The following is a 115,343-nucleotide window of genomic DNA, read 5'->3' as shown; positions in this document are numbered from 1 at the left end:
TCTTTATGAAAGTAGGACAGGATTACGTGGTGGATGTAGATAGAACCGGAAGTAGTCCAGATCGTAATCCTAATGTTACAATTCTTGATAGGGATACAGGAACAGATCAAGCGAATTCTCAATGGGATGAAGCATTACACCAATTTTTACAACTCAAACATGGATGTAAATTATCTTTACAAAGCTTAAAAGCTGTTTTTATCTCTAATGTTTCTTTCTTTAAATTGTACAGTAACTTATATGGATTAACAGGCACCTTAGGGTCACAGAGAGAAAGAGATTTATTGCAGGAGATACATGAGGTAGACTTTGTGACTATCCCTACAGCCAAGTCTAAGCAATTTCATGAGGAAAAACCTATTCTTTGTACTGGCAAAGATGAATGGATAAAGTGCATATATAACGAAGCAAAAAAGCTAACTGAGGAAAAAAAACGATCTGTTTTAATCATCTGTGAAACAGTAAATGATGTAGAGACTTTACACAAAGCTTTTGGAGGAAAGGATGCAAAACATGTTCATACATATACACGAGATTACGAGGAGTTTGATAAAGGGTTTGAAATTGTTCAAGACAACAAAGAGTTGGGGCAAGGACAGATTATTATTGCAACAAACCTTGCTGGTCGTGGAACTGACATAAAAATTACAGAAGGATTGAAGAAAGCAAGAGGATTGCATGTTTGTTTAACTTACCTACCTAGCAATATTCGAGTTGAGCAGCAAGCATTTGGGCAAGCAGCAAGAAGTGGAGACCAGGGTTCTGGTCAATTAATCATTATGGATTCAAAAGGACAAGAATATAGTAACTCAAAAATACTTGATTTAAAGAAAGAGCGTGATGTGGAAGAATTACATCGTATATCTGACATTAAAGCTTACTATGATACTCAGATTACTATGGAAGAAAGCTGTTTTAAAGCATTCAAAGAGCAGTACGAACAATTGAAGAAAGACCTTGATGATAAAAAAGTACCTACTGAAGTTAAAGAAATTTTATTGCAGAGTTGCTTGGACAAATGGGCTTTCTGGTTAGATGAACACAGTAAATATGTAAGAAATTTGACAGGTGAACAGGATAAAAGAAATCTTTACAACCTACTGGACAAATTTATCTCACGATTAAAGAATTTAGACACTGGGTATAGCGAAAAGTGGTTACCTTCGTATGAAGGACCTCCAACTCTAATTGTTGAATATGATAGCACAAACTGGTTAGCCTGGGTTAAAGAAAATCCAATTCAAATGATTAAACTTGGAAAGTATCTCTCTCAAAATGAGGAACATAAAAATGCTCATAAAAATGCCATTGAGCTGTTTGATGAGGTGATTAAAAAAGAGCCATATTTTTCTGAAGCAGCACGTTATTACAAGGCATTTGCATTAGTAAAGAAGGTTGATTTAGAACAAAAGCCTTTAAAAGAAGAAGATGAAAAAGTTTTGAAAGAATTTAAGCAAGAATTGCGAGAAGCTGAAAGGCTTTTAGATGAGCATAGTAAATTTGCTATCAATGCAGCAGGTATTATTGGTAAGATTAAGAAGAATAATAACGAAAGTATCATTCAAATCGACGCTTATGAAGAACAGCAAAAGAGCTTGGCTAACCTTTATTATATGTTTTCACGGTCTATAGATGATATTTTTGGACACACTATTACTCCACAATCTTTTGCTAATAATGATATTAAGGAAGAGCTGGCTGAAAGTCTATATAAGGATCTTCTTGAAAAGGGCATGCTAAAAAAGCCGAGAGTAAAAAAGAGCATTTCTGAAGAAGAGCTAAAAGTGATCAGTGCTGAGTATGGAGTATCAGTTGAAACATTAAAAAATTTTCTTTCCAAATATGAAGGGAAGGAAATTAATGAGAAAGAATTTCAAAAAAAATTAAAAAAAGAGATACAATTGCCTAGCCGAGAAGCATTTTGGAAGTCATTGGTTGAACAAAAAATCTTAAATGAAGAAGTTAAGTGTGTTGTAGTTAATAATGAAAAATTGAAAGAAATAGATCCTTCATTGCTGGACCATCTGACTGGAAAAATAAACCAAAAAGAGTTAGAAAAGCAAACTCTAGAGCTCAATAATGAACAGATTCTTTTAAATGTAGAATGGGTTACACAACAGAAAAATAAAGGTAATATTTTTAAAAAAGATGATTTTATAAAGATTGTAGGCAAAGACAAATATAAAATATTGAAAGAGAGAGGAGTACTTTCATTTAACAGAAAAGCGCATATAGACCAAAGTAAAATTGAATCTATGACTTTTCCTTGTTACGATTCCATTACTCTGGAAGACTTTACTAAAGTAAATATCACTAAAAGTGAAGCTGAAAAAATTTTAGCAGAACTAGCTAAACAAAAGGTCATTGAAAAAAAGGATGGCTCAGAAAATAATGCTTATGGACTAAAGATCAAATTTGATGAAATCAAACAAGTTCAGCTTTCTTTCTGTCCAGTTTATGAGAATGTCTTAAAAGGACTATTATCTACATGTTTTACCTATAGAATAGCCCTTCAAAAAATTGCAGTGCAGCTAGAAGAAAAAAACTTTCCTGTTCGTCTGCAATTAATAACAAAACCACATCAAAGTTTAGTCTTGGAATTATTAGAACAGAAGATTATCAGACCTACTGTGGTAGCAACTAAAGATGAAGACTTAGAGGAAAAGTTGAAGAGTATATATAGTCAAAAAATGACTAAAGATAATTTTAAATGTATACTTTCTAAAAGTACACTCATTCAAGAAGAGTGTATAGAAAAGCTTTTTGGCTTCTTGGTTGAGAAAGGATGGATTACCAAGTACGATCCAATGCAGTCTATACAAGATGAGGGTATTAGAGCTATTAGCAAGGAAAACATTAAAAATGCTGGCAAATCTTTAGTACAAGATCTTTATTATATTAATAGCCCTGACAAAAGACAAAAACCTTTAAACTTTTTTCCCGAAGGAAGCCATGAAAACGTACCGACCAAATCGCAAAGTATTGATAAAACAGTGGAAAAAGTTTTAGACAATCAATTACAACTAGCGAAAAAAGATACAATTAAAAATATTGTTAGCACCTTGAAAAGATCAAGAAGTTCATTAAAAGCTTTAAAGGTTCCTGATAGTAAACTAAAATCTCTAACTGAGTTTTGTGGTCAAGGTGAATTTGCAAATATAGAAGAAGTGCATGTCTTTTTTCTCAATGGATTAGATCAACTTTTACAATTAGAAGAGAAGAAATGGACACAAGAAATGCTTATCAACACTGTAGCAGTAACTGCTATGGGAGTAAGCCAAATAGCTATAGGTACTACTATAGAGTTATACTCAATGGGTGTGATGACTCATGTTGGTGCTGCATTTGTTAATGAAGGTGTAAATGACCTCTTTTTTGCTGCTGGTGCTTTAAAGTCAGGTTATTTTAGCTGGGAAGATTATAGACAGCATAAGCTTGAGAGCTTAATGGTTACAGCTGCCACTGTTGGTATAGGAGCTTACCTTTCGAGAGGTACTAAGGTATCACGTTTTGGCCATAAACTAGCCGGACCTAACTTTGAATTTGGTAAGAAAGTAGCAGAAATATCTGGAACTCAGCTTATTAAAGCTACAGGTTGGAAAATAATAGGAAAAGAAGTTGCAAAGCGTATTACATTAAAAACTATAGAAGGGTTAGCGCTTGGCTTAGCTAATGCAGGAGTTGATACACTCGTTGAAAATTACCTTCAAGCACTATGTGAAGGCATAGCTTCTGAAATTTTATCAAATATTGAACAAGAGGTTGAAAACCATAACATTTCTGCAAGCTTGGAAAAGGCCTATGAGGTATTAGGAAGAGAAGAAGCAAAAAAAGTTATAGATGGTTTAACCAATAGTGTTTTCACTGAGCAAAATTGTGTGGAAAAATTCTTGCCTGTAGCTAACAAGATAGTTAGTAGTGTGACTCAGGGAATTGCAGAAGCTGTTAAAAAGAGAAGTACAACAAGTAATAAGTTGGAGTTACCCATTCATACTATCAGTAAGGTAGTGGTGTGGTCAGAACGTGCCGCTCACATTGGCAAAATACCTGGTATTACTGGCAGTTTTTTGGATAATTTAGATTGAAAAATAAAAGATGAAAATACTAAACGAGACTTGCCAACTCAAAGGCAAGAAGCAGAGATAGGCTATAAAGTATTTAAAAAAGAAACGACTGATCAGTGGAAATCATTGCTTCGCGAAAAGGCTGGGCAAATTATAGCACAGTATATTGTGGGACCCATTCTTAAGGAAGGCGCTAATCATCTGGTTAGATATGTTGGAAGAAAGATAGGAGAAGCATATCAATCCTATAAAGAAAGTGAGTATCTTGAGCACTTTGAAGAATTGAAACAGGAGTACAAGGAAAAGCTACAGAGTGAACAACAATGTGACAATACTTCTAAAGCAGAAGACCACATTACAGAAAAATATCATGAAGATTTGCGAAAGCTGATGATTAAAACTAGAAATCCTGACTTACTTGCAGATATAGTCCGAGAAAACATTCCAATGGATATGACATGTGTTAACGCGTGTACTCAAGTAGTATATAAGATACTAAAAGAGCAAGGAGTTGTAATTCCAGGGCTAATCGTTATTGTTCAAGGAAATGGTGGTATAAGACAAGAATTTTCATCTATATCAGAAGGAACAGGAAGGATAATTATTCTTCTTGAGCTCAAAGATAATCATTTTGAATTTTGCGGAAGCAGCACATCGGAAAACAGTAGTGAATCAAAAAATAATTGCTTATATGAAGCTTTATCAGAAGCTATACCTGGATTAAGAAATATAATATCACCAGAAGGATTCAGAGATAAGGTAGCTGATTGTATTAAACATGATAAAGGAATACGGTATCACATTCAGCAAGGCTGGCACCGGCTTCCTATATCTCTTGGTGCGTTTGGTGGTGCATCTGCAAGAAAGCGTTCGAAGGTAATACATGATTTTGAATCGTCATCCTTTGATAATGAAGAGTTTCTTGATTACAAAGAATATCAATATAGGGAACGTAACGTATCTGATCACCTAAAAGACCGTTTTACACGCTTTTTTCGTATTGGTGGAATAATACAAAGAGCTTCTGAACAAACAAATATACTAAGGAATCAAGTAGTCAAAAGTGGATCAAGTAAGTTTCAAGATCAGAGTAGCAACAAAGGAAGAGAAATTCATGCAGCGCATGTAGTCAGACTTGGTGAGATTAATCACGAGATGGTAAAACAACCTGAACAGCTTTATAATGAACTCGTAAATTTTCTAGGTCATACACAAAATGTTCCAAAGTATGCAAACGTGTGGCATGGAATAGGTGGAGATATAGATAAGTTTCAATCAAGGAATCTAAAAGAATTAGGTAAGATAAATTTTAGAGAAAGCCTTACCGCAGGAGCTGCAAGTATAATAAAAAGCGTAAAGGAGGATTTTATAGCCGTACTAGATACCCGAATTAATGGAGGAAAGCTTAGTGATAGAGAGAAATTAGAGCTAATAAATGTAAAGACAGCTTTAACTAATATTACAATTGAGTCAGTATTTGAAAAAGGAAAAAAAGGTTATTCAGGTGAGGGCATGAATGCTTCACTGCCATTAAGTTAAGGAAGAAATGGTCAAAAACTGAACTAAAAAGTTAGAAACAACTAAGGATTTATGGCAAATACCAAAACAAAATAGAGTAGACTTTAAAGCAGATAAACTCTGAAGTGTAAATCACTTAAGAAATAGTTGATTTAGGAGTCATTTTACAGGAGCTATGGCAATAAGCTATCCAGTTATTATCAGAAGATATGAGTACTATCTTTTGGTCAAAATACATGCTTCCTAGCTCTTTTTTGGTAGTTCAGTGAACGAGTATTTGTTACTTTATTACGGTCAACTTTTCTTCCCTTTCTTATCACTAAAGTGTTCATCAAAAATAACTTTGATAATTGATCCATAATGCAGTCTGTGTCCGACTCTGTAGAAAAAATATCGAAAGCCAAGTTTTTTATTGCATTAAATGAGACAGATTTATTGATGCTTTTCTCAGACTTGCCATTGGCTAGGCCTGCGTTCAATGTCTCTTCTACATCTTCTGTTATAATACTTTCTAAGTTGCTAATAAAAATAGTTGACCAAAAATCCTGCTTAATAGCTTCAACACTTTTACCTGTATAGCTCTTCCCATAATAGTGGGAACAGGATAAAATAAAGACTTAGGGAAATAAGAAGGTAAAAGTGCCAGCAGCGTACAGTTATGACTTAAGGAAAAAAGCCATTCAGGCATTAGATGAAGGAGAGAGTAAAACAGCAGTAGCAAAGAGGTTCAAAATCGGTAGAATAACATTGTACAAATGGGAAAAAAGGCGGAAAGAAACAGGAATCGAAGAAACTGGGGAATAGAGGCTATAATCATAAAATCACCGATTGGAATGCATTTGCAGAATTTATAAAAAAATATGGCGCTAAAACACAATCAGAGGTGCTGAGGCAATATATAGTCATCAAACGATTCATAGAGCTCTAAAAAAAATTGGATTTACACGCAAAAAAAGACTTATGGATATAAAGAAAGAAACGAAGAAAAACGAGCTCAATTTTTGAAAATCATATCGGCAAAGTCCCCTAAAAATTTGGTATATATTGATGAATCTGGTATAGACAATACAGAAGATTACCCATATGGATATTGCAGAAAAGGAGAGAGATTTCATGCACTAAAATCAGGTAAGAAAACTCAGCATGATTGCAGCTTTAAATAAGGAAAAGATCGTTGCACCTATGACCTTCGAAGGCTATTGTGATACAGAGGTTTTTAATGGCTGGTTTGAGCAATTTCTTGCACCAATTTTACGGCCTGGACAAACCGTGATTTTGGATAATGCAACTTTTCATAAGTCTAAAAAGACTGTTGAATTTGCCAAAAGCATTGGTGTAGATATTCTGTATCTGCCGCCATATTCTCCAGATTTCAATAAAATTGAGCACCATTGGTTTGCTATCAAAAACAGAATCAGGAAAAACATTCCTCTTTTTAAATCTTTTCGCCAGGCTGTCGACTCTGCTTTTCTTCATTTGTTCCCACTATTATGAGAAAGGCTATAAAATTTTCTAAGCCTAATCTCCCTTTGAGTTTGGAAAAAAATGTTTCTACTCCCCAACGTAAATAGTATAATTCCCTAAATTCTTCAGCTTTAAACTGCTGTTCATCTAATAACGATGTAGCTAACACTTCAATCTCACCAGAATGAAGAACTATTTTGACTAATCGAAACTTTATTTTATCAGGTAATCCTAACTTTCTTAACTGTCTCGCTATTTTGACAGATGCAGTTGACACTACTACCGCATCAGATGGACTTTCTGGTTTAAACATAGCATTAATTTCATTAAATGACGAATATGGACAGCGAATTATGTAATTAATGCCTCTTTGTGCAAGCTCAGCAAAAAACCGATAAGAAACATATCCCCTATCACAGATCAGCAAATCATTAGATTTTACGCTACCAAGCATATCTATAGCTAAGGCAACTTCATAACTGTCACTTCTGCCAAGTACTGATTTTATTGCAACATTGTTTAGTACATCGTAACATACTTCAAAGGTTGTACTTGTGTAATCTCCGAGCTCTTTTTTGGTATAATTTCTTATTGGTCTCGATCCAAATTCATTTATCACCTCGCTACTTTTTGGCAGGATGAGTATAGAAGCATCAAATGCAAGCATTCTGAAACCATGGTAGGTTTTAAATTCCTTATCTTGGTAGTATAGAGAAACTATATCATCGTTTAGCTCTGAAAACGCAGTATGCTTTAGCTTTTTCCTTGCTTGAGTAAATGCACTTGCCGTAATTGTATAATCCTTTCTTGTATGTAGAATAAACTCATTAAGCATCACTTGTAATGATTTTACACTCTTTCTAAAGATCAGAAGAAATACATTAACAAAAGGCAACTTTCTTTTTCGCGAGAAATCTTTCGAGGATGTTTTGTGAGTGTTTATAAAATTTAAACTCATCAATTTATTCTTTATAAATGTGATTATTCTTTTTTTTACTCATATTATTACTTCTTTTGACTCACGGATCTTACTTGATTTTATAATACACTCCATCTCTTTTTCCTTAACTTAATGGCAGTGATGAATGCTTATCGATAGGCAACTACTTGCCATTGAATTTTAAAGAATATTGCAAGATTAATCGGGGGTTATTTTCTCTACCGTTCTCTACATTTTTATTACGGAAAGTTCAAATTCCAAATTAGGAAGAAATAGAGAAGCAAGTCAGAGAAGTTCCACAATTTTTAATCCACAGCTAAATGAGGAGTTATAGCTTTTTACCCAATAGTGAGAACATTTCATAAAAAAGCAGAATCGACAGCTTGACGAAAAGATTTGAACAGAGTTTCTGGCTCGGGTTTATAGCAAACCAATGATGCTCAGTTTCATTAAAATCTGGAGAATAAGGAGGAAGATACAGAATCTCTGCACCAATACCTTTGGCAAATTCACTTGTTTTCTTGGATTTATGAAAAGTTGCATTATCCAAAATCACTGTTTGCCCAGACTGTAATATTGGTACCAAAAATTGCTCGAATCAGCCATTAAAAACCTCTGTATCACAATACCCTTCAAAGGTCATAGGTGCAAAGATTTTTCCCTTACTTAAAGCTGCAATCATGCTGAGTTTTCTTACCTGATTTTAGTGTATGAAACCTTTCTCCCTTTCTGCAATATCCGTATATTCTGTATTCTCTATACCAGATTCATCAACATATCAAATTTTTAGGGGACTCTGCCGATATGACTTTCAAAAATTCAGCACGTTTTTCTTCGTTTCTTTCTTTATATCAATAAGTCTTTTTTTGCGCGTAAATCCACTTTTTTTAAAGCTCTATGAATCGTTTGATGACTATATATTGCCTCAGCACCTCTGATTGTGTTTTACCGCCATATTTTTTTATAAATTCTGCAAATGCATTCCAATCGGTGATTTTATGATTATAGCCTCTATTCCCCAGTTTCTTCGATTCCTGTTTCTTTCCGCCTTTTCTCCCATTTTTACAATGTTACTCTACCGATTTTGAACCTCTTTGCTACTGCTGTTTTACTCTCTCCTTCATCTAACGCCTGAATGGCTTTTTTCCTTAAGTCATAACTGTACGCTGCTGGCACTTTTACCTTCTTATTACCCTAAATCTCTATTTTATTCTGTTGCCACTATTATTAGAAGGGCTATAATTCAGTAAAATTTAAGAATTTTAATAGTTTAGCAGCATGAAACACGCAATAAACTGCCACTTTTAAATTTGATCAGACTTAATTAAAAAAGACAAGATTTTCAATAATTTGCCAAAATCTAATCCAGAATTCGGGTTGAAAACATAGCAAAAATTAGATGAAACTGCTTTACAACATAGTATAAGCTTACAATGGATAATATGTATAATTAGAAAGCAAGCTATAGGAAGAAAACTAAAATACAGAAATCAGAGACACCAAAAAAGAGATATAAATTTTAGACAAAGTAAGTCATGAAGGGTATATTTTACTTTCAATCAAAGCTTCTATGGCAATAATTCTTTTAGACACAAAAACTATAAATCGTATAGCAGCGGGAGAGGTAATAGAAAGGCCAGCGAGTGTAGTAAAGGAATTAGTAGAAAATGCAATAGATGCTGGAAGTTCAGAGATAGAGATCAAAATAGAAAGTGGTGGACGTAACCTTATAACTGTGACAGATGATGGAAATGGAATAGAAAAGGACGACTTAGAACTAGCGTTTATGAGGCATGCCACTTCAAAATTAAGCGATAGTGAGTTAATAGAAATCAAGCACCTTGGGTTTAGGGGAGAAGCTTTACCTTCAATTGCAGCAGTAAGCAGAATGAAATTATCATCCAAGGCAAGTGGAGCAAAGGAAGCATGGTCTATAAGATATGAGGGAGGAGAAAAAATAAGAGAGATTACCCCTTGTTCTTTGTTGCAAGGTACATATATTGAAGTTCGTGACTTATTTTTTGCTACACCAAATAGACTAAAGTTTCTAAAAACCGAAAGGGCAGAAACACAAAGTATTGTTGATATTGTGAATAACTTAGCGATGATTAATTATAGTATTGGGTTTACTCTCACTTCTGGTAATAAAAAGCTCTTAAAATATGTTAAGCAAACTTCGCTGTTCAACAGATTATGTGAAATAGAAGAAGAATTTCAAAGCAATTCACTGGAAGTTAAAGAGGAAGAAGAAGGCATCAAACTTAAGGGACACATCTGTAAACCTAATGTCAATCGTGGCAACTCAACTCAGATTTATACGTTTGTTAATGGAAGGCCAATAAAAGACAATCTACTTGTTGGTGCAATTAGATATGCGTATCACGATTTTATTCCAAACAATAGGTATCCTTTTGCAGTGTTGCATTTAGAAGTACCATATGACCAAGTAGATGTAAATGTGCATCCAAATAAATCGGAAGTAAGATTTCAGAATAAAAGGCTAATATATGAAATAGTGAGAAGAGGGATAATAAAAACACTATCAACGAGATTTACAGCGGGTGATCAAGGTATTGAAGAGGAGCTAATTTTTAATGATAGTAAAAGCCAAGAGCAGGTTGATAGTCAAGAGAAAAAAGATCAAAAAGAGTTTTATGAAAAGAGACCAAGTCTTTTAGAAAATCGTCTAATGAAAGAATTCAATGCACCAGATGAAAGAAGGCAAAGCTTACCAGAAACGTTTAAATATGGAGAATCTCCACCCCAAAAGGGAACGATGGTTTTAGAAAGGAAGCAAATTGATTTAATAGAGGATTATCCTCTGGGATATGCACGCTGTCAGGTCTACAATACTTACATTATTGCTGAGGCTAAAGGCAAATTAATTATAGTAGACCAGCACGCAGCTCATGAGAGGTTGATCTATGAGTGCTTAAAACAAAAATCAAGCATAAAAAGGCAAAAGCTTCTTCTTCCTGAAATAGTCGAGATTAAAAACCAAGCAGGAATGGAGATGGTTGAAATGTATAAAGATAAGCTTTTCGAAATGGGTTTTGGTATTGAAATAGAATCAGAAGATAAAGTAAGGGTGAAAGAAATACCTGCAATTTTAGGAACAATAAATGTGAAAGAGATGGTGATGAATATAGTTGATAGATTAATGGAGATAGGAGATACGCTACCTATAGAAGAAAAAGTGAACAAGATACTAGCTACCATTGCGTGCCATGGGTCAATTAGAGCTGGAAGGGAAATGAAGTTGGAGGAGATGAATGAGTTGATGAGACAAATGGAGGAAACACCTTATGCTGGGCAATGCAATCACGGAAGACCAACGTATATAGAAATGAAACTAAGTGATATAGAAAAATTGTTTGAAAGGAGATGAGTTCAGTTTGTCAAAAAGGTTCCCAATTAAGTATACGTAACGGCTCTTCTGATTATGAGTATAAAATGTGAAAAAAGAGAATAAATGCTCTAATTTTTTAGATTACAAAGTAATAGGACAGGAAGTAAGAAATCGTAGGTTAGCAAAGGGATATACTCAAAAAGATTTAGCAAAAAAAATCGATACAACATATCAGGTAATACTGCAATATGAAAAAGGAACACGCAGAATTTCAATTAAGAAGTTATATGAATTAGCAGAAGCATTATCAACAACTGCTAGAGATCTAGCTTGCGGACAAGAAGTATCAAATGAGGAAAGGTATGAGGAAGAAGAGATATTAAATCTAGTAAGAAGACATAAAGAGATTAAGGACCAAGAATTACGTGAAACGTTTTATTTATTAACTAAATTCATCCGTATTAGTGAGGAAGAAAGTGGAAAGGCAGTAAAAGTAGAGGTGGCAAAGGGTTTAGTTAAGGAAGGAGTTTCTGCTCATGTTATCTCTCAAACGACCAGTTTATCTATTGATGAATATGATAATGATGAGAAAAAAATTTCTATTCCGTATAAAGTAGGTCAAAGAATAAAAGAATGGAGATTGATACGAGGATACACTCAAGAAGATTTAGCAAGTAAAGTAGGCATAATAAATCAAAGAATATATGAATATGAACAAGGACGAGCTGCTGTTTCACTTGAAATGTTAGATGAAATAGCAAAGGTATTATCAATCAGTATCATAGATCTACTTCCCGAATCAGATGAAGAAGTGGAAGAAAAGCTATCAAATTTGATAGAAGAATACAAAAAGATTGAGAGTCGGGAATTACGCGATATGCTAATCAAGTCTTTATTTGAAGGTATACATGTTTATAGAGAAAAGGTCAGAAAGGAAAAGAAGATTGAAGTTGCAAGGAATTTAGTGAAAGAAGGAATTTCTGTTGATATTATCTTGCAAACGACAGGCTTATCAAATTATATGATTGAGAAATTTTTGTGATTTCATAAAAACTTAGCCAATAGTGGATTTTTTTGTGATAGAATATATGTTTGCTTCTGTAGGAAAAACAGCTTTTAGAGGATTTATCTATGATAATTCAGAGCATATTGAGCTACGAGCTAGGGAAAAAAATAGAAGGTTGTAGGATAGTACAAGGGTATACTCAGGCAAAATTAGCAAGAAAAATTGGTTTAACACATAAGGAAATACATAACTTTGAACTAGGGTGCAAGGCTATTACAATCAAAGAATCGTATATAATAGCAGGAGCATTGTCAGTTAATGTTATAGATCTACTTCCAGAACCAACAGTACTAAGAGAAAACAGTTGGTATGAAGATGAGGATAAAGAAATAGTCTATCTAACAAAAATACATAGAGAAATTAAGGATCAGGAATTACGCAAGAAGCTGTATCCATTAGTAAGGTTTGTATATATTAGCGAGAAAATTAGCCAAGAAGAAGCGAAAATAGAAGTAGCAAAGAATCTAGTGAAAGAAGGAGTTTCAGTTGATATTATTTCCCAAGTGACTCGCTTATCTACTTATGAGTATGATGATATAGAGAAAGAAATTTGTACTGATTCTATACTCTACAAAGTGGGGAAAAGGATAAAAGAGGAGAGATTAATACGGGAATACACTCAGGAGGACTTGGCAAATAAAATCGGTTCAACACCTAAAGAAATACACGACTATGAACGAGGATATACAGATATTCCAATTGAAATATTATATAAGATAGCAAAGACATTATCAGTTAACATTAAAGCTCTTGGACTAACAGAATATGAAAATGAGCCAGTTTTTGGGTTTATAGGTAAATGCGAAAAAATTGAGGATCAAGAATTACTGGATACGGTAGCCAGATCTTTATCTGAAGGAATGCAAACTGGTAAAGAAAAGGTTAAAAAAGCAGAGAAAATCAAGATTGCAAAAGATCTAGTTAAGGAAGGTGTTGCTATTGATATTATTGTGCGAGCAAGTGGCCTAACTGCTGATGAGTTGGGTGAGTGTGAAAATTGAATATGTTTAAGATATAAGTAAAGTTAGTTAATGATTTAACCAGCAGAATTTGCTAACCAACTTTTTTGGCTCAGTTGAATTTTGCTTGGTATAAATTAAGATATGAAATCGCAAAGTTTATCTATTAATTTCTGGTTGTCCTCTATCATTGCATTTGCCTCTTGCTGAAGAGATTTGATATTTTTGAGTGTAATATTGTCCATCTCAGTCGATGCTACTTTCAATTGCGATTGTATTCTTATATATTTATCGTCTATTACTTGTTCTAGTTGATAATCAACGCAATCCAGAGGCAAACATCACATTCAGTAGTGGCTTGATCCACCCTATTTTGCCAAATTTCCTTGAGTTAGCATACTTTATACTTCTATCTGTTCCACCAGTGCCTATTGATAGCAGTATAATCTCATCATTTGGAAATAACCTCTTACCACTTGCATATGCACAAGCCGCTGGATTATTTGCAAACACTCCACCATCTATCAATACTCTCTCTGTTTGGCTAATTTTCAGACGTTTTGGTGTGAAGTACGTTGGAGCAGCTGTTGTAGCTCTGAGTGCATCTTTCAACTTAATGTTTTTTTCTTTCCAACTTTTGAAGAAAAATTCACAACTATTGTGAATGTCATAACTGGTGAGTAGTAGATTACTCGCAACATCGGCCATAGTACTTTCACCAAAGTATTTGTTGAGAATAAATTCCATATTTCTATATGAGTACTGAGAACCACTCAGCCAAGAAGCAATTGATTTTCTCCAAAATGATGATTGAAAGATATATGCTCCATACTCTTGGTAAAGTTCAACCAAATCATTGGCAGAGTATTGAAGTTTATTGCTTTTACAAAGTCCAGCAACAATAATCCCACCGGTTGAGGTTCCTGCCATTAAATCAAAAATCTGGGAAATTGGCTTTTTTGTCCTAGATTCAATTTCTGCTAGAATAATGGCAGGTATTATCCCTCTAATGCCACCTCCATCTACAGATAAAATGTACTTTGTCACTGTAAAATTTATTTGTGTTTGTGAATAGCTTCAAGTTCGTTGACTTCTTCAGTGAGGTTTTTCACTCTCTCTTCAAGTCGATAGACTATTTCGATTAGTCCTTGGTTTTTTTCTATAAATTTATCATGGATGTGTACACGTAAGTCAAGTTTTGCCAACCACCATATGAATCCTACAGTCTGTAGAACTATTGTTATTATTACCGCTATTGGGATTTTTTGCTTTTTCATGTGAAAATATTAACTTGTTATGGATAGTTTTGGAAATTTATATGCAGATTATAGAAAACTTACAGCTTTAGTGATTACTTTTTGTTGATTCGTATCGGTCCTCTGCTTCTGCAAGTAGCTTAATGATTTCATCATAAGGTTTGTCCTTATTATGCCGTGATCTTAATACAGCAATTTTCCTTGGTGTTTTTCCATCTGTATCTCTAATGGTAGGGTCTGAACCTTTGTCTAATAAAAATCTAATTATCTCCAATTTGCCTTCATATGTAGCTGCATGTAAAGGTGTCCATCTTTCATATTTCGTAGCATTTATATCAACTCCTTTTTCTACTAGGAATTTTACAACCTCTGCACATCCCTCTTCTGCAGCATAATGTAGTGCTGTTAATTTAGGGATCTGCACATTAATATCTAATAGATTTTCTACTAAGAATTTTACAGTCTCTAAGTTACAATTTTGAGAAGCAATGCGTAATATCGTTTTATAATTATCTGCAGCCTTTGCCTTCATGTAGGAATAGGTAGCAATAATACATACTATTAATGTTATAAGCCACCAAAAATGCAGCTTGTTTTTTGTATCTTGACCCAATTTATCCATATTCAACATCTTTTTAATATTAAATAGATCATTTACTCATTTTTTATTAACATTACTTACTCAAAGATGCTGACAACATAGTAAGGTAACCTGAGCTATTTAAAGTATGCTCCGCTCTATTAACTATCCATTCACCATCTACCGCTTGGTTAAAGTCTATAAGATTAAGTTTAGCTTCTGCAAAAATTTGAGGATTACCAGGCATAGTTATATCTAAAGCTTCATTGTTACGCTTCAATTGTTTCAACTTGGCATTTGCTGCACTCAGCGCTGACTCTGCATTAGAGTAAAGTTCCAGCATAATATAACTTGGCTCGCTACTACCAACTGTTTCTTTAATAGTTTCGCCCTTTTCATAGCTATGCCACTTTGCCACTACTGAATTATACTTATCACGTACGGTAAAATGTACTTTCCAGTTAATTGTATCTTGAGGTCTAATAGTCGTTGTTCCTAAAGCTTTTCCTGTGGCTGATTTTGCCATATTCTTTGAAATAAACAATATATACCCACCAGCTAATTTTGCCATTGCTTCACGCTCTGTTGCGATCTTTGTTAACAGACTTATGTCACTTTCATCTGCCTGATTAATGTGGGGTATCAATACATTCTTAAATTCCTTAGCGACTTTGTATCCATATCCATGTTTTTGGGCTATTTCTTTTACTAAGTTTTCTATGGTAATTTGGCGCCATTCTTTTGATACTTTTGCCTTCAAAGATATTCTTAAATTTGTTGCATGAGCTTTGATTAGTAGAGTCTTAGGTGGACCCTGTATAGTCACTTCGTTGACTGTATATATACCCATTGGAAAGATTTCAAATTCCTTATAACCTAGTGCTATGTTCAATTCATTCGGAATATCTATGTCTTCATCCCTGTAATCAACACACACTTCAACTACATCATCTATTATTCCTGATTCATCTGTAAGGTGCAATGATATAACTCTATCTTTAATTGATTCACATTTATCTATTATAAAATCTGGCTGCATTTATTCCCAGACCTTTAATTTTGACTTTTGTACTATTTTCTTAATAGTAGGAAGCTTTATCCTTAATCCTGCAGGCAAAAAGCTTCCGTATTCTGCCAAACCTAAGTTCTCTGCTAGTACTAATTCCACTACTCCATCAGTAAATCCGTAATGTTTCCAGCAAATCAGATCTAACATCTCATTTTCTTTACTCACATAGTATACAGTCATCTATAGCTTTTTAAACTCAAACTAAATTCAACTTTTCTTGGTAGTCCATTAGGTAAAAAATACATCTGCTTTTCTTCTAACCTAGTAATTACGAATTGTCCTAAAATATTACCTAAACTATCTACTAAAATATGTGGTTTTTCAGCTTCTTTCACACTCTTTAATTGATTTAGCCCGTTGAGATTATGCAGATAAATCATTCCTTCTAAATCTATATTTTCTACACCTTGACCGATATTTTGTAATAGTGGCATATTTTCAATACACTCAATCGTGCTCCAACGATTTTCTCTGCTATACTTTAAACTTGTGGGAGCAAACTTATACGGACCAAGAGATAGCATCAATAAAATGTCTCTACCGTATCAAATAAAACATCACGTGACTTTTCTCTTATCCTTTTTATTACTTCATCTGCAAGACTACGAACATCTTGGTTAGGTTCTGCTTTAATGCTGATAGTGTAATTATTAGTGATGTTCTGAGTTTTATTTTGTTCTTTATTTTCAAACTTACTCCTTGCAAATATCTTATCGCTCTCTGTCTCCTCAATAAGGCTTTTGACTCTGAAGCTATTTTTATTTCTCTTTGAAAATTCTTTAATTATACTGTTACCTAGCACAGGATTTCCACTGTTGAGAATATTACTCTTTATGGGAGTATGGACTGCTTTTATTTCAGTTTTTCTTTTTTCAAATTCTTTCAGTGGGCTATTTTCCAATACTTTTCCAAATACACTTTCCCCTATCCATGAAAAAGCTTTTCCTATAGGTTCAATGAGTGATTTCCACAAGCTAGAGAAAAAGTCTTTCACCTTTTGCCAGTTAGCTATAACAAGAGCTGCACCAGTAACAAGTCCAGCAACTAAAAGTCCTATAGGGTTAGCGAGTGTTATTGCTCTTAGTCCTGTTACTACTGCAGGAAAAACTGTAGCTGATAAAAATGAAAATACTCCAAGTAGGTTTGCTTTCAGACTAAAAATCGTACTTCCTAGCAATGTAAATCCGTATCCTAGTCCTACTACTACAATTTTTAAACTTATCAAGGCTGCTACAGTACCCATGATCGCCGTGGTTAAAGTTGGATATTTTTCTGCAAACTCTGCTATATATCTAGTTTTTTCTTGTAAAAATTCAGCTATAGATTTTAAAGTAGGCAACATCACTGAGCCCAGGTTCATACCAACTTCAGCTATTGCATTTCGAAGAAGTCGTAATTTATTAGCTGTAGTGTCTGCACGATTTTTGAATTCTTCTTGTAGAGAGCTCTTGTACTTTTCTGTATTAGCCAATAACTTTATTGCATCCTCATACTTATTAAAACTTCCAGCTAATAATGCAATATCATCTTGATATTCCTGACCGAAAAGTTTCATAAGGATTGTAGAACGTTCCTGGTTATCCATTTTCTTTAGAGTTTGAAAAAAATAGAGTAATGCTTCTTCGCCGTTTTCGCTTATTCTTTGTACTATTTCTTCTGCAGTTATTCCCATTTGCTCTAATGCTGCTTTAAAATCCCCTCCTTGTTCTTCAGCAGTCTGAAGTTTACTAAGTAGAGCATTTATAGCAGTTGCAGCTTTTGCTGGTTGTTTACCTAAACTAACGAAGGCATTTACTAAACTACTTGTTTCCTTGATGTCAAGACCAAATTGTTTTGCAGTACCACCAACTATTGCTAGAGCTTCAACCATATCTTTTGCTTTGGCAGCAGTGTTATCTGATAAGTGATTGATTACATTACCAACGTATTCCATTTTACTAACATCAATTCCATAAACGTTAGAGAGTTTAGCTATAGAATCACCTGCTTGCTCTGCAGACATATCAAATGCTGTAGACATTTTTGCCACTGTTTCTGTAAACATAAAAAGATCTTCTTTCTTGATACCAAGTTGACCACCACTTGCAGCTATTTGTGCCAGTTCTGCGGCTGATAATGGTATAGTACGTGACATCTCTTTTAACTTCTTTGCAAATTTAGTTTCTTCATCCGTCCCTTTTTTAAAATCTACCACTTTTGTAACATCAGCCATAGCACTTTCAAAGTCAATTGCAACTTTAACTGGAGCTGCAAGCGTTAGCCCTAGCCCAATAGTCTCTATAATTTGTGACTTAAAATGTGCTTTGCTTGCTAAAAAACTTTGGTGACTACGTATTGCAGATCCAAGCTTACCATACTTACCTTTTAATACTTCAATAGAAGAGCCAAGTTTATGTTGGTCACTTACTAAGTACTTAATATTTCTTCCACTTTTTCTTACTTCTTCATTAAATGAATGCAAAGCATCTCTCTTTTTCAAATATGCTTCTTTTGCTTTTATTGCAGAGGTTTTGGCCTTGTCAAATTCTGCTTTTAAAGTTTTGCTCGGTTTCTCTATTGCCTTCATTTGTTTAGCTAAAGATTTTACTTGATCTTCAAAGCCTTTCCATGACCTCTTGCTAGTCAAAACATCATGACCTAACTGCTTAAACTTTGATACTGATTTTAAAGATGAGTCAAGCTTTCTTATATTCTCACCAAGATGAGTAAGTTGACTGCTACTTCCTTTTATTACAGTACTGAAACTGCCATCTAAAACTGCTCCGATTTTTATAGATAATGTTGACATTGTACCTTCCTCGCTGCTTTATGCCATAAGATAAATTCATTAATCTCCATATCAAGTATTTGTTCAACCCCGCCTCCTACAACAGAGCTGAACATTAATACTTCTAATCTCAAGTTTTTTGGATAATCGGTGAAAAAAAATCCTTTAATACCTCTTGAATTTTCACATAATCAGCAATATCTAACTCTTCAATTGCTTCTTTTGCAACTGATGTCAAATTGGCAGTCAAAGTTACTTCTTTACTAAGGTCACTACCATTTAAGCGTTCAATTGCAAGATAGTCTCTAACTTTTGGACGTCTAACAGTAAGTTCTGAGACAGAAATTTCATCAACTGTTATTGGGTTATTAAGTGTTATAGCTTGCATGTTCCTCCTTAAAAAGTTAATTAAATAAAAGTCTATATCGGCTTTTACATAACTAATTTCTTTGTATGGTGCTATAAATAGGATTAGCTTTGATAAGAATCTTTTCTGTGTTCAATTGAAGTAATAACTACTGTATGTTCTGGTACATCTATATAATAAAGTATACCTCACCCGTAGACTACGTTGTCCACTTAAGTTATGCTTTAATGGCTTTCCAAGTCCAATTGGATCAACTGTTAGACGCTCCATTATTGCCTTCTTAATCATTAACTTTACTTTTGCTGGAAGAGCCGGAATGTCTTTCTTTATAACAGATTCTGAATAGTCTATATTGTAAGGCTTAATCCCAGAAGGCATCTTGATGTTTAACCCTCTTTTCTTTATAGCGTTCGTCAGCAATCTTAGATAATTCCATATCTTCAATTTCTTCTTCCATTAATTCAGTTAATAACTTTAAAACGGACTTTCTTGAGATTGTGCTACACTAACAAGTAAACCAGTTAGCTGCTCTATGGAATTTGTATGAGCTTTAGAATCCATATTAACTATATACCTACAACTTCTTATATTTTAACATTTTTATGTAATTTTGTCAACCATATTAGATCCCTAGAATCGTTTGTAGCAAGGCCATTTGATCAACGCCATTTATCTTTCTAATCATATTTTCAGCATCGATTTCTATCAGCTCATTACCGCCTATAGTAAGTTTATAGTAATGGGCAGCTACAGTACATTTCAGCATTGCTTTCTCAGCAGGTTTCCAGTTACCAAAATCAAATTCTTTAAAAATGCCTCTTAAATTGATTATTACTGCTCCAATATCATTACTTCCACTACCTTGCATTCCACCTCTGAGCGTCAAAGATACCGAATTTCCATTTATCAACCCAAATAGCCGAAAGAGCTCTGTATCGTATTCAGCAAAAGTGAAATCTGCTTCAAGCTTTTCCATGCCCATGTCAATATTTATTGGAATATCCATACCACCAGCACGGTACTCTTCTGTTTTTATGGTAAGCTTTGGTAGCGTAATTTCATCTATTTTTCCTGCATAACCACGACCATCTACAAATACGTTAAAATTTCTCAGTATTTTGGGTAACACTTCGCTTTCTCCTAACTTATTACACTATTATTTACAAGATGGGATCTGAATATTATTTGCTCAGCTGGATATGGCGGTGTAAACTCAAAATCAAAAGACACTTTTCCGCTTGCAATATTTGCCGGTGTATTGAGTTCGGGAGTTGCATAACATTTTCCACTGATAATTGCTCCTTGCGCTTTTAAACTTGCAAGGTAAGAATTCACCCCCTCAATCACATCATCTATATAAGTTTTTGTGATATTGCGATCAACTGCCCAGAGATGAGCTCGAAGTAAACTATCGTTAATTAAATCTGCAGTGCGCCTTACTGATGGAAAAGCCCATTTCGAATCGTTTGAACATGTTCTATTTCCCCAAAGCCTATAGCCATTTTGATGAATTATCGTTGTTACTTCATTTTCATTTAAATGGTTTGCTCTACAATTTGTATTACCGAGCGTAAAATCAATAGGCCTGCTTGTTCCAACAATACCATTTATCTCTTTATTTGAAGGTGAGTGCCAAAATCCTTGTTCGCTATCTACTTTTGCTATTAAACCAGCTACAAATGGGCTTGCTGGCAAGGTTCCTTCTTTTCCTTCAATAAATACCTTAACCCAAGGGTCAACTACGTAAACTCTTGAGCTGCCTACACTTTTTCTCCATTTTATTGCTTCTTCATCATTAGTATTTGGTCCATCTGCAACAATAATTGCTCTTAATTTTTCTGCTATGGAAATTAAAGCACTCACTACTGGATTTACTCCATCTATTTCAGGTAACTGATGAGTAAACTGAGGTGCAATTAATATTCTTGGAGCAATATGAACTATGCTTTCACTACTGAGGAATGCCTCTATCCCTTGATACTCTCCAGTCTCTTTATCAACACCGCCAATTATATTTTGGATAGTTTCACTTTCTTTGAGCTTTGAATCGCTGTTTTCACTTTCTTTAACTCGAATAACTACTACTGTTGCACCAATCTGGGAAAATATTCCGTTTGTTGCAGAAGGTAAACTGCCACTCTTTCCAAGTCTTGCTGCTTCTTTTAAGCTTCCTGCAATTAACACTGGTTTATTTAGCGGAAACTTTTGCTCATCAGCTTCAGGTGCAGTACCAATTACACCTATCACTGATGATTTAGCTGTACGTACTGTCTTTGCTCCTGAGGTTACCTCAATAACATTTACTCCGTGTAAAAATTCTTCAGCCATTTCTTTGTATCTTTTGTTTAAAATCGTTTAGTAAGTTCTCTAGCTCATTTTTACTTTTGGCTTCTGCAATTTTCTTCTTGGTAATGTCTTCCAACTCTTCACATTTAATTATTTCTTTTACTGCTTTTTTTGCTTTTTCTTCAATTATTCTTGCCATTTCAATAACTGTAATACCACGGACTTTTGCTAAAGGCTCTATAATTTCTGCATCTTTTTCATCTATAGATTCTGGTGCTGCTAGAATGCTTTTTGCGGCTTTTTCTTGTATTTGATACGATTTAGCTTTTTGGTGAGAATTTCCAGCGTATTCGTTAGTATAGTTATTAAAATAAAAACGAAGTGCAGAAAGTTTCGCATTTTCCAATAACTCCAGCTCAATATCTTCCTTATTCCTTTCAACAATTTTCTCTCCTTCTGTTAAACAATAACTTTTTTGCCAGTCAAAATTCTTTGGTGCTTCATACCAATCATTTCCAGTTGGCTTGTTTTCAAGTGTTGTTGTTTCAATCTGCTTGTGGTTTTCAAAACGTATATAAATAGTCACAAATTCCTCCTCATTGCCATATTTGATCAGTTCGTTCTAACCCTGGACATTGCCAACCCCTGAGCGTCCTTTCCACATCTACCTCAAGCCCTGTGGTGAGAAAATTGCTACGTATGTTATAAATCCCCCACTGAATAAATTGACCATAGTTGTGTACATAATTTGATGCAAGCATACCTTGACTAACTTGTGTTCTGGAATACAGATAAGATGATGTGTAAAGTAATATTGCAACTGTTTTTCCTGCTGGAATCTCCACATTACCAGATCCGGCTAACTTGCTATCAGAACTCGTGTATTGGTAAACATTTTTCCATACTATTTTTGAAATACTTGATTTATTAGAATTAGTGTTATCAGGAGTTCCCACAAATAATCCTGCTCCCCCATACTCCGTACTCGAATACGATGATCCAACAAATTCCATTGTCTTATTTATGTTCACATTGGTTGTATTTTTTACAAATACTACTCCAAGTGCAGCATACGGGTAATAGTATATCTCATCATAACTACCCGAAAAACTTTTTGTGCATAACTCTCCGTAAATAAATGTTCCTTTACTTCCCTCTATAAAACTTAGTTGTCTTGGCCGATAAAAACTAACGTAATCTGTATTGTACGTATGGCTACCTGCTAGTAGTTGTAACATATAGTCAGTTTTTGTTATATCACTACTCCACTTTCCAAGCTCTGTCGTAAAAGTTCCGTGGCCAAAATAATTATTTTTTCTGCCAAGTACACCAAATAAGAAAGGTAATGACCCTGGTTCAACCATGTTGCGCTTTCTTATTTCATTTATAAGAGACACTTTTAACTGTTCATCCCGAGTTTTTACCTCATTAGAAATGTTTTCAATTCGAGTTTCTATTTCCCTAATAATTGATGAGCCAGATGGTACATTATTAACAGCACGAAAATCTTCTACTAAACCTTTAAGACCATCTTTATGACTGTTACTAATGCTATTTATTGCTGCAATATTGGCATTCTTTCTCGTATCAAGTAGCGATATATGCGAATCTGATGATGCTTTTAAAGTATTTAAGGAATTATCCCTAAGCTTGTTAATTTCATTGACAGAATCTGTTTTCGCTTCAGTTATTGCAGATATTGAATTTTCCTTATTGCTATTTATGTCACTTAAGTGCGTCCTTGCAGCGCTCAAGAGTTCTTTTAACTTACCATCTGTCATCTGTACAATTTCAGAAACCGCACTTTTGTCGATTATTGATTCCAATGCTTTAGCAAGATATGCTAATTGATCTGGTGTACTGTTTGCTGCTAAATCCTTAAGCCTCTTTTGTAGTGCATCAATTATCTCTTTTACCTCAGTCATCTGCACAATGTCAGCAATAGCTTTTTTATCTGCTATCAATTCCAGCGATTTTGCAAGATATGCCAGTTGATCAGGTGTGCTGTTTGCTGCTAAATCCTTTATCCTTTGGTATATTGCTTCTTTCATTTCCAAAAATTTAAAAAAGTCTCAAAATTAAACCGCTCAAAATTACTCTTAAGTTGATTATGCTCATCTTCTCTTTCGGTAATATCTTCATCTATTTTCTTAATTGTGGTACGGATACGAACAACATCTTGCACAGCAATGTTTTCTGGATGAGGCAAAGAGTATCCTCTACTTGTTTTATCATCTGACATTCTGCTAAATGATAATGATTCGTAGATTTTTGACTTTTGGACGATAGACAACCGTTCCACTTAAAACCAATTTTATCCTTGTATCATTACCATTAAAATTTGATAGCACATGAGTTCTCTCTACCAAATTTTCTCCAATTGGTTTTCCTGATGTTAAATTTACTAATTGCCAATCCACGTTTTTTTGTACATATGCTTTAACATCTGCAGTGCCAGGTATCAGCGCATCATATGTTATGGTAATCTTAGTGTTAGCTCCTGCTGTAATGCTTCTTGTAACATAATCTCCGAACTCTGAAAGATTACCCAGAACTAGCTGTAACCCAGGATAGAGAACAGGACTTTTTTCTCGCCCTCCTTTTAGGCTTGCTTTTACCGTTAATTCCCCATTTATTCTTTCACGCAGCGCGAGCGGCAAATTATCAGACAAAAAGTTTTCTCTTCCCTCTTCATCTGTTAAGATAAATTCTACATTGGTATCAAATGCTACTTTTTCGACGTTCGTCAAAACAATTAAATCTGATACATTATTTACAGTAACTTTGCCCAGGTCAACAACATGAGAAACTTCACTAAATTTTGCAGCTAGTAGTCGAAACGTTAAATCTAAATTTTGATGTGGAGTCCAGGTGCTTGCATTGCTAGATGACAGTAATACTCCTACTTGATATGGTTGACTTGTTACCCAACGGCTATTTACTGCATCATACTTGCCAAGCTCTGCTATTTTTACTGCAGTATCTGCATCATCAGTAAGTAGTACTATCGCATACTCCTCTCCTGCATGGCAAAACATTGGTGACCATTCTATACGTGTTGCTGTGCCATCTATCTTTATATCTTTTGGCTCAATATAACTTTCAGCAATGACAGTCTGCGAGGGCATTCCCACTGCTGTTTCTCTAATCTGCACAACAACACGTTTTTTGCCTTTATTTATAAACCATAACTCTAGACCTCCTATGTGTCTGCTCTCATTTAAAGTAAATGTTTGCGCTAAAGGATCAACTCTTCTTGCTGCGATAACTCTTCTTCTCTCTTCTATGGTAATAGTTTTTTTACCAGTGTACGTTGCTTCTCCATAGCTTCCTTTATCACCATAAAACTGTACTAATTTAGTACCTGCTGGAATATTTGCTGGGATTTTTATTTTTCCACTTATTTGTCCTTGATTGTTAACTATTAACATATTTTTATGCTATAGGTTGAATAATTATTCCGTCAAATTTTATCTCTTTAAGCTTCTCACTTGGCTCAAAACCTTCAATTTCAAAATTCTGTACTGCTTCTCTCATAAATTCAGTTTCGTATGAAGTACTTGACAGCAGCTCTGTCGTTTCTTTAACATTAAATACTCTTGTTACTGGACTTTTCCAATTCGTGGTAACCTCTGTCCAGTGGTCAATGTTTTTATTTAGAGTAATTTGCGCCGGGACTGGATCAAAAGCTTGATACGGGTTAATCTTTTCTCCTTTAGTCTGTAAAAGCTGCTCCAGTACCGGTTCAAGTTTATAAGGTAAAAGATAAGGTTCTTTACCTCTTTCAACATCAATAATTTCCACATCTATAGGTAAGATTAATTCCTTGTTTACTATTGCTGCAGACTGCGAAATTCCTTGATCACGCATATCATCGTCAAAAAACGGATCAACAAATACTCCTTTTTTGGTGGTAGGTTCTCTTGAATTTGCATCACTGCGTAGACGTTCCTGTGCAACAAGAGCATAAAGATCATTTATTCTTTTTTTCATTGCTTCAAGCTCATTCATCGGTACAGCATGAATAGCATTATTCACTATTTTTACCCCTTCTTTTTCTCCGTTTTTCCATGTCTGATGAATGTAGCAGAGCAAAAGTTGTCCGCTAGGTGCTTTAGGCATTGATGGTCGCCAAGGGTGAGCTATACCTTTTATTCTCCTTACTGCTCCTTTGCTATCGATAGTAATTAAATCATAGCGTGGCATTTTCCAGGTGTAATCAATCAGAACCAGACTGTTATCAACGGCACCTCTTACTTTACATCCCTCTTCATTTATATCTTCAGGACTTACCTGAGTGCGATAGCGATAGGTTATAAGGTAACTACTTCCAGGTGCTGGTTCTTTGCCGGGTAATGACCAATCAACGTTTCCTGCATTTAACTTATAGTCTATACTATTTTCATAAATAACATTGCCTTGTTTAATTTGAATAATCTCAAGTACCGCAGAGTCAGGTATTGGATCAACAGCTCCTGAGTATGAACCGTGAGTAATGGTAATGGTTTTTTGAACGGTTATATCTACTTTTTTAATTTCACTTATTGGAAAATCATTAACCTTCAGTTCCATTACTCTTTGGCTATTTGGCTGAAAAGTATGTGGTTCTGATTCAACTGATTTTATATCCGGATCTTCATCAAAAGAAACACGAATACTGTGAGGAAGTTCAATCTCATAGCCATCAACATGAGCTTTGCCCTCATTAATCACAAATATTTTTTTTCCTCCTTCTCCCTCTTCCTTTTGCAGGAACATTACTTCAAGACCATTTACGACGTAGGAACCATTTGCTTCTTTGTCATAACGAGCAAGAGCGGTAGTTACTATATTTGCTTGTGGTGGCGGTGAATGTTCTATTAATACTCTATTTTCAATGTTATAAATTGGATAAAATTCTCCTTCAGAAAAACGTGGAGAAAGACCTTCTGCTTGATAACCCCAAATGGTAGAAACTTTAAGTCTTGCAGCTCCTACTTCCTGATAGTTTCTTGTACCAACAGCAGGATCACGAAGATTTTCGTCCTCAAGTTCTGTAATCGTAGATTCTACATAATAAACACCTATGCGAACTGTGGTACTCAGTGGAATAATAAATTCTTCTTTTTCAACTTTTCTAACTGCACCGCGCAGATAGATTTTTCCTGACTCAAGTGTAACTTTACCAGTTTCTCTATCTATAATACAATTGCTTCCCGTTATAACATCACCATCACGAAATATTGCATCACCTATGCCTTTAAGCTTAGAAAGAGCATACTCCTGAGTCTCATTTAATTCTGCAGACTGTAGACCTCTTCCTGCAAGGAACAAACTTTTTTCGTACTCTTTGTCAGGATTAAAGCGGTTATAATAGGCGTTTAAAGTCATTTTATTCTAAAAGGTTACAACAAATGAAAAAGTTTCCCGAGTTGCAGATGTTCTGATAAGTGGTACAGTGTGTTCTAAAACTAATAAGATCCCTGGGTCTTCTATATCTTGTGGTTCAAAATACCTCTGTCCTATAGGTAATTCTTCTTTTACTTTAGTACCAACCATAACCCCTAATTCCCGTATAACTTGATTTGCTGCGTTTGTGAAATCGAAAGTAAATTTGAGATAGAGATTATTAGTTGGTACATTTGAGGGCCTAAACCTTCCAGATGGAGTTATAAGTTCACCGTTTTCATCACCTGTGCAGAATAGCACTTCGTCTGCAGTACGTCTGCCAAGTTCATTGAGCAGCTTTTCAGAAGTTATCAGCTCTGGTGGTGTGCTTTCACTATACTCTACAGTAACTTTATCACTTACTGGAATAGAGCTATTTTCCGTAAGTTTTATTACACCAGTACTGCCATTAACTGTATAGTCAATACTTGGCTGATAAGTTGTTTGCCCTGTAAAAACCTTCACATCTTTAATAGGTTGATGATCAAATTTTATTTCACCCTTAACGAAAGTTTTTTCTACTTTGTGGCTACTTTCCCAACTTGAATCACCACTTCCCCAAGCAAGATGGATAGATTGCTTTTTGATGCTGGCTGCTATTGCTGCTCTTCCTGACTGTGTGAGTATTGACATCTTTAATTAAGCCCCCTATATTATATATGTACGGTGAGTTCAAAATTCGTCCGCAAAAATCAAAATATTTTTTTATATCAGAAAAATTTTTTAGGAGAATAGCTCAGCTCCACAGCTAAACTTTCCAACGCCGCGAGCAAATGGTCCGCTAGGAATGTCAAGCCATTTATCTTCTTTTGAACCAGTAGCCATTCCCTTAACCAGCTTCCGTGTTTGTAACAGCTCTTGAACTATACGCTCCATTCTATCTCTTCCTATACTGTGAAACTCCTCAGGTAGTCTATGCCGCTGTTTATACACTCCTGTACTTCCTGTATGGGTAAATGGATGTCCAGAAATTGCTGCTCGTGTAATTGCAGTTATAAGATGCTGCTTTGAATCTTTTTCGTTCATATTTTTTATCCTTAATCTTTCAGTTATGTCCTCTAACAATCCTGTTTCTTCATTTCTTAAATAAGTGCGTAAAGTGCGATCAGCCAAACCGTTTGCTTTAACAATTGCTCCATAAAATAATGCGTTCTGTCTTACAGATTCTCCTATTGATTTAAAAATTGTCGGTTTAGCTGCATCTTCCACAGACCAAAAAGCGTATGAACACCTAACACCATTAACAAGAGCAGATGTACCTCTAATGGCATCACGTGCTTGCTCAACAGTCGATATAGGTTTTTCACTTTTTGGCTTTCTCATATGATGGGCAGTAATTATTGATGCTCCAGTGCTACCTGCTAAATCAGATAATAAAGACATCAAATAATCGCCTACGGCTGGGTCAGTATTTAAATCAGCATGCACGAATGATGCAAGTGGATCAAATACGATTAATTTTAAGTCTTTTATTTTATTAAGTTGTTTTGTTATCGATTCAAATTCAGGAGAAGTCTCTATCACTTTACCTGAAACACTCTTTATGATTGTAAGTGATCCACTAACATTTGGTAATGGTACAATAAAGAGCCTATCTTTATATTTTAATCTCTCGCATTGTGAGTCAAGACGCTCCAAACGACGATGTATTTCACTCATATCATCTTCTGCTGAGAAAATTACCACAGATCCATGTTCAGTAACTAAAGGACCAAAACCACATGGCTGATCTTTTCTACTCGCAACTTTCAGTGCTAAATCAAGCAGAAGCATACCTTTACCAGTATCTCCCATTGCAGCTAGAATAGATGTCACTCCTAAAGGAAATAACCCTTCAACAAGAAACTTTTGCTCTGGTACTGGACCTATAAAACGTTCTATGCTCCATTCTTGAATATTAAGCAATTGCTTAACAATTACTTTTCTCGAGTTACTTTCAATGAATTCAGAAATATCTATATTTGCTTGTATGCCGTCTGCCGCATCCCATCCCTTTGGTTTATTTTCCGGTATTTCAAGAAGAGTAAGTGATAAAACACCAAGAAAAGTAAGCTTTTTCACAACTTTCTCAGCATATTGTTTACCTGGTTCATCATTGTCTGGCCAAATAATAACATGCTTACCCTTAAGTGGTGACCAGTCTGTTTTTTCTATTGGTGCATTTGCTCCTAACATTGCAGTTGTGGCAGTCATACCTTGCTCTATCAGAGCATCTGCACACTTTTCACCTTCAACTAAAATTACCTTATCAGATTTCATGATACCTGGAATATTATATAAAGGCCTGGTCTCTGGTAGAGTAAAACTAGACCTTTTTACATCAAAAGGAAGATATCTTTTTCCTGAATCAGTGTTATAACGATAAACTGTAACAATCACTTGATCACTTTTATCGTAATAGTTCCATGATGCCGTTGGTTGCCCCAGAGTGTTATTTTTTTCCGAATAACCAATCCACTTAGCAATATCTTCTATCGTATCAGTAAATTGATTTTTTCCAGTAACAGCAGCCCAAAGATCAAAAATATCTCCTCCTTCTCCGGTAGAAAAATCATGCCATAATCCGGCTTTACTGCCAGTTAACTCCACTATCATACTTTGTCCTTTATTGCCTTGTAGATCACCTACATAGAACTTATCACCACGAAAAGTTCCTCTTGGCAGTAAATAAGAAAGACATGACCTTATATTTGATAGGAGTTGAGTTCTTAACTGTTCTTTCTTCCCTAATAATTTATAATGTCCATTTCTTTGTGAACAATAAATATCCATACCTACCTGAAGAATTTTTATGTTCTAGCTATAACGTTAGCAGATTTCCAACATCCATTAATCTTGTTGATGAATTTTGTTGGTATAGATCTACCGTTTCTAAGTTCATATACTACTTGCAAGATATTTGTACGTTTATTGGGTTGAAATATTACTATTCCAGATGTATAAAAACTTCTTAAAGCATTAGCACCAACGAGAGCTTGAAATGGATTCTTTTCCAATGTAGAGGTAGATACTTTTTTGGTGTGATTTGTGATGATTATTCCAGCCATAGTATTAATCTTGGAACGTAGTTTTTCTATTGCATGCTGTAGACCATAGTTAACGTAATTATAAGGAGAATCAATCACAACTAAATCAAACTTTTCCTCTACCATATTTTTTATTTTTTCTATACCTTCTTCATTTAAGGTCAAATTCATCTTGTTCGTCACAACTAAGTTTTCTGTTGCTAAATGAGGAAGTTTATTGAGTTGTTGTATACGTTCTCTAATATAATCATATTCCATTTCATTTTGTAGATAGAATATTTTTAGCGGTCTTGTAGGTTTCATGCCAAGAAATGATCTTCCTGCTGCCAGATGTACTAATAGAGAAAGAAGAAAATGACTTTTGCCAATCTTTGGAGTACCACCTATGACCAAAAGACCACCTGGTGTCAAAATTCTTGGGCCTATTATATCTTGTGGCATTGGTGATTTGTCATTTAAGTAATGATTTACAGAAAATGCTTTTCCTTCGTTTTGTTTTTCTTGTAATATGGAACTTCTTTCATCTTTACCGTTCAACCATGTTTCAGCAGAATCTATATTACCTTTAACTAAAGTCCAAAGGTCTATTATATTTCCTTTCTTTTCTTCGATCAGGTTGTACCAATTTCCTGCATTTTCTCCTTCCATTTCAACTATTATCTTATTTCCATTTCTACTGCCAATATAGAATTTATTTTGGTAAGATTTGCCTTCAGGTAACAAATAAGATAAACAATCTTTGATATTATTAATTAATAACGATTTTATTTTCAAAGCATTTTTAGATGAAAAATCCATAAAGTTCTCCTTGTTTATTCCAAATTTGTTCAACATATTTTTTAGACGTTTAAAGTCAAGATTAGCCAGCTCACAAACAGTTTCAAAAGATCGTGAGCGAATCCATTGACAAGCCTCTTTTTTAAGTTTAGGGTTTTTTCCTGCTGCATCCTGAATAGCTCTAGTAATAACAGCAGCCCACAACTTTCCTTCGTCATACTTCAAAATGGCAACCAATCATCTTGAAAATTTTTTTGTAATTCTGGAGTAATAACTGTAGTAATCCTATTTCTATCTCCGTATGTATTATTAGTTTCAACGCCTACTTTTGCTGTAAACTCTAAATCGTTGAAATCAGCTATAGAGTTTATTCTTCTAGCAGTAACTGCTTTCTCTGAAGTGTCATTTGCATGAATATTTCTGGATGATTCCAAAATACTACGCAGCATAGAACGTCCAGATTCTCCCCAGATGTCTTCTTCACCTTCTGCTTTGCCATTTTTGATACCTATAATCTGAAAAATCTTGCGTTTTGCATATGGGCCTTCAGTGACGGTAAATTCTACATTTAAATAGATACTGCCAGTAGTGTAGTTTTTAGTGAACCAATTTTCATAACCTCCAGGCTTTATTGCCATTTTTACCTTGACTATTGTACCTTTCGGTATTAAACTGCTCTGCAGTTTTGCATTATTAAAATCAGTTAAAAAATCTTGTAGCATACGCTCTCCTATAAGTTGACTTTAAAGTGAAAGTTAGCTATTCCATTAGCTGCCAATGACCATTTATCTTATCGACAAGTTTGTTTGGCACGCGTTCACCATTGCGAAGCTCAAATACTATCTGGCGTGCACTGCTTTCTTCATCATGAGCAAACATCACCATACCAGTACTGTAAAATCCACGTAAAGATCCAGCACCACTTAGGCCTTGAAATGGATCTTCTTCGAGCATCTTTTTCGATAATTTTTTTGTATGATGAGTGAGTACAATACAAGCATCTGGATTGACAGCACTGCGTAGCTTCTCAAGAGTCTTTTGCAGAAAGAACAGCATAGCACTATTATCATTTTCATTCCCATATTCACTGCTAAAGATGTTACGTAATGGATCTATGGCCAAAACATCAGGTTTAAAGCGTTCATTTACAATCTCCTTAATTTCACTTATTTCATCATGATTAAATGATAAGTGCACTTTTGGCGTAATGATTAAGTTGTTAGCAGCTACATTCAAAAGTTCATTATCAAGTTGTTGCAAACGTTCTTTCATATATTCATATTCAATTTCAGTTTGCATGTAGAAAATTTTTAAAGGTCTATTTGAAACCATACCAAGAAAAGGAACACCTGCAGCCATATGAACGAGCCATGAAATCAAAAAGTCACTTTTGCCGATTTTAGGTGGGCCACCCAGTACCAATAAGCCTCTTTTTGTTAAAATTCTTGGTGAGATTATATCCTCTGGTATTGGCGATCGATCGTCCAAGTATTCTTTCACACTGAAAAAAGGAATTTTTTGACCAATAGTTAAAAAGTTTTGTAGCATATAATAACCTCCTATATGTTGGGCGTGACAGGTTGAATTGCAAAAGCTTTAGTTTTAATTTTTGTAAGAAGTTTTCCTAGATGCGGTTCTTCAACCATATTAAGGCAACCACTTCGATCTTTAGCAGGATATCCCCAAGAATTAATCGTCTGACAGACAAATGAACGAACCTCTGTACCATCATCTTTCTTGATTCCAACCATACTGATTACCTCATCAACAATACCTGGAATTTCACTTGCAGTTTTAGCTCCTTCACATTGAGGTAGCCAAGTTGAGCGATTGAAATCATCGAGGTATTGTCCAAGAGTTCCAACTGTAATGATGTCTTTATTTGGAATATGTTGAAACTGATTGAGCCAAGCCATCATTTCTTGAGCAAGTAACCCGTAAGCAGCTCTCATATCTTGTTTTCCTGATCTTTCAGAAAAAGCTTCAGGTTGCATTTTTGACCATAAAAGACATAAACGCGAGGCTACTGTAATACTATCGATAAAAACACATCGATACTTGAGAAACTCCGAAGCAAGCTCTTTGTATTTACTGGATACATGCTCATAGTGTCTTTGGCTATATGCTGAGTCAGATTTTAACGCAGGATTAGGACCACCTATGAGACATGCAATATCTCTTGCCTCATTCCCAGTACGAATACTTACAGAATCCCCTTGCCAATCTTGAACAGCAAGTAAACCTGCCTCAAAATCAAGACAAAGTGTTGGTTCATTTATGGTCTTTAAGAGACTAGTTTTACCTATACCATAAGGACCAAAGATGACCATTTTTATACCTGTTTGAACTTTTAGCCGTTCATTGCTGTTCATTATTTTCATTTTTCTCCCAGTACCTAAATATATATGTACGATGACCTAGGCAATTCGTCCGCAATTTGCAAAAAAAAAATTTTGAGCAAATATAATCGAGAGCTTATAACTTCTCTAAAACTGAGAATTTATTGCGTATTCGTTCTAGTGTGCGATAGATAGTTGTCTTTGGTATTTTGGTTATTACAGAAACTTCAGTAATAGTAAATACCTTAAGTAATTGACATAAATTACTATCTTTTTCAGACAAAGTTGAAATTATATTATTTATATCAGTGCGAATTATCGCTTCGATTTCCGAGTTCCTATGATCTGGAATATCGTCGTTTATATCATCAAAAGTTATATTACGTTTTAGACATAACTGATTGCGTAACATATTGCGAGCACAATAATTAGCTAATCTAGCAACGAAAGTACTAAAACTACTTCTTTTCTCATCGTGCTGGTTAAGATATTGCCAAACCTGACAAAAAAGCTCTTGTTCTATATCTTCGAGACTTTCGTTAATAAAACAGCTTTTGGATTTAAGGCGCGAAGCTTGAAATCTCACATGTTTAACAATTGTAGAATCGATTCCTTGATAAGAATTCTTCATAAAAACTCCAAAAGTTTCATGAATAGAGATTTTTACCAAGACTTTGTATGACTAATTTATTATAAAAAAGTAGTAATAATTTTTTTTATCTAAAAGAATAAAATCTTTAAAAATTAAAATAAGATTTAAACGTTTTGATACACTACTGAAGCTACTTTTTCATAGGTAAAAAACTACCAATTTCGTACCTAATTTCTGAGTTACTAATTAGTATTTCAGAAAGCAGTAATCGTTAAGTTATTGATAATATTGTCTTTTTTATGTTCTATTCCTAAAAGCCGTTTCTAAAGTTAAGTGGCTAAAATCGGCCAGTAAAGAGGGTTTACGGATTACTGAAGTCTTATATATATTATATATATATTTAAATACAGGTAAAATATAATATATGATAATATAATAATATAAATATTGGCGTAATATAAGTTATGTAAAATAGTTATTAAGATAAGTAAAGATGAAAAAAACTCAAATGGCAGGATATGAAATTTTTTTTCAAAATTGCGGACGAATTTGCGAGTCATCGTACATATATATTATACAGGGCATTGAACTTTAATTACACAAAGGAGTTTTTGTACGTCAATCTTAACGCTAGATCTCGGCAAGCAAACCGGCTGGGCAATTCTGACAGATGGAGTAATTGAAAGTGGAAGCAAAAGCTTTCATGGTAGTCGTTTCAGTGGAGGTGGCATGTGCTTTTTGAGTTTTCACAATTGGCTTAACTCTTTAGAACATAAGTTCACTGCAGTGTATTTTGAGGAAGTAAGAAGACATTTAGGAACAGATGCAGCGCATTGTTATGGTGGTTTTTATGCCGTTCTGACTGCTTGGTGTGAAGAGCATCATGTGCCGTACAAAGGTGTTAATGTTAAAACTATAAAACGCTTTATAACAGGCAAAGGCAATGCAAGTAAGAGTGAAGTTATTGAAGCTGTAAAGAGAAAAGGTTTTTTACCTAGAGATGATAATGAGGCCGATGCTTTGGCATTAATGTTCTATATTAGTAAAGATATTAATAAGACAAAAAACCCATAAAAAGTGGGTCCTTTCAGCCATACTAGCGGATTTGGTGGGTTCAACCCCAGGCCTTCTCTAGCGTCAGATATATTTTGAATATTAACTTTTTAATTATTAAGATATGAATTTAGCAATCCACTACTATCCTACTCGAAACCTAGTTGAATATGAGCGTAACCCACGTAAAAATGACGATGTGGTCAACAGAATGTGTGCTTCTATTCGAGAATTTGGCTTTCGTATACCAATAGTTGCAAAAAGTGATGGCACTGTGGTTGATGGTCATTTAAGACTTAAAGCAGCAAGAAAACTTGGTATGGAAAGTATACCAGTGGTCTTAAGTGATAATTTAAATGAACCACAAACTAAAGCTTTTCGATTACTGGCAAATCAATCAGCTAATTGGGCAAAGTGGGATGATGAGCTTTTGAAAGTAGAAATTCAAGAGTTAGAAGATTTACAGTTTGATCTTAAAATGACTGGATTTGAATTAGAAAAAGTTCAACATTTCCTTGATGATTTAGATAGTGAAAAAGAAGATTTTTCTGACTTGGTTGGTGATGACAAAAAGGTAGAAATAACAAAACCAGGTGATCTATGGATTTTAGGTGATCATCGAATCTATTGTGGTGATAGCTCTGTAGTTGAATCATATAAAGCGCTGTTAGATGATAAAATGGCAGACATTACTGTTTGTGATCCTCCATATAACGTTGATTATGGTAGCAGTCAAGAAAGAGAGGATAAAAAGATACTAAACGATAATCAAGGTGAAAAGTATGAGCTTTTTCTCTATGATATTTGTACTCATATTTTAGCATATACTAAAGATGCAATTTACATCTGTGCATCATCATCAGAGTTTTCAACGTTGCAAAAAGCATTTGAGGAAGCGGGAGGAAAATGGTCAACTTTTATCATTTGGGCGAAGAATCACTTTACGCTAGGAAGATCAGATTATCAAAGACAATACGAAGCAATGCTTTATGGATGGAAAAGCGGCAATAAACGTGAGTGGCATGGCGGTAGAAATCAAAGTGATCTGTGGTTTTATGATAAGCCAATACATAACTCACTGCACCCAACAATGAAGCCAGTAGAGCTAATGGAGAGAGCAATAGTAAACAGCAGCAGATCAGGAGACATAGTACTTGATCCATTTAGCGGTTCTGGAAGTACACTGATTGCATGTGAGAGAACAGGAAGAATTTGTAGGACAATAGAGCTAGATTCAAAATTTGTAGATGTAACCATAAAACGTTGGCAAGTGTACACAGGTAGGGAAGCAATTCTTTCTGGTGCTGGTAAAACTTTTTCAGAGATTCAAGAAGAAAAACAGTAAGAAAAAAGTGGAAAAGATAACGCAAACAGAAATTTAGTAAGCCTTGGTAGTTGTAATATTAATTTACTGGTATATACCGTATTTTAATGAGTTTAGCGTAACAAATAACTTTGGATTAAATGTGGTGTACTCGATGAATCAAGAAAAGACGTTAGCTGGAGTAGTAACGTCGCAAACAAATAATGAAGCATCGTTTTCTGAAGAAGTAGAAAATAATGTTTCAAATTCTACACTATCTGTTAAGGAGAGAATTGAATTGTTTGAAAAAGGTACGAAGCAAGAACCTGACCTGAACACTGAATGCAAACTAGCTTCTTTAAATGTGATTAGCAATAGTAGCGATAGCAGTATTACAGCAAAAATAGACGAAGCAGGTGCTGATTTTTCAGTGAGTTGTTCTTCTTTAGTATTTGATGATGGTAAAGACATAGAGGACGAATTTAATGCAGTTTGTGAGGCAAATGGAATAGAATATAACCGTCCGTATTCTCTTGATCAGTTTGAGGCAGCATCCAACACATCTTCCAACCCCAAAATAGACAATACAAAAGAAATGCAAAAAGAGGAAGAGGATAAAGAATTAGGAGATAAACCAAAGCCGTTACCTAGGAATGGAATGTTGGAGAAGGACAATATTAGAAATGTAGCTCCACCTTCACCTAGAACAGCAGAAAATCATCGGTTGAGTATTATTCAGGATATTGCACCACCAAAGCTACCACATTCTTCTTTCCAATTAAATGGAGAAAAATGTGATGAGCAAGAAGCTATAGGAGAACCTATTTATGCAACTATAGACAAAAATAAAAAATTCTCGAAAAGAGGGTTAGATGGTGAAATAAACGATCAAAGTCCGGAGATGGAAAAGTCAAATTCTGAAGAAACATCAATTAAGAAAGGATCAGAAGATATAATTGGTGAACCTGTAGATCTGAATACAAAATTTTTAAAAAAGAGTTTGGAAGGAAGTGATAGTGGAATAGACAATAGAAGTGCAGAGATGACAAGATCAAATTCTCAAGTAACAGAAATGCGTGAGTCTTGTGGCAATCAAGGATGGGAGAATATGTCATTAAATCATGATAGTCCAGTTACACTTTCAACTAGCTCATCAGAAAAAAGTGATAATGAAGAAACCCCGTTAATTAAAAAAGAAAAGAAAACAAATAGAATTTTGCCAAGAGTAAAATATGCAGTGCAGCAGAAGGAATTTATAATTTTCGGTATAGCTGCTGTTGCACTTAGCGTTTCTGCAGCTTTGGTATATTTACAGGATAAAGCACAATTTATTGCATTTTTTGCAAACAGTGTCATCTATGTAACTATACCAATTCTAGCTGTTGCATTATTGGTTGCAATTAGTCCGATATTTTGTGGAATAAAGCAATTTAGAGATACTGAAGAGTGTCAAATAGGGAGAAAGAATGCGAATGAAACTTTGAATCAGGTGCGAGAGTATCAATCAAAAGATAAAGTAATAAAATCAGTCAAACTGGAATACGGCAATGGTACTCATTCGCATTTTACACTTAACGCTTGGGAGGGTAAGAACAACTTCATTAATATTGACGACAAAGTCATTAGTAGAAGAAATAAAGTAGAATCAGTAATCAAAGATAGGCCATTATTTACAGCATTATTAAGCAGTTTGGTTGCTGCAAATATAGTATTGCCTTTATTACTGTATGTAGAAGGTGGTATTAATAGTGTACAGAAGTTTTACCAGAACGCTTTGATTAATAACGTAGGGTTATCACTACTTATAGGCTCGAGTATACTTGCACTATCAGTGATATTCCTTGGAGTACATTACTACAGAAAAACAAATTGCACAAATCTTGTATATTGTGAGGAAAGAATTGAACCAGAAAAAGTTAATGGAAAGTTCATTGAGGAAATAAAGGAAGCAAGGACAAAAGTGCTTGAAGAAAACCATAGTAAAGATGCCAAATGCAGCAGTTTAACGCTAGAGCAAGTAGTGGTTGAATCTCATAACTACAAAGATGCAATTTATAGTATTAGTTGAAAATGGCCAAATTTCACTATGTAAAAAGAAAGCAGCTATAAACCGGAGTACTTCGCTCTATATTAGTAAAATATCTCTAAGACGCCGGCAAGTATAAACAGGTAGGAAATTGCTGATACTGGCAAAACCTTTTCAGAGATTCAAGAAGAAAATTCGTAGAAACAAGAGAGAGGAGAAAAAAAAGTGAAAATCACACAAACAGAATGGGCAAGAGAGATAGGAGTATCAAAGCAATATGTCTGTTATTTAGTAAAAAAAGGAATAGTTGAGTTGGAGGATGGTTTGATCAATAGAGAACAAGCAAATGAAGCGGTGGCAGCAATAAGAGATCCAAGTCAGCCACTTAGGAGGAAAAATCCAGAAAACGAAAATACAAATAACCTTTCTACAATGTTGCTAAAAACGCGAATAAAAAATGAAATGGAGCGAGGAAGGTTGCTAGAAGCAAAGGCAAAAGCTGAAATAGGAGAACTTGTAGCAGTAGAGGAAGTAAAAAGTGAGGCATTTAACGTAGCAAGAGTTGTACGTAATAATTTGCTTAATGTTCCAAATAGAGTTTCAGCACTGCTTGCATCACTGAGTGACACTGAAAAAATTCACGAGACGCTAACTGAAGAGATTACAAACTCACTTGAAGAATTATCTAACGCTAAATTTAAAATATAAAAAGATTTTGAATACAAAATGGCTGATAACTTAAGTTTAGAGTTAATAAAGTGTTTAATCAATCAACCTGGATTAGATGTTAATGTCAGAGGGTTAAACGGAAAAACTCCACTGCATTGCGCTATAGAGTTTGATGAATTAAGCATGGTAGATTTGTTACTCACGAAGAAGAACATTAATCCTTTTGTGGAAGATAATGAAGGTAAAACATCTCTTGATTACGCCAAAGAAGGGAAAAAAGCAGAAATATTACAAGCACTAATTAATAACAAGTACGGGTCAGAACAAGATAGCTTACTTCATTTAGCTGCAATGATAGGTGAAATTAATGCAGTGAGATATTTGATCAGAAAAGGTATTGACGTTAATGTACGAAATGCTTTGCACCATACTCCATTACATCTAGCAGCAGGCATAGGACATGCAGAAGTTGTAAAGATTTTGATAAGAGAAGGAAAAGCTGAAATAGATGTCTTTGATGCACGAAATCAGACACCAATGCACTATGCAGTTAATAATAAAAAGTTGGAGATAGTAAAGTTACTGCTGAAGCTTGGAGCAGATGTGAATAGTGCACGCATGGGACAAAACTCAATGAAATTGTCACCTGTGCATATAGCTGTAAGTAATGCTAATTACGATGAAAGAGACTTATGTCTTGATATCCTCAAATCCTTAATAAAGGAGCCTAATGCTCAAGTAAATTTGCAAGACTACGAAAATAAAACACCACTACATTATGCTGAAAGACTGAAAACAATAGAAGTTTTACTAACGCGAGAAGATATAGACCCTCTGGTAAAAGACGATAGCGGTAAAACACCATTTGATTACGCTAAACCTGAGATAAAGAAGGCTTTGATGAGTAATAAATACGGTTCTGAAAAGAATAGTCTACTCCATTTAGCTGCACAAAGAGGAGAAATTGAGATTGTAGATGCAATTTTAAGAGAAGAAATCGATATTGATATTGTAAATAATAAAGGTTTATCACCGGTTTACCTTGCTGCGGAAAAAGGGCATTTACATGTAGTAAAGTTATTGCTGAAAAAAGGAGCAAATTATACACCTGTTTTACATTTAGCAATTAAATCAAACAATTTAGAGTTACTTAAAGTTTTGTTTACTGAAAAAAATGGGTCTTTGCTCTGCAGAGATACCGTTGTTAATTTTCCAACCCTTCATAATAAATATATAGCACAGAGAGAAATAGCAGATAAAAGGACGAAAAAACATAATAATATTATCTGCATCTATACTACAGTCAGCGCAATAGCAGTAGCAGTATATATAGGGTTGATAACAACAACGATAAGCAGTGCAATCATTTTTGCAACAATAACAGGGGTATTTGCGCTTGTTATAGCAATAATGATAAGTGAGATGAGCAAAAGATATATAGAAAAGGAATTTCAGAAAAAGATGTTTATGGAATTGGATGAGTGTAGTTCTATTGTTAATGATGTCGAGATAGAACCAGTTATGAGTAGATGCAGACAATGATATACGCTACATCTTTTTCTGAAGGTTTAAGGCCAGATCCCCAGCTTAAAGTATCAGAGTGGGCGAATGAGTATCGAGTTTTAGCGCCAACTGCAGCATCAGAGCCAGGTAAATGGAGAACAGAAAGAACTCCTTATTTAAAAGAAATAATGGATTCACTATCACCATCTTCACCTGCAGAAAAAGTAGTATTCATGAAAGGAGCGCAGATTGGGGGAACAGAAGCTGGCAACAATTGGATTGGCTATATCATCGATCAAACACCAGGTCCAATGCTGGTAGTACAGCCAACAGTTGAAATGGGAAAACGTTGGTCGAAGGGAAGATTTGCACCGTTAATAGAGAGTACACCATGTTTAAAAAGTAAAGTAAAAGACCCAAGGTCAAGAGATTCAGGGAATACTGTACAAAGTAAGGAGTTTCCAGGTGGAATAGTAGTAATAACTGGAGCGAATAGTAGTGTAGGACTGAGATCTATGCCAGTAAAATATCTCTTTCTTGATGAAATAGATGCCTACCCAGGAGATTCAGGAGGAGAAGGAGATCCAGTACTGCTCAGTATTGCTCGAACTAATACATTTGCAAGGCGAAAGATTTTTTTAGTATCGACACCAACGATTCATGGAATAAGCAGAATTGAGAAAGAATTTGAAGCAACAGATAAGAGATATTTTTTTGTTCCCTGTCCGTATTGTAATTACTATCAAGTTCTAAAATGGTCACAAATAAAATGGGAAGATAAAAATCCAAGTACAGCACACTATATATGTATAGAATGTGGTGAAAAGATAGAAAATCATCAAAAGACAGAGATGCTTGAACGTGGAGAATGGAGAGCTACAAATCAAGTACACAATAGCAAAGTAATAGGATTTCACCTTTCAAGTCTTTATAGCCCAGTTGGGTGGTATAGTTGGCAACAAGCAGTAGAGGATTTTCTGCATGCAAAGGAAAGTGAACAATTACTGAAAGTTTGGATCAACACAACGCTTGGAGAAACCTGGGTAGATAAAGGAGAAGTACCTGATTGGAAGCAATTATTTAACAGGAGAGAATTTTTTCAGATTGGCACAGTACCAAGGAGAGAAGTGGTACTTACTGCAGGAGTAGATGTCCAAAAAGATCGTCTAGAGGTGGAAGTTGTAGCATGGGGAAAAAGTCGTGAAAGTTGGTCAATAGACTACCGAGTATTTGAAGGAGATACAGGAAGTAGAGAAGTATGGAAAAAGCTTTCGGAGCTCCTCAATCATCATTTTATTGGTGAAAATGGGCTTGAATATATGATAAGTATGATGGCGGTTGATGCAGGGTATGCAACGCAGGAAGTTTACAACTGGGTGAGAAGTCATCAAGGGTCTGGAAGAGTAATGGCAGTGAAAGGTGTAAATAAAGCACTAGTGCCGCTGAGCAGCCCAAGTAGAGTAGATATAACAGTTGGAGGGCAAAAGCTGAAAAGAGGAATAAAGCTCTGGCCAGTCGGAGTATCGATATTAAAGTCAGAGCTTTTTCAATTACTTAATATTTTAAAAGAAGGTGAAGAAACACCGCCAGGGTATTGTCATTTTCCCGAGTATGCACCTGAGTATTTTAAGCAGCTAACGGCAGAGCAATTAGTCAGCAAAGTAGTAAAAGGATATACCAAACAAGAGTGGCAAAAGGTAAGAGAAAGAAATGAAGTACTAGATTGCCGAATTTATGCAAGAGCAGCATCGATAGCACTGGGAATAGACAGATGGCCAGAGAGTAAATGGAATAGTTTAAGTGAAAAACCGGAAAGTAAAAAATCAAAGAAAATAGTCAAAAGCAAATGGATCAGCAAGTAATAAATGTATAACGAAGATTATTTAATTCAAGTCGAAGAAGCGATAAAGAAGCTGCAAAACGGAGAGCGAGTAGTATCAATTGCATATGGTGATCATGTGGTAAGATATGCAGAAGTAGATATAAATGATTTACTAAACTTAAGACAACGAATTAAAGCTGAGCTAAAGATTGCTGGAGTGGAGCCAAAAATGCTACTAAAAACCTTCAAACAATTATTCAACAAGCCAAAAATCAAAAGTTCAGCCTGGGATGCAGCAGGCTCAGGAAGAAGATTTTTTCACTTTCAACCAGAGTTAGGAAGTATAAACAATTTGCTGTCTCAAAGCCTTGAAACTTTACGTAGTAGATCACGTGATATGGTGAGAAAAAATCCTTACGCTGCAAATATAATTGATACGATAGTAAGTAACTCTATTGGAACAGGAATAAAACCACAATCAAAAGCAAGAGATGGAGAATTTCGAAAGAAGGTGCAAGAATTATGGCTAAGATGGACAGATGAAGCAGACAGTAGTGGAGTAAGTGATTTTTATGGATTACAAGCTCTAGTATGCAGAAGTATGATAGAGGGAGGAGAATGTTTTGTACGTTTAAGAACGAGAAAGCTGGAAGATAGATTTTCTGTACCACTACAACTGCAAGTACTTGAGTCTGAACATTTAGACAATAAAACAAATCAAACTTTAGCAAATGGTAATGTAATAAGAAACGGGATTGAGTTTAACAAGCTTGGGCAAAGAGAAGCATATTACTTATTTAGAGAACATCCAGGCGAAGGCTCATTTGGAGAATCAGTAAGAGTACCAGCAAATGATGTTTTACATATTTATAGACCACTAAGACCTGGGCAAATTAGAGGAGAGCCATGGCTTTCGAGTATACTGCTAAAGCTCTATGAACTTGATCAATATGATGATGCAGAATTAGTACGAAAAAAGACTGCAGCAATGTTTGCGGGATTTATTACGAGACTTGATCCAGAAGCAAATATCATGGGAGAAGGTGAAGCAAGTGAGCAAGGAGTAGCACTATCTGGCCTGGAACCTGGAACAATGCAGCTTTTAGACCCAGGAGAGGACATAAAATTTTCAGAGCCATCAGATGTTGGAGGAAGTTATGAAGCGTTTATGAGACAGCAACTGAGGGCAATAGCAATAGGTACAGGAATAACATATGAGCAGCTAACAGGAGATTTAACAAGGGTTAATTATTCATCCATTCGGGCAGGGTTGATAGAGTTTCGCAGAAGGTGCGCAATGTTACAGCATAACGTGATAGTGTTCCAGTTTTGTAGACCTATTTGGAATAGATGGCTAGAATTAGCAGTGCTTTGTGGAGAACTGAGTATAGATGAAAAAGTAGTAAAAGCAGCGAAAGAAGAAGTAAAATGGATACCACAGGGATTTGATTGGGTGGATCCACTGAAAGACCAGCAATCGCAGCAAATGGCAGTAAGGAATGGATTTAAGAGTCGATCGGAAGTAGTATCAGAAATGGGTTACGATGTTGAAGAAATAGATCAAGAAATAGCAGAAGATCAAAAACGTGCAAATAGTCTCAACTTAATGTTTGACTCTGATTGTAAAGGATTATGATGCTCTTAGGAAAACCATTAATGCTTGAACCAAGGAGTTTTGAGCTATTGTCATTAAACAATCAAAAACATCCCACGTTTAAAAACATAAAGCACTCCATCAAAAGTAACGTAGAAAGAACTGCAATTATAGCAATACATGGAATCTTGACTAAAAAACCAGGTGCGTTTGATGAAATGCTCGGGATGACATCATATGAGCAAATAGAAGAACAAATTAAACAAGCATTAGCAGATAGTAGCATAGAGACAATTATGCTGGAAATAGATAGCCCCGGAGGAGAGGTAAACGGTATATTTGACCTAGCTGACTTTATTTATGAATCAAGAGCAAAAAAGAGGATAATAGCGATAGCAAATGATGATGCATACTCTGCTGCATATGCTATAGCTTCAAGCGCTGAGAAGGTATTTGTGAGAAGAACTTCTGGTGTTGGCAGTATTGGAGTAATAGCAAGTCATATAGATCAAAGTGGGTTTGATGAAAAACAGGGAATAAAATACACCACAATCTTTGCTGGCAGTCGAAAGAATGATTTAAATCCGCATGAGCCAATAACGTCTGAAAGTTTAGAAAGCTTACAAAAAGAAGTAGGACGACTATATGAAATGTTTTTGCAGCTAATAGCAAGGAACAGAGGTCTTTCAATTGAAAAGATTCGATCAACAGAGGCAGGGCTATATTTTGGGGAGAAAGCAGTAGAAATAGGCCTTGCAGACGGAATGACAATTCTTTCATCTATTAATAAAAACAGGAGTATTACTATGAATGAACAAACTACAAATGACCTAGAAACTGATAATTTAACCAAGTATCGTACTGAAGTTCTTGAATTAATACGTTTATGTAATTTATCGAAGATGCCAGAAAAGATAGGAGAATTTATTGAGCAAAGTGTAAGTGTTGAGCAAGCTAGGGAAGTTTTAATGGAATTACTTGCAGAGAGAACAAAGAAGACAGAGATACTGAGTGCAATACCACAGAATTCAGGAGAAGAATTGATGATGCAGGTAGCGAAAAGTCGTAGGAGTTAAAGTATTTTTATAACCGCCGTATATAGCATTGATAAAAGCGGCGGTAAGCAGTTAAGGAGAGAAATTTATGAGTTGTATAAGCGAACAAAATAATCTGGGTGACTTATTAAAGTATGAAGCATCAAATCTATACTCAAGAGACCAAATAACAGTAGCAAAGGGGCAAAACCTAAGCTTGGGTACTGTAGTTGGCTGTAATATTGAAGATAATGTAATTAAGATTATCAATCCAACTGCAACAGATGGTACGCAAACAGCTATAGGAGTGATAGCAAGTGATGTAAACGTGAAAGAAAATACCAAAGCAGTAATCATTACACGTATAGCAATGCTAGCAGATCATGCAGTTGTGTGGCCAGCAAATATAACAGAAGAGCAGAAAGCTGCAGCAATAAAGCAACTTGAAGCACGAGGCATCATTATCCGCAAAGGGGTTTAGAAGCCCAGCAAACATCTTAATCATTCGCAAAGGGCTTAAAAGCCAACAAACATCTACAGCATTAAAGGGGAAAAAACATGCAAAATCCATTTACAAATTCAGCATTTAGTATGACGGAATTAACTAAAGCAATAAACATATTGCCGATAAATTATGGTCGAACAGAAAGCTTAAATTTATTTCCAAGTAGATCGGTAAGATTCCGACATATTACGATAGAAGAGCAAAACGGTGTTTTGAGCCTATTACCAACGCAAGTTCCCGGAGCACCAGCAACAGTGGGAAAACGTGGAAAACGAAAAATAAGAACGTTTACGATACCACATATTCCCCATGATGACGTAGTGTTACCTGAGGAAGTGCAAGGGATAAGGGCATTTGGGTCAGAGAATGAACTGAAAGCGTTGGCTAACGTGGTAACAGATCATCTGGAATTGATGAGGAACAAGCACGCGATAACGTTAGAACATTTGCGAATGGGGGAGTTGAAAGGGATTATTCTGGACGCTGATGGCAGTGAATTGTTAAATCTTTACAACGAATTTGAAATTACGCCAAAAGTAGTAAATTTTGCACTGGGAATAGCAACAACAGATGTAAAGCGTAAGTGTATGGAAGTACTCCGGCATATAGAAGATAATCTAAGTGGTGAATATATGACAGGAGTACATGCTTTGGTAAGCCCTGAATTTTTTGATGCATTAACTTCGCATAGTAAAGTAAAAGAAGCATATGAAAGATGGCAAGAAGGAGCAGCGCTTCGGAATGATATGAGATCAGGATTTACGTTTTGTGGAATAACATTTGAGGAATACAGAGGACAAGCAACTGATCCTGAAGGAACCGTGAGAAGATTTATTGAGAAAGATACAGGTCACTGTTTTCCACTTGGTACAGCAAGCACATTTACTACTTACTTTGCGCCAGCGGACTTTAATGAAACGGTAAATACACTAGGACAACCGCTCTATGCAAAACAAGAGCCAAGAAGATTTGATAGAGGGACTGACCTTCATACCCAATCAAACCCTCTACCAATGTGCCATCGCCCAGGTATACTTGTAAAACTTGCTGCATAACAGGTGAGGTAAAGCTAAGTGCAGATTGTTTTTAATACCCCGAACAGGAAGCATTATATCAACTAAAGAATAAAAAGCAACTAAAAAATTATGTTTAGAGATATTAAAAGATTATTTGCAGATTGTTTTGCACATCTAGGGCAGCAAGCGTTGTATGAATCAAAGGATAAGTCATATATGGTGCAAATATTAAAACAACAGCCAGATAAATTATACGAGATTGGTGAAGGACAATTTGTAGGGGAGATATTGATTTTGGAGGTGAGTATATTCGATGTATTGCAGCCAGTAGTAGATACCGTCTTGCAAGTCAACAAAAAAATTACAAAAATTGTTCAAGCTGTATCATAAAATTAAAAAATACTTCCAATTCACATTTTGTGTAACGGTACACAGATTATAGTTAGTGAATATGTTGATAAGTAAATTTCCGCTTTTTTGTACGTATAAAATTAATTTACTTATCAACATATTCACTAACCAGTTACAAAATTTGTGTAAGATACTATTTTACATAATTGGAGCGTTTTTTGATTTTAAAGCACTAAACTTTCAGCCAAACTCCTAGCTCTGTAGTTTTTGATATGATCTGGATCAAAAGCCTTCTTTGACCTTAAAACACCAAAAACAATATGGAGTAACTTACGCATTGCAGCTCCCACAATGGCCATGTTATGCTTGCCTTTCTCTTTTAACCTTTTGCAAAAAGTCATAATAGTAGGATTATGATTCTTAGCTACTATGGCAGGAAAGTACATTGCCTTACATAATGTTCGTGAACCGGATTTACTTAATCTGGGCTTGGCATGTACAGACGTACCTGACGTTATATTTCGTGGTATAGCTCCAGCATATGCTGCCAATTGCCTGGCATCCTTGAAAGCTTTTATGTTAGGAACTTCAGCCAAAATAGCTACTGCTGATTCTTCTCCTATTCCTGGAATGGTCAATAGAAGTTGAAAATTTTCCAACAATTCTTTGTGTTTATTTAATAGTTCACGTAAGGAGTTTTTTATTCTTTCTATTTTTTGTTTTATGTTCATTGCAAGGTCTTCCCAAGCATTTGCAACTTCTTTAGGCAGTCTCTCTTTTTTTTCTAAGTGGTTATTTACTAATGTCAATTCATCTTTTAACGCAGCCGAGCAACGATAAAGATGCTTTAATTTCTTTAACTCAGGAGAAGTGGTGCCCAACGAATAGGTTCCTGTCTTTGGCAATAATCGGCAATTATCTCTGCATCAGTCTGATCATTCTTTTGTCGTATAAGCTTACTTTTTGCATAAAATCTTATACAAGCTGGATTAACAACACTCACAAAATGTCCAGTATTGTGTAGAAATTCAGCTAAGGCTTCACTATAACAACCAGTAGCTTCCATGCAGGCTTTTACTTGTTCTACATTATGCTTTTGTAGAAAGCTCAGTAAACCTTGAAACCCATGATCATTATTCTTGAAACTCCTTTTCCTGGTTTCACGTTTTCCTTTGTTGCTTATGAATGAAAGAGAAACATCAAAGCGATCTTTTGATATGTCTATACCCAAAAAGTTGTTGATCATATATAACTCCATACGTTACTATTAAAATGAAAAGTAAGGCTAACCTTGTGGATACAGAATTATAACCATTTAGGTCTTTCTACGATACCGTTCAGCCTATACTTTTGAGAAGGGAACTCTTGTCTACCACACAGATTTTATATCTAAGGAGATATTCAAAGTTCTTCCCTTCTCCACCTAATGCTTAAGCTTAAAACATCAGATGCTTTTGACAAGATACAAGGAGATATCTTTATTATTGATAAGCGTAAGTACAAAGTATATTCACCACCACTTAGGGACAATTCGGGAATGCTATGGAAAATTCAAGCGTCAGGGGTGTAGATGCGTATTAACATCGAAGTCACCGGTAGTATTATACAAAGTATAGATGCTGAAAGGAAAAAAGTGGAAAAAGCAACGGTGAGGGCACTAAACAAAACAGCACTATGGGTAAGGTCACAAACTGTCAAACAAGTTAGCGAAGAAAAACAAATACCAAAAAAAGCAATGAGAAAAAAGTTAAGTGTGGATAAAGCAAATAGAAAGCGCTTATGGTCAGTAGTAAAGCTCAGTTCGCAGTGGATAGGAGTAGCAAAACTTGGGAGTATAAAACAGACAAAGATAGGAGCAAAAGTAGGAAGCCGTACGTATGAAGGAGCATTTATAGCAACAATGAAAAATGGTCATATAGGAATCTTCAGACGAAGGTATACCACGTCTTTGCCAATAGATGAAATTAAAATAAATACCCATGCTCGGGAAACAATGAAAGAGTTAGTCTCTAATGAAGTAGAGAGAGTATTTGAGAAGTATTTTGACCATGAACTTAATTTTATTTAAGAGCGTATGTTTTGGAGAGATCTACATCAGAAGATTTGTAAAACGCTAAAAGAAGAAATCCCAGCAATACAAACGTGCGAAGTGTATCCAGCAATACGTAGGGAAATAATAGCGCCAGCAGCATTTGTAGAGCTTGCAAGTTTAGAACCAGGGAAAGATCCGGGGACTGAGGAATTAGCGTTGAGGGCAAGATTTGAGGTAAGAGTGGTAGTTGATGGAACAGTTGAGGATTCTCAGGTAGTGGTAAGGTCACTGGCAGCGGAAATTGCAAGGGTAGTGAATAAGAATACTTGGGACGTGGAAAATGTTTCAGCAGGTGAATTTATATCAGCAGGAGGGGATGATTTTAAACCAGAGTTGGATGCATATTTGGTGTGGTTGGTCGAATGGGTTCACGAGCTACATACAGGTCAATCAATGTGGTTAGAAACTGGTATCATACCACATACAATAAGTGTTGGCGAAAATGTTAGAGCATAATTTTGCAATTTCAGAGCTGAATAGGAAGTTAGCGAACATTATTCGTATAGGTCTAGTTAAAGAAGTAGATTATGAAAAAGCAAGAGTGCGGGTAAAAATAGGGGAATTTTTAACGGATTGGCTTCCGTGGGTAACGGCAAGAGCAGGAGAAGATAGAAGTTGGTTTGCGCCGAATATTGATGAGCAAGTAATAGTATTATCGCCATATGGAGAGTTGTCATTAGGGGTAGTATTACCAGCAATATATCAGGAGAAATATCCCCCTCCGGAGAATAAAAAGGAAATAAATAGTGTAAAATTTCAAGATGGGACAAAGTTATCATATGAGCAAGAAAAGCACCATCTTAAGATAGATGTAGTGGATAAAATAACGTTGAAAGTAGGAGAATCAAGTATGAAGATTACCAAGAGAGGCATAAAACTCAAAGCAAAGAGAATCGACCTTAATTAAGTATGGCTAAAGCTGTGGTTTGTATAGGGGATTATTGCAGTGGAATACCAGCACATGTTTGTATGAGTGGAAGCAGCGATGTTTTTGTAAACGGTAGATCTGTGCGTCGAAAAGGAGATATCTTAACTCTAGGGGAGAAACTAACTCAGGGATCAAATAGCGTATTTGTTAATGATATTGGCATAACAAGAACAGGTGACTTGGTATCGTGTGGTTTTCATGTGATGGGTGATAGCAAAAATGTATTTGCAGAATGAGAGGCATGAATGCTAGCACGGGAAAGGAATTGGAAGGATTAAACCATCTAAAGCAATCGATAGTTGACATACTGACCACGCCGATAGGATCACGTGTTATGCGAAGGGATTATGGGTCAAGACTACTTGAATTAGTAGATAAGCCAATTAATAGGGATTTAACTTTGGAAATCTATGCAGCAGTAGCAGAAGCTCTACAAAAGTTGGAGCAAAGATTTAAGTTAGAAAAAGTAAAAATTACAGAAGTGAAAGAAGGAAAGGTCAATATTTCATTAGATGGTATTTATCTACCAAATGGGAAAAATATTCATTTTGATGGGATTATGGTATAGAGATGGAGCAGCCAAATATTATCGAACCACTGAACTTTGAAGAGATTTTTTCCCGGATGAAAGAAGAATTAGTAAGTCGTGATGAAAGTTTTACGGCATTAGTAGAAAGTGACCCAGCAATAAAGATTTTAGAGGTAGCAGCATGGCGAGAACTTTTGCTGAGAGAAAGAATAAACGAAGCGGCAAGGAGCAACTTACTGAAGTTTGCAAGGGGGGAAGAACTTGATAATTTAGCTGAGTTTTATGGAGCAGAGAGGCAAGATGGAGAAGAAGATGAACGATTTAGAAAAAGAATCAAGGCAAAAATAAAAGGCTGGTCAACTGGAGGAAGTAAAGAACATTATCGATATCATGCACTCTCAGCAGATAGAAGAGTAAAGGATGCGCTGGTTGAATCAAAAGTGCCAGGGAGTGTAGAGATCTCGATTTTATCCACGGAGTTATCCACAAATGGCATAGCATCTGAAGAACTACTTGATATTGTAAGAAAGCGAGTCACCAGGGATGATATAAGGGTATTGACAGATACGATAACAGTAGTTGGTTGCAATATTATTGAAATAGATATCCACAGCAAAATTAGCATTAAAAGACCGGATATTATTGAAACGGTGAAGAAGAAATTTATCGAAAAATTTGAAGAAACGAAAAGATTGGGATGGAAGGTGACAAAATCATGGATCATAGCAAATCTATTTGTAGAAGGGGTAGAAAACGTGGAATTAATAGAGCCAAGAGAGGATGTTGTGGTTCTGGGAAATGAATCTGCAAATTTGAAAAATTTAAAGGTTGAGTTGAATTAATGTTATTGCCACCAAATGCAACAAAACAGGAAAAAGCGCTAGTAGATGCGATAGATTATAAGGTTGATCCAAGCTGTATTAGAGGATTTAAATTTAGATTGGAAGAAGAAACATTGCCGTGGATAATAGAAGAATATGGTTTAGAAGAAATACTACGCTGGGTAAAAGATAGAAGAAAAGCAGTAGTAGAAGGAGTAAAATTTCAAAGACTACGAGGAACACCTAAATCACTTAAAATAGCACTCAAGTGGGCAAATATAGAAGACATTACAATCATCGAAGAACCACCCGGTAAACACTTTTTTGAGTTGCAAGTAGGGATAAAAGAGGTACCAAATGACTTCTTCGTAGATGCAGTAGTAGAGCTGGCAAAACTATCACTGCCTGTAAGATCGAGGTTGATGAGGATTTTTAACGATTATTATAATGTGCAGAGATTTATATTGGATGAGAGTTTATTTGGAGATCTTCTTTCTGATTATTCAGGGGTAAAAATAGAAAAAGATGGACCAGTGTTATCATTTGGAAGAGTAAATTTTTTCAGGTCTAGTGGTCCAGTTATTAGGATTATAGAAAACTATCTACGCGATCATTATGAACGAGCTTTAAGCAATGATATATATCGCCTAGATGTAGCAATCCTTGGAAAAACAGAGCCTCACACAAAGAATTATAACGGTATTTATGAAAGAAATCATTTGTGGTACAACTTAAAAGCACTATATCCATTACCACAGAGTTTATTACCATCGATTAAATTTGCAAAAGCGCAGATAGTATTATCAGACAGTTGGGATTTAGGAGACATAAATACGTGCTTTCCAGTTAGTAGCGTAGAAGAAAGAGGAAATAAATTTGTATTGGGAAGCGATAAACTTTCAGGGCAATATTGGAATTTAAAACACAAGCCAATTTTAGAAAGATTTAGCGTTACTCACAACTATAAAGTAGAAAATTATACAGATCAGAAGGTCAGAAAATATGTTTTAGCAGAACACAACGTTTACTATAAAAACGATTTAGATTCAGAGCAAAAAGACTCAATACACGAATTAGAAAAGCACATTTTAGTATTTTACCCGGGAGTACTGAAGTGGCACGAACATCGACATTTGCACAGAAGTTGGAAAGATAGTCGAATAATATCTCTAATAAGTTAAGCACTTATATTTAGATCCTCATATATTATATTAATAATAGGTAAAAGTGTATGAAATAAAAAGAAAAGGACTTGCTTTCTCATGCTAAAAAGGACATGACTTGAATAGCAGCAGGTAAATATAAGAAATTTGTCTGGCGCTAGAAAAGCTAATTTTGTGAGGTATGAAATGAGTTTTAGCAAGAGTAAGTTTTTTAAAGAAGTATCAAGTAACGGGTTTAAAAACATTAATAAAAGAAATGAAGAAGGAGAGACGATCTTGCATCAAGCAGTAGAAATCTCCGATTACACAACAGTGAGGTTATTAATAAAAAAAGGGGCAGAGGTAAATGCAAGAGATAAAAATGGTTATACACCACTACACTGTGCAGTATTTGCAAAAAGCTTAGAAAATGTAAAAGTGCTGCTAAGGGAAGGAGCAGAAGTAAATTCCACTCAATATGTCAGTGGATGTACGCCATTGCACTCTGCATGCAAAATAGGAGGAGCAGGAGTTGAAATAATAAAAGAGCTAGTAAAAGCGGGAGCTGAAGTTAATCAACTGAATAAATATGGTGCAACACCAATGTATTACATCTGGGAAAGTGAAAAGTATTCTCTGTGTGATAGCAAAGAAAGTGAAAAGGCAAGCAAATTTTTGAGAGAAAAAGGAGGAGTAATAAAAAATAGAGAACTGACATGCTATGGAATAGAGAGGCTAGTGGGAGAAATAGCAGACATGTTGAATGGGAGTTATTTGCCGGAGTTAAAAATAATAGAGATAGAAGAAATAAGGAAGAGAGACAAATCACTGATAAAGGAAGAATGTAAAAATTTAGCAAGCAAAATAATGAGCCAAGTGAACGAAATGATAGATGAGGTAGCGAAAAGGAAGGTTTAAAAGAGGGATTTAAATTTAAAGAAAAGGTGAGGTGGATTATGTTAAAGCTTGGCAAATTTAATAAGTCAGCAAAAGAATTATTAGAGAACTCATATGAAAATATTTATGAAAGAGACAAGAAGGAAAGAACAGCTCTGCATTATGCAGTAGACGCAAAAACAGTGAAGTTATTAGTTGAAAAAGGAGTGAATGTGAATGCAGCAGATGTGAAAGGATACACAGCACTGCACCTAGCGGTAACGGAGAAACGTCTAGAAATCGTGAGGGAATTGATAAAATCAGGAGCAGACGTAAATGCTGAGGAATATGGAAATAAATGCATACCTCTACACCTTGCGTGCATGGTAGGTGAAAAAGAAATAGTGGAGGAGCTGGTAAAAGCTGGAGGAGAAATAGAGCAAGCGGATAAATTTGGAATGATAGCGATGGATTATGCGAAAAATAGCAAAGAAATAGCCGAGGTATTAAAGAAAGAAACAGAGAAAATGGAAAGTTTGTTAAAAAAATAAGAGTCGTATCAGAAAGCGCAACAGCAGTTGGTAAAGGAAGCAAATTTGAAGGCTGTAGCTGATAAAAGTTGGTCTTTTTCATAAGAGTAAATGGATTGATGGAAAAAAGGAGTGGTAAGGCTCCTTGCACTACAAAAACATTTGCAGGAGAAACTATGAGAAAAAGAACATTAACTTGCCGATACGAGCCAGATGAATTAGCGGAACAACATCTAGCAGACGCCTATGAGCTGTTACTAAGGTATGCGGTAAAAAGAAACAATGAAAAGGAGATAAAGAAAAATGATAACAGTGGCCTTATATGCAAGAGTTTCATCGAAGAGTCAAGCGCAGAACAATACAATAGAGAGTCAAATTGCCGAGCTCAAGCATAGAATTGCTGCAGATAAGCATGAGTTATTGAATGAGTATGAATTTAAGGATGATGGGCTTAGTGGGTGGAGTTTAGAACGTGAAGGTTTAGATGCATTACGTGATAAAGTAGGAGAAGATCAAATTGATAAAATTTATATTCATTCACCTGACCGACTATCAAGAAAATCTGCACATCAAATGATACTACTTGATGAATTTGAAAAAGCAGGAGTAGAAGTAATATTCTTAAATCATAAGACTGAAAATAATCCAGAGTCTAAATTGTTATTGGGAATGCAAGGATTAGTGGCAGAATATGAGTGTACAAAGATTATGGAACGTAGTCGTAGGGGAAAACTCCATAGAGCAAAAAAAGGCTGTGTAAGTGTAATTGGCATTGCACCTTTTGGTTATAATCGTATAAAGCATGTAGATAGAGAAAAGACAAAGTTTGAAATAAATGAAGAGGAAGCAAAAATAGTAAAGCAGATATTCATGTGGGTAGGGCAAGAGAGAATAAGTATAAGGGAAGTGATACGTAGACTAAGAGATAAGTCAATTAGAACAAGAACTGGAAAGAAGGTGTGGTGTCCAATAATAATTTGGAAGGTGTTAAGAAATCCAGCATATAAAGGACAAGCAGCGTTTGGTAAATTAAAGAGGGTTGAAAAAAGAGAAAGAAATAAACAAAAGGTTTCTATCTCTCGCACAGATGAGGACAGCTGGATTTATATACCAGTACCAAAAATAGTTGATGAAGGGTTATTTAATAAAGTACAAAAGCAACTGGATGAAAATAGAAAAAGAGCAAGGATGCAGAGAGAGGGAGGAAAAAAGAAATACCTATTACAAGGTCTAGTTGTGTGTCAAAACTGTGGATATGCGTATAGTGGTGCACAATGTGGAGTTGAGGGAAAAAAGTTTAGCTATTATCGCTGTAGTAGTACTATACGTATTACTGATGGTAGGGAGAAGTGTACTAATAAATTGGTCCGTACAGATATGTTAGAAACAGCTATATGGGAAAAGGTGAAAAATTTACTAAAAAACCCAGAGATAATAAAAAATGAGTATCACCGTAGAACTGCAGAAAATAAAAATGATGAATCATCAGATAAGAAGTTTGCAAGAAGGGAAAATCAAATAAAACAAGGCATCGAAAAGTTAATGGAAGACTATTATAGTCAAGAAAATGTAGGAGATAAAGGATATATAAGTGAGGAAGAATTTAAACAGACGATGAAAAGAATGAGGGAACGCTTAAGAGGGATAGAAGAAGAGAAGAAAAAGGTAGTTGATCAAAAAGCAATAGAGAAGGGAATGAACCTTATCATCAACAGTATAAAGAGTCTTTATTCCAGTGTAAAATCTAATTTGGAACAGCTAGATTGGCAAACTAAGCGTGGCATCATTAAAGCATTAGTAGAACGAATTCAGATTGGTTATGACCAGGTAGAAGTGGCGTTTAGAATCGAAGAACCAGCACAGGATGGAGAGATTTTTAATTTGCAACATTGTACTGGACGTCATGACAGTGAAGCTATTGTATTTGCTTTCGCCAATCTGCAGATTAAAAGGTAAGGATTACTTAATGTATCGGCGTCTTATGTTTAATTTTTTGCAGTATATAGATACTGTATGTCTTTACAAAACTTCATCTACATCTAGATTTTTATCTAAATAAGCTGAACGCGCTTACAAAGCGTTACAAGACATCAAAAAATGCCAATACTCGACAAAGATAGTAAAAAACTAGCTAACTCGGGGATTCTTTGTCTTTTTTTCTGCTTGGTAAATTTCTTAAACATTTGCAGCGTAGGTTAGTTGCAATTAAAAGCAGCTGAATTTCGCTTGTCAAGCGTTTAAAACATAAAAAACGCCAATATTTTAAAGCGGATAATAACCACGGGGCTTCTTTTGCCTTTTTTTTCGTTTGGTAAATTTCTTAATGTTTATAGCTAAAAGAGCCCAAGAGAGGTGTCATTCCAGTGCCCCTGTGATGTCATTCCAGTGCTTGACACTGGAATCCAGTTTTCCATATAATCTCATCGAAAACGTTGTAACCACTTTCTATGCTAGTTTGCTTGTTTACAAGCAAACTTTCCTGGATCCCAGTGTCTGGGCAATGGGATGACACCATTCTTTTTCCTGGATTCCAAACTAGGATGACAGCTAGCCTGATAACCGTCATCCCGCTGCTTGTTAGCGGGATCTATGTTAAGGTATGACGGTTAAGTAAGGGATCTATGTTAAGAGATACCGCGGCGGTATGACGGTTCGTGGCGGTATGACGGTTCGCGGTGGTATAGCTATAGAAAACTTGTATAGATTTTTTCTACTTCTGTGATATCATAAGCCTGTAATGATAAAATAAGTAAATATGGATAAGTCAGCGTATGAGATCATAGAACATGAGTATGACGTGGTAGTAGTAGGTGCAGGTGGAGCAGGGCTCAGAGCAACGCTTGGGATGGCTGCAACTAATTTTTCAGTTGCCTGCATTTCTAAAATTTTCCCTACACGAAGTCATACAGTTGCAGCACAAGGCGGAATTAGTGCAGCTTTAGGTAATATCGGTGAAGACGATTGGCGCTGGCATGCATATGACACAATAAAAGGTTCAGACTGGCTTGGTGATCAAGATGCAATAGAATATATGTGTAAAAACGCTGCTAAAGCTGTTATTGAACTTGAAAATTTTGGCGTACCTTTTTCTCGTACAGAAGATGGCAAAATATACCAGCGTTCCTTTGGTGGAATGACAACTCACTTTGGTAAAGGAAAATCAGCGCAGCGCACTTGTGCGGCAGCAGATAAGACTGGGCACGCAATCCTTCACACTCTATATCAGCAGTGTCTTAAATTCAACGCTGAATTTTTTGTTGAATACTTTGTGATTGATTTAATTATGGATAGCGAAACATGCTGCGGAGTTCTTGCTTGGTCGCTATGCGACGGCACATTACATAGATTTCGTGCGCATAGAGTGGTGTTAGCAACAGGTGGATATGGACGTGTTTATTTCTCTGCAACAAGTGCGCATACCTGCACAGGTGATGGTAATGGCATGGTAGTAAGGGCTGGATTACCACTTGAAGATATGGAATTTGTACAATTTCATCCAACAGGAATATATGGCTCAGGGTGCCTGATGACAGAAGGATGCCGTGGTGAAGGGGGGTACCTCGTTAATTCTCAGGGCGAAAAGTTTATGGAACGTTACGCACCAAAAGCAAAAGATTTAGCTTCTCGTGATGTGGTAAGTCGCGCAATAACAATTGAAATTAGAGAGGGAAGGGGAGTTGGACCGAAAAAAGATTACATGTATTTAACTATAGCACATCTTGATCCGGAAGTAATAAAACTCAGATTGCCGGGCATTAGCGAAACCGCAAGAACTTTTGCTGGAGTTGATGTCACTAAAGATCCAATACCGGTCATTCCGACTGTTCACTATAACATGGGTGGCATTCCAACTAATTATTATGGAGAAGTGATCACGCTGAAGCAAGGTAAGGAAGAAGTGGTAGATGGACTATTTGCAATTGGAGAAGCTGCGTGTGTCTCTGTGCACGGTGCAAATCGACTTGGTTCTAACTCGCTTCTTGATCTTGTGGTTTTTGGCAGAGCTGCAGCGCTCAGAGCAAGAGAGAAACTAAAATCCGGTACACCACATAAAAAATTGCATTCAGACTGCACAGACTGGATAGTAGATAGATTTAATAAAATGCGATTTGCCTCCGGTGGGCTAAAAGTAGCAAAAATACGCAGCGAAATGCAGAACACTATGCAAAAGTACGCATCAGTGTTCCGTGTTGCTGAAGTTTTAGAAGAAGGCAAAAAAGCTATAAAAAAGGTAGCAAAAATGATGCCTGATATTTCACTTGAGGATCGCAGTATGATGTGGAATAGTGATTTAGTTGAAGCACTGGAGCTTGCTAACATGATCCCACAAGCGGTTATTACCATGGAATGCGCAGCTAATCGCGAGGAAAGCAGAGGTGCCCATGCTCGTGAAGACTTTCCTGAACGTGATGACAAAAACTGGATGAAGCACACTATAGCGTGGCTTGAAGAAAAGAAAGGGCAAATTAACGTAAAAATTGATTATAAAAAAGTGGCTGAAAAAACTCTGAGCGGTGAGATTGATTTCATAGCGCCAGAGAAGAGGGTTTACTAGTTACACTATCCCTACACAATTTTTCAACGAGTTTATTGATATGGCACTCATTTTAGTGTCTGGAGGACTCTCAGTATGCTCTGATTGATTTGATGATTTTTGCACCTCTTGCTCTTCTAAATCGTTGGACTTATTTTCTATATCTTTAACAGAGTTATTGCATTGTGTATCATTTTTTGGTGCGTTATCTTGAAGTGTAAGTTGCTTTTCTTCAGTAAACTTTCCTTTAATTTTTCCAAATCCTTCATAAATATTTTCTAAATTCAAGTAAATAAGATAACAAACTCCAATAACTGCTATAATAGATGAGGCAGTTGCAATTGTAATAATTCCTTGAGAAGCACTGAATATTGCTGTACAGGCTAAAGCAGCAAATACAAGCGTTGTCACTGCTTTACAAGCAACATTATTGATGTACTTCACAATATCGCGTGCTTTTAACTTCCTGCCAAAGTTGCACTTCAGTTCAGTTCTCATATCATCTGGAATAAGCGCTCTACCCATTGATTTCTCTATTCCTTTTATAGTTTTATAATACTCTTTGCTCCATAATCTTTCGGGTAGTATTAACTGCTTTGGGTCAACACCATTTTGCAATAATTTTACACAGAACTTGATCGTGTTATCACGGCTCTTAGGATTGACCAAATTATGTTTATCTTTTGTCGTCTTAGTAATTAGCGCTACTTGTAGTGGTGTGCGTTCTTTTTCGTTAGCGGCGTTTGCAGCTTTACTAAATTTCTCTTTTTCCACCGAATTTAAAATCAACTCTAAACATGTAACTTTTTGTTCTCCTTTGAATGAAGCAATATAGTGCAGAGCATTTTTTCCATCTTTATCTTGCACAGTAATATCTGCACCATTTTGTAGAAATAACTCTAAGGTTTTATACCTGCCAGTATCCTTAAATTCTTTTTTTACTACATTTTTTACTACATTTTTTATTTTATTTTTCAATGAAGGCTCTTTACTCTTTTCTTGTATGCGCTGGAGTACCTGATGGAGCGGTGTTTGCCCTTCCTTGTTAGTAGTATTTACAGCATCATCTTTATTTGAAATCAACTCTAAACATGTAACTTTTTGTTCTCCTTTGAATGAAGCAATATAGTGCAGAGCATTTTTTCCATCTTTATCTTGCACAGTAATATCTGCACCATTTTGTAGAAATAACTCTAAGGTTTTATACCTGCCAGTATCCTTAAATTCTTTTTTTACTACATTTTTTACTACATTTTTTATTTTATTTTTCAATGAAGGCTCTTTACTCTTTTCTTGTATGCGCTGGAGTATCTGATGGAGCGGTGTTTGCCCTTCTTTTTTATCATTTACAGCTTTTATAAATTGTTCTTTTTGGCCTGTTTCTAGCAATATATTGAGAAGTTTAAGTTTTTGTTTTGTTTCAGGTTTAACAATCAAGTGTAAAGCATTGTTACCATCTGTGTCTTTAAGGCTAATATCCGCACCTTTTTCCAATAGTTCTTTAAAAAGTTTTTTATCACTATTTTTAATTACTGGATGTAATAGATAATTATCATTACTATCTGGAGTATTTATGGTATGTGGTATAATTTCTTTAATTTTTGCTTCTGTATTGATTCTTATTTCTGGCTTTAATTTAGATTTCTTTCCTTGCTCTGCTAATTTTTCTAAGAAATTACGGTAGTATGTCTTTTGCTCCTCTTTTAAGTTTTGTAATTCTTCTGTAGATAATTCTAAATTATCAGAGCTGGCTCCATGCTCTAACAATTTTGTAAGAAACTTAAGTGTGTTATCGTTACTTCGAATTGTATTAGACTCATGTTTTTCTTTTGTTACCTTGTTAATTAGTGCTACCTGAAAAGGGGTCTGATTTTCACTATTAATGAGTTGTGCTAGATCTTCCTTGGTGACCGTTTTTATTAGGGTACCCAGAAACTTGCATTTCTGTTTCTTTTCCAACGACGCAATGAGGTGTAAAATATTTTTCCCTTCTTCAGCTTTTATGCTGCTAATATCCGTACAATCTTTTAGATATTTTTTTAATTTCCTGTTATTTCCATTTTTGATCGCTTTTAGTAATTGAACATTATTATGCGTTGTTCCGTTGCTTTTCTCTACTTCTTGATCTTCATTTGCTGTATTAGGGTTACTGATTGAATGTTTCTCATAATCATCACCAGCATCGCTACTGTAGTCACTTTCAATTCCACTGTCCCTACGATCATTTTGGTTACAATATTTGCTATTATAAGTAATTTCTGAAATTGCTTGCTTTACTCGCTCTTTTGTTTCATTTGATATTTTTTTCGATCGTTCTATTGCTTTATCTAGCACTGGAAGGAAGCATTGGACATAATACCTATAATATTTTTCTTGTTCTCTAAGTGATTCTTCTAATTTAGTTAATACTTCAGGACTAGCATCTTTCTCAAATAACCTTTTACACTTCTTGAGGGTTCCATCTTGACCTCTTGGTTTTTCACGCTTGTGTTCTTCTTTTTTTACCTTTCTCTTTATAATGCCATACAATTGCTCGTCTTTTCTATCCTGCTCTTGCTTTTTATTTTTATCTATGCATTCACCTAATTTATCTGCATTAGTAGTTAGTGCAGTTATATCTATACCCATACTAAAACCTCAATATTAAAAGCTATTTAAGTTGTCAGCACTAAACTAACAACCAAGAAGTTTGACTTTTAAATTGAGCTAAACGTTGTATATGTATAGGTGGAAAGGCAGAAAACTAGTTTCTATTAGAAAATCTGTTATCATAGTCAAATCCTCACTTGAACAGTTGCTACTATTTTAACCATTTAATCTTAAAAAATAATAAATATAGCTAAACTGCGAAACGTGCTACTGGCTAAAATAGGATAAGAAACTATAGCTGCAAATATCCAAATTGATGTTTTTATCAGTCTTCCAGACTTGGTTTTTCTTTTAGTTTTTTAAGTCTTTCTTTATTTAGTATGGAGCTTATCTCTTCTACACTTTTATCAATATCATCATTGATTATTACATAATCATATTTATCACGTTTGCTTATCTCTTTTTGAGCTTCGGCTAATCTGCGCTCTATTTCGCTTGCATCATCACTATTACGCTTTTGCAAACGCAACCTAAGCTCTTCCATTGAAGGGGGAAGTATAAAAACACTTACAACTTTTTTTCTCATGAGCTTGAATAAGTGAAATGCTCCTTGCCAGTCTATGCTGAGTAAAACGCTTATTCCATTGCTTAAGTTTTGCTCTATAAAATTTCTTGGTATACCATAAAAATTCTCAAAAACTTTGGCGTATTCAAGCATTTGGCCAGCTTTGCATAACTCGTGAAATTTTTCTTCGGTAACGAAAAAATAGTCTTTTCCATTTATTTCGCCGGGGCGAGGCTTGCGTGTAGTCATAGAAACAGACCTAACTAAATTAGTTGATTGCTCAAGTAATTTTGCTGATATAGTAGTTTTTCCAGCTCCAGAAGGGGAGGATAGAACCAATAATACGCCCTCACTTTTTACGGTCATTTTTCTTTGCATTTTTTAACATGGTGCTTTTTGGATCAGAGTTTAAAAAGCTAGAACCTTCTAAATTAGAATTTGATAAGTTGGTGCCAATGAGAGAAGAGTTATCAAAGACAGTATAGCGCAAATCGGTCTTTTCAAAATTTGCCTTATTCAAATTAACGTTTACAAACTTTGCTCTACTCAATGTTGAATTAGAAAAATCGGCATTTTCTAAATTCATATCCTTAAATTCAAAGTAAGAATAATTTACATTAAATTTTTCACCCTGTGATATTTTCTCTTGCAAATCTTCAATTGAAGTTATAGCATTTTCTAAGCCTGCAAGTTTTTTCTGCCCTTGATTGTCAATCAAAATTGAATTATCAAACTTGCAACCTGTTAAATGAGAATTAGCAACTGAACTTTTATATATGCTTGAAGAGAGAAAAGACATATCACTAATTGTTGAATTACTCAAATTGCTAAGAAAAAAACTAGTTTTCCTAAAGGCATTAGCGTGAAGCAAAGAAGATCTGAAATCGCTTTCAATAAAATTTGAATTAGTTACTTTTAAATTAGACCAGCTCGAATTATCAGCTAATAAATTAAAGAATGTTGAATTTTCTATTTCACTGGAATCAATATTATGGCGAGAAAGCGTACTGTTATAAACTTGAGAGTCTTGGATTTTTATCTTATACATTGAAGTTGTAGAAAGGTCTGAATCTTCTATCTTTGCAGAGGTAAATAGTGAATGGTCAAAAAATGAGCCATTCATGTTAGAATTCGCAACTTTAGTATTATGAAACTTTCCATGACGAATGTCAGCATTAGAGACATTAACTTGATGCAGTTCACTAAAACTAAAATCAATATTGGATAAATCAGCATCCTGAAGATTTGTTTCAGAAACATATGCATGTTTTATCTTGGAACCATTTAGTATAGATTGAACAAAACTTGAATTATCGTCATTCACATAGGAAATTTGTGTGTTGCTTAAATTAGTTTCGTCGAAGTTACTGTTAATTATGATAGAAGAATTAAGGCAAGCATCGGAAAGATTGCTACCTGTAAAGTCTGATTCTTTTAACTCTGCACCATATATGTTAGCATTTTTTAATGAAGAAAATTGTATCTTTAATTTATATGCATCCACTCCAAAGAAACTTGCATTATCAAGGTTGTTTTTCTGCATAACGGTATCGTTTATTTCACTATCACTAAAATTTACGTGGCTAACATTCGAGTTTGATAAGTTGGAGAAATTCATTTTCACATTCGAGAAATTAGTATGCAAACCAATTACGTTGTGCATACTTACTTTTTTGAGATCGGAACTGATAAAATCAGCATAACTAACATTAGACTGATCAAATACGATATCTGTTAAGTTTGCAGAAACAAATTTTGTAAAACTCAAATTTGTACCTTTTATTTTAATGCCATGTAAATTAGCATTGGAAAAATTAGCACCACGTAAATCAACATCAATGAAAGACACATCGGATAAATCGGTGTTAGAAAAATCGGCACCAATCAGACTTACTCCATCAAAAACAGATTTACTTAGGTACAGTTGGTTAAAATTAGCTCCATTTAAGTTAGAACCAAAACCTTTCTTAAAATCTTCTGGCACGCCCTCTTTGTGGCACTGCACCAAAAATTCAGCAAAGTCTTTTTTACTGTAAGATACGTATTTTACATCATGCAGAGCGTTTAAAAAATCACTAATCTGATTTTTTTCATCATTTGTTTCGTTTCCATAACATAAATGACCAACTAAAATTAATATCAAAAATCTAATCATCTTGCTTATCACACTGCGACTCATTGTTTTCTTTCGTTTTCACAGCCCAATCGTACATTGCTGAGCTTTCTTTATTGTCTATTTTTCTATCCTCCAAAAGATGTGGCATCATTTCGGCAATCGCATTTATTATATTGATCTGCTTTTTTTCGATTGCTATATCAATTGGGGATTGAAAATTATTGTTAACTACTCTAAGATCAGCACCTTGTAATAAGAGAAAGCGCACTATGTCTACCTCACCTTGTTTAACTGAATAAATGAGAGGAGTATCACCCAATTTATTTCTAAACCTTAGTATCTCTTGAATTGTTAATCCAATTTTTTCTAGCTTACTTATTACTCCTCTTAAGCAAGTTAAGTTGTTCTTCTTAATGCAGTAAAAAAATTGCTTACTGTAATCATCAATAAACACAGTTGTAGGAAGATGCTCATTAAGGCTATCATATTGTCGTTTATATATTGACTTGCTTTGTATGTCTTTATGACCCCATTCTTTTATTGGTTCTCTGTTTAGCTTTGTCCATTTTTGTAAATTTTTCTTTTCACTTTCATCTTTTTTAGTTATAGGTTTTACTCTATTGCGGTCCTTGGAATTACTGTTTGTTTCTTTCACTTTTTTTTCTTCAGACTGATTCTCTACTTTTTCTTTTTTTCCCTCTAATAATTGACTCGCATCACTTTTTGAAAGTTCATTATCTTTTATATCAATCTTCTGATCAGCTTGTAGATTTTTTTGCGGGTCAGTTGTATTCTCATTTAAATCAGCACTTAAAGGCAAAGGCTCTGGTTTCAAATCTTTATTCACTTCTTTATTGGCCATATTTGGTAAATTTTGAGCAAATTTGTCTGTGCTTCCTTCTAGCTGGTCATTTGGCAAATCTTTATCAATCTTTTCACCCTCACTTATAGTTTTTTCAACCACGGAAGCTTTGTTCTCGTTGTGTTGCAGCTTCTCTTTATCGGTAGTGCCGTCTAATCTTTTGCTCTCAGCCTCTTGTGTTTGTTTAGCATCGACGTTGCTTTTCAACTCATCTTTTTGATTTGTACTGCTCAGTAAATCTTGCTTTCTTGCACCTACATTTTCGTTTTTATGAACTGACCCAATTTTCTTTTCTTCACGCTGCTCTATGGCAAACAGGCTCAGTGATCCAAATACAACAACTAATAGTATGAAATATAAAATATTTTTCATAAATGTTCAAAACATAAGCTTAATTAAAATGATACTATAATCAAATGATTAATCTACAGTAAAAAATGCCTTAGGATTTAATTTATAAAAAAATAATAGATTTTTTGTATCTGTTCAGGGGCATCGCAAATATTGAAGCAAAGTGGTCAGTGCTTACTGTACGAACATTGTGATTTGAGAGCAATCTCCGCTAGGGAGGATGTCATCCCAGTGCTCCTTTCTCGTCATCCCAGTGCCCAGACACTGAGATCCAGAAAAAAGAATGGTGTCATGCAAGTAGCCTCCTTCTCCTGTCATCCCAGTGCCCAGACTACTTGGATCCAGAAAAGTTTGCTTGTAAGCAAGCAAACTAGCATAGAAAGTGGTTACAACATTTTCGATGAGATTATATGGAAAACTGGATCCCAGTGTCTGGGCACTGGGATGACAAAGGAGGACGTTATTCCAGTGCCAAGCACTGACCATTTGCTGTGCAATTTACCTTCAAAAATGAATGTTCGTACAGCTATGGAATGAATCGCGGTATGACATAGGACTGCTGTCATTCCAGTCTGGAATTTAGTCTTTACTGGGGAGAAGAAACTATCCTTCTACAGTGTATCCGTTTAGGGGAGGTATCTGTTCAGATGCATGGCTAATGTACAAATATTGAAACAAAAATTCCAGTGCTCCCTTTCTTGTCATCCCAGTGCCCAGACACTGGGATCCAGAAAACTTAACTTTAAATAAGTGGCTGCATAATAAACTACACATTAAACCTAAAGTGCATTATATCACCATCTTGCACGATGTAATCTCTGCCTTCAAAGCGAATTTTTCCTGCGTCTTTGCAAGCTGATTCACTTCCATACTTTATGTAGTCTGCAAAGCTTATTGTCTCTGCTTTTATAAAGCCTTTCTCAAAATCAGTGTGGATTACACCTGCTGCTTTATCGGCTGTTGACCCTATTTTTACTGGCCATGCCCGTGCTTCTTTGGGGCCCACAGTAAAGAAAGTTATCATACTCAGCACTTCATACATAATACGCGCTACTCCATCAAGGCCTGATTCTTGTAAGCCAAATTCTGATAAAAAACTCTGTTTTTCCTCTTCACTATCAAGATTTGCAATATCTGCTTCGAGTTTTGCTGAAATGCAATAAAATTTGCTTTTATTTTCCTCTGCCATTCTCTCTACCTTTTTAGATAATTCATTGCCAGTTATAACATTTGTATCTTCAACATTGCAAACGTACATAACAGGCTTTGTTGTCAGCAATTGAAGCAACTTCATCTCATCTTCATTGATATTCTCCAAACTTCTTGCAGGTTTACCTAATTTTAAAGTAGCTAATACCTCTTGCATTAATTCAAGTTGTCTCTTTAGCTCTTTATCACCTTGCTTTGCTTTCTTTTCCAATTGAGGAAGCCTTTTTTCTATGCTATCAATATCAGCTAGGATTAATTCCATTTCTACCACTTCAGCATCTGATATTGGATCTATTTTACTGTGTACATGGCTGATATCGTCATCCGTAAAGCACCTGAGCAGATGAACGATAGCATCAACTTCTCTGATATGGCTTAAAAATTTATTGCCGAGCCCTTCACCTTTGCTCGCACCCTTTACCAGACCTGCAATATCTACAACTTCTAATTGATTATAAATTATCTTCTCTGAGCCTGCAATTGCTGCGATTTGTTTCAAACGCTGATCTTTTATCGAAATCTTGCCTATATTTGGCTCAATTGTACAGAAAGGATAATTTGCAGCTTCGGCTGCACTTGACTCTGTAAGCGCATTAAATAAGGTTGATTTTCCTATGTTTGGTAACCCAACTATACCGCAGTTAAAGCTCATATTTGCTATTTAAAGTTATAACTATTGCATAATTTAAAAATTTCTGCTATACTTAATTAGTTGCTTATTAATAATTTTGTTGGTATAGTAACATATAGCTTAAATTAAGGTAAAAACTATGGCTGAACCTAGGAAACGGAAGCTACCAAGTGATTTTCATGATGTTGAGGTTGGAATAAAAAGGCCCAAGATCTCAGGGCAAATGAATGTACCTAGGAAACGGAAACTATCAAATGATTTTTACGATACTGGAAGTCCGAAAAGGTTCAAGAGCTCTGGACAAGAAATAACTCTTTTAAATAGTAATCCTTACCCTGACAATTTCCATGTAGGACAAGCAATTGGTAATGGAAGCTGCTTTTTTGACTCATTCAGACAAGGTCTAGAACAGCAGAAGGGGATAGAAGTTACTGTTGAGCAGTTACGAGAAGACTGTAAAGAATTTGCACAAAAGAATCCACCAAAGTGGTTTACAAATGCAATTGTCAATAGTCATGATAACAATGGCCAGCACCGTAGTGAAACTGTAGATGATTATACAGCAAACATTATGCGTAACGATAGGTGGGGTGATCCTGACGTTGAAGGCAGAATACTTTGTCAGAAGTATGATGTAAAATTGCATGTTATAGAGAACCAGACTGTTGATAACCAAGATTTGTTTTTGCATGAATTAATAGACAATTCAGGTTCAAAAAGTGCAGGTGAATACAATAAAGTTAATTATGACGACAGTAGTGTTTTGCATGTAATAAACAAAGGACATGCTCATTTTGAACCATTGCTTGATAGAAATAAAAGTTTAGCAAAACAAGAACAAGAAGATTTCCTATTAGCAAAAAAGCTTCAGTTAGATGAGATCTTAGAGTATTGTAACCTTTCAAAGGATATCTCTGAGAGAGCAGAGGTTGAGAAGAGATTTGATGAGTTATTGGCAGAAAATGCTGATGGAAAAATTGGTGATGTTGTAGGGCAGTGCGTTAGTGATATAAAGCAGCGCATAGAGCGCTCTGAAAAGCAAAACCCTTCAAGCTTACCAAGATGTAGTATGGAGGAATCAAGAACAGAAAAAATATTTCATCAACAACAAATATCACAATTGGAAGTGTAAAATAAATCTTCATAGCCCTGTATATTTTTATATAGGGGTTTGTGCAAGCATTTCATATAATATGAACTTGCAGTATGTACTAACCTAAATGCAAGTTGACCAGGAGACTAGTTTAATTATTGATGCCATAGAGGAATTTGGTGGTGAGGCTAGGCTTGTCGGCGGATGTGTGAGAGACTCAATTTTGCAACGTGATGTCCACGACATCGATTTAGCTACTAATTTGCTTCCTGATCAGGTGATGAAAGCGCTAAAACTCCGTAATATAAAAACTATTCCAACTGGCTTAAACCATGGAACTATTACTGCAATCTTAAATCAGAGGTCTTTTGAAATTACGACACTAAGGCATGATGTGAAATGTGATGGTAGGCATGCAAAAGTAGAATTTACCAATAATTGGCAAGCTGATGCTTCAAGGCGTGACTTTACATTTAACGCTCTATATGCAGATAAGCATGGCCATATATATGACTACTTTGGTGGCATTGAGGATTTAAAGGCGCGAAGGTTAAACTTTATAGGCAACGCTGAAGATAGAATTAAAGAAGACTATCTACGTATTTTAAGAGCATTTCGTTTTCATGCAAAAATATGTGCCGGAGATTTGAGTGATGAAATACTAAGCGTATGCAAAAAGCATTCGCATATGATCCAAAACCTCTCTGGAGAGAGAATAAGAGATGAAATACTTAAATTGCTGGAGTGCAATGATCCTTTTCCAACACTTAAGAGCATGCAAGAATCTGATGTTTTGCAAAAGATTATCCCAAAAGAAGTAAAATGCGAAATTCTGTCTTCGTCACTTCTTTTCGGCACTGATGTGCTAGTAAAATTAGCGTTACTCCTTAGGACTACTAAAAAAAATGACAGGCTAAGTCTTGGAGAATACATAATCATGTTTCTACGTCTTTCGAACAAGCAAAAGAAAAAGCTGCTATTTTTACTATCCAACGATATCAAAACAGAACTTTCAGAAAAAGAGCAAAAAAAATACATATCTTTATTTGGTAGAGAATTATATTGTGATTTAGTAAGAATTTGTGGTGTTGAGTCTGGAGAAAATGTTGATGAATATATTTCATTTGCTAATACATTCAATATTCCAAAATTTCCTTTATCTGGTGATGACTTGATAGGTATAGGTCACCAGCCAGGAAAAAGTTTAGGTAGAAACTTGGAATTGCTAAAACAACATTGGGAAGATAGCTCCTACACTTTAACAAAAGAGGAGCTGGTGCTTTATGCTAAGAGCCTATTCTAACTGCTTTCTGACTGTTCAATGAATGTATGCTTGCAATATTAGGGGAACTCATAGAGGAATTAGGTATATGTTCTTTTTTAGCTTTTTCTGTTAATTGATATTCGTTTACTCCTCCTTGAGTTTGATTACACATTCCCTGATCTGGAGATAAAAATTTATCTCTTATGCTTAATGCCAGTTGTAACTCTTGAATCTTATTTGAAAAACATTTCATTTTAGCCTCTGTTAATTTTCCTGTAACAATTTCTTTAAGCAATTCTCCTGAGTCGTTATTATTATTATTCTTGCTATTAAAGCTGTGCAAGATAGAGTCTACAATCTTATTTACCCCTTCTTGTTTGTTAAATTCTAATTTTTTTACGCATTTTCTAACAGAAGGTGACAACTTGGCTTTTAACGTGTCATCTCGTAGTTCTTTACCCATATTTTTTCCAATGTTACAATGTTCGTTGACAACTTCTTTAACCTTAGCTTCTATGATCTCCCTTGCGGATTGTTTCAAATTACTTTCTAATAATTCAAGCAGCTTACTGCTTTCAAATTTGCCATCATCTTGATTTGATAGAGACTTTATAGTTTCATTAAGCACGTTATGGCAAAAGTGTTTCTCTTTAAATTCAGGAAAACCTTTTTTTAACTCCTCGTTTTTCCCAGATAAAAAGTTATTGAGACCCTTATCCCTAGAAAGCTTATTGGGCAAGTTTCGTAATTTTGAAAGAGTTGATTTTGCAGTAGATACTGTACTCACTGCACCTGCCTTTTTAGCCAATTGACCTTCTTTTGCTTTCTGAATACCCAAAAGTAAATGTGCGGTTATATACAGGCCAACATCATTTTCATAAATATCTATGATGCTACCTATAGGTTCGTCAGGATTATGCTGCCAAAGGAGTTTTATTTTATTTCTGTTTAAATTTTCCTTAAATGCTCCGGGCAATATCAGATCATTTTGTTTATCAACTATGTTAAAAACGCTCGCATAACCAGAAAATACACCGTTTTCTCCTATACTTTTTATTGACAATGGTGAATAGAGAAATTTCTTATTCATAAGGCCTCCTGTAGGTTATAGTATTGGGAATTCTGTTTGCACAACGCACTGCAATGTCAAATCTATTATATGCAGTTCTCTAAAAAGGGAAAGTATTTTTTTTAGTTACAAAATAATAAATGAGACTATGAAAGCAATAAAGATCCCAGCGTCACGCGCTGGGATGACAGTAGGAAAACTCAGATGTGAAAGCACTCAATAACAGTCTAGAAAGTATTGAGATATGAGAAAAATCTGTACTCAGGTAACATCAACAATTGATATCTCTAGACAAATTTGATCCTACTTTTACTTCTGACAGAATAGAGATAACGTTCTCTTGTATTTTTTTATATCTAGCGATTTCTGATTCATTTTTTTGCACTTCCAATCTATTATGGAGTAAACTAGAAACATCTCTTACTAACGTAGAAATGTTTTGTGCGGCCTTATATGCTATTGTTCCAATAATAAAGCTAGCAAAGGTATTAATTCTATCAGTAGTAAAATCAGAAAAGTTTGACATGTTGGCATGGAAAACAGGAATGCAAGTAAGACTACCAGGACCATTATAGTAATTACCTTTAATAGCATTAATAGCCATCAAACTCACAAAGCTAGTAATACACCCAACAATAAAAGGTCTCTTATCACTGTGTCTAAGGGTCCAAATGTTGGAAAGCATCTCTTATATTAGTAATTCTGCGTATTATTTCGTAGATATGTGAAACATTAGCATTATTACTTAATGAAATTCTCCTAGATTGTTCAGATTTTTCCTGTATTCTATTACTAATTTCACAATTAAAGTCATCAATGCTTATACCACATGATGTTAAAATACGAACCATATCTTGATTGTCGTTTTCTGATGCAGAATATAATGCTGTCTCATCCTTATAATCACGAAAATTGACATCTCCTCCACTTGATCTATAAACGCTAATTATAAACTCTTCTAAGCTCATCTTATGATTTTCTTCCAAATACCTTGACACTTCCTTAAAATATTCTTTATCGGTAGCAAGTTTGTGTAGAAATGATTGGCCTGAAATTTTTTCTAATTGATCTATAATGATCCTCTGTAATAACATAATTAGCCTCCTATTAAAGTTTCAATACTATTGATAAAATGATACAGTATTATAGTTCTTTAGTCAAGGTGAATATTAATATATTAAGGTTAAAACTGCCAATTAGCAGTCAAAAGAATAAAATGAAATATCAAGTGATATCCTCTATAATTAAATTTTTTGAATGAAGAGATGACGGTTCGCGTAGGAATTAATGGTCTGGGTAGAATAGGCAGAGGCGTATTGCGTGCTATTTTCGAAATAGAAGAATATAGCAAACAAATAGAAGTTGTAGCTGTCAATGGATCGCTCAGTGCAAAGCAGCATGCACATTTGATTAAATATGATTCTGTTCATGGCAAATTCAGTGGTGATATTGATTTTAATGAGTCTCAAAATTGGATTTCTATAAATGGCAAAAAGTTTTCTTTATATAGAGAACGGAATCCTGAAAATATTCCTTGGAATGTTGATGTAATACTTGAATGTACTGGTGCATTCAATAAACGTGAAGAAGCAATAAGGCACAATGCAGAGAAAGTAATTGTCTCTGCTCCAGTTCCGGATACTGATGTCACTATAGTTTATGGTGTGAATGACGATATGCTCGAAAAAGAGCATAAAGTGATATCAGCAGGTTCTTGCACTACAAATTGCCTTGCTCCGATTGTGAAAGTCCTACACTCCAGTTTAGGTATAAAAAGCGGTTTTATGACTACTATACATGCCTACACGAATGATCAAAATGTTCTTGATGGTAATCATAAAGATTTGCGTAGAGCAAGGGCTTGCGGATTATCTATGGTGCCAACTACAACCGGGGCAGCAAAAACAATTGGTTCTGTCATCCCTGAATTAAAAGGAAAACTAGATGGCACTGCCGTCAGAGTTCCAGTTAGCAATGTTTCTATGGTTGATTTTAAATTTACGACTGATAAGAAAGCGACCGTTGAAGAAATCAATGAAATATTTAAGGATGCAGCTCTCTCCTCTACGTCATTCCAGCGCATGACGCTGGAATCTAATTTCTGGATCCCAGTGTCAGCTACTCGGATGACATCAGAGGGTACTAGGATGACAGAGGGTTATCCAATGTCAAATGTACTTTCTATATGCGAGGAACCTTTAGTCTCAATAGATTTTGTGCATAACCCTTATAGTGCAATTGTGGATTTAACTGGTACATATGTTACAGGTGATATATGCAGGGTTGCAGCGTGGTATGACAATGAGTGGGCTTTTTCGCTGAGAATGTTAGACATAGCATTATTGAGCTATAGTAAAGTATGAACTGGAACTCAAGCAAATACGCCTCATTTTATGAGCACTTTGCGGAACTCAGAAAAAGAGTTATCTTTTGCTTTCTATTTTTTTGCGTTGCTTTTGGTTTTTGTTATTACTTTAAGGAAAATATATACCGTTTTTTACTCGCACCTTTAATAGAAGCAACAAAAGGTAGCGAAGGTTTTTCTTTAATTTACACAGACTTAACAGAGGCATTTTTTGTGTATCTCCAAGTTGCAATAATGAGCGCACTTTTGTTTTCTTTTCCTGTGTTTGCATGGCAATTTTATATGTTCTTAGCACCTGGGTTATATAAAAGTGAAAGGGCAGTGTTGTTGCCATACTTGATTGCAACACCGGTTTTATTTGTAACGGGAGCTACTGTAGTCTATTACTATATATTTCCTTTAGCCTGGAAGTTTTTCATCACTTTTGAACATAGTGGGAAATCTTTCGGTATACCAATAGAGTTTATGCCATCAGTTAGCGAATATTTAGACCTCGTTCTCCAATTTATGTTTGCTTTTGGCACTGCATTTCAAATTCCAGTAATACTCACATTAATGGTGAGAGTTGGGCTACTGACTGCACAAAGTTTGTCAAATAAACGTAGAATTGCAATAGTGGTAATTTTTATTATCGCTGCAATCTTAACTCCACCTGATGTATTAAGCCAAGTAGGGCTTGCAATACCTATGCTGATTCTATATGAATTGTCCATTCTGATATGTAGGTATATTGAAAAAAAGAAGACAAAGATTTAAACAAAGAAATCCCTCTTATCTCCTTTATATCACATTTTTAACTTACAACATTCTTATTCAGGACTTAAATATGGAAATGTTTCATAAATTGATTGTAATACTTTGTTAAGTTCAGCCTTACTTTTGATGATCAATAATACTGTATCATCACCTGCTATAGTTCCTATAATTCCTATGTTTTTGCTATTATTTAATGAATAAATAACATACTTCTGATCTAGAAAGTAAGCTAGGCTGCTAGCTTGTCCTGGTTGAGTGTGTAGTACTATTAAACCAAAATCCGAAATTTGCATATTAAGTATTAATGGTAATCGATATTGGTTGATGTCAATTACTTTATACATACCAGCAACTTTGGCAATTTTAAGTTTTTTTAATTTTCTTGATAAAGTAGCCTGAGGAATGTTGTGCCCTCTTTCTTTAAGCAAGATCTGTAAATCGCTCTGCTCTAAAATTTCGTGATTTTGAATAATATTTAAAATATGTTCACCTAGTGTGTTGTCATGCATTATGCATTTTCCTCATATTGAATATGTAATAAGTATATTTGAAATTATATTCATTATTTCTTGACTATTCAATTTTTAATGTCTATCTTCATAAGATGAATAAAATATGAATATAAATTAGTAATATGAAAAAATATATTTTAAATGCTATTATAGTGATAAGTATTCTATTAACAGGATGCAAGGAAAATAAACACGATAATATCATTAGATTTGCAATTTCTGCAGATTATCCACCTTTTGAATATTATGAAAATGGTAAATTTACTGGCTTTGACATTGAGCTTGCTCAATTAGTAGCAAAAGAGTTAGGTAAAGAAGCGATATTTAAAGATATGCAGTTTAGTACTATATTTGCAGCATTGCAAAGTAATTCTGTAGATGCTGCTATATCTACTATTGGTAGCACAGAAGAGCGTGAAAAAAATTTTGATTTTTCAAATAGTTATTATACAGGGGAATTTGGTATTCTATATCACAAAAATAAACCCATAGCCGGTATAAACAACTTAACTCGCAAGAAGATAGCCGTTCAACTAGGAACTGTCATGGAAATTTGGCTAAAAGAGCATGTTCCTACAACAGCTCAAATTATTGCTATAGACAATAATAATCAAGCTGTAGAAACATTAAAGTCTGGTCATGTTGATGGCGTCCTAATTGATGAATTCCAAGGTAAAGTATTTAGCAAAAAAAATCCTGGTCTATCATGGTCAGCCACTGCCAAGTTAGATGGTGGTTATGTTATTGCTGTGAATAAAGGATCTGCTTTAAAGGATAAAATAAACGAGGCATTAAAAAGTTTAGAAAGTAAAGGTGTAATACAAAAAATAGCAGAAAAATGGCTAGGAGATAACTGATGCAGGAATTAATTTCTAATTTCTTGTTTGTTGGAACAGGCCTTGCCTTTACTTTAAAATTATTGATTGGAGGACTGCTTTTAGGTATGAGTCTAGGAGGGTTATTTTCAGTACTCAGATATAATAAGATCTGTATTCCATTAATTAATGGAATTATATCTGTAATACGTGGCACCCCCCTTATATTACAGTTAAGTGTTGTTTATTTTATGACTCCAACCATTGCAGGAATTAAATTAAACATATTTAGTGCTGGCATTATAGCATTTGGTCTAAATAGCTGTGCTTATATTGCTGAGATTTTACGAGCTGGTATTGAAACTATATCAAAAAACCAGTTTGAAGCAGCTAAAACTTTACAAATACCTAGTTTCTATATGTGGAGAGATATTATATTACCACAAGTTATTAAAAATATTCTTCCTGCAATGATAAATGAGATCATTGCACTCCTTAAAGAAACGGCATTAATCTCTACTATTGGTGGTGTTGATATTATGCGCTCTGCGCAAATGCTTGCAGCAGAACAATTTACTTATTTTATACCACTTTGTCTTGCTGGGGCTTATTATTACGCTCTTGTATTACTAATTGAATATATAGGCAAAAAGATTGAACAGAAAGGTATATATGATAAAAATGCATAATGTTTGTAAATTATTTAATAATGTTCCAGTACTTAATAATATTAACCTGATTATAGAACAATCTATAGTTGGTCTTGCTGGTCCTTCTGGTAGTGGTAAATCAACATTGTTACGTTGTATACAAAAACTCGAAGTTTTAGATTCTGGTAGCATTGAATGCAATGATAGTACTGGTTTTGTATTTCAGGATTTTCAACTTTTCTCACATATGACTGTCTGGGAAAATCTTACATATGCTCCCAAACTTAAAAACAAAACTCAGGATCAAAGTGATTCACTACTTGAGTCTTTGGGTATTGCCTCTAAAAAAAATGATTACCCTAGTAATCTATCTGGTGGGCAAAAACAGCGGGTTGCGCTTGCCAGAAGCTTAATGATGAATCCAAGGATTCTATTATGCGATGAGCCAACGTCTGGTTTAGACGTAGCAACAATAGTCGACGTTGTGGAACTATTACAATCAGTTAGAGATATGGGTATTACTATGATTATCGCTTCTCACAATTTGGATTTTTTAACAAAAATATCAGATCGGATTATTCTGTTAAAAAACGGAAAAATAATTGTAGATATCAATCCTAAAGAAATTGATGAACCAACAAACTATTTAAAAAATAATTATTAAAAGAGAATCACTCATATCATACTGAGAGCTATAACAGATTTTAGCATCGAAAATTACATAATATACATTATGGAAAACAAAATTACATAATGTAAGAAGCAATGCTAAAAATAAAATCACATAATATAGCAAACTATAGCTAACCCAAGAAAGGTTTTCCTACGTCATACCGCCGCGATATCTCAGCATAGATTCCGCTAACAAGTAGCGGAATGACGAATTTTTGTTTTTCAAACTGTCGGTAAATCTAAGTCAGTTTAGCTATATGTGTCAAGCACTGGGATGACACCCTCCTGATGGGCCAAAATCACAATGTTCGTACAGTTATGGAATGAATCGCGGTATGACGTGTTGCTTTGATCAGCTATAAAGATGATGCTGCGGAAGTTTTTAGTACTTGCTCGCAACTTTCAACAATTTAATAGCACTGGTGTTTACAACCTCTCCGCCGACACGCTTAGTGACAAAAAACCTCACATAAGGTTTATTCGTATAAGAGTCTCTTAATATTCTCATTCCTCTGTTATCTACAATCTTATAAGCTTGTTTGAAATCTGCCATCGCAATTACTGGTAGCTGATTGTTTGGCGCTGGTGGCATATCGGCAGATTGATATACTGGTATTCCCATTAAAGTATCTGGAGCTTCAAGCGACAGACTTGGCTGCCAGAGATACTGACCTGTTTGAGATTTTAGCAGCCTGATATCCTTCAACGTACTCCTGTTTATCAAAAATGACGCATTTTTGGAATAATATTCGTCCAGAGAGTAATACAACATCATTATTGAATCACTATCTAATTTTTCAGTTTTAACTTGCTCTATTTTATTATAACTGTTTCCATTTTCATAAGCTAAAATTCCTTTTGGTTGAAAAGTGCCCTCACCCTTAATGAAGGCTTCGCTTTCTTCCTTACTAAAAGTCTCGGCAATCTTTTCCACCAGCCAACTCTCAACATCGACAAACGCATCATCGAGTAACTTTTGTGATATTTGTGGTTGAGCATATAACTCGTAAGTTGTGACGGAAATCTTTTGGATTTTGGGCGTGTCCGTATCTTTTGCAAAATCATACTTAGACTTATTGCCACCGTTCTCATCATCTACTGTTTCACTGCTCCAACCTGCACCGGCGCGGTCAAAATCTTCTATAATGTAATCCAATGTTTCAGTAGAGATTCTTTGACTGGAGCATATTTGTCGCATTGGGGACGAATCAGTTACGCGCTTGTTTATGCGTTTTACAATATGCGGAGTAACTAGATACCCTCCGATATCACTGTCATCTCCACTGAGGGTTTTGTGTGATAAACCGCTTTCCATTCCCTTGCGGATATAATCAGAAAAATATTTATCGCTTGTGCTAAAATCTGTATTTACTTCTGGGCGTTGAGCTGCAGTTTCGATCAAGTCTAAACGCTCTTTGCAACTATCAATGGCATTATTTACCTTGCATAGCTGCTCAATTGTTGCAGAATCAGCACGCCCTTTGCTTTCAATTTCTTTTAGTTTGCGATCATTTATTAATTTAAATTGCTCCCATGATGAAGCGAGTTCATTGATACGGTGAGCGATATCGGTAAGTGACATAATAGCCTCATTTGAAAATGAAATAAAAATGGAAATAAGGTAATAGGAATGGCATCCATAGATGTTTCCCACAGTTGTACGAATATTGCAATATGGTACATAGTAAACGATGTCATTCCAGTGCTTGACACTGGGATCCAGCTTCTATGCAACTTAATTAAAAACGTTTGTTTTAGCGTAAGACAACTACCTTTAGCTCATCAGCTCAGTTATAAGCAAAATTTCTGGATTCCAGTGTCAAGCACTGGAATGACATCATCTGTTGTGCAATTTACCTTTAAAAATGAATATCCGTACAGTTATGTGCTTGGCACTGAAATGGCATCATTTTTTATCTGTTGAAAATGTAAACCGAAAAATAGCGTGGCACTTTGTGCCACGCTTAGTACTGTAAGCTTAATCCAGTAATTAAATTAAGCGAGGTAAAATAAAAGATAATGACACTATATAATGTTCGTTCTTTTATGTCAAGCACTTTTTTGAATTTTTTTGGTGATAATTTTTATCCAGTTATTTTATTATTGTAGTATAATTTCAATGCCAGATACTATCATTATGATCACTATCTAAATTTAAATCGTAATTATCATCAAATTTATATATCCCCTCCATCTCTTCTCTATGCAATTCATGTGAATCACCTAAAGCTTTTTGATTAGAAACGTCAACACAATACTGTAACAGTGCTCTTAATGCTCCAGCACTATCTTGATCTAAATTAAAATTGCTAAAATCAAATTTCTGCATACTCTCCACATGTCCTTCTCTACATAACCTACATATCTTAGCAAAAGCCCTTTCACTTTCTCGACTCCAAGCATTAAGAAAGTAAGGATCTACTACTTTGCTAAATTGTTTCTCTATCTCTTCAAGAGAGCTCTCTGGATTAAGTTCTAATATTACTTTGAAAATCCCACTGCCATGGAATCTATAAAATTTACTAGATAAGCTATCTTTTACAAAATTAACTGCATCATCTATTGTAACACCAGAGCGAGATTCAAATATCATCTCAAATGCTCCATAACAACTATCAATACCAAAATTAATTATTTTTTCCATAAAATCAATTACCTCTTCTAAGGAAATTTGTGGCTTATTCCTCAAGATAACTTCTAAACTCTTGACAAAATTATGCCCATGCTGACCCATAGCATGGGTTTTCCCATTTATTGTATAATGATATAGCTTCTTATTTTCTATTATATGCTTATTGCACTGGTAGATATGTAGCTTATTCAATTTGCCAGAATATTCCTCTATTTCCTTATCTGGTAATTTTGAGCGGAATTCCTTGATTACTTCGCGTATTATTCTATTGATATTACTCATGCTTATTCCTAATTAATATGTTAGTATTTTTATAAATTAAGTTATTATATTAAAATTCTTTCATGGATTTCAATATTAGCTCCGCACTACTTGTAGTTTTTGTAATGGGTCTGCCAATGACGATATAATCAGCTCCTGAATTTATTGCTTCTTTTGGTGTTGCTGTTCTTTTTTGGTCGTCATGACCTGGATCTATACGAATTCCTGGAGTAATAATTTTAAAGTCTTCACCGCATTCTCGGCGCACTTCTTGAGCTTCTAGTGCAGAACAGACTACTCCATGGAGTCCAATCTTTTTTGCAAGCTTTGCAAGCAAAATTACCTGTGATTTTGCCTCTCTTGCTACTCCAAGCTCGTTTAAATCCTCATTGCTCATACTAGTTAGCACTGTCACCCCAATCAGCTTTATTTTTGTGCCTTGCACTACACTTAGCGCTTCTTCAAGCATTTTTGTTCCACCGCTGATGTGCAGAGTTAACATTTCAATGTTCAGAACTTTTATTACTTCAACTGTTTTGGCTACAGTGTTTGGAATGTCATGCAATTTCAGATCTAAAAAAATTGGTACATTGCATTTTGCAACTTCTTGCACTCCAGAAAGACCTTGAGCAGCAAAAAATTCTAATCCCAGCTTTACCATGCCAACTTTACCACGCAGAGCATTAGCTAGAGAAATAGCCTTATTTAAGTCTTGTGTATCCAGTGCGCATATTATTGGGTTCATTATCTTGCATGATTTATCTTATAATAAGACTCATTGTTGTGTTTTGCAAATACTTTCACTCTGATTGAACTGACTGCGTTCATAAGATTCTGTCAATAGTGAATTTGGCAACTTGGTCGGGGTGGATGAGCGACTGACAAATAATGATTCATATCCAAGATCTTCCAGCGAAGAAGAAGGCGTTTCGTCTGGCAAAAGCCGTGCAATTTCTCCTTGTAACGCAGACTTTAATATTTGAATCGTATCTAATATTGCTTTTCCATCATTATTTCTTATTGGTTCTTCTATATTGTCTGTTACGCATCTTATCAACAGTTGCGCAAAATTCACTTGTTTTTCTTTCTCTTTCAAAAAATCTTCTATTTGACTGTCTCGTTCTAAAAGTGAATTTCTTAAACTTTTTACTTCATTATTACAATCTTTTCTTATCCCATCTAACTCAAAAGATTGATTTTTAATTAAACCATTTGCTTCATCTAACTCTTCAAATTTCTCTTTTAATTCTTTAGATAAATTTTTCTTTTCTTTGTTGACCTCTTTAATTTTACATTGTAGCTTATCTAAGTTTGCATGCAGTCTTTCTTGTTCTTCACGTAATTCCTCTACTTCTTTAGAAAATCTATTTTTTTCCTTATTCAATGCCTCTACTTTTTCACTAAGTTCATGTTTTTTCTCACGTAGTGCCTTTTGTACTTCACGTGACGTTTCTATTCTATCATTTAACCCCTTATTCTCTAGCTCTAAATGTTTATTATCATCCACTTCCATCTTCAGCTTTGCAATAAATCTACTTCTTTCTTCCAACTGTTTCTTTAAACATGAGATTTCAAGTTTTAATTTCTCTTCCTGCTCATTAAGCTTACCTATTTCCTTTCTTGTTTTGTCCAATTCATTGTCTATTTCAAACGTACGATTCTTTGCTGTTTCTAATTTTTTCTCTAAAGATTTTTTTTCTTCAAGAAGAGATTCTCTCTCAACTTCTGACTCATTTACTTTCTGATTCAATTTTTTTGCTCTCTTGTCTAAATTTTGCTTTTCTCGAGTTAATTCATGTTTTAATTTTTCCACTTCTTTGTTTGCAGCTTTTTCAGCTTCCTTTCCTAGAGTTATTTTATTTTCCAACTCTTGCTCTTTCTGAGCGAATTTATTTCTCTCAACCTCTATTTTTTTATTATTACTAATTATTTTATACGAAAGTGCAAGCACCAAAACAGATAATGTAGCTAAAGCAAGAATTAGAGGAAGAGGCACATTAGAAGTTACAATAAGCGCTAAAGATGTAAGTAACGTAAGAGTAGCTAAGGAACTAGCTACAAAATAAAATGCATTAGCCTCACTAAGCAAATTGCTCATTACTCCCCTCCCCCCACGTTCAGCAGTCTTGTATATATTTATTAAAATTCTCTTATCTGTGGAGGAATTATAGTGCTGCACCTACAACAAACTTTCCTTTTTCAGCCTGCTAGCTAAAAATAGCTAAGGTTTTATGTATCCAGTGTACAACTGTACTCAAAATGTGTGGCAGCTGTTGGTCGGGGTAGAACATCCAATGGTATATCCAGAATCACATGAAGCATCATTCAGCTTTTTATATGGCGGTCTTATTGGAGTGGATATATAAGGTGGTTTTGGTTTCGGGAACTGTTTATTAACAGACTCATTTTCACCTATTCCTTCAAGTTCTGATAAATGTTCACTGCTTATATCTGAAGAAATGGAATGACTTTGCTCGTCTTCCTGCCCAGTTACTGCTTGCAGATGTTCAACTTTTCTTTTCAAATCAGAATTATGTTCTCTTAATTCCTCGCATCCGTCATCCAACTCTTTTTCGCTACTTTTCAACTCACTGTTATTATCGCGCAACTTTTCATTAAGTTTTTTTAACTCTCCGATCTTATCAAGATTTTCATTGTTTTCCTCTTCTAATTCCTTGTTTTCCTCTTCTAATTTCTTGCATAGTTTTTCTTTTTGTTCTAAATCTGCAGCTAGCTGGATCGTTTCTTGCGCTTTTTTATTTAACTCTTTTTTCAATCGTCCTTCTTCTTCTAATACATCATCTAAATCAGATTGTAAACAAGAAGTTTTGCCTTTTTCTTTTCTTAACTGCACTGCTAATTTTCCTACTTTTTTCCTTTTCTCCTCTAAACATGTTTCCAATTCTGTTATTCTTTCTTTTAATGAAAGAGCTAAAATTCCTTCATATTTTAATTCATCTAACTGCCTTTTTCTTTTCTTAACTGCACTGCTAATTTTCCTACTTTTTTCCTTTTCTCCTCTAAACATGTTTCCAATTCTGTTATTCTTTCTTTTAATGAAAGAGCTAAAATTCCTTCATATTTTAATTCATCTAACTGCCTTTTTAAGGAATCTATTTCTCTTTGAGATTGAGATAATTCCTCCATTAAAGAATCCACTCTTTCATTCAATCTTACATTTTCATCACGTAACTCTTGGTATTCAAGAGAAAGCATCTTCTCCTTATGTTCTAACTGACCTTGTACTTTTGCACTCAATTCTGTATTTTCATCGTGTAAATCTTTGTTCTTATTATTAAGAGCACCTATCTTACCCTCTAATTCTCGGATTTGATTACCTTTATTATTTAACTCTTTTGTAGCATTATCTAATTTTTGCTGTGCATCATCTTGTTGTGTCTTTAACTGCTCTATTTCCTTATTTAACCCTGCAATTTCGCTTTCCAAATCTTGCTTTTCTCGAGTTAATTGATCTTTTAATTCCTTCACTTCTTTATTTACAGCTTCTTTAGCTTTTTCTCCCAGAGCTATTTTACTTTCTAACTCTTGTACCTTACTCTCTGATTGTTGTTTTACGCTTTCTAACTCTTGCTCTTTTTCAGCAAATTTATTTTTCTCAACCTCTATTTTCTTATTATTACTAATTATTTTACATGAAAGTGCAAGCACCAAAATAGAAAGTATAGACAAACTCAAAGCAACAGGAAGAGCTACATTAAAGGCTGCAACTGAAGACAAGAACTTAACATAAGGGGCAACAGCAAGTGTCCCAGACGCAAGCAATACCAAAGTAGCAAGAGCACCAGCTATAAGATATGGTGCATTGGTTTTACTATACAAATCCCTCATACTAATAATGATTACAATAGCATGGATATTAAAGGAAGTAAAGCTATAAAAATCAGTATAAGTCTATATTCACTATGTATTTTCCGTCTTCAGTTTCAAGCTCAGACTGCATCCACTCTATCATTTCTGCATTGCACACTGCCTGCAAATCATCCTGTGCAGATTGATCTAACTTATCCTCTTGTACGCTCGCTTTTATCATCAACTTTTTTATCAGATGCTTAACTGATACATTATTATCTGCCTTTATCTTTCTGATAATGTTTAATATCTGAATAACATTATCTCCCATTTCCTCTGAATATTTATCGTAGATAAGTTCTTCTTTGCTCGGCCAATTACTTTGATTGTGTACAGAATTATAACTATACAACTGGTGGTATATCTCTTCTGTAATGTAAGGCAAGAAAGGTGCAAATAACCGCAAAATAATATTCAGTACATATGCCAAACTTTGCTTTGCACTTAAGGTTGCTTCACTGCTTCCGTACGCGCGTTTTTTTACTAATTCCAAGTAGTTATCACAAAAATCCTTCCAAAAAAATTCTTCTACTGCGCCCAAAGCTTCGCAGTATTCAAACTGTAATAGGTTATTCGTTGCTTTACCTATTACTTTGTACAGCTTAGACAGTATCCATTTATCCATCGTCTCACTGATGGAATTTATGCTTACTGTTTGATGCTTTTCCATGAACATGGAAACAAACTTGCTAGCGTTCCAAAGTTTTGTAACGAGGCGCTTGCCAATTTTGAATATATTTTCAGAGTAGACTGTATCAACTCCAAGCCTTGAGTTCGCTGCCCAATAGCGCACTACATCAGCTCCATAAGTTTCAAGTATTACATGAGGAGTAATGATGTTACCCTTTGATTTACTCATCTTTTTCTTATCATCTGCTAAACACCAACCGCTGATCATAATGTTTTTCCAAGGTAAAGAATTTGCATGATAATGTGCCTTTAAAATAGTATAAAAAGCCCAAGTTCTTATTATCTCATGGCTCTGGCTGCGCAGATCTGCAGGAAATATCGTATCATAGCGATGATTTGGTAAGCTAAACTCACTGTTTACTGCTAGTGCACTTAGTTGAGGAGTAATTGAACTTGTGGCCCAGGTATCCATTACATCTTGATCTGGGATAACCTCTTCTTTGCTATACCCTTTTGGCAAATCTTTCAATGGATCTATAGGCAGGTCCTTTATCTCAGCTAGAATAATTTTACCTTCTTCTCCCTTACGGTTGGAATACCACGCTGGAAATGGCACACCAAAATAACGTTGCCTTGAGATGCACCAGTCCCAATTTAGCCCTTCTATCCACACTTCCATACGTTTACGCATAGTAGCTGGATGCCAATTGCATTCTTTTACTTTATCTAATACTTGAGCTTTTTGCTCTAAAGTCTTGATAAACCATTGATAAGTAGGCAATATCTCAAGTGGTGCACCAGATCTTTCTGCGCACTTAACAGAATGAGAAATGTTAGTGCTTTCTACCAAAAGTCCTTTTTCAGTTAGGATTTCGATCATCCTCTTTCTTGCTGCTACAATTTTTAGTCCATTTATTTCATAGATTCCAGCGTCACGCGCTGGAATGACGCCGGGGTGTGGTGGAATGACATCATGAAGGTTCATCCTCCCATCCTGATCGATGATAATTTTCATCGGCAGATTATGCTTTTGCTGCCAATATATGTCGAGCTCATCACCGAATGTACAACACATAACAAGCCCAGTGCCTTTATCTATTTTAGCCTTATCATCAGCTATTATTGGAACTTTTGTCTCTGTGATCGGCACCACGGCTGTTTTTCCGATCAGATGGGTGTAGCGCGCATCCTCTGGATGACAAAAAACTGCAACACATGCGGGAAGTAACTCAGGCCGCGTAGTTGCAATATTGATCTGCTCATTTTCTTGAGTAGAGAAAACTATCGTGTTTAAGGATGACTCAAAAACTTTATCTTCTATTTCTGCTTGTGCAATTGCTGTTTTATCAACCGGGTCCCAAAGGATGGGCTGCATTTTTCTATATGCATATCCCTTATTATATAGATCAATAAACGACATCTGTGAAAGCGTCACAGTTTCCTTGCTGATCGTGTGGTATTCCAAATCCCAGTCATAACTAATGCCGACCGATTTAAATAGTTCCTTGAATTCTTGCTTTGATTTTTCAATAACCTCATGGCACATCTCTATAAATTTTTCCCTGCCAACTTCTTTTGCGCGGGTTTTATAGGTTTGCTCAACCAATCTTTCAGTGGGAAGCCCATTATCATCAAACCCAATTGGGTAAAACACATCTTTTCCCAGCATGCGCTGAAACCTTGCAATAAAGTCCGTGTGGCAATAGCTAAATATATGGCCGATATGGAGTTTTCCTGATATTGTCGGTGGAGGCGTGTCTATAGTGAAAGTGTTATCCTTTTCACCATTCCATTTATAAACTTTACTACCTTCCCATAATATGTTGCATTTGTCTTCAACTTCTTTAAAGCCGTATTTTTCTTTTAACATAAATATTTCTCAATTTTAAACTTTAAGCTAGCAACGTCATACCGCCGCGGTATCTCTAGATCCCGCTAACAAGCAGCGGAATGACGATGGTCGGTAAACCTAAATTACTTTAGCTATAGCACAATTAAGTAAATACGGCAATTTTACGCCAAAATTTTTTGTTTACGAACATAAATTTTCTATGCTATGATAAAAATATTACTTGACCTTAGGTTCTAAGGGTATTATGTAATGTTAATTATATATATTGAGGTTAAATATGCATAATTCAAATCAAAATCTTTCACCTGGAGCAACTTCACCAACTGATATAACATCTGATCAAGAAGGAACTATAAATAAAAACTCTATTGAATCAGGAACAGAGCAGTCGTTACAAGGTTCTTTAGTTGGTAATCAAGAGTCTTTAAATGATTATGTTGATGCGAGTAGCACGCCTGTGTCTGAAGGGATTAATGATACAATGCAGGTTGCCGATGATAATGAGGTTACGTCGGGCAATAAAGGTAATCGAAGTGTTGTTTCTAGTGATATCACGACATTAAGTGAAGGTTCTGTTAATGGGCAAGAAGGTGTTACTAAGTCAAAAAAAGGAAAAGGAAAAAGATCAACAAGTAAAAGAATACAACGGAGTAAGCAGCAGTTAAAAGAGAAAGACGAGGAAATAACAGCATTCAAAGCTCAACAAAATACACAAGAAGTTGCGGACTTACAGCAACAGTTACAAGCTAAAGACGAGGAAATAACAGCATTCAAAGCTCAACAAAATACACAAGAAGTTGCGGACTTACAGCAACAATTAGCAGATAAAGAGAAAGAAATAGCACAACTAAAACAACAACAGCCAAATGCTGAAGTTGACAAACTGAAGGCAGACTTAACAGCTAAAGAGAAAGAAGTTGACAAGCTAAAGAAGGAAAATAAAGAATTAGAAGCTGAAAACAAAAAAATTCAACAACTAAAACAAGGCAATGGAGCACGGTACACTGCTACTGTTGGTATGGGTCTTGCTGCTGGACTGATAGCATTTACTGCACTTGAACGTACAGTTAAGTTAGAGATGTTAGTAATGATTGGTATAGCAGTAGCATCTGCACTCGTAGCCGGTGGTATTACATATGCAGTATTACCTAGTACTCAAGTAGATGGGGCAAAAGCACAAGAAGTAAATGAGAATGGGGAAAAGAAGTAACAAGGGTTAAGCCGAAATGTACGTGTCAAGTAAAACACTTGACGCGAGCTTCAGTTTTTATATTCATTCATTAGCATAACATAATTTTGTGCTGATTGTGTAATATGTTTAATTTCTTCATTCGACATTTTTTTGAAGAATTTTGCTGGCCTGCCAGCCCATATTTCCCCACTTTTTATCACTTTTCCGTGTGTTACCAGTGAGCCAGCAGCTACCATAGCTTCAGGCTCCACAACTGCATGGTCCATCACGGTAGAGCCCATACCAATAAACGCCTTATCATGCACCGTGCATGCGTGCAACACACAAAAATGTCCCACTGTTACCATGCTGCCAATAATTGTGTCACCACCTGGGTTTCTATCCACATGAATTACCGTTCCATCTTGAATATTTGTTCCATTACCTATTTTTATTGATCCAACGTCCCCTCTGATTACACAATTAAACCAGATGCTTGCATCTCTTCCTATTTCAACCTTGCCTATGATATGCGAACCACCTGCGATGAAAGCACTTTCGTCTATTTTTGGTTCATAATTTTTGTATTTTAAAATGTGATACATATTAAGCCCAAAGTTTTATGCATATGTTAATCAAAATAAGGTAAGCAGTAAATACATACTTAGATTTCAAGTTATTTGGGTGACAGATGTTCTTGACTTACGTGCTTTGTACTGCTAAAATTTTTATTTTCAGCCCTATCTATAATGTCAGTAGCGGTATTAAGTATATTTCAAATAATATTGGTTGTTGTGTTAGTAATTTTAGTGCTCTTGCAGCCGCCTGGAAGTAGTTCGTTAAGTGGTTTTAGTAATACACAACAGGGGGTCAATTCGATGATTCCGGTGAAATCTTCTGAAAACCCGCTCAGCAGAATAACGGCTATTGTTGCTGGATTGTTTATTATAAACACATTGCTATTGTCAGGATTATGTTCAAAAGACGTACATAAAAAATCGATCGCAGAAAAAATTATATTAGAAAAAAAGCAAGAAAGTGAATCTACTTCTGTTCCATTTGAAAATTAATGAAGGAAGCTAAATTTATCTTTGTCACAGGTGGAGTTGTGTCATCGCTTGGTAAAGGCTTAGTTGCTTCGAGTGTTGGTGCGCTTCTTCAAGCTCACGGTTTTAAGATCCGTATCAGAAAACTTGACCCGTATCTCAACATTGATCCTGGGACAATGAACCCAACTCAGCACGGAGAGGTATTTGTTACCGAAGATGGTGCTGAAACTGATTTGGATCTTGGGCATTATGAGCGTTTTACTGGAATTAAAGCAACAAAAGATGACAATATAACAACTGGTAAGATATATCATGAGTTATTGAAGAAAGAGAGGCGTGGTGATTATCTGGGCAAAACTGTGCAAGTCATTCCTCATGTAACAGATTTGATCAAATCGTTCATTTTTAATGGTACGGAAGGTTTAGATTTTGTAATATGTGAAATAGGCGGAACTGTAGGTGACATTGAAAGCCAACCATTTTTGGAGGCTATACGCCAAGTTAACTACACATTAGGAAAACAAAGAGTTATCCTGATTCACTTAACTTTAATACCATATCTTACCGCAGCGCAAGAATTAAAGACAAAACCAACGCAGCATTCAGTTCGAGAGTTAAATTCCGCGGGGTTACAACCAGATATTATATTATGCCGCAGTGAGAAAGAAATTTTCGATAATCAAAGAGAGAAAATAGCTAAGCTTTGCAATGTTTCTTTATCCAATGTGATACCTGCCCCTGATGTGAGTCATATATATGAGTTACCGGTGTTGTATAGCCAATGTGGGCTTGATACGCAAATTTTGGAGCACTTTCATTTAAGTAAGCCAAAACCAAGCTTGACTGAATGGGATCAAATAGTGCATTCCATAAGGCACCCAACACAGGAAGTTACTGTATCTATAGTGGGAAAATACACCGAATTCCCTGATGCATACAAATCACTGGTTGAAGCATTAAATCATGGTGCGATTAGTAATAAAGTCAAAGTAAAGATAAATTGGGTTAACTCAAGAGAGAAGGAAGAAAAACCTATAAATGAAAAGCTTATAGGGGAGAAGTTACAGAATTCTCATGCAATCCTTGTTCCAGGGGGGTTTGGTGATGACGGAGTAGAGGGTAAAATATTAGCAATAAATTATGCCCGTACAAATAATATCCCATTTTTCGGAATTTGCCTTGGTATGCAGCTTGCAATTATTGAATTTGCTCGTAATGTTGTTAAGCTTGAAGATGCACACTCTGAAGAATTTCGTAACTGTAAACATCCAATCGTTAAGTTAGCTGGCGATCAAGATGACGATCTTGGTGGAACCATGAGACTTGGGGCATACAAATGTAATATAAATGCAAACTCTAAAATGATGGATGCATATAGTAACACTACTATTTCAGAAAGACACAGGCATAGGTACATAATCAATTCAGATTATAAAGATGACTTAGAAAAAAATGGGCTGTTATGCAGTGGCATATCAGAAGATGGAACGTGCATAGAGGCAGTGGAGTTAGAGAGTCATCCGTGGTTTATTGGTGTGCAGTTTCATCCAGAATTTCAATCAAAGCCGTTTTCTCCTCATCCTCTTTTCGTGTCGTTCGTTAAAGCAGCAATTGATAAGAAATAAGTGCCTAGTGTTTAAGTATCAATATATGGAGCTTGCCATAGAGCAAGCCAAACTCGCTCAAAAAAATGATGAGGTGCCCATAGGTGCTGTAATAGTGAGTGGAGACAATATCATTTCTTCTGCACACAATATATCCAGCGATCCAACTGCACATGCAGAGATGTTAGCGATCAGACAAGCATTTTCAACTCCCACGCTTTGTGATGCTGATATGTACGTAACATTAGAACCATGTCCGATGTGTGCTCAAGCCATTTCCTTTGCCAGAATTAAACGATTGTACTTTGGAGCTTATAATCCAAAAGGTGGAGGAATTGAAAATGGTGCTAAGATATTTCAATTTTGCAGCCATATACCTGAAGTTTATGGTGGGATATTAGAAACAGAATGCTCTTTTTTGTTAAAGGATTTTTTTGAGAAACTAAGGAACATTTGATAAATCGTCATGCTACTTGTTTTCCGATACAAAATCGTCATCCCGCTACGTGTTAGCGGGATCTAGAGATACCGTGACGGTATGGCGGTTAAGTAATTCGTCATTCCAGCGCGTGACGCACAACTATACAAACATTGTCCACCAGCAGGGTGTCATCCGAGTAGCTGACACTGCCCTCCTTTGTCATCCCAGTGCCCAGACACTGGGATCCAGAAGACTTAATTTTAACCAAGTGGCTGCATAATAAAGGCTGGATTCCAGTGTCAAGCACTGGAATGACATTACAGGGACACTGGGATGACATCATCCTTTTCTCTGGATTCCAGACTGGAATGACAGCAGTCCTACGTCATACCGTCACGGTATCTCTAGATCCCGCTAACAAGCAGCGGGATGACGGTTGTCAGGGTGTCAGCTACTTAGATGAAACCCTTTCCCGGTCTATCAAATCACATAGGAGAAAACTAAGACCAATCAAATTTCTTATCTTGCAGTTTTATTTGCAATATTGCTACCACACTGATCAACAAGCAGAAGACTATATAAAGCCCAGCAGCAAGGTTTGTTTGAGGAAATGTTACAGTCAACCAAATACAAACCATAGGAGTAAATCCTCCATGTAACGCATAAGAGATATTGCGTGATAAGCTCACACCACTAAATCTAACATTGGTAGGAAAGAGTTCAGATGCAACTATTCCTATGGGAACTATACCCCTTTCTATTATAGAGAGAACCATTACGCTCAACGCAATCACAAGATAATTTTTATAGTAATATGCAATAGATAACGCAGGACAACACAGTGCCATTGTAATTGCTATAAATAAGATTGCAGTGCGCTCTTTTCCAACTTTATCAGCCAACATTCCAAACGCTATTGAAGATATCGGCATTAATACACTGGTTATAATCAATACAATTTCGTTGATATATGTTGTTACATAAACATCCACTGATGCTATTTCCTTTGCGAGAGTTCGAAGAAATATGGTAAATCCAACAGCAACATTAACAGGTACAGATATTAAAATAGCAAGTATAAGAGCTCTCTTGTGGCGTTTTATAAGCTCTATTATTGGCAAATCAGGTAAATTTCTTTGTTTTCGATTTTTTTCATATGCTGGAGTTTCTCCCAATGTGTATATGCTATACGCGCTAATTAATCCTAAAATAGCTGAGAAAATAAATGGCAATCTCCAACCCAAGGTACAAAAATCAGTAGTTTTTTTGCAGATAATCACTATCACCGCAGAAAGCAAGACGCCAATGGAGCGACCAAAACCCATCATTCCAAAATACATCCCTAAGTTCTCTTTCCTACTGGATAAATGCTCTATAAGATAAACAGAACTTCCTTGTTCACCACCAAGTGCAATTCCTTGTGTTATATGGATTGCAAGAAGCAATATAGTAGAAATTATACCTACTTGATTGTGACTTGGAATAAATGCAATGAGACTTGATGGTATCGATATTAGCAAGATAGTAATTATTAATGCTATCCTCCTTCCATACCTGTCACCAACGTGACCAAATATGAATGCACCAAGTGGCCTTACAATTGCACCTAGCCCTACAATTCCAAATAATTGCAGTATGTTACTGTAGACATCTTTTGCAAAACAAAACTCTCTGCTGATTATGTTAATCAAATCAATAAAAAGCATGTAGTCATACCATATTGCGATTCTGCAGAGTATGGTTGATATCAACACCCTTGTTTGCACTAAATTCAATTCGTAAATGTTTGCTTATTCTATTCTGGCTGCTTTTTGGGATTTTACAACCTAAACATATGGAGTTGACTTTTTTATTATGGTGTGTGATAATTGCAATGAATATAGCTTATTTAGCAGCACTTATAGCAGCAGTAATACTTTGTGCTATAATGTGTATAAGCATTTTCTTTATATTATTTAAGGGAAAAAGAACACTTAGATTCAAAAGGATTTCTATCTCTTCTGAAAACAGTAGGTGTAATTTATATAATACTATCAATTATATCTCTCCCACTTATTATATTAAGCCTTACTACTCCGTCACCTCTGGTAGTAGGTATAGTAGGTGGTATCGTTGGTGCTATTTCCATAATACCATTAATAGTAGCTTACATTTTGCTTGTGGCTATATCGAATATCTTTATTACCAAGTCTTTATAAATTTGAGCTAATGTTACTGTCTTCATTTCTTCTTGGTTGTAATATTGCTGAAAGTTATCTATTTCCATAGGTATAACATATAATCTGATTTTATAAGATATTCTACCGGGATTAAAATATCGTAAATCTTAGGCGTTATAAACAAAATTTACAGGAAAAATAAGATGATACTACTCAAAAAGGCAAACAAGACGGTATTTTTCTGGCATAAGTTAGCGTTCAGCTTTACCTTTCCTTGCAAGACATTTTAGAGCTATTATGTCTTACTTCTTGAAGATACAAGTTAGCGTTTTTAACCCGAATTCTGGATTGGAGATTAAAAAAAACAAGAATATCAATAGCTTATTGTTTTAGCATTTACGATAAAGCAGTAAGCATTTTAAGACTAGTTACTAATTTAGTAAAATTCAAGACTTTCAATAATTTACCTAAAATCTAATCCAGAATTCTGGTTAATAATAAAATCTTGTTTTTTGAAAATGAATTTGGTAAACTTTAAAGATGTATGTGACAATATGGTGATATATTGTTTTTAGTATTTAATAAATTAAAGTACGTACTTGATAATTTTTCTGAACGCTCTAATCAAGCTAAAATAGGTAAGCTAGATAAAATTATTCTTAGTTTAAAATTGGTATAAGGTATTAAGATGAAAAAAATTGAAATTTCAGAATTACTAAAAAGAATTTCAATCTGTTTACTATGCGTGGCAACTATTGTCTCTATCGCTTTTTTGTTTGCCTATATGCATACAATGTTGCTTAGTAAAGGGTATGAGTTAGCTGCACATTATGTTAGTGAAGCTATGCCTTGTGTGTTACTTGTCGTTCCCCTTTTTATTGTTTGGTTTGTATATGATCAAGTATTCAGCAAACTAAAGGAAGTAGAGCTGCCTATATCGATAGAATTAGCTAATTCAGATGATAAAAGAATAACATTTGCTGATGCTATAATTGATGACTCCTTAAAACAACGGTTGCAGATGATTTGCTGTGACCAAATGACAGAAGAAATGCGCAAGCTGTTTGGAAATAAAAGTATTAATTCACTAAGAGGTTACATATTATATGGCCCTCCTGGAAATGGTAAAACACTTATCGCTCGTGCAATTGCAGGTGAATCAAATATGAATTTCATAAGCATCTCAGGTCCTGAACTTATTGGAGTATATATTGGTCATGGTGCACATGCTGTACGCGAGCTTTTTAAAATAGCAAAAAAATATTCTCCTTGTATAGTCTTTATAGATGAAATAGATGCAGTTGCTCAAAAAAGAAGTACCGCTAATAACTCAGCTTACCATTGTCGAGAGAGTTTAACACAGTTGTTAACTGAAATAGATGGATTTAAGAGCAGAAAAGATATAATAGTAATTGGTGCAACTAACCTTATCGGTGGTATAGATCCAGCACTTATTAGACCTGGACGTTTAGGTCAGAAGGTTTATGTCCCTAATCCAAACATAGAGGTGAGACAAAAGATATTGGCACTTTATATGCGAGGTACAAAAACTGATGAAAAGCTAAGCCTCCAAGACATTGCAGACAAGACTGAAGGCTATTCTGGGGCTGAGTTAGAGCAATTAGTGAATGAAGCAAAAATTAGCGCTGGTGCGCAAAGACGGCTTATAGTGAGTGAGGAAGATTTCAGTTACGCGCTTCACAGGTTAAGTCCAGAACAAGAAAGAGATAGAATAAAGTTAGTTTCAAACGCGAAGACACAGATAGAAGAAACTTCTTTTATACGGTAAACATAAAAATTGAAATTATAGAAGTGTAGCTGAGCCAACCTTCGTTATTCTTATTATTACCCACAAATAAAGACATGGTATTGCATTTACTCAAATAATTTAATTTTATTAACCTGAAAGCTTATTGGATTAAAATTATTAAATTAAGAGTTATAATTTTAGCAACTAAAAGCTGTAAATTGCACCATATAAACAGTTATTTCAAGCAAAAGTTATACTGACCTTAGCCAGAAAAAGTGGTGGAAAAGTTAGGAATGTTTTTTACAAAAAAAGACAGTATCAATAAAAAGGATTTTATTCTATTTGAAATATAAAATTATCATGTATTTTTCTGTTATTCCCAAGTGAATTATTATTAACTTAGCAGTATATATTATTAAAAACACAAGCAATACAATCATTTTTAGCAACCAAAACCAGCAAGCGTGAGAAGATTTTTTTTTGGAATGAGTTGGTCATGATGTTTGTAAAACTTAATTTGTACACTTTACTTACCCCCAGTAATTCTGATATAGTTACTTTAGTTAAAGTCTATAAAAGTTTATAAATGGCAACCTTAAGTGTAAGAGAAGCTTTATGCACAGCAATTAGAGAAGAAATGCAAAACGACTCTGATGTGCTTATCATGGGTGAAGAAGTTGCAGAGTATGATGGTGCTTATAAAGTAACGAAAGGATTACTGAAAGAGTTTGGAGAAAACAGAGTAGTTGATACGCCTATTACCGAACATGGATTTGCTGGCCTTGCTGTTGGAGCGGCATTTGCTGGATTAAAGCCAATAGTCGAGTTTATGACTTTTAATTTTTCTATGCAAGCTATTGACCAAATTGTGAATTCCGCAGCAAAAACAAATTATATGTCAGGCGGACAACTTGGATGCCCTATAGTATTTCGTGGACCAAATGGCGCTGCAGCAAGAGTTGCTGCACAACATTCTCAATGCTTTGCAGCTTGGTATTCGCATATACCGGGGTTAAAAGTAATAGCACCCTATTTTGCCTCAGATTGCAGAGGTCTGCTTAAAGCTGCAATTCGTGACCCTAATCCGGTAATATTTCTAGAAAACGAAATAGCTTATGGACATGAGCATGAAGTTTCTGACTCTGAGCTATCAAACAAAGATTATCTACTTGAGATAGGCAAAGCTGCTGTTATACGGGAAGGAAAGGATGTAACTATCACTGCTTTTTCATTAAAATTAATGGATGCCTTAAATGCAGCAGATTTACTTTCGAGTGAAGGTATAGAAGCTGAAGTTATTGACCTCAGAACCTTAAGACCACTTGACACTCAAACTGTTATTAACTCTATTCAGAAGACTAATAGGTTAGTTAGTGTAGAAGAAGGATGGCCATTTGCAGGAATAGGAGCAGAGCTGTCAGCCGTTATTATGGAACAAGGATTTGACTACCTTGATGCTCCAGTTGTACGTGTAACTGGCAAGGACATCCCCTTACCTTACGCTGCAAATCTAGAAAAAAAAGCATTACCGCAAGTGGAAGATATAGTTGAAGCCGTGCATCAGGTCTGTTTTAGAAAAAAATAGTTCTTTTTTGTGTCTCCTGTTCCGCATTGGTCCATCAAAGAAGTATTTCCAGTGCCGCCTATACCACCCATTACTTTTATGACGATAGTTTTAGCACCGAAAAATACAGCACAAAATATACCGAGTGCAAAAAGAGCTGGCCATGGCATTCTACCAAATATCGCAAGCAAAGCTGCACCTATTATCACTACGGTCATAAGCGGTCCGCCTATTCCCCAAACGTAGCCAATAATGTTACATATTACTTGAGCAGTTGTATCAGTATTAGTGTCAGCGGCAGCACTCCCAACATGAGAAAAAGAAATAAATAATACTATAAGAAAAATATTGAAAATTCTCTTGATTGTAGGATTCATCTCTATACCTTAAACTTAGATATTGTAATTATATCTAAAATAGTGTAATTTTTAGTAAAACTAGCATAAAGATTGAATAACAAACGGTGCCACAAAAGTAGTTGACACACAACTGCACGAACATTGTGCTACCAGGAGGGCAATGCTTCCTTCTCCTGTCATCCAAGTGCCCTCTTTTTGTCATGAAAGTAGCTGACACTGATTTCCATCCAAGACGGTGTCATCCAACTCCCCTGTCATCCCAGTGCTTGACACTGGGATGGCTTTGTTGCATCGCTAGCTATGATGGATTAAAGATAAAAAAGGTGGAGAATATCAGTAGCTTATTATTCTGGTATTTATAACAAGAACGGTCAGTGAATACCTAAATTTGAGTAAAAGAAATTTCACTACCACTCACTAATCCGGCTAAAATTCAAGAATTTCAATGCTTTAGCTATTTTCAATAGAATTAAATTTATTAATATAAATAACAAATTACTATTCTTAAATTTGATCAGATTGATTGCAAAAAAACAAGATTTTCAATAAGTTGCTTATAATCCTAATTATAGTTAGCCTTTCATAAGTAGCGATGCAACAAAGCCCACTGGGATCCAGCCTTTCTGCAATCTCATCGAAAACGTTGTAACCACTTTCTATGCTAGTTTGCTTGTGAGCAACCTGGATCCCAGTGTCAGCTACTTGGATGACAAAAAAAGGAGCACTGGGATGACATCTTTATATTTAGGGCAAAAGAGGTACTTTCCGCTCATTTTTAACATTTCCTTCTTTTGCTTCATCCACTTTAGAGTCTGGTTCTTTATGTGTATCAGTCACAGATTCTTTTTCTGCTTGCATTATTTTACCTGATATGTACTCCTTAGCTTGCTTAGCGAGATCGATTACAATAACTACTCCAATTGCAGTTGCAATCGTAAGTGCTAGTGCATGTATTCCTACTGCAGGTAAGGACTCTAGTGCTGCTGATAAAGATGATAAGGAATCTACTTTACATATTGGAAAAACACCACTTACAGCGATAAAAGCTCCAGCTATGATGTTTCCAATAAACAGTAAAAGAGAAGTTAAGAACAAGTGCTGATAATTTTCAGGCTGTTGAGACAATCCTTTCGATGTTATTGAAAGCAAAATGTAAGCTACTATTAATGGTATTATGGAAATAGCACCAACGATACCACCTACTATACCTACTACCAGAGGTGACGGAGTAGTAAGGCTTAATATAATAAGTGGGAGAGATATAATTGATAGTATTATAGAAATTACACCTACTGTTTTCAGAAGAGATAGAAATCCTTTTGAATCTAAGTGTTCTTTAATTCCCTTAAATAATATAAAGAAAACGCTTATACACATTATAGCACAAAGTATTACTGCTGCTATTTTTATTATAGCTGCTGATATAAGTGCTGCTAAATAGGCTATATCCATTATCATTTTACCACTAAACTTAATAACACTGCAATTATCACATACCATAATAAAAAAGTCAACTCTATAGCTAACCCAAGAAAGGTTTCCCACGTCATACCGCGATTCATTCGCGGTATCTCTTAGCCGCTAACAAGCAGCGGGATGACGGTTGTCGTTTAGCCATAAACATTAAGAAATTTACCAAATAAAAAAAAAGGCAAAAGAAGCCCCGTGGTTGGCTAATTACTTACATTATACTTTCAAGTATGGCGTTTTTTTATTCTAAATGCTTAATAACCGCGATTTAGTTGCTTTTAAACCGCAACTAATCTAAATTAGAAACATTAAGAAATTTACTAAACAGAAAAAAAGGCAAAAGAAACCCTAGGGTAGCTAGTTATTCACTATCCATTTTTTAAGTTGGCGTTTTTTTATGTTTTAAACGCTTTATAAGCGCGTTTCAGCTTATGTAGGTAGAAGTTTGATAAAGACATAAGGTGCACATAGTGCAAAAAATTAAACATGAGACGCCAGATACGTGAGTTTTTTTGTCATTTAATCTGTACAGAGAAGATAAATAAATAGCTTCAGTTTCATGATAAGGGGGCTGGCGGAGTTTGTCAAGTAAGTTTTTTCGTTTCTAACGGTTGTTGCCAAAAACTATACAAGAAGTCTTTTAAGATCAATCACTTATCTTCAAGGCTTGAATAAAAGCATTCTGTGGAATATTTACGTTCCCTATAGAATGTAACCTTTTTTTACCCTTCTTTTGCTTTTCAAGTAGTTTCATTCTTCGCGTTACATCTCCACCATAGAGTTTAGCTGTTACATCTTTTCTGTATGGGTTAATCGTTTCTCTGGCAATAATTTTTCCGCCCACTGCCGCTTGAATCGCGATTTTATATTGCTGACGTGGTATTAGATCCTTCAAGCGTGCACATATTTCACGCCCCCTTTTTTCTGCCCTACTTTTGTGAACGATACAAGCCAGTGCATCTACGGGCTCTCCATTAATTAAAAAGCTTAATTTATCTATTTGGCTTACCAGATAGCTGGAAATTTCCCAATCCAAACTTGCATATCCTTTGGAAATTGATTTTAATCGATCATAAAAGTCAAAAACAACTTCAGATAGTGGTAATTTATATCTTAACAATGCTGTTGTTGTGTTACCAATGTAAGATAAATCCTCCTGTTCTCCCCTCCTTTCTTCACATAGAGATAGAATCTCTCCCAAGTATTGGTCAGGGACCATTATTGTTGCAGTAATCCACGGCTCTTCCACAATTTCAATTTTCGTTGGATCTGGCATATCACTTGGGTTATGAATATTCAAAACTTCACCACTTCGTGTTGTAACCCTATATATAACACTCGGTGCAGTTGCTGTTAGGTCTAAATCAAATTCTCTCTCGAGCCTTTCTTGAATAACTTCAAGATGCAACATTCCCAAAAAACCACAACGAAATCCATAGCCTAGTGCATTTGAAGTTTCAGCTTCGAAGGTAAAACTTGCATCATTTAAATGTAACTTTTCTAGAGCTTCTCTTAGATATTTAAAATCATCCGTTTTATGAGGAAAAATGCTACAAAATACCACAGGATGCACTTCTTTAAATCCAGGAAGTGCTTTACTACAAGGTCTCTTTTCCTCAGTGATAGTGTCCCCTACCTTGCAGTCTGCTACTTCCTTCATTGAAGCAGTTATAAAACCAACTTCACCCGCTGAAAGTTCACCCGTCATCACTTTTTTAGGGGTGAAAATACCGATATTATCTATCTGATATGTAGCATTATTAGACATCATAACAATTTTCATGCCTTTTTTTAGCACTCCATTTTTAACTCGCACTAAAATTACTACTCCTAAGTAAGTGTCATACCAACTATCAACTAAAATTGCTTGCAATGGAGCATTGACATCACCTTGAGGAGCTGGAAGTTTTGCTACTATTGCTTCCAGTACATCTTTTATTCCAAGTCCAGTTTTTGCTGATATTAAAACTGACTCACTTGCGTCAATGCCAATTACTTCCTCAACCTGGAGTTTTACCTTTTCTGGATCTGCAGCAGGAAGATCAACTTTATTGAGCACAACTATTATTTCATGGTTGTTGTCAATAGCTTTATATACATTTGCAAGGGTTTGTGCTTCAACGCCCTGGCTACTATCTACCACTAAAAGTGAACCTTCACATGCGGCTAAGCTTCGACTTACCTCGTAAGAAAAGTCAACGTGACCTGGGGTGTCCATGAGATTTAGGCAATATTGATTACCGTCGTTTGCCGTATAATTGAGTTTTACCGTCTGTGCCTTAATTGTAATCCCACGTTCGCGTTCTATATCCATTGAATCGAGTATTTGATTGGTCATTTCTCTTGCTTCAAGGCCGTTACATTCCTCTATTAAACGGTCAGCAAGCGTTGACTTACCATGGTCTATATGCGCTATTATTGCGAAATTCCTTATGTTGTTCATTTATGGCCCACTATACTTAATTAGTGAAACTATTTTACATTTTAAGTGTTGTGAGGGCAATCCTTTATTAAGAGACTATTTACTCCTTCAACATAGACGACACTTTTTTCGAGCAGGAAATCACTTTATTAACCATATAGTTTTCATGATTATTATCTATTTTAGGCAACTCATATAGATAATTTACCATCATCCCGGCTGACTGACTAATACCCTTTTCAGAAGTATCCGCCATCCAGTTTAATTGTTTTATTGATGCGCCATTGCTTAAATGAAAATGCGCCACCGGGTCATAAGTATTTCCATTACTATTATTCACTTTTAGTAAATAATATGCACATAGTTTAAGCATGTATTGTTTAGTTTCATTTGTACATTCAACATTAGTTTTTAATTGCTCTGCACTTTCTAAAATTTCTGCACTAGATTGTTTTATATTTAGTTTGCCCAATAAAGTGACATCTTGGTTTAGATTGTTTTTTAGCCATTTCGTAAAGCCAGGTATTGGAGAAAGAGTTGCATATGTTTTTATACTTTTAAACTCCTGTGATAGCTTTTCTACAACCCTTTTGATCAAAAAATTACCAAGGCTGATTCCAGATAACCCTGCTTGAGTATTTGATATTGAATAGAATATAGCAGTGCTCGCATTACTCGGATCATTTGAAGGTACTGACTCATCTAAAAGGTGTTGAATGCTATCTGCAATCTTATCCACCAATGCAACCTCTACAAAAATTAGAGGTTCGTTTGGTATCTTGTAATGAAAAAAAGCAAAACAGAGACGATCAGAGTCTAGTCTGTTTTTTAGGTCGCCCCAAGAGGAAATTTTATGCACAGCTTCATATTTTATAAGTTTTTCTAGCAATGATGCAGGTGAATCCCAGGTGATTTGACGAAGATCGAGTAGATCAACATCAACCCAAGTATAGAGTATATTTTTTAATTCGCTCTCTAGTGGATTCAAGCTTCTATATTGGTTCTTTAGCTTAAGCACATCAGAACGCATATCAACAATAAACTTAAGGCCTTCTGGTAAAGAAATAAATTGCTTTAATATTTTAGAACGCGGTGATTCAAGAATTTTTATTAAATCCTGTTCAAATTTATAGTTTAACTCGGGATCTTGGTTTTTCTTATACTCTCTAATTTTCTCATCTATTTCCGCTTTATTCGGATTAAATTTTTCTGCCAGGGTTTGTAGAAATTTTATTTTACCTTTCTCTGATAAGCTTAAGTACAAGTTACCAAGAGATACAGCGTTTTTACGTGCTGAAACCTCCCCTCCCTTTGGATTTAAGCACTCGTTCATCTTCAAGACTAAACTATCGATATCGCGACTGTTGCTTAAATCAGGACTGATGTTACCAATCCACGATCTTACAGCATCTGCCACTCCACCTAGTATTTTAAAAAAGCTTCTTACCGCCTTTTTGTCTTCAACTTTCACTATATCAGTTTTTACCAATGATTCTTTTGTCATAGATTCCCTTTATTATACATAGCTAATGCAAGTCAGGGTCATACCGCCGCGGCATCTCTAGATCCCGCTAACAAGTAGCGGGATGACGAATTTGTCGTTTGTCAAATCGTCGGTAAACCCAAGTTATTTTAGCTACATATAGCTTAAGTTAAAGGAAAATTTTAGCTACATAGCAGGCACTATTACTGAATTATTAATGATTCAGTAATACAATAGACTTCTTGCACTACCTCCCAAGCCACAACTGTCATTCAGTAGAAACAAAAACTTCCTTGACAAACTCCGCCAGCCCCCCTATCATGAAACTGAAGCTATTGTATTTGCTTTCGCCAATCTGCAGATTAAAAGGTAAGGATTACTTAATGTATCGGCGTCTTATGTTCAATTTTTTGCAGTATATAGATACTGTATGTCTTTACAAAACTTCATCTACATCTAGATTTTTATCTAAATAAGCTGAACGCGCTTATAAAGCGTTACAAGACATCAAAAAATGCCAATACTCGACAGAGATAGTAAAAGACTAGCTAACTCGGGGATTCTTTGTCTTTTTTTCTGCTTAGTAAATTTCTTAAACATTTGCAGCGTAGGTTAGTTGCAATTAAAAGCGGCTGAATCTCGCTTGTCAAGCGTTTAAAACATAAAAAACGCCAATATTTTAAAGCGGATAATAACCACGGGGCTTCTTTTGCCTTTTTTTTCGTTTGGTAAATTTCTTAATGTTTATAGCTAAACGACAATCGTCATCCCGCTACGTGTTAGCGGGATCTATGCTTTGAGATACCGCGAATAAATCGCGGTATGACGGTTAAGTAGGGTGTCATCCCAGTGCTCCTATGATGTCATTCCAGTGCTTGACACTGGGATCCAGCCTTTCACGCAATCCCATCAAGAACGTTGTATTTTACATAACACTTTTATGCTTACCAACTTAATAAAATTCCTGGATCCCAGTGGGCTTTGTTGCATCACACTTTATGAGATGGTGATTTATGGTAAATTCATGTAACTATCTCAAATTTAGCCATACCAATATCAGTGAATTTATTAAGCAAATAGCATTTGATTAGCAGTTCTTTTTCTCGATTTATCTCAGATTTATTCCTAAAACTAAATCCGAATATTTGCTTTAATCTTGAGAAAAACCCTTCAATATAAGATCTTTTCCCATAATTTACTTCTTTTTTCCATTCTTTCATGCCATCTTCACCGTATAATTTTATTAACCTAATAGCAGCATTCCTGTCAGACATATAATCTATTTCTGGATGTTCTGCCGCATTGTTTATTGGTGGAATTTTTGTCTTTATATCATATTCGTTACACAACTTATAAAACTTGTGCCTATCACATGCTCTATCTGCATATAGTGCTTTTATGGCATGCTGAAAATCAACTTCTTTTAGCAAATCACAAGCTCCATAGTGATCAGAGTAGACACCGTTACTGTATTTTACAGCTATGGCTTTTTTGTTGTTTATATTCAACATTACGTGCAATTTTCTCGTTTGCTCATAGCCACGATATTTTCTGTCAGTGCTATTTTCCTTGCTGTGACCAGGAGTGTTGTTGTATATACTAATTCCTGTACTGTCTATAGCAATTTCGATATCTTCCATATTATTTTCTGCAATCATTTATCTTAATATTAAGTTTCTTAAACCTTCTTGATGCTTGTGAATAGCTGATAACTGCCAAATCTCTTCCTATTTGTTGCAAATACCCTTTTATAAACCCGACTGTTTGTCTTAAACCAATTCTAAAGAAACTGACGATTATATGCACCAAAATCACAACTTTATCACTATAAATATAGTTGCCGCCCTGCATTTTTGGACAATTCTCGTACCAATTTTCTATGGCGTCATTGATATAACAAAAAATGCTTCCTCTTTCTTGGAGAAATTTGTTATATTCATGGCAGTTACTGACTCTCATTTTTTGTGGCATATTTTTTCTTCAACAGTTAAATGGCTATTTATAATGAATTTTGTCAGTAACTGCCAGTTCTTTTCACTTGAGCGATGCAACAAAGCCATCCCAGTGTCTGGGCACTGGGATGACAGGCTAGCCTGACAACCGTCATCCCTGTAAAGATCAAGTATCCCACTACGTGTTAGCGGATGAGATACCGCGGCGGTATGACGGTTCGTGGCGGTATGACGGTTAAGCAATTCGTCATCCCGCTGCTTGTTAGCGGCTAAGAGATACCGCGGCGGTATGACGTAGGACTGCTGTCATTCAAGTAGCTGAAACTGGAATGACACGTCATAAAGGAACCAGTGTCAGCTACTTGGATGATACCTTTTTTCTACTTAGTTTGGGTTATGCAAGAAGTCTATTTACTTCTTAACTTGACGCACATGATGTCTTGCAGCATCATCTACTGTCTCTAAATAAATCATTGCTAGACATATACCACTGTGTACTTCTACGGATACCTTATTGCCTAAACTTCGATTAAAGCAAGAATTTTTTCCCGGAAAAGCAAGATTACTAAGGTGCAGTTCCCATTTTAATCCTTTAGTTGATATTTGAGCTCTCGGTATACCAAGTAAAGATATTTTAGTATTTTTTGGCAAAGAAAAAAAATGGGTAATACCTTTTTGTAAAGTGTAACCTACCATGGGAGGTGAAGGTGTGTAAAAGATACTGCCCGTACTTAGAAAAATGTTAATATTCTGTAGTATGTGATCAATTGCTCCTCCAGTAATACCCGTTACTATTGATGGCAATAACTTTACTGTTTTTAAGTGAGCCATTGCTTTAGAAAAGTCGCAATAATCTTGATCAGGTAGATATATCGTATTCAAATTAGCACGTAAATCCAGATTTACGCTATCCAAATCTCCTACTACAAGATCAGGTTTTACGCCAATTGATAGAAGCTTGTTTGCTCCTCCATCTACAGCAATAATAGGTATATCTCGTTTAAAAAACGATGAGCTCGGTATTTTTCCATTTAGCACTACAATAGAACGATATTGTTGTTGTGTACTGCAGTGCAGCACATGATCATGGTGCAGGTTTTGCATCGTAGTAACATTTTTGAATAATTGATATTATGCTAATCACTAATCCAGCAATATTGCTAAGCACCACAAAAATTGAGCTCTGGTAAAGACCATAGCCAATCCAAGACAATGAACAAATAAGATAGTTTACTAACATTAACATCGATACATCACGAGTAACTTTAGTGATATATGCTTTATATACTTGAGGTGATAATCCAATTAGAGATGCAATTAACGCAATGAAGCCGAAGCATTCTTCAATATTTATATACATACATTTTCCTACGCTTGCTTTAACAATATCAGGTTCAAAGGGTTGTACTTTATGTACTCTCAGCTTTTCTAGAGCACCCCTAATGCGTGTAATTTATAACATCATTTAGTCTATTAATCAAGAAATTAATAGTGACTTGCATTTATGAAACCCAATCGGCTCCTATGCTAATTATTATCTAAACTAATCTTCGGTTGTGCATCTTGCTCAGAGATTAGGGCAACCAACAAATTATTTATCAATTGAACCTTTTGCTTGCCATCTAATTGTAAGCTTTTGTTTTTTTCAAAATGAGCTATTACTTCCTCGACAATTCCTATTGCATTTTGCACTATATGCCTTCTTGCCGAAGTGATAGCATGTGCTTGTTGACGCCTTAACATTGCTTGTGCAATCTCGGACGAATACGCCAAATGCGATATTCTTGCTTCTGTAATCTCAATTCCTGCAATATCTAATCTTTGTTGTAACATTGACCGCAATTCATCTGAAATTTTATCAGAATTTTTACGTAAAGACTCCTCATCGCTTTCGCTATCATACGGATAATTGCTTGCTAATTCTCTTATTACTGAGTCACTTTGTACAAAAACAAATTCGTGATAGTTGTTAACATTATAATACGCCTTCGCCGGGCTGTTCACTCTCCAAACAATCACTGCTGAAATCTCTATTGGACTTCCATTGGCATCATTCACTTTTATTTTTTCTGTGTTGATATTTTGAAATTTTAGGGAAACTATATATTTGCTTGAAAAGGGAAGCGTTACACATATTCCAGACTTAAAATCAGTTCCAATATAATGACCAAAAAACTCTATCACTCTTGCTTCATTAGGGTCATTAATAAAAAATCCTTGAAGAAAAGTCAAAATTGAAACGGCAGCAACTCCAAGTGCAATTGTGCTGTCATATGCCAAAAAAAGCAGCGATAAAATTAATCCTAGCGCTATTAGTACAGGAAAAAACCGGAGTTGACTTAAATTTCTATCGTTTATCGTATTCTTATCCATATTGTCTTTAAACTTCTTTTTCACTTGAACCCTCTCTGTTGATCGTTTTATTTATCTTATTTACAAATAGTTTAAACTCTCTTAATTCATGATCAGGCAATTTTACTTCAGTTTTATGCGCTATCGTAAGCGGATCGATGTGTTTGCCGTTATATATAACTTCGTAATGTAAATGAGGTCCTGTTGCAACACCAGTGCTACCAACATAGGCGATGACCTGCCCCTGCTTTACTTTAGAGCCTAACTTTATATCGCCACTAAATCTACTTATATGCGCGTAACAGGTTGAATACTCATTTTTGTGTTTTATTTTGATGTAATTTCCATAGCCACCATTCTTTCCTATATATTCTATCACACCCTCTGCAGCAGCGTATATGGGAGTGCCAAGTTTAGCTGCATAATCCACTCCTTTGTGAAAAGCAATTTTACCGCGAACAGGATGCTTTCTATTGCCAAATTTTGAGGATATGCGATAATCTCCATTTAAAGGATTTGCAAAAATTTCGCCATTTTTTAAGCTTATTCCTTCTTTATTAAAATACCTTTCTTTGCCGTCTTGTGATTTATAATGATATAAACTAATAGCTTTTTTGTTTATTGTCAGTGAAGCATATAAAATTTTTTCTTCAGTCTTCTGATTATTAGGCAATCTCTCAAAAAGAACCTCCAATTTACTCTCTGGCACAATGTCTTTTTTAAAATCAACACCAAAATCTTTATATATGTTGATCAATTTCACCACTGTATTTGGCGCCAACCCTTCCGTGGCAAAAAAGGAAGATTTTATGGTACTGGATATGAATAACAACTTTCTATCACTTTCTGTCGTCAAAGTAGCTTTTTTTTTTCTGATTCCATGCTGGAATGGCTGTGCAAGATCTGTTGATGTTTCAGTAGCATATGCTGGTAAAATACAAAGCAATACAAATATTACCAGCCTCATAGCTTATCAACAAAAGTAAAATTACCTTCCACATACTGTACATCATCATTATCTTCCAGCTCTTCAACCAATGCAGATAATTTATCAATCAACTCTTTATCGCTAATTTCAATCAGATCTTTTGGCTGCCATGAAAGACGAGCAAGTTCTGGTTCTCCGAATTTTGCATAAAAGGCATCGCGTACTTTACCAAAATCTTTTATTTCACAAGTTATAACGTGTAATCCTTCTTTGTCATTTTCCTCAATATTCAATACTTCTAATTCGATTCCATGACTGAATAAATCGTCAAAATTCACACCCTCTGCTTTATAGACGATTAAGCCTACATGATCGAAAAGGTAACTAACACTTCCTGTTTCTCCTAAATTTCCACCTTTACGAGAAAAGATATAACGTACCTCAGAAGCAGTACGGTTGCGGTTATTAGTCAAGGCATGGACAATGAGTGCAGTGCCAGAAGGCCCATGACCTTCATATTGGATTTCCTCATAATTTTCTCCAGCAACGTTACCAGTTGCATTTTTTATTGCTGTTTCTATTTTATCTTTTGGCAAATTTTCCTTGCGCGCAGCAAATATAGCAGAACGAAGGCGTGGGTTGAGTTCGTGATCGGGTAGCCCTTGCTTTGCAGCAACTGTTATTTCTCTAATCAGCTTCGTAAATTTTTGAGAGCGCTTTGCATCCTGAGCGCCTTTCCGATGTTTTATATTTGAAAATTGTGAATGACCAGCCATATTCAAATAGTTAAAAATCTAAATTATATATCAAAGCATAGAAAAAGCTAAAGCAAATTTTCAAGCCTCCGGCTTGGCATCTTGTAGGTTTTCTGCTAATAACATACTTTCATACTGCTCAGCTTCTAAGTCAAGGCCAATAGCTGAATGGACTGCTATTAAATAGTTAATAGATTTAGAAAAATATTTAGAATCCTTATAGCTTGCCATATTCTGGAAACGCTTAATTGCTGCTAAATATTCACCACGCCTCAGGTAAAATTTACCGATAGAATACTCTTTTGTTGATATATGCTCTGTGATTAGCTTTGTTTTTTCCTTTATCTCGTCTACATATTCGCTGCCTGGAAAGAGATTAATGTATTCTGTAGCCAGCTCTAAAGTTTTATATGCAGTTTGCTGTCCAAGTTGCACTTTATTAATTTGCATGTAATAAGATAATACTCTTAAGTAGTATACATATGGTAAATCTTCACCATTTGAATAAACATATATATAATCAGCCATATCACTTGCAGCACTGCTATAGTTACCCATATTATAGTGAGAAACTCCAGATAATAATTTCGCTTTCATTGCCCAATAAGACAAAGGATACAAATCCTCTATCTTGTGAAATGCCCTAATAGCTTGTTTATATTTTTTCTGGTCAAAAAGTTCAACTGCTTCTTCATATAGTTCAGTTTCAGTTTTTTCAAGATCATCCGCATACGATTGTGTAAAGGAGCAAATTAGGAAAATAAAGCACGTGATTAAAGTCTTATACATAAGATTTTTTTCGATCAAAATAAAGTATAGACCTAAATATTACTTAAATAAATAAATTTCTTAGGCAATAGCCGGCCCTTCTTCTTTATAACTACGGTCAGAACTACCTGCATTTCTTGATTCACCTCGTCCTTCCACTTTTGGATCTTTCAGCGTCTTGCTGTAGGAATGTATAGTTAAGATCTGTACAGCCATAAAAATTGCAATACCTATCAAGCCTAAAGTAGGTCCAACAGCAGGATTTAAGGACGATGCTAATGCCATTAACATTATCCTTCTTATTAAAAATATAGAAGAACCAGCAAGCGCCAATCCGGCTACAGATATATTGCTAGTTTTCTTGCTAGATTTCTCATCAAGATCAGACTTTTCTGTTTCCTTTTTCTTATTTTTTTCATGCTTATCAATATAAGAAACAAGAGTTGCAAGAAAAGCAATTGCATTGGCAAGAAATAAAATTGCATCCTCTGCTGCTTCAAGTGAAGATGTTTCACCCATTATCATACCTACAATAACCAGTGCAGTTGTTATAGCCTCAATATAGATCAAACACTGACCTATATCAGAAATATTGTGCTCTTTTTCCTTTACTTCCTCTCCATTTTCAATAATCTCCAACTCTCGTTCTTTTTGTGCTATCTTCCTATTATTGTAAATTAAATATAGCGTACAAATAAGAGATAAGACTGTAAAAGGTAATATAGTGTGGCTTAGCGCGCCACTTATCACGCCAAGTAATACCTGATCGCTACATATTTTTTCCAGTTCAATAGCCATAAATAATGCAAATGGAACCATTGTTACCAATGATACACATTGTCTATATAGCTCTCTTTTTTTTAGTGCTAATAGTTCTTGTTCTAGCCTTTCTCTTTTGACTTCTTTATCAACTGTTGGCCAAAAATCCCAAAAAAACTCTTCTAATGGTTCAAAATCTCTTTTTTTCTTATTCTTTCCTGGAACCTTTTTGGTAGAAGAAAATTTGCCACTAGGTATTTTCATAATATTAACCTAATTAGTTGTAAGTTAATACAATTATACACCTTTTTGCTTTCTGAGTCAATATCACTAAGATATTAACTACTCTTGTCTATTAACTATTTCCTAGGAGATTTAACCAATCTGTTTGATGCCGGCTAGGATATAATTATAGCCTGACCACATAGTTATAATAGCTGCAACCCATAAACAAATCGCACCTGTATATTGAATCATATAATAATCGTTCATTATTAGCGCTACTACAGCAACCATCTGCAAAAATGTTTTAATTTTGCCAGCTTTGCTTACAGGTAGACTAACATTTGTAGCTATCAAAAACTCCCGCAAACCCGAGACTAATATCTCCCTACAGATGATGATAATCGATGGCACTATTGTAAAATCATTTATCTTCTGCTTATAAACTAGCATAATTATCGTTGAAACCACTATTAATTTATCAGCAATTGGATCAAATAGCTTGCCAAATTTTGATTGGACTTTCCACGCACGCGCCAAGTAACCATCAAAAAAATCCGTAATGCACGCAAACACAAAGATTGATATTGTTATCAGGCCTGCATATTTATTTTCTATATAAAAACTTAATATTATTGCTGGTACTGCAAGCGCACGAGAAATTGTAAGCAAATTAGGCACGTTTTTCTTAAGCATGTAATACCATTCTACGTAGTAGGTAAACTTATACAGAAGTACACCAGAGTTCACAAGCTAATAGTTTACAATTGAACATTTATAAAAACTCCATATACTTAAAAAATATAAGCTTAAAATATAAGGATGTAATGATGAACGATGATTTAGATAGTACCACAAAACAAGAGGCACTTAATTATCACAGTAGAGGTGGTAAGCCTGGTAAAATTTCAATCATGCCAACAAAACCTTTATCTACCCAGTATGATTTGTCACTTGCTTATTCCCCTGGCGTTGCAGCTCCGTGCCTTGAAATAGCTAAAAATCCTGAGGTTATTTATGATTATACGGCAAAAAGCAACTGTGTTGCTGTCATTTCAAATGGCACTGCAGTGCTTGGACTTGGTAATATCGGTCCTCTTGCTGCAAAACCTGTCATGGAAGGCAAAGCTGTTTTATTTAAGCGTTTTGCTGATATTGATGCAGTTGATATAGAAGTTGGTACAGAAAATATAGAAGATTTTATCAATGCAGTAAGGTACCTTGGGCCAAGTTGGGGGGGGATAAATTTAGAGGATATAAGATCTCCCGATTGTTTTATAATAGAGAAACGTCTGAATGAACTGATGGATATTCCAGTGTTCCATGATGACCAGCATGGAACTGCAGTGGTTGTTGCAGCTGGTATAGAAAATGCTCTTGATATTGTCGAAAAGAAATTAGAGGACGTTAAGATCATTATGAATGGTGCTGGAGCAGCCGGTATTGCATGTTTAGAAATACTAAAGTCCATGGGCGCTAAAAATATAGTGCTGTGTGATAAGCAAGGAGTAATATACAAAGGTAGAAACGAGGACATGAATGAGTGGAAGGAAAAATATGCAATTGATACTTCCGAACGTTCTCTACTTGATACAATAAAAGGCGCTGATGTATTCATCGGACTATCTGCAAAAGATGTGTTAAATGAAGAGATGTTAAAGAGTATGGGCAAAGACCCGATTATTTTTGCTCTTGCCAATCCCGATCCAGAAGTAAGGCCTGAGTTTGCAAAATCTGTGAGGCCAGATGCAATAATTGCAACTGGTAGGTCAGATTACAACAACCAAGTCAACAACGTAATGGGTTTTCCTTATATATTTAGAGGGGCACTTGATGTACATGCAACAACAATAAATGATGAAATGAAAATTGCAGCTGCAGATGCAATAGCAAAGCTTGCCCGTGAGCCAGTACCAGGTGAGATATCTGCAGTCTATGGCGGTCGTAAAATGGGCTATGGACGTGAATATATAATACCTACTCCATTTGACCCAAGATTAATTTCTATAGTAGCTCCTGCTGTTGCAAAAGCCGCAGTTGATTCAGGTGTTGCAAGAAAGGCAATACAAGATTGGAGTAAATATGAAAATCAATTAAAATCTCGTCTTTCTAATGTTCTCAGCACGCTGAATTTACTATCTTCACATATGTAATTTATTGGATAAAGTTAAAAGTGATAAACCAACCCAAACTCTAAGCCATATATGCCAAACCTATTGGTAATGGTTGCAGTTGTTGATTCAACACGTGCAGTTTCATCAACTTTACTTCCTCCACCGGCAGGAATATATCCTTCACCAGCTAGTATCTTTATTCCTGGTACAATATCTTTAAATTGGTTATCAAGGATACCAAAATAGCATAAACCAGCAAATGCTTGAGTTTGTGCTGTAAGTTGGTAATTGATACCAAGTTTTGCTTGGTAAGCCAAGGCATATCTGGTTTTTCCTAGAAATTTAACCCTAGTTACACCTGCACCAATACCAACATATGGGGTGAATGGCATTTTTGCTATATTAAAATCACGATATACATTGACCATTCCAGCTAAGTTATTAAAACCTTCATTTTTCATCTTAAATGCAGCTCTGAACTCTGCTTCAACACTACAATTTTCTTGAATGTGAATATCAACCTTTCCACTTCTCCAAGGTGAATTGCATTCCGCTCCAGTAGACGCATCATTGTGACGACGAAGTTCAATATATCTTGCTTTTTTCTTATCTGAATAATCTTCATCATATAAGTTAGTCTGAGAATATAAGCCTTCAAACTCAACTCTCATATTTTTGAATAAATACCCTATTGCAGCACTACCGGCAAACCCTGGAACATATTTAGGACTGTATCCAGCTTCAATTCGCTCCTTCTTATTAAAACTAAAAACCCCCTCTGTTATATTGTCACCTGCATCTTCTTTTCCTTCTAGAGAACCTATTGCATTGAAGAATGCTCCAAAATAGTTAGCTTTGATGTAAACATTCTCTAAGTTATTTATTTTATCATCGTAAGATAAGCACCTAAATGAAAAAGTTAGCAAAACCAAAGATATGTGAATTTAAATCTTTCGCCCACCACAAAGCCTCCCTGCATAACTTGTCATTCCATTATTATAGTATGCTTCTATTTTTTATGATAGCAACTTTTTATTGCGCTCAATCGTTTTAGATTTATAATGAAAGTATTGTAATTTAAAGCAAATCAATGACTATTGCAATTCACGAATTAGAGAGGATCATCAAACAATCGTTCCCCGACGCTGATATAAAAATTCATGATCTTGCTGGAGATGATGACCATTATCATTTAAAAATAAACTCCAAGTGTTTTCTTGGAAAGACAAAAATAGAACAGCATAAAATGGTATATAAAGCTCTGGAAGGTCAGTCTATACACGCCTTGCAACTGGAAACTAATACTTTAAAATAAGGTGAATTTATGAGCAATTTTGAACAAATAAAAAAAGATATAACAGAAAATGATGTGGTATTGTATATGAAAGGCACTTCTGATTTTCCTCAATGCGGATTCTCTGGACTCGTCGTGTCAATCCTAAAAAAATTGAACGTGAAGTTTAAGTATATTAACGTGTTGGAGAATGATGAAATACGTGAATCTATAAAAAAGTTTTCTGATTGGCCAACAATTCCACAATTATATATAAAGGAAGAGTTTATTGGTGGTTGCGACATCACTCGCGAGATGTACGAAAAAGGCGAACTGCAAAGTTTATTGAAGGAAAAAAAAATTATTGCGGAATAAGTACCAAGAAACCAGTGCCCAGACGCTGGATAACGTAGTATAGCTATGAAAAAGGATCTTATGTCTTAAACCGTATCCGTTCAGGGGAGCGGCAAAATAAGGTAGACAAAGCAAGATAATAATGTTGATGTTAACACTATTGTCAAGTTTACTGGCCTTTCTATTAGTGAGATTGAAGAATTAAGTGTGAGCGGTTACAAATAATTTACCATTTCTTCTGGTTTCACTATCCTTTCAAACTCTTCCTCAGTGAGCAGTTGAAGTTTTGCTGCTGCTTCTTTTAGAGTGATATTTTCTTTATAAGCAAGCTTCGCTATTTTTGCTGCATTGTCGTACCCTATATGCGTATTTAATATAGTGACCAACATCAACGACTGATTCAGTAAATCTTTTATCCTCTCTTCATTTGCTTTAATACCAACTACACATTTTTCTGTAAAATTTAAACTTGCGTCAGCTAAAAGTCTTATAGACTGCAAAACATTGTAAATTATCACTGGCTTAAACACATTCAATTCAAAATGACCGTTTGAACCACTAATGGTTACAGCAACATGATTTCCCATAACTTGAGTGCATACCATAGTCACCGCTTCACACTGAGTTGGATTCACTTTACCTGGCATAATTGAAGAACCAGGCTCATTTTCCGGTAACATTATTTCCCCAATTCCGCATCTTGGACCAGAACCAAGCAGCCTTATATCATTTGCAATTTTCATTAAACTGACTGCTACTGTATTGAGTGTTCCACTGAGCTCAACTAAAGCATCATTTGCTGCTAGCGCTTCAAATTTATTGCCTGCTGAAGTAAATGGAAGGTTAGTAATTCCTGCAACTTGCTTTGCAAAATCTTCAGCAAAACCCTTTTTAGTATTGAGTCCCGTGCCAACCGCAGTGCCACCTTGTGCAAGCTCATATATATCACTTAAAGTTGATTTTACTCTCTCTATCCCCTTTTTAATCTGGGCTGCATAGCCAGAAAACTCCTGTCCTAGTGTTAGGGGCGTTGCATCTTGCAGATGAGTACGTCCTACTTTTATTATATCTTTAAATTCCTGAACCTTATTATCCAGCACCTTATGCAATTTTTCAAGATTTGGAATAAGCAAGCGGTTTATCTGGTCTGCTGCTGCTATATGCATTGCTGTTGGAAAGGTGTCATTTGACGACTGACCATAATTCACATGATCATTTGGATGTATCGGAGATTTACTACCCAAATTACCACCTAAAATCTCTATTGCGCGATTGCTGATCACTTCATTCATATTCATATTAGTCTGCGTTCCGGATCCGGTTTGCCAAACAACAAGCGGAAATTCATTATTAAATTTGCCATCTATTACTTCCTTTGCGGCTGCGCAGATTGCGTCCCCTACCTTATTATCTATGCTACCCTGCTTCATGTTAACATGTGCTGCTGCAAGTTTTACTATTGCTAATGCTTTAATCAGAGGCTCTGGCATTTTTTCTGTGCCAATCTTAAAATTTTCTAAAGAACGCTGAGTCTGCGCTCCCCAGTAATGTTCACTTGGTACTTTTACTTCCCCTAAGCTGTCTGATTCTATTCTCGTCTTTCTATCCATATTTTCCTCCTGGTGTTATGCAAACTGGTTCACTACATAATTTTTTCATGCCTACTTCTTGGTTAATTAAATCATACTAGATCCAAGTAGTCAAGTGTACGAACATTGCAATTTTCAGGTAACTTGCATGGTAGATGTACAACTGTACGAACATTGTCTAGCAGGAGGGTGTCATCCCAGCGCCCCTATGATGTCATCACAGTGCTTGACACTTGGATCCAGAAATTTTATTAAGTTGGTAAGCATAAAAGTAGCCGTTTTATGTTAAAATACAACGTTTTGATGATTATGAAAAGGCTGGATCCCAGTGTCTGGGCACTGGGATGACACCATCTGCCACGCAAATTGCCTGCAAATTGCAATGTTCGTACAGTTGTGTGGTAGATGCAAGTAGCTGACACTGGGATTTGTTGTGTTTAACAAAAACAAATGTTCGTACAAATATATTCTAGTTATATGATAAAATAAATGAAATTCACATCTTAAAAGGATCATATACATCGATTTCCTTAGAATTACTCTTTTTCAATTTTTCACTTAATAATCTTAAAATAGGCTGTAAATCACCATTAATTGATAAGCACAGCACTTCTTTATTGAGATAATTAGCTAGGTGATTCTTCTTTTCCAGAATTTCTGCTTCCCTCAATAAGTCGCATTTGTTTAATACTACACTCTCTTCTTTTTCAACAAGATCACTATTGTAAAGTTCCAATTCATTATGGATACAACTATAAGCCGAAACAACGTCATCGTGAGTTACATCGATTAAATGAAGTAAAATTTGACACCTTTCTATGTGCTTTAAAAATTTATGCCCGAGCCCAACTCCAAGGTGAGCATCAGTAATTATTCCAGGAATATCTGCTATTACAACTTCGCTATCATCCACTTTTACCATGCCTAAATGAGGTCTTACGGTGGTAAATGGATAATCGCCTACTTTTGTATCGGAATTTGAGCAGCGAGTCAAAAATTTTGATTTACCTGCGTTTGGCATGCCAATAATTCCAACATCTGATAAAACTTTTAGTTTTAATAATACATGTTTTTCTTCGCCAGGCTGACCGTAAGTAAAATGTCTTGGTGCCTTATTAGTAGAAGATTTAAAATTAGTATTTCCAAGTCCACCTTTTCCACCCTGTGCTACTTGAAATTCCATACCAGGCTTGTCAAGGTCTACTATTATCTCTTCACTTTCTTCATCAATTATTTGTGCACCGACTGGAACTTTAAGTATAACGTCTTTCCCTGCTGTGCCAGATCTATCCCTGCCTGCACCATTTTTTCCACTATCTGCTTTAATGTGTCTTCTATAACGAAAATGAAGCAAAGTGTTGAGATTAGCGTCGCTGATGAAAACTATGTTTCCACCCTTTCCTCCATTACCACCATTTGGACCACCAAATTCAACGAACTTTTCTCGACGAAAACTTGCACAGCCATCACCACCGTCACCGGCTTTTAAACACAATTTTACTTCGTCTATAAAACCCATGCTAACCCACGATAATATTTAGCATCCTTTCCTAACGTGCTTTCTATTCTCATTAGCTCATTATACTTCGCGAGTCTATCAGAACGCGATAGCGACCCGGTTTTTATTTGCCCGCAATTTGACGCAACTGCTATATGAGATATTGTTGTGTCTTCTGTTTCACCTGAGCGATGAGAAACAACAGCTTTATAGCCATTTGATTTTGCCATTTCAATTGCATTAAACGTTTCTGTTAACGTCCCTATTTGATTTGGCTTGATCAGTACAGCATTTGCCATTTTTTCCTCTATTCCTTTACGTATTAGTTCACAATTTGTAACAAATAAATCATCCCCGACCAATTGAATTTTATTCCCTAGTTTTGCAGT

103 protein-coding genes, 9 pseudogenes and 1 riboswitch (2 of these 113 cut by a window edge) are annotated in these 115,343 nt (G+C 35.3%); of the genes and pseudogenes, 50 read left to right on the top strand and 62 right to left on the bottom strand.

The genetic code is table 11. The annotated features are described in order from the left end of the window. Together WHA_RS02070 and WHA_RS02065 are read left to right on the top strand one after the other, a co-directional pair. Positions 1–4,085, top strand: partial view of a DEAD/DEAH box helicase gene (locus WHA_RS02070; protein ID WP_015589028.1) — the end only. Its footprint begins 6,232 nt before the window's first position; 4,085 of the gene's 10,317 nt are visible here — the last part of the coding sequence; its start codon lies beyond the left edge, outside the window; its stop codon occupies positions 4,083–4,085. 30 nt (positions 4,086–4,115) lie between these two features. Next, entirely contained in the window at positions 4,116–5,603 is a 1,488-nt protein-coding gene (locus WHA_RS02065) for a hypothetical protein (RefSeq protein WP_015589027.1), read from the top strand. 206 nt (positions 5,604–5,809) lie between these two features. On the opposite strand, the pseudogene WHA_RS02060 reads toward WHA_RS02065, so the two are convergent. Next, a pseudogene (locus WHA_RS02060) lies at positions 5,810–6,166 on the bottom strand (IS4-like element ISWpi18 family transposase); the annotation flags it as partial. Positions 6,167–6,221: 55 nt separating this feature from the next. On the opposite strand from WHA_RS02060, the pseudogene WHA_RS06305 reads away from it, so the two are divergent. Next, positions 6,222–7,076 (top strand): annotated as a pseudogene (locus WHA_RS06305) (IS630 family transposase). Positions 7,077–7,086: 10 nt separating this feature from the next. Here the strand turns inward: WHA_RS06305 and WHA_RS06300 are convergent. Continuing rightward, a pseudogene (locus WHA_RS06300) lies at positions 7,087–8,004 on the bottom strand (IS4 family transposase); the annotation flags it as partial. 341 nt (positions 8,005–8,345) lie between these two features. After that, positions 8,346–9,162 (bottom strand): annotated as a pseudogene (locus WHA_RS06965) (IS630 family transposase). Positions 9,163–9,556: 394 nt separating this feature from the next. On the opposite strand from WHA_RS06965, the gene mutL reads away from it, so the two are divergent. The 3 genes from mutL (at position 9,557) to wmk (WHA_RS02030) (ending at position 13,402) form a co-directional block, all read left to right on the top strand. Further along, entirely contained in the window at positions 9,557–11,374 is a 1,818-nt protein-coding gene (gene mutL / locus WHA_RS02040; RefSeq protein WP_015589025.1) for a DNA mismatch repair endonuclease MutL, read from the top strand. A 67-nt stretch (positions 11,375–11,441) separates the two neighbouring features. After that, a complete protein-coding gene (gene wmk, locus WHA_RS02035; RefSeq protein WP_015589024.1) occupies positions 11,442–12,377 on the top strand; it encodes a WO male-killing family protein Wmk in 936 nt (311 codons plus the stop codon). A gap of 89 nt (positions 12,378–12,466) precedes the next feature. Next, complete coding sequence (gene wmk, locus WHA_RS02030) at positions 12,467–13,402, top strand: WO male-killing family protein Wmk (protein WP_015589023.1); 936 nt, start codon at positions 12,467–12,469, stop codon at positions 13,400–13,402. Positions 13,403–13,497: 95 nt separating this feature from the next. On the opposite strand, the pseudogene WHA_RS02025 reads toward wmk (WHA_RS02030), so the two are convergent. From WHA_RS02025 to WHA_RS01910, 22 genes and pseudogenes are all read right to left on the bottom strand, one after another. Further along, a pseudogene (locus WHA_RS02025) lies at positions 13,498–14,407 on the bottom strand (patatin-like phospholipase family protein). 8 nt (positions 14,408–14,415) lie between these two features. Then, positions 14,416–14,637, bottom strand: a complete 222-nt coding sequence (locus WHA_RS02020) for a hypothetical protein (protein ID WP_015589022.1) — start codon at positions 14,635–14,637, stop codon at positions 14,416–14,418. A 67-nt stretch (positions 14,638–14,704) separates the two neighbouring features. Then, a complete protein-coding gene (locus tag WHA_RS02015) occupies positions 14,705–15,238 on the bottom strand; it encodes an ankyrin repeat domain-containing protein (RefSeq protein WP_015589021.1) in 534 nt (177 codons plus the stop codon). 52 nt (positions 15,239–15,290) lie between these two features. Further along, complete coding sequence (locus tag WHA_RS02010; protein WP_015589020.1) at positions 15,291–16,235, bottom strand: contractile injection system protein, VgrG/Pvc8 family; 945 nt, start codon at positions 16,233–16,235, stop codon at positions 15,291–15,293. After that, positions 16,236–16,445: a tail protein X gene (locus WHA_RS02005; protein ID WP_015589019.1), complete on the bottom strand. Its 210-nt coding sequence runs from the start codon at positions 16,443–16,445 to the stop codon at positions 16,236–16,238. Further along, positions 16,442–16,789: a phage tail protein gene (locus WHA_RS02000; protein WP_015589018.1), complete on the bottom strand. Its 348-nt coding sequence runs from the start codon at positions 16,787–16,789 to the stop codon at positions 16,442–16,444. The genes WHA_RS02005 and WHA_RS02000 overlap by 4 nt, the downstream gene beginning before the upstream one ends. Continuing rightward, positions 16,789–19,053, bottom strand: a complete 2,265-nt coding sequence (locus WHA_RS01995) for a phage tail tape measure protein (protein WP_015589017.1) — start codon at positions 19,051–19,053, stop codon at positions 16,789–16,791. The genes WHA_RS02000 and WHA_RS01995 overlap by 1 nt, the downstream gene beginning before the upstream one ends. A gap of 109 nt (positions 19,054–19,162) precedes the next feature. Then, a complete protein-coding gene (locus WHA_RS01990) occupies positions 19,163–19,420 on the bottom strand; it encodes a phage tail assembly protein (RefSeq protein WP_015589016.1) in 258 nt (85 codons plus the stop codon). 601 nt (positions 19,421–20,021) lie between these two features. Continuing rightward, entirely contained in the window at positions 20,022–20,528 is a 507-nt protein-coding gene (locus WHA_RS01975; protein ID WP_015589014.1) for a phage major tail tube protein, read from the bottom strand. 11 nt (positions 20,529–20,539) lie between these two features. Beyond that, entirely contained in the window at positions 20,540–21,727 is a 1,188-nt protein-coding gene (locus WHA_RS01970) for a phage tail sheath subtilisin-like domain-containing protein (protein WP_015589013.1), read from the bottom strand. Next, positions 21,720–22,271 carry a hypothetical protein gene (locus WHA_RS01965; RefSeq protein WP_015589012.1) on the bottom strand — a complete coding sequence of 184 codons (552 nt, stop codon included), beginning with the start codon at positions 22,269–22,271 and terminating at the stop codon, positions 21,720–21,722. The genes WHA_RS01970 and WHA_RS01965 overlap by 8 nt, the downstream gene beginning before the upstream one ends. Positions 22,272–22,281: 10 nt before the next feature. Further along, entirely contained in the window at positions 22,282–23,736 is a 1,455-nt protein-coding gene (locus tag WHA_RS01960) for a hypothetical protein (RefSeq protein WP_015589011.1), read from the bottom strand. Next, positions 23,733–23,927, bottom strand: a complete 195-nt coding sequence (locus WHA_RS01955; RefSeq protein ID WP_015589010.1) for a hypothetical protein — start codon at positions 23,925–23,927, stop codon at positions 23,733–23,735. The genes WHA_RS01960 and WHA_RS01955 overlap by 4 nt, the downstream gene beginning before the upstream one ends. A gap of 4 nt (positions 23,928–23,931) precedes the next feature. Continuing rightward, positions 23,932–25,116 (bottom strand): hypothetical protein, encoded by a 1,185-nt coding sequence (locus tag WHA_RS01950; RefSeq protein WP_015589009.1) that lies wholly within the window; start codon positions 25,114–25,116, stop codon positions 23,932–23,934. Positions 25,117–25,120: 4 nt separating this feature from the next. After that, the gene (locus tag WHA_RS01945) at positions 25,121–27,055 is read right to left on the bottom strand and encodes a DUF4815 domain-containing protein (protein WP_015589008.1); all 1,935 of its coding nucleotides are present in this window, start codon (positions 27,053–27,055) and stop codon (positions 25,121–25,123) included. A 6-nt stretch (positions 27,056–27,061) separates the two neighbouring features. Further along, entirely contained in the window at positions 27,062–27,745 is a 684-nt protein-coding gene (locus WHA_RS01940) for a hypothetical protein (RefSeq protein ID WP_015589007.1), read from the bottom strand. Positions 27,746–27,835: 90 nt separating this feature from the next. Further along, positions 27,836–29,884, bottom strand: coding sequence for an AAA family ATPase (locus tag WHA_RS01935; RefSeq protein ID WP_015589006.1), 2,049 nt, complete (start codon positions 29,882–29,884; stop codon positions 27,836–27,838). 17 nt (positions 29,885–29,901) lie between these two features. Next, complete coding sequence (locus WHA_RS01930; protein ID WP_227738584.1) at positions 29,902–31,152, bottom strand: AAA family ATPase; 1,251 nt, start codon at positions 31,150–31,152, stop codon at positions 29,902–29,904. Continuing rightward, complete coding sequence (locus WHA_RS01925; protein ID WP_010962695.1) at positions 31,137–31,637, bottom strand: hypothetical protein; 501 nt, start codon at positions 31,635–31,637, stop codon at positions 31,137–31,139. The genes WHA_RS01930 and WHA_RS01925 overlap by 16 nt, the downstream gene beginning before the upstream one ends. Before the next feature lie 37 nt (positions 31,638–31,674). Beyond that, the gene (locus WHA_RS01920; RefSeq protein ID WP_015589004.1) at positions 31,675–32,463 is read right to left on the bottom strand and encodes an AAA family ATPase; all 789 of its coding nucleotides are present in this window, start codon (positions 32,461–32,463) and stop codon (positions 31,675–31,677) included. 11 nt (positions 32,464–32,474) lie between these two features. Further along, positions 32,475–33,296 carry an ATP-binding protein gene (locus WHA_RS01915; RefSeq protein ID WP_015589003.1) on the bottom strand — a complete coding sequence of 274 codons (822 nt, stop codon included), beginning with the start codon at positions 33,294–33,296 and terminating at the stop codon, positions 32,475–32,477. 94 nt (positions 33,297–33,390) lie between these two features. Further along, positions 33,391–33,885, bottom strand: a complete 495-nt coding sequence (locus WHA_RS01910; RefSeq protein WP_010962699.1) for a sigma-70 family RNA polymerase sigma factor — start codon at positions 33,883–33,885, stop codon at positions 33,391–33,393. Positions 33,886–34,440: 555 nt separating this feature from the next. Between WHA_RS01910 and WHA_RS01905 the strand changes: the two genes are divergently transcribed. The 12 genes and pseudogenes from WHA_RS01905 (at position 34,441) to WHA_RS01855 (ending at position 46,761) form a co-directional block, all read left to right on the top strand. Next, on the top strand, positions 34,441–34,920 hold the full coding sequence (locus tag WHA_RS01905; protein WP_458694876.1) for a crossover junction endodeoxyribonuclease RuvC: 480 nt from the start codon (positions 34,441–34,443) through the stop codon (positions 34,918–34,920). Positions 34,921–35,023: 103 nt separating this feature from the next. Beyond that, positions 35,024–36,244, top strand: a complete 1,221-nt coding sequence (locus WHA_RS01900) for a DNA modification methylase (RefSeq protein ID WP_015589002.1) — start codon at positions 35,024–35,026, stop codon at positions 36,242–36,244. A gap of 133 nt (positions 36,245–36,377) precedes the next feature. Next, complete coding sequence (locus tag WHA_RS01895; protein WP_041573510.1) at positions 36,378–38,270, top strand: hypothetical protein; 1,893 nt, start codon at positions 36,378–36,380, stop codon at positions 38,268–38,270. 183 nt (positions 38,271–38,453) lie between these two features. Then, entirely contained in the window at positions 38,454–38,936 is a 483-nt protein-coding gene (locus WHA_RS01890; RefSeq protein WP_015589000.1) for a hypothetical protein, read from the top strand. Between the two features lie 18 nt (positions 38,937–38,954). After that, positions 38,955–40,439: an ankyrin repeat domain-containing protein gene (locus tag WHA_RS01885; protein ID WP_015588999.1), complete on the top strand. Its 1,485-nt coding sequence runs from the start codon at positions 38,955–38,957 to the stop codon at positions 40,437–40,439. Next, the gene (locus WHA_RS01880) at positions 40,436–42,262 is read left to right on the top strand and encodes a phage terminase large subunit family protein (RefSeq protein ID WP_015588998.1); all 1,827 of its coding nucleotides are present in this window, start codon (positions 40,436–40,438) and stop codon (positions 42,260–42,262) included. Before WHA_RS01885 ends, WHA_RS01880 begins: the two co-directional genes overlap by 4 nt. 3 nt (positions 42,263–42,265) lie before the next feature. Beyond that, positions 42,266–42,451: pseudogene (locus tag WHA_RS07025) on the top strand (hypothetical protein); the annotation flags it as partial. Further along, the gene (locus WHA_RS01875; RefSeq protein WP_015588997.1) at positions 42,452–43,858 is read left to right on the top strand and encodes a phage portal protein; all 1,407 of its coding nucleotides are present in this window, start codon (positions 42,452–42,454) and stop codon (positions 43,856–43,858) included. It abuts the pseudogene before it with no gap. Continuing rightward, on the top strand, positions 43,858–44,892 hold the full coding sequence (locus WHA_RS01870; protein WP_015588996.1) for a S49 family peptidase: 1,035 nt from the start codon (positions 43,858–43,860) through the stop codon (positions 44,890–44,892). The genes WHA_RS01875 and WHA_RS01870 overlap by 1 nt, the downstream gene beginning before the upstream one ends. A 67-nt stretch (positions 44,893–44,959) precedes the next feature. Further along, on the top strand, positions 44,960–45,331 hold the full coding sequence (locus tag WHA_RS01865) for a head decoration protein (protein ID WP_015588995.1): 372 nt from the start codon (positions 44,960–44,962) through the stop codon (positions 45,329–45,331). 77 nt (positions 45,332–45,408) lie between these two features. Continuing rightward, complete coding sequence (locus tag WHA_RS01860; RefSeq protein WP_015588918.1) at positions 45,409–46,410, top strand: major capsid protein; 1,002 nt, start codon at positions 45,409–45,411, stop codon at positions 46,408–46,410. Positions 46,411–46,500: 90 nt separating this feature from the next. Continuing rightward, complete coding sequence (locus tag WHA_RS01855; RefSeq protein WP_010082171.1) at positions 46,501–46,761, top strand: head-tail joining protein; 261 nt, start codon at positions 46,501–46,503, stop codon at positions 46,759–46,761. 185 nt (positions 46,762–46,946) lie between these two features. Here WHA_RS01855 and WHA_RS01850 read toward each other — a convergent pair. Then, positions 46,947–47,968: pseudogene (locus tag WHA_RS01850) on the bottom strand (IS110 family RNA-guided transposase). A 180-nt stretch (positions 47,969–48,148) separates the two neighbouring features. On the opposite strand from WHA_RS01850, the gene WHA_RS07480 reads away from it, so the two are divergent. The 12 genes from WHA_RS07480 to WHA_RS01795 all read left to right on the top strand — a co-directional run bounded on the left by WHA_RS07480 (position 48,149) and on the right by WHA_RS01795 (position 55,596). Continuing rightward, entirely contained in the window at positions 48,149–48,292 is a 144-nt protein-coding gene (locus WHA_RS07480; protein ID WP_010962478.1) for a head-tail joining protein, read from the top strand. Then, the gene (locus WHA_RS01845) at positions 48,293–48,790 is read left to right on the top strand and encodes a phage tail protein (RefSeq protein WP_010962479.1); all 498 of its coding nucleotides are present in this window, start codon (positions 48,293–48,295) and stop codon (positions 48,788–48,790) included. 6 nt (positions 48,791–48,796) lie between these two features. Then, positions 48,797–49,270: a hypothetical protein gene (locus tag WHA_RS01840; protein ID WP_015588919.1), complete on the top strand. Its 474-nt coding sequence runs from the start codon at positions 48,797–48,799 to the stop codon at positions 49,268–49,270. Next, the gene (locus tag WHA_RS01835; protein WP_015588920.1) at positions 49,257–49,721 is read left to right on the top strand and encodes a phage baseplate assembly protein V; all 465 of its coding nucleotides are present in this window, start codon (positions 49,257–49,259) and stop codon (positions 49,719–49,721) included. The genes WHA_RS01840 and WHA_RS01835 overlap by 14 nt, the downstream gene beginning before the upstream one ends. Before the next feature lie 2 nt (positions 49,722–49,723). Next, the gene (locus tag WHA_RS01830; RefSeq protein WP_015588921.1) at positions 49,724–49,978 is read left to right on the top strand and encodes a PAAR domain-containing protein; all 255 of its coding nucleotides are present in this window, start codon (positions 49,724–49,726) and stop codon (positions 49,976–49,978) included. Beyond that, entirely contained in the window at positions 49,975–50,310 is a 336-nt protein-coding gene (locus WHA_RS01825; protein WP_015588922.1) for a GPW/gp25 family protein, read from the top strand. Before WHA_RS01830 ends, WHA_RS01825 begins: the two co-directional genes overlap by 4 nt. 2 nt (positions 50,311–50,312) lie before the next feature. After that, positions 50,313–51,113 (top strand): baseplate assembly protein, encoded by an 801-nt coding sequence (locus WHA_RS01820; RefSeq protein WP_015588994.1) that lies wholly within the window; start codon positions 50,313–50,315, stop codon positions 51,111–51,113. Beyond that, positions 51,113–52,273 carry a phage tail protein gene (locus WHA_RS01815; protein ID WP_015588993.1) on the top strand — a complete coding sequence of 387 codons (1,161 nt, stop codon included), beginning with the start codon at positions 51,113–51,115 and terminating at the stop codon, positions 52,271–52,273. Before WHA_RS01820 ends, WHA_RS01815 begins: the two co-directional genes overlap by 1 nt. A gap of 168 nt (positions 52,274–52,441) precedes the next feature. Continuing rightward, a complete protein-coding gene (locus WHA_RS01810) occupies positions 52,442–53,152 on the top strand; it encodes an ankyrin repeat domain-containing protein (protein WP_015588992.1) in 711 nt (236 codons plus the stop codon). 38 nt (positions 53,153–53,190) lie between these two features. Then, complete coding sequence (locus WHA_RS01805; protein ID WP_015588273.1) at positions 53,191–53,661, top strand: ankyrin repeat domain-containing protein; 471 nt, start codon at positions 53,191–53,193, stop codon at positions 53,659–53,661. A gap of 95 nt (positions 53,662–53,756) precedes the next feature. Then, a complete protein-coding gene (locus WHA_RS01800; protein WP_458694396.1) occupies positions 53,757–54,035 on the top strand; it encodes a hypothetical protein in 279 nt (92 codons plus the stop codon). Next, positions 53,944–55,596 carry a recombinase family protein gene (locus WHA_RS01795; protein ID WP_015588991.1) on the top strand — a complete coding sequence of 551 codons (1,653 nt, stop codon included), beginning with the start codon at positions 53,944–53,946 and terminating at the stop codon, positions 55,594–55,596. The genes WHA_RS01800 and WHA_RS01795 overlap by 92 nt, the downstream gene beginning before the upstream one ends. 421 nt (positions 55,597–56,017) lie before the next feature. Here WHA_RS01795 and WHA_RS01790 read toward each other — a convergent pair whose 3' ends face one another. Next, positions 56,018–56,206 (bottom strand): hypothetical protein, encoded by a 189-nt coding sequence (locus WHA_RS01790; RefSeq protein ID WP_041573508.1) that lies wholly within the window; start codon positions 56,204–56,206, stop codon positions 56,018–56,020. 189 nt (positions 56,207–56,395) lie between these two features. Here WHA_RS01790 and sdhA point away from each other — a divergent pair, with 189 nt between their 5' ends. Next, positions 56,396–58,195: a succinate dehydrogenase flavoprotein subunit gene (sdhA, locus tag WHA_RS01785; RefSeq protein WP_015588990.1), complete on the top strand. Its 1,800-nt coding sequence runs from the start codon at positions 56,396–56,398 to the stop codon at positions 58,193–58,195. Here sdhA and WHA_RS01780 read toward each other — a convergent pair whose 3' ends face one another. The 4 genes from WHA_RS01780 to WHA_RS01765 form a co-directional block, all read right to left on the bottom strand. Continuing rightward, the gene (locus tag WHA_RS01780; protein WP_015588989.1) at positions 58,196–60,802 is read right to left on the bottom strand and encodes an ankyrin repeat domain-containing protein; all 2,607 of its coding nucleotides are present in this window, start codon (positions 60,800–60,802) and stop codon (positions 58,196–58,198) included. A 286-nt stretch (positions 60,803–61,088) separates the two neighbouring features. Next, positions 61,089–61,694, bottom strand: a complete 606-nt coding sequence (gene gmk / locus WHA_RS01775) for a guanylate kinase (protein ID WP_015588988.1) — start codon at positions 61,692–61,694, stop codon at positions 61,089–61,091. Next, entirely contained in the window at positions 61,678–63,483 is a 1,806-nt protein-coding gene (locus tag WHA_RS01770) for a pentapeptide repeat-containing protein (RefSeq protein WP_015588987.1), read from the bottom strand. The genes gmk and WHA_RS01770 overlap by 17 nt, the downstream gene beginning before the upstream one ends. Then, positions 63,476–64,678 (bottom strand): ankyrin repeat domain-containing protein, encoded by a 1,203-nt coding sequence (locus WHA_RS01765; protein WP_015588986.1) that lies wholly within the window; start codon positions 64,676–64,678, stop codon positions 63,476–63,478. The genes WHA_RS01770 and WHA_RS01765 overlap by 8 nt, the downstream gene beginning before the upstream one ends. Positions 64,679–64,948: 270 nt before the next feature. Here WHA_RS01765 and WHA_RS06740 point away from each other — a divergent pair, with 270 nt between their 5' ends. Continuing rightward, positions 64,949–65,194 (top strand): hypothetical protein, encoded by a 246-nt coding sequence (locus tag WHA_RS06740; protein WP_141457173.1) that lies wholly within the window; start codon positions 64,949–64,951, stop codon positions 65,192–65,194. A gap of 229 nt (positions 65,195–65,423) precedes the next feature. Here the strand turns inward: WHA_RS06740 and ychF are convergent, their stop codons facing one another. Beyond that, entirely contained in the window at positions 65,424–66,518 is a 1,095-nt protein-coding gene (ychF, locus tag WHA_RS01755; RefSeq protein ID WP_015588985.1) for a redox-regulated ATPase YchF, read from the bottom strand. Between the two features lie 118 nt (positions 66,519–66,636). Here ychF and WHA_RS01750 point away from each other — a divergent pair, with 118 nt between their 5' ends. Both WHA_RS01750 and WHA_RS01745 read left to right on the top strand, forming a co-directional pair. Further along, the gene (locus tag WHA_RS01750) at positions 66,637–67,629 is read left to right on the top strand and encodes an OTU domain-containing protein (RefSeq protein ID WP_015588984.1); all 993 of its coding nucleotides are present in this window, start codon (positions 66,637–66,639) and stop codon (positions 67,627–67,629) included. A gap of 88 nt (positions 67,630–67,717) precedes the next feature. Continuing rightward, positions 67,718–68,893 (top strand): CCA tRNA nucleotidyltransferase, encoded by a 1,176-nt coding sequence (locus tag WHA_RS01745; RefSeq protein WP_015588983.1) that lies wholly within the window; start codon positions 67,718–67,720, stop codon positions 68,891–68,893. Here the strand turns inward: WHA_RS01745 and WHA_RS07020 are convergent. The 3 genes from WHA_RS07020 to WHA_RS01730 form a co-directional block, all read right to left on the bottom strand. Further along, positions 68,877–69,944, bottom strand: a complete 1,068-nt coding sequence (locus WHA_RS07020) for an HK97 family phage prohead protease (protein WP_015588982.1) — start codon at positions 69,942–69,944, stop codon at positions 68,877–68,879. The genes WHA_RS01745 and WHA_RS07020 overlap by 17 nt on opposite strands. A 250-nt stretch (positions 69,945–70,194) precedes the next feature. Further along, positions 70,195–70,527, bottom strand: coding sequence for a hypothetical protein (locus tag WHA_RS01735; protein WP_044471216.1), 333 nt, complete (start codon positions 70,525–70,527; stop codon positions 70,195–70,197). A gap of 55 nt (positions 70,528–70,582) precedes the next feature. Further along, the gene (locus WHA_RS01730) at positions 70,583–71,017 is read right to left on the bottom strand and encodes an ankyrin repeat domain-containing protein (RefSeq protein WP_015588980.1); all 435 of its coding nucleotides are present in this window, start codon (positions 71,015–71,017) and stop codon (positions 70,583–70,585) included. Between the two features lie 171 nt (positions 71,018–71,188). Between WHA_RS01730 and WHA_RS01725 the strand changes: the two genes are divergently transcribed. Together WHA_RS01725 and tatC are read left to right on the top strand one after the other, a co-directional pair. After that, positions 71,189–72,286 carry a type I glyceraldehyde-3-phosphate dehydrogenase gene (locus tag WHA_RS01725; RefSeq protein WP_015588979.1) on the top strand — a complete coding sequence of 366 codons (1,098 nt, stop codon included), beginning with the start codon at positions 71,189–71,191 and terminating at the stop codon, positions 72,284–72,286. After that, positions 72,283–73,044: a twin-arginine translocase subunit TatC gene (gene tatC / locus WHA_RS01720; RefSeq protein WP_015588978.1), complete on the top strand. Its 762-nt coding sequence runs from the start codon at positions 72,283–72,285 to the stop codon at positions 73,042–73,044. Before WHA_RS01725 ends, tatC begins: the two co-directional genes overlap by 4 nt. 53 nt (positions 73,045–73,097) lie before the next feature. Here tatC and WHA_RS01715 read toward each other — a convergent pair whose 3' ends face one another. Next, positions 73,098–73,553, bottom strand: coding sequence for an arginine repressor (locus tag WHA_RS01715; protein WP_015588977.1), 456 nt, complete (start codon positions 73,551–73,553; stop codon positions 73,098–73,100). A 125-nt stretch (positions 73,554–73,678) separates the two neighbouring features. On the opposite strand from WHA_RS01715, the gene WHA_RS01710 reads away from it, so the two are divergent. From WHA_RS01710 to WHA_RS01700, 3 genes are read left to right on the top strand one after another with little or no spacing between them, the layout of a single operon-like run. After that, a complete protein-coding gene (locus WHA_RS01710) occupies positions 73,679–74,413 on the top strand; it encodes an ABC transporter substrate-binding protein (RefSeq protein WP_015588976.1) in 735 nt (244 codons plus the stop codon). After that, positions 74,413–75,060: an amino acid ABC transporter permease gene (locus WHA_RS01705; RefSeq protein ID WP_007548901.1), complete on the top strand. Its 648-nt coding sequence runs from the start codon at positions 74,413–74,415 to the stop codon at positions 75,058–75,060. The genes WHA_RS01710 and WHA_RS01705 overlap by 1 nt, the downstream gene beginning before the upstream one ends. Beyond that, the gene (locus WHA_RS01700; protein WP_227738583.1) at positions 75,053–75,685 is read left to right on the top strand and encodes an amino acid ABC transporter ATP-binding protein; all 633 of its coding nucleotides are present in this window, start codon (positions 75,053–75,055) and stop codon (positions 75,683–75,685) included. The genes WHA_RS01705 and WHA_RS01700 overlap by 8 nt, the downstream gene beginning before the upstream one ends. Before the next feature lie 390 nt (positions 75,686–76,075). On the opposite strand, the gene WHA_RS01695 is transcribed toward WHA_RS01700, so the two are convergent. Continuing rightward, a complete protein-coding gene (locus WHA_RS01695) occupies positions 76,076–77,275 on the bottom strand; it encodes a phage major capsid protein (RefSeq protein ID WP_015588975.1) in 1,200 nt (399 codons plus the stop codon). A 48-nt stretch (positions 77,276–77,323) separates the two neighbouring features. On the opposite strand from WHA_RS01695, the gene WHA_RS01690 reads away from it, so the two are divergent. Next, the gene (locus WHA_RS01690; RefSeq protein WP_010962608.1) at positions 77,324–77,617 is read left to right on the top strand and encodes a hypothetical protein; all 294 of its coding nucleotides are present in this window, start codon (positions 77,324–77,326) and stop codon (positions 77,615–77,617) included. 192 nt (positions 77,618–77,809) lie between these two features. Here WHA_RS01690 and WHA_RS01685 read toward each other — a convergent pair whose 3' ends face one another. From WHA_RS01685 to WHA_RS01660, 6 genes are all read right to left on the bottom strand, one after another. After that, a complete protein-coding gene (locus WHA_RS01685; protein WP_015588974.1) occupies positions 77,810–78,607 on the bottom strand; it encodes a hypothetical protein in 798 nt (265 codons plus the stop codon). Positions 78,608–78,656: 49 nt separating this feature from the next. After that, a complete protein-coding gene (gene pyrF, locus WHA_RS01680) occupies positions 78,657–79,331 on the bottom strand; it encodes an orotidine-5'-phosphate decarboxylase (protein WP_006280567.1) in 675 nt (224 codons plus the stop codon). 30 nt (positions 79,332–79,361) lie between these two features. After that, complete coding sequence (locus tag WHA_RS01675; RefSeq protein WP_015588973.1) at positions 79,362–80,684, bottom strand: coiled-coil domain-containing protein; 1,323 nt, start codon at positions 80,682–80,684, stop codon at positions 79,362–79,364. Positions 80,685–80,840: 156 nt separating this feature from the next. Next, positions 80,841–81,614, bottom strand: a complete 774-nt coding sequence (locus tag WHA_RS01670; protein WP_041573506.1) for a hypothetical protein — start codon at positions 81,612–81,614, stop codon at positions 80,841–80,843. Continuing rightward, the gene (locus WHA_RS01665; protein WP_179943639.1) at positions 81,545–82,426 is read right to left on the bottom strand and encodes a hypothetical protein; all 882 of its coding nucleotides are present in this window, start codon (positions 82,424–82,426) and stop codon (positions 81,545–81,547) included. Before WHA_RS01665 ends, WHA_RS01670 begins: the two co-directional genes overlap by 70 nt. A gap of 61 nt (positions 82,427–82,487) precedes the next feature. Beyond that, positions 82,488–84,956 carry a valine--tRNA ligase gene (locus tag WHA_RS01660; protein ID WP_015588970.1) on the bottom strand — a complete coding sequence of 823 codons (2,469 nt, stop codon included), beginning with the start codon at positions 84,954–84,956 and terminating at the stop codon, positions 82,488–82,490. A 259-nt stretch (positions 84,957–85,215) separates the two neighbouring features. Here WHA_RS01660 and WHA_RS05980 point away from each other — a divergent pair, with 259 nt between their 5' ends. Next, entirely contained in the window at positions 85,216–86,148 is a 933-nt protein-coding gene (locus tag WHA_RS05980; RefSeq protein WP_015588969.1) for a hypothetical protein, read from the top strand. 50 nt (positions 86,149–86,198) lie between these two features. On the opposite strand, the gene WHA_RS01650 is transcribed toward WHA_RS05980, so the two are convergent. After that, on the bottom strand, positions 86,199–86,714 hold the full coding sequence (locus tag WHA_RS01650; RefSeq protein WP_015588968.1) for a gamma carbonic anhydrase family protein: 516 nt from the start codon (positions 86,712–86,714) through the stop codon (positions 86,199–86,201). Between the two features lie 144 nt (positions 86,715–86,858). Here WHA_RS01650 and secG point away from each other — a divergent pair, with 144 nt between their 5' ends. The 4 genes and pseudogenes from secG to WHA_RS07475 form a co-directional block, all read left to right on the top strand. Beyond that, positions 86,859–87,179, top strand: coding sequence for a preprotein translocase subunit SecG (gene secG / locus WHA_RS01645; protein ID WP_007548880.1), 321 nt, complete (start codon positions 86,859–86,861; stop codon positions 87,177–87,179). After that, positions 87,179–88,783, top strand: coding sequence for a CTP synthase (locus WHA_RS01640; RefSeq protein WP_015588967.1), 1,605 nt, complete (start codon positions 87,179–87,181; stop codon positions 88,781–88,783). Before secG ends, WHA_RS01640 begins: the two co-directional genes overlap by 1 nt. Positions 88,784–88,808: 25 nt before the next feature. Next, positions 88,809–89,219 carry a nucleoside deaminase gene (locus tag WHA_RS01635; protein WP_015588966.1) on the top strand — a complete coding sequence of 137 codons (411 nt, stop codon included), beginning with the start codon at positions 88,809–88,811 and terminating at the stop codon, positions 89,217–89,219. Positions 89,220–89,389: 170 nt separating this feature from the next. Then, positions 89,390–89,500: pseudogene (locus WHA_RS07475) on the top strand (WPE palindromic element domain-containing protein); the annotation flags it as partial. 183 nt (positions 89,501–89,683) lie between these two features. Here WHA_RS07475 and WHA_RS01630 read toward each other — a convergent pair. Further along, complete coding sequence (locus WHA_RS01630) at positions 89,684–90,949, bottom strand: MFS transporter (protein ID WP_081600767.1); 1,266 nt, start codon at positions 90,947–90,949, stop codon at positions 89,684–89,686. A gap of 1,081 nt (positions 90,950–92,030) precedes the next feature. Between WHA_RS01630 and WHA_RS01625 the strand changes: the two genes are divergently transcribed. Both WHA_RS01625 and WHA_RS01620 read left to right on the top strand, forming a co-directional pair. Beyond that, entirely contained in the window at positions 92,031–93,131 is a 1,101-nt protein-coding gene (locus tag WHA_RS01625) for an ATP-binding protein (protein WP_015588963.1), read from the top strand. 547 nt (positions 93,132–93,678) lie between these two features. Further along, positions 93,679–94,677, top strand: a complete 999-nt coding sequence (locus tag WHA_RS01620; RefSeq protein WP_015588962.1) for a pyruvate dehydrogenase complex E1 component subunit beta — start codon at positions 93,679–93,681, stop codon at positions 94,675–94,677. Here WHA_RS01620 and WHA_RS01615 read toward each other — a convergent pair. From WHA_RS01615 to pgsA, 13 genes and pseudogenes are all read right to left on the bottom strand, one after another. Continuing rightward, on the bottom strand, positions 94,653–95,033 hold the full coding sequence (locus WHA_RS01615) for a TrbC/VirB2 family protein (RefSeq protein ID WP_015588961.1): 381 nt from the start codon (positions 95,031–95,033) through the stop codon (positions 94,653–94,655). The two genes, WHA_RS01620 and WHA_RS01615, sit on opposite strands and share 25 nt — an antisense overlap. Before the next feature lie 726 nt (positions 95,034–95,759). Further along, the gene (locus WHA_RS01610) at positions 95,760–96,515 is read right to left on the bottom strand and encodes a hypothetical protein (protein ID WP_015588960.1); all 756 of its coding nucleotides are present in this window, start codon (positions 96,513–96,515) and stop codon (positions 95,760–95,762) included. A 616-nt stretch (positions 96,516–97,131) separates the two neighbouring features. Beyond that, the gene (gene lepA / locus WHA_RS01605; protein ID WP_015588959.1) at positions 97,132–98,928 is read right to left on the bottom strand and encodes a translation elongation factor 4; all 1,797 of its coding nucleotides are present in this window, start codon (positions 98,926–98,928) and stop codon (positions 97,132–97,134) included. A gap of 79 nt (positions 98,929–99,007) precedes the next feature. Beyond that, entirely contained in the window at positions 99,008–100,411 is a 1,404-nt protein-coding gene (locus WHA_RS01600; protein ID WP_015588958.1) for a malonyl-CoA decarboxylase, read from the bottom strand. Between the two features lie 1,001 nt (positions 100,412–101,412). Further along, positions 101,413–102,361: pseudogene (locus WHA_RS06265) on the bottom strand (IS5 family transposase). A gap of 392 nt (positions 102,362–102,753) precedes the next feature. Next, positions 102,754–103,446, bottom strand: a complete 693-nt coding sequence (locus WHA_RS01585; protein WP_010962623.1) for a thiamine diphosphokinase — start codon at positions 103,444–103,446, stop codon at positions 102,754–102,756. After that, on the bottom strand, positions 103,427–103,702 hold the full coding sequence (locus WHA_RS01580; RefSeq protein ID WP_006280002.1) for a SemiSWEET family sugar transporter: 276 nt from the start codon (positions 103,700–103,702) through the stop codon (positions 103,427–103,429). Before WHA_RS01580 ends, WHA_RS01585 begins: the two co-directional genes overlap by 20 nt. Continuing rightward, positions 103,691–103,793, bottom strand: a riboswitch (TPP riboswitch). Its footprint overlaps the gene before it by 12 nt. A gap of 76 nt (positions 103,794–103,869) precedes the next feature. After that, on the bottom strand, positions 103,870–104,715 hold the full coding sequence (locus WHA_RS01575) for an SPFH domain-containing protein (RefSeq protein WP_041573576.1): 846 nt from the start codon (positions 104,713–104,715) through the stop codon (positions 103,870–103,872). Between the two features lie 7 nt (positions 104,716–104,722). After that, positions 104,723–105,661, bottom strand: coding sequence for a M23 family metallopeptidase (locus WHA_RS01570; RefSeq protein ID WP_015588956.1), 939 nt, complete (start codon positions 105,659–105,661; stop codon positions 104,723–104,725). Next, positions 105,658–106,398 (bottom strand): YebC/PmpR family DNA-binding transcriptional regulator, encoded by a 741-nt coding sequence (locus WHA_RS01565; RefSeq protein WP_015588955.1) that lies wholly within the window; start codon positions 106,396–106,398, stop codon positions 105,658–105,660. The genes WHA_RS01570 and WHA_RS01565 overlap by 4 nt, the downstream gene beginning before the upstream one ends. Positions 106,399–106,458: 60 nt before the next feature. Next, a complete protein-coding gene (locus WHA_RS01560) occupies positions 106,459–107,166 on the bottom strand; it encodes an outer membrane protein assembly factor BamD (RefSeq protein ID WP_015588954.1) in 708 nt (235 codons plus the stop codon). A 60-nt stretch (positions 107,167–107,226) separates the two neighbouring features. Further along, the gene (locus WHA_RS01555) at positions 107,227–108,168 is read right to left on the bottom strand and encodes a hypothetical protein (RefSeq protein ID WP_015588953.1); all 942 of its coding nucleotides are present in this window, start codon (positions 108,166–108,168) and stop codon (positions 107,227–107,229) included. A gap of 111 nt (positions 108,169–108,279) precedes the next feature. Then, the gene (gene pgsA / locus WHA_RS01550) at positions 108,280–108,822 is read right to left on the bottom strand and encodes a CDP-diacylglycerol--glycerol-3-phosphate 3-phosphatidyltransferase (protein ID WP_015588952.1); all 543 of its coding nucleotides are present in this window, start codon (positions 108,820–108,822) and stop codon (positions 108,280–108,282) included. 134 nt (positions 108,823–108,956) lie between these two features. Here pgsA and WHA_RS01545 point away from each other — a divergent pair, with 134 nt between their 5' ends. After that, positions 108,957–110,279 carry a malic enzyme-like NAD(P)-binding protein gene (locus WHA_RS01545; RefSeq protein ID WP_015588951.1) on the top strand — a complete coding sequence of 441 codons (1,323 nt, stop codon included), beginning with the start codon at positions 108,957–108,959 and terminating at the stop codon, positions 110,277–110,279. Between the two features lie 14 nt (positions 110,280–110,293). Here the strand turns inward: WHA_RS01545 and WHA_RS06260 are convergent, their stop codons facing one another. Further along, on the bottom strand, positions 110,294–111,166 hold the full coding sequence (locus tag WHA_RS06260; RefSeq protein ID WP_015588950.1) for a P44/Msp2 family outer membrane protein: 873 nt from the start codon (positions 111,164–111,166) through the stop codon (positions 110,294–110,296). A 164-nt stretch (positions 111,167–111,330) separates the two neighbouring features. Between WHA_RS06260 and WHA_RS01535 the strand changes: the two genes are divergently transcribed. Together WHA_RS01535 and grxD are read left to right on the top strand one after the other, a co-directional pair. Next, positions 111,331–111,555 carry a BolA/IbaG family iron-sulfur metabolism protein gene (locus WHA_RS01535; RefSeq protein ID WP_015588949.1) on the top strand — a complete coding sequence of 75 codons (225 nt, stop codon included), beginning with the start codon at positions 111,331–111,333 and terminating at the stop codon, positions 111,553–111,555. Positions 111,556–111,564: 9 nt separating this feature from the next. After that, positions 111,565–111,888: a Grx4 family monothiol glutaredoxin gene (gene grxD / locus WHA_RS01530; protein ID WP_006280013.1), complete on the top strand. Its 324-nt coding sequence runs from the start codon at positions 111,565–111,567 to the stop codon at positions 111,886–111,888. 194 nt (positions 111,889–112,082) lie between these two features. Here grxD and fumC read toward each other — a convergent pair whose 3' ends face one another. The 3 genes from fumC to eno all read right to left on the bottom strand — a co-directional run. Further along, a complete protein-coding gene (fumC, locus tag WHA_RS01525) occupies positions 112,083–113,477 on the bottom strand; it encodes a class II fumarate hydratase (RefSeq protein ID WP_015588948.1) in 1,395 nt (464 codons plus the stop codon). Positions 113,478–113,952: 475 nt separating this feature from the next. Further along, complete coding sequence (gene cgtA / locus WHA_RS01520) at positions 113,953–114,975, bottom strand: Obg family GTPase CgtA (protein WP_015588947.1); 1,023 nt, start codon at positions 114,973–114,975, stop codon at positions 113,953–113,955. Further along, positions 114,963–115,343, bottom strand: partial view of a phosphopyruvate hydratase gene (eno, locus tag WHA_RS01515; protein ID WP_015588946.1) — the 3' portion only. 894 nt of this gene lie beyond the right edge of the window; only the last 381 of its 1,275 coding nucleotides appear in the window; its start codon lies beyond the right edge, outside the window; it ends in the stop codon at positions 114,963–114,965. The genes cgtA and eno overlap by 13 nt, the downstream gene beginning before the upstream one ends.

The organism is Wolbachia endosymbiont of Drosophila simulans wHa, from assembly GCF_000376605.1.
GTDB classification, from domain to species: domain Bacteria; phylum Pseudomonadota; class Alphaproteobacteria; order Rickettsiales; family Anaplasmataceae; genus Wolbachia; species Wolbachia pipientis.
The sequence above is the reverse complement of the archived record's forward strand: the minus strand, read 5'-3'. Positions and strand labels throughout refer to the sequence as shown.

Bases quoted from the DNA above. Each gene is read 5' to 3' on its own strand.
- WHA_RS02005 (WP_015589019.1), bottom strand. From the start codon at position 16,445: ATGACTGTATACTATGTGAGTAAAGAAAATGAGATGTTAGATCTGATT.
- WHA_RS01575 (WP_041573576.1), bottom strand. From the start codon at position 104,715: ATGGATAAGAATACGATAAACGATAGAAATTTAAGTCAACTCCGGTTT.
- WHA_RS02000 (WP_015589018.1), bottom strand. From the start codon at position 16,789: ATGCTATCTCTTGGTCCGTATAAGTTTGCTCCCACAAGTTTAAAGTAT.
- WHA_RS01725 (WP_015588979.1), top strand. From the start codon at position 71,189: ATGACGGTTCGCGTAGGAATTAATGGTCTGGGTAGAATAGGCAGAGGC.
- WHA_RS01925 (WP_010962695.1), bottom strand. From the start codon at position 31,637: ATGCTACAAGATTTTTTAACTGATTTTAATAATGCAAAACTGCAGAGC.
- mutL (WP_015589025.1), top strand. From the start codon at position 9,557: ATGGCAATAATTCTTTTAGACACAAAAACTATAAATCGTATAGCAGCG.
- WHA_RS01700 (WP_227738583.1), top strand. From the start codon at position 75,053: ATGCATAATGTTTGTAAATTATTTAATAATGTTCCAGTACTTAATAAT.
- WHA_RS01635 (WP_015588966.1), top strand. From the start codon at position 88,809: ATGGAGCTTGCCATAGAGCAAGCCAAACTCGCTCAAAAAAATGATGAG.
- WHA_RS01690 (WP_010962608.1), top strand. From the start codon at position 77,324: ATGGCATCCATAGATGTTTCCCACAGTTGTACGAATATTGCAATATGG.
- WHA_RS01770 (WP_015588987.1), bottom strand. From the start codon at position 63,483: ATGATTAGATTTTTGATATTAATTTTAGTTGGTCATTTATGTTATGGA.
- WHA_RS01995 (WP_015589017.1), bottom strand. From the start codon at position 19,053: ATGTCAACATTATCTATAAAAATCGGAGCAGTTTTAGATGGCAGTTTC.
- WHA_RS01860 (WP_015588918.1), top strand. From the start codon at position 45,409: ATGCAAAATCCATTTACAAATTCAGCATTTAGTATGACGGAATTAACT.
- WHA_RS01950 (WP_015589009.1), bottom strand. From the start codon at position 25,116: ATGTTAATAGTTAACAATCAAGGACAAATAAGTGGAAAAATAAAAATC.
- WHA_RS01670 (WP_041573506.1), bottom strand. From the start codon at position 81,614: ATGTTTAGAGGAGAAAAGGAAAAAAGTAGGAAAATTAGCAGTGCAGTT.
- WHA_RS02015 (WP_015589021.1), bottom strand. From the start codon at position 15,238: ATGGATAAATTGGGTCAAGATACAAAAAACAAGCTGCATTTTTGGTGG.
- WHA_RS01535 (WP_015588949.1), top strand. From the start codon at position 111,331: ATGACTATTGCAATTCACGAATTAGAGAGGATCATCAAACAATCGTTC.
- WHA_RS02010 (WP_015589020.1), bottom strand. From the start codon at position 16,235: ATGCAGCCAGATTTTATAATAGATAAATGTGAATCAATTAAAGATAGA.
- WHA_RS01640 (WP_015588967.1), top strand. From the start codon at position 87,179: ATGAAGGAAGCTAAATTTATCTTTGTCACAGGTGGAGTTGTGTCATCG.
- tatC (WP_015588978.1), top strand. From the start codon at position 72,283: ATGAACTGGAACTCAAGCAAATACGCCTCATTTTATGAGCACTTTGCG.
- lepA (WP_015588959.1), bottom strand. From the start codon at position 98,928: ATGAACAACATAAGGAATTTCGCAATAATAGCGCATATAGACCATGGT.
- WHA_RS01710 (WP_015588976.1), top strand. From the start codon at position 73,679: ATGAAAAAATATATTTTAAATGCTATTATAGTGATAAGTATTCTATTA.
- WHA_RS01675 (WP_015588973.1), bottom strand. From the start codon at position 80,684: ATGAGCAATTTGCTTAGTGAGGCTAATGCATTTTATTTTGTAGCTAGT.
- WHA_RS01780 (WP_015588989.1), bottom strand. From the start codon at position 60,802: ATGGGTATAGATATAACTGCACTAACTACTAATGCAGATAAATTAGGT.
- WHA_RS01650 (WP_015588968.1), bottom strand. From the start codon at position 86,714: ATGTATCACATTTTAAAATACAAAAATTATGAACCAAAAATAGACGAA.
- grxD (WP_006280013.1), top strand. From the start codon at position 111,565: ATGAGCAATTTTGAACAAATAAAAAAAGATATAACAGAAAATGATGTG.
- WHA_RS01600 (WP_015588958.1), bottom strand. From the start codon at position 100,411: ATGACAAAAGAATCATTGGTAAAAACTGATATAGTGAAAGTTGAAGAC.
- WHA_RS01915 (WP_015589003.1), bottom strand. From the start codon at position 33,296: ATGAAAATAATGAACAGCAATGAACGGCTAAAAGTTCAAACAGGTATA.
- WHA_RS05980 (WP_015588969.1), top strand. From the start codon at position 85,216: ATGCATAATTCAAATCAAAATCTTTCACCTGGAGCAACTTCACCAACT.
- WHA_RS01960 (WP_015589011.1), bottom strand. From the start codon at position 23,736: ATGAAAGAAGCAATATACCAAAGGATAAAGGATTTAGCAGCAAACAGC.
- WHA_RS06740 (WP_141457173.1), top strand. From the start codon at position 64,949: ATGCAAGTAGCCTCCTTCTCCTGTCATCCCAGTGCCCAGACTACTTGG.
- WHA_RS01865 (WP_015588995.1), top strand. From the start codon at position 44,960: ATGAGTTGTATAAGCGAACAAAATAATCTGGGTGACTTATTAAAGTAT.
- WHA_RS01570 (WP_015588956.1), bottom strand. From the start codon at position 105,661: ATGAGGCTGGTAATATTTGTATTGCTTTGTATTTTACCAGCATATGCT.
- WHA_RS07020 (WP_015588982.1), bottom strand. From the start codon at position 69,944: ATGAATAAGAAATTTCTCTATTCACCATTGTCAATAAAAAGTATAGGA.
- WHA_RS01615 (WP_015588961.1), bottom strand. From the start codon at position 95,033: ATGAATCCTACAATCAAGAGAATTTTCAATATTTTTCTTATAGTATTA.
- WHA_RS01705 (WP_007548901.1), top strand. From the start codon at position 74,413: ATGCAGGAATTAATTTCTAATTTCTTGTTTGTTGGAACAGGCCTTGCC.
- pyrF (WP_006280567.1), bottom strand. From the start codon at position 79,331: ATGAACCCAATAATATGCGCACTGGATACACAAGACTTAAATAAGGCT.
- WHA_RS01565 (WP_015588955.1), bottom strand. From the start codon at position 106,398: ATGGCTGGTCATTCACAATTTTCAAATATAAAACATCGGAAAGGCGCT.
- secG (WP_007548880.1), top strand. From the start codon at position 86,859: ATGTCAGTAGCGGTATTAAGTATATTTCAAATAATATTGGTTGTTGTG.
- WHA_RS01875 (WP_015588997.1), top strand. From the start codon at position 42,452: ATGCTACTAAAAACCTTCAAACAATTATTCAACAAGCCAAAAATCAAA.
- WHA_RS01695 (WP_015588975.1), bottom strand. From the start codon at position 77,275: ATGTCACTTACCGATATCGCTCACCGTATCAATGAACTCGCTTCATCA.
- WHA_RS01955 (WP_015589010.1), bottom strand. From the start codon at position 23,927: ATGTCAGATGATAAAACAAGTAGAGGATACTCTTTGCCTCATCCAGAA.
- pgsA (WP_015588952.1), bottom strand. From the start codon at position 108,822: ATGCTTAAGAAAAACGTGCCTAATTTGCTTACAATTTCTCGTGCGCTT.
- WHA_RS02020 (WP_015589022.1), bottom strand. From the start codon at position 14,637: ATGAAAAAGCAAAAAATCCCAATAGCGGTAATAATAACAATAGTTCTA.
- WHA_RS01805 (WP_015588273.1), top strand. From the start codon at position 53,191: ATGTTAAAGCTTGGCAAATTTAATAAGTCAGCAAAAGAATTATTAGAG.
- sdhA (WP_015588990.1), top strand. From the start codon at position 56,396: ATGGATAAGTCAGCGTATGAGATCATAGAACATGAGTATGACGTGGTA.
- WHA_RS01895 (WP_041573510.1), top strand. From the start codon at position 36,378: ATGAATCAAGAAAAGACGTTAGCTGGAGTAGTAACGTCGCAAACAAAT.
- WHA_RS01870 (WP_015588996.1), top strand. From the start codon at position 43,858: ATGCTCTTAGGAAAACCATTAATGCTTGAACCAAGGAGTTTTGAGCTA.
- WHA_RS01560 (WP_015588954.1), bottom strand. From the start codon at position 107,166: ATGTATAAGACTTTAATCACGTGCTTTATTTTCCTAATTTGCTCCTTT.
- WHA_RS01660 (WP_015588970.1), bottom strand. From the start codon at position 84,956: ATGTTAAAAGAAAAATACGGCTTTAAAGAAGTTGAAGACAAATGCAAC.
- WHA_RS01810 (WP_015588992.1), top strand. From the start codon at position 52,442: ATGAGTTTTAGCAAGAGTAAGTTTTTTAAAGAAGTATCAAGTAACGGG.
- WHA_RS01610 (WP_015588960.1), bottom strand. From the start codon at position 96,515: ATGGTATGTGATAATTGCAGTGTTATTAAGTTTAGTGGTAAAATGATA.
- WHA_RS01830 (WP_015588921.1), top strand. From the start codon at position 49,724: ATGGCTAAAGCTGTGGTTTGTATAGGGGATTATTGCAGTGGAATACCA.
- WHA_RS01815 (WP_015588993.1), top strand. From the start codon at position 51,113: ATGTTATTGCCACCAAATGCAACAAAACAGGAAAAAGCGCTAGTAGAT.
- WHA_RS01765 (WP_015588986.1), bottom strand. From the start codon at position 64,678: ATGAAAAATATTTTATATTTCATACTATTAGTTGTTGTATTTGGATCA.
- gmk (WP_015588988.1), bottom strand. From the start codon at position 61,694: ATGACCGTAAAAAGTGAGGGCGTATTATTGGTTCTATCCTCCCCTTCT.
- WHA_RS01940 (WP_015589007.1), bottom strand. From the start codon at position 27,745: ATGTCAATACTCACACAGTCAGGAAGAGCAGCAATAGCAGCCAGCATC.
- WHA_RS01820 (WP_015588994.1), top strand. From the start codon at position 50,313: ATGGAGCAGCCAAATATTATCGAACCACTGAACTTTGAAGAGATTTTT.
- WHA_RS01825 (WP_015588922.1), top strand. From the start codon at position 49,975: ATGAGAGGCATGAATGCTAGCACGGGAAAGGAATTGGAAGGATTAAAC.
- WHA_RS01885 (WP_015588999.1), top strand. From the start codon at position 38,955: ATGGCTGATAACTTAAGTTTAGAGTTAATAAAGTGTTTAATCAATCAA.
- WHA_RS01585 (WP_010962623.1), bottom strand. From the start codon at position 103,446: ATGCAAAACCTGCACCATGATCATGTGCTGCACTGCAGTACACAACAA.
- WHA_RS01730 (WP_015588980.1), bottom strand. From the start codon at position 71,017: ATGTTATTACAGAGGATCATTATAGATCAATTAGAAAAAATTTCAGGC.
- WHA_RS01920 (WP_015589004.1), bottom strand. From the start codon at position 32,463: ATGCTACAAAACTTTTTAACTATTGGTCAAAAAATTCCTTTTTTCAGT.
- WHA_RS01835 (WP_015588920.1), top strand. From the start codon at position 49,257: ATGTTAGAGCATAATTTTGCAATTTCAGAGCTGAATAGGAAGTTAGCG.
- WHA_RS01840 (WP_015588919.1), top strand. From the start codon at position 48,797: ATGTTTTGGAGAGATCTACATCAGAAGATTTGTAAAACGCTAAAAGAA.
- WHA_RS01970 (WP_015589013.1), bottom strand. From the start codon at position 21,727: ATGGCTGAAGAATTTTTACACGGAGTAAATGTTATTGAGGTAACCTCA.
- WHA_RS01790 (WP_041573508.1), bottom strand. From the start codon at position 56,206: ATGACGGTTATCAGGCTAGCTGTCATCCTAGTTTGGAATCCAGGAAAA.
- WHA_RS07480 (WP_010962478.1), top strand. From the start codon at position 48,149: ATGCTTAAGCTTAAAACATCAGATGCTTTTGACAAGATACAAGGAGAT.
- WHA_RS01745 (WP_015588983.1), top strand. From the start codon at position 67,718: ATGCAAGTTGACCAGGAGACTAGTTTAATTATTGATGCCATAGAGGAA.
- WHA_RS01910 (WP_010962699.1), bottom strand. From the start codon at position 33,885: ATGAAGAATTCTTATCAAGGAATCGATTCTACAATTGTTAAACATGTG.
- WHA_RS01935 (WP_015589006.1), bottom strand. From the start codon at position 29,884: ATGGATATTTATTGTTCACAAAGAAATGGACATTATAAATTATTAGGG.
- WHA_RS01750 (WP_015588984.1), top strand. From the start codon at position 66,637: ATGGCTGAACCTAGGAAACGGAAGCTACCAAGTGATTTTCATGATGTT.
- ychF (WP_015588985.1), bottom strand. From the start codon at position 66,518: ATGAGCTTTAACTGCGGTATAGTTGGGTTACCAAACATAGGAAAATCA.
- WHA_RS01735 (WP_044471216.1), bottom strand. From the start codon at position 70,527: ATGGCTATTAATGCTATTAAAGGTAATTACTATAATGGTCCTGGTAGT.
- WHA_RS01945 (WP_015589008.1), bottom strand. From the start codon at position 27,055: ATGACTTTAAACGCCTATTATAACCGCTTTAATCCTGACAAAGAGTAC.
- WHA_RS01620 (WP_015588962.1), top strand. From the start codon at position 93,679: ATGGCAACCTTAAGTGTAAGAGAAGCTTTATGCACAGCAATTAGAGAA.
- WHA_RS01990 (WP_015589016.1), bottom strand. From the start codon at position 19,420: ATGCAAGCTATAACACTTAATAACCCAATAACAGTTGATGAAATTTCT.
- WHA_RS01625 (WP_015588963.1), top strand. From the start codon at position 92,031: ATGAAAAAAATTGAAATTTCAGAATTACTAAAAAGAATTTCAATCTGT.
- WHA_RS01555 (WP_015588953.1), bottom strand. From the start codon at position 108,168: ATGAAAATACCTAGTGGCAAATTTTCTTCTACCAAAAAGGTTCCAGGA.
- WHA_RS01880 (WP_015588998.1), top strand. From the start codon at position 40,436: ATGATATACGCTACATCTTTTTCTGAAGGTTTAAGGCCAGATCCCCAG.
- WHA_RS01900 (WP_015589002.1), top strand. From the start codon at position 35,024: ATGAATTTAGCAATCCACTACTATCCTACTCGAAACCTAGTTGAATAT.
- WHA_RS01855 (WP_010082171.1), top strand. From the start codon at position 46,501: ATGTTTAGAGATATTAAAAGATTATTTGCAGATTGTTTTGCACATCTA.
- fumC (WP_015588948.1), bottom strand. From the start codon at position 113,477: ATGGATAGAAAGACGAGAATAGAATCAGACAGCTTAGGGGAAGTAAAA.
- WHA_RS01545 (WP_015588951.1), top strand. From the start codon at position 108,957: ATGAACGATGATTTAGATAGTACCACAAAACAAGAGGCACTTAATTAT.
- WHA_RS01845 (WP_010962479.1), top strand. From the start codon at position 48,293: ATGCGTATTAACATCGAAGTCACCGGTAGTATTATACAAAGTATAGAT.
- cgtA (WP_015588947.1), bottom strand. From the start codon at position 114,975: ATGGGTTTTATAGACGAAGTAAAATTGTGTTTAAAAGCCGGTGACGGT.
- WHA_RS01580 (WP_006280002.1), bottom strand. From the start codon at position 103,702: ATGTATATAAATATTGAAGAATGCTTCGGCTTCATTGCGTTAATTGCA.
- wmk (WP_015589023.1), top strand. From the start codon at position 12,467: ATGATAATTCAGAGCATATTGAGCTACGAGCTAGGGAAAAAAATAGAA.
- WHA_RS01685 (WP_015588974.1), bottom strand. From the start codon at position 78,607: ATGAGTAATATCAATAGAATAATACGCGAAGTAATCAAGGAATTCCGC.
- WHA_RS01795 (WP_015588991.1), top strand. From the start codon at position 53,944: ATGATAACAGTGGCCTTATATGCAAGAGTTTCATCGAAGAGTCAAGCG.
- WHA_RS01715 (WP_015588977.1), bottom strand. From the start codon at position 73,553: ATGCATGACAACACACTAGGTGAACATATTTTAAATATTATTCAAAAT.